The organism is Streptomyces sp. NPDC002004, assembly GCF_053593975.1.
This window is the reverse complement of record NZ_JBSFDP010000002.1, coordinates 1-112,566: the sequence shown is the minus strand read 5'-3', so window position 1 is coordinate 112,566 and position 112,566 is coordinate 1. Positions and strand designations below refer to the sequence as shown.

The window sequence follows — 112,566 nt, the reverse complement described above, 5'->3', positions numbered from 1 at the left end:
ACAGCGCGCTCAGATAGGTCTGCACATTGCCGGTCTGCGCGCGGCGGACGGCCGCGCCGAGCCAGCGGGGGACGGCGCTCGCGCCGCGTACATAGGTGTCGACGACCTCGCGGTCGAGGAAGCGCACCAGGTCGGCCGCCGCCAGCACGGGGCGCACGAACAGGGCCGAGTAGACGGCGTCGAGGTGGAAGCCGACGGCCGCGTGCCGGTACAGCGGGCCGAGCAGCAGACGGCCGGGGTCGGCCGGGTCCGGGGACGGCGTGGCGGTGTGTTCGGCCATGACCTCGGCCTCGACCAGGCCGGCGTACTCCTCGGGGTGGGCGGCGACGGCGCCCATGGGGACGCGGGCGGCCAGCGCCGAGGTGTGGCGCCAGGTGGCATAGGTGACGATCCCGCCGACCAGGGCCAGGCCGGTGCCGAGGACGGAGGTGGCGAGGGTCGGGGTCAGCGAGTTGCCGTCGAACCACTGGGGCAGCACACCGATGCCGAGCCCGAGGCCGATCGTGGGGATGGCGAGCACCCAGAGCACCGCGTTCATGGCCACGGGCTGCTTGCCGTGGTCCGGGGCCTCGCCGCCCCGGCCGCGGAAGGCCAGCAGCCACAGCCGGGTCGCGTAGGCCGCGGTGAGCAGGGCGGTCAGCATGCCGCAGACGAGCACGGTCCAGCCCGCGGCGGCCGGGACGGCCGCCTCGTGGCCGGTGGCCGCGTGCTCGGCGGCGCCCAGGACGGCCTCCTTGGAGAAGAAGCCGCTGAAGGGCGGGATCGCGGCGAGCCCGAACAGCGCCACGCTCATCGTCCAGTAGGCGTCGGGGACCCGGTCGCGCAGATTCCGCATGCGGGACATCGCCGCCAGCGAGTTGGTGCCGGCGGCGTGGATGATCACGCCCGCCGCGAGGAACAGCAGCGCCTTGAAGGCGCCGTGGGTGAGGAGGTGGAAGACGGCGGCCCCGCGGTTGCCGACGGCGAGCGCGCCGGTCATGTAGCCGAGCTGGCCGATCGTCGAGTACGCCAGGACGCGCTTGATGTCGTCCTGGGCGAGCGCCGCCAGCGCCGATCCGGCCATGGTGATCCCGGCCATGACGGCGAGCACGACCAGTGCGGCCGCCGATGCCGTGAAGACGGGAAGGAGACGGGCGATGAAGTAGACACCGGCCGCGACCATCGTGGCGGCGTGGATCAGCGCGGAGACGGGCGTGGGGCCCGCCATGGCGTCGGGAAGCCAGGTGTGCAGCGGGAACTGTGCGGACTTGCCCGCCACACCCGCGAGCAGCAGCAGTGCGATCAGGGTCGGGTGGTGGAGCCCGCCCGCCGCCACGGTCCCGAGGACCGTGGTGATGCGGAACGATCCCGCGTCCACGGCGAGCGCGAACAGGCCGAACAGGAAGGGGACGTCGCCGAGCTTGGTGACCAGGAAGGCCTTCAGCGATGCGGCGCGCGCGTCGGGGGTCTCCCAGTAGTGGCCGACGAGGAAGTACGAGCAGATGCCCATGATCTCCCAGCCGACCAGCAGCACCATCAGATCGCCGGAGTAGACGACCAGCAGCATCGCGGAGGTGAACAGGGACACGAGCGCTGCGTACGAGGGGTAGCGCGGATCGTCGCGCAGATACGCCGTCGAGTAGATCTGCACGCACGAGGCGACGACGCCGACCAGAACGGCGACGAGGACGGCGAATCCGTCCAGGTACAGGGCGAGGTCGATGGGGACCGACCCGGTCGGGGTGAGCTGCGTGGACGCCTGGATCGGCGGGCCGCCTCCCTGACGGATCGCGACCACCACGGCCAGCGCGGCCGACGTGAGGACGGGCAGCACCGCGAGGGGGCGTACGAACCCGGGTGCGGTGCGGCCGAGCAGCAGACCGGCGACGGCACCGAGGAAGGGAAGAAGGGGGACGAGTACGGCGAGGGTCGTGGTGGTCACGCGGCGGCCTCTGTCTTCTCTGCCGTGGCGGTGGCGGGTCCCTCGCCGTCGGGACCGGGGCCGGTCTCGGCGGTGTCGCGGAGCCTGTCGATGTCCGAGGTGCCGCGGTTGCGGTAGACGGCGAGGACGATCGCGAGGCCGATGCCGATCTCGGCTGCGGCGACGGTGATGGTGAACAGGGTCAGCGCCTGGCCGGAGTGCAGGGTGTCGCGGGCGGCGGCGCTGAGCCAGGCGTCGAAGGCGACGAGGTTCAGATTGACGGCGTTGAGCATGAGCTCGACCGACATCAGGACCAGGATCGCGTTGCGCCGTGCCAGCACGCCGTACAGGCCGGTGCAGAACAGCAGGACCGAGAGCACGGCGGGATAGACGAGGTGCATCAGCGGTCCCCTTCCTGGTCCGCGCCGGCACCGGCGCCCGCCCGGTCCGCGGGGACGCGGGCGGCCCCGGCTGCTTCCGCATCCCGCATGGCCGCGGCCTTGCGGGACAGGACGATCGCGCCGACGAGCGCGGCGAGCAGCAGCACCGAAAGGGCCTCGAAGGGCAGGACCCAGCTCTTGAACAGGCTCGCGCCGACGGCCTTGGTACTGCCCTGGGCCGGGCCGTCCAGCTCGATCCAGGTGGTGCGGAAGGCGTCGGCGATCACCCACACGAGGGCGCCCCCCGAGGCGATCGCGACGGTGAGCGCCGCCCAGCGGTTGCCGGAGTCGGCGTCCTCGGAGCGGCCGATGGGCGCCTTGGTGAGCATCAGACCGAAGAGGAGGAGCACCACGACGGAGCCGACGTAGATGAGGACCTGCACCCAGGCGATGAACTCCGCCGTGAGCAGGAGGTACTCGACGGCGAGACCGCCGAGGGCGGCGACGAGCCACAGCGCGGCGTGCACCAGCTGCCGGGTCGTGACGGTGACGACGGCCGCGCCGAGCGTGGCGATGCCGACGAGGAGGAAGACGATTTCGACGCCGGTCGGGGAGAGGAACCCGTGGCTGCTCGCGGCGAGGGTCACGTCGTCTCCTCCTTTCCGGGAGCGTCGGGGGTCGTGTCGGGGGCGGTGGACTCGTCGGCTGCCGGTGCATCGGCGGCCGACTCCGCGGCGGCTTCCCGGGCGGCCTGCTCGGCGGCCGCCTGCTCGGTGGCGAGCTTCTCGGCCGCCTTGCGTGCCGCGGCGAGTTCCTTGGGCTCCTCCGCGCCGGGGTCCAGGGCGGGCGGGGCCGGGACCGTCCACATCCACTCGCGGAGCTTGTCGCGCTCATGCGTGAGCTCGCGGATGTCCGTCTCGGCGTACTCGAACTCCGGCGACCAGAACAACGCGTCGAAGGGGCACACCTCGATGCAGATACCGCAGTACATGCAGAGGGAGAAGTCGATGGCGAAGCGGTCGAGGACGTTGCGGCTGCGCTCGCGCCCGCCCGGGGCGGCCGGCGGCACCGTCTCCTTGTGGGAGTCGATGTAGATGCACCAGTCGGGGCACTCGCGTGCGCACAGCATGCAGACCGTGCAGTTCTCCTCGAAGAGGCCGATCACGCCACGGGTGCGCGGCGGGAGTTCCGGCTGCGTCTCCGGGTACTGCGCGGTGACGGACTTCCTGGTCATCGTGCGCAGGGTGACGGCCAGGCCCTTGGCCAGGCCGGATCCTGGGATCGGCGCCATTACTGCATCACCACCTTGACGACGCCGGTGAGGGCGATCTGAGCGAGCGAGAGCGGTACGAGAAGGGTCCAGGACAGCTTCTGGAGCTGGTCCTCGCGCATCCGCGGGTAGGTGACGCGGAGCCAGATGACGACGAACGCGAGAACGGCCGTCTTCAGCAGGGTCCACACCCAGCCGAGGCCATCGGCGCCCCACGGGCCGTGCCAGCCGCCCAGGAACAGGACGGTGGTCAGCGCGCACAGAACGACGATCCCGGCGTACTCGGCGAGCAGGAACAGCGCGAACCGCAGACCCGTGTACTCGGTGTACGCGCCGAAGATGATCTCCGAGTCGGCGACCGGCATGTCGAAGGGCGGGCGCTGGAGTTCGGCGAGTCCGGCCACGAAGAAGACGAGGGCGCCGACGATCTGCCAGGGCACCCACCACCAGTGGAAGGCCTGCAGGATGCCCGGCAGCGAGACCGTGCCGGCGGCCATGGCGACGGAGGCTGCCGCGAGCAGCATCGGCAGCTCGTAGGCGAGCAGCTGGGCGGCGGTACGCAGTCCGCCGAGGAGGGAGAACTTGTTGGCCGAGGCCCAGCCCGCCATGAGCGAGCCGAGGACGCCGACGCCCATGACGGCGAGCACGAAGAAGATGCCCGCGTCCACGAGCTGACCGACCGCACCGCGGCTCGGGCCGATCGGGATGGCGACCAGCACGAGGAGATACGGCAGCAGGGCCACGGCCGGGGCGAGCTGGAAGATGCGGCGGTCGGCACCTGCCGGAACCACGTCCTCCTTCTGCGCGAACTTCACTCCGTCCGCGACGAGCTGGGCCCAGCCGTGGAACCCGCCCGCGTACATGGGGCCCAGGCGGCCCTGCATATGGGCCATCACCTTGTGCTCGGTCTGGCCGACGACGAGCGGCAGGACGAGGAAGGCGACGAAGACGATGACGAGTCGCAGGACGACGTCGAGCGTGTCACTCACTCGGTGCCTCCTGCGGGGGTCTCGGGGTCTTCGGGGGCTGGTGAGTCTTTGGCGGAGTCGGGTGCCTCACCGGTGCGGGGCGCCTTGGCGGAGTCCGGTGCTTCGGCGGACTCCGGTGCTTCGGCGGACTCCGGCGCTTCGGCGGTGTCTCGGTCCTCGGCGGCGGCCCCGGGTTTGCGGGCATGGGCCGCGGCGGCCGGACTCCCGGCGGTGGCGGAGCCACCGGAAGACTCGGCGGTGCCGGACGTCTCGGCCGTGTCCGGGGCGGCCGCGGCGTCCGGAACATCCGGGGCTTCGCCTGCCCCCAGGGCCCCCGCGGCTGTTGGAGCGCCCTGCGGCCCGGTCCCGCTCCCGCCCGCCTCGTCCGTCCTGTTCGTATCCTCCGGCCGGGCTCGGCCCTCGGCCCCGGCGTCCGCTTCCGGTTCGTCGAAGGCGGGGCGCGCGTGGTGCCACGGCGCATCGGAACTGCGCGGAGCACCCGCGCCCTTCTCCGGCCGCGCCACGGGCTTTTCGGCACCGGCTGCGCGCTGCTCGGCACCGGCCGCCGACTGCTCGGCACCGGCCAGGTCGCCACCGACTGCCGCCTGCTCGGTCCCGGCCGCCGGCTGCCCGGCCTCGGCCGCCCGGGCCTCCGCCTCGCCCGCGGGCGTCGTGTCCGCAGACGTCGTGCCGGCGGGCGCCGTGCCCGCAGGCGCCGTGCCCGCAGAAGTCGTGCCCGCGGGGCCTTCGCCCGCAGCCGGTGTCCCGGGCGCCCCCGCGGCGCCCTCGCGCTGGGAGGCCGAACCGCCGGAAACGCTCCGGGCACGCCGGGCCGGCGCCCCGGCCCCCGGCTCCGTACCCTGCCCGCCGGTCTCCGCCTCCGTACGCTGCGACGCGGAACCCTGCGCAACACTGCGGGCCCGGCGCGGAACCGCACCCTCCGCCCGCGCAGCCGCAGCCGGGGCCTCCGCGGCCTGGCTCGCGGACCCTTCCCCGGCGGTCCGGGCGCGCCGCACCGGCCGCTCGCCGGCCGCCGCCCGCCCCGCACCACGCGCCGGACGCGCCGGTGCGGGCGGAAGCTGGCCCTTGAGCGGACCCCATTCGTTGGGGTCGGGAACCCCGGGCGGCAGCATCTGGCGACGCTTGGGCCCACCGTGCTCCGACTCCCCCGGCTCCTTCGCACCCGGCCACGCCTTGGCGACCCGCGCCGCGAGCACGAAGTCCTTGCGCAGCGGATGCCCCTCGAACTCGTCGGGCAGCAGCAGCGGGGCGAGGCCCGGGTGGCCCTCGAAGTCCACGCCGAACATTTCGTGGGTCTCACGCTCGTGCCAGGCGGCGCCCGCGTACACGCCGGTCGCGGTCGGCAGCACGGCGGCGTCGTGGGGCACCGTCGTGCGGACCAGGAGACGGCGTACGGGTGCGAGCGCGACCACGTGCGCGGACACGAGGAAGCCCGTGCCGGGCTCGTCCACGGCGCTCAGCCAGTCGAAATAGGTGCAGCCGAGCTCGGACCTCGCGGTGCGCAGCGCGTCGATCCAGGAGGCGGGCGGTACGTCGACGGTCAGCAGGTCGTACGACTCTTCGGCCGTGGCCTCAGCGCCGAACAGGTCTTCGACGGGAGCGGACAGCCAGCCGGTCATGCGGCACCCCCGTCGGCGGATGCGGACGCGGGCGGCTGCACGAGCCCGCTCTGCAGCGCGGCGGCGGACGGGCGCCCGCCCGTCGCGTACCGCTCCCCCAGGGACTCGCGGGCGATCTTCTCCTGAAGCTTGAGGATGCCCTGGAGCAGCGCCTCGGGCCGGGGCGGGCAGCCGGGGACGTAGACGTCGACGGGGATGATCTGGTCGACGCCCTTGGTCACCGAGTACGAGTCCCAGTACGGGCCTCCGCAGTTGGAGCAGGCGCCGAAGGAGATGACGTACTTCGGCTCCGGCATCTGCTCGTACAGACGCTTCACGGCGGGCGCCATCTTGTCCGTGACCGTGCCGGAGACCACCATCAGGTCGGCCTGACGCGGGCCGGGCGCAAAGGGGATGACACCGAGCCGGATGAAGTCGTGGCGAGCCATCGACGCGGCGATGAACTCGATCGCGCAGCAGGCGAGCCCGAAGTTGAACACCCACAGGCTGTAGCGGCGGCCCCAGTTCAGGACCACCTTCATGGGCTCGGGGGCGAGGCGGGCGAGAGCACCGAGCCGCTTCGGCTCCGGCAGAAACGTCGGCTCCGGGAGCGGCATCGGCTCGGACCCGCTCGACCTGGGCTGGGTCACGTCCATGCGAGGACGCCCTTCTTGTAGGCGTACAGCAGGCCCACGGCCAGGAAGCCGAGGAAGATGAACATCTCCACCAGCGTGGCCGCTCCGTACCCCGGCGCGGCGAACACCGTCGCCCAGGGGAAGAGGAAGATCGAGTCCACGGCGAAGATCACATACAGGAAGGCGTAGACGTAGTACCGGACCTGGGTGTGCGCCCAGCCCTCGCCGACGGGGTCGACGCCGCACTCGTACGTCAACAGTTTCTCCTGCGTGGGCACGACGGGCCGCAGCAGTCGCCCCGCGCCGAAGGCGACGGCGACGAAGAGCACGCCGATGAGGGCGAGCAGTCCGACGACGGAGTACGACTGGAAGTAGCTCGCCGCGAGAACGGTCGGTTCCGGCACGTCCGGTCCTCGCTCCCTACGTGTTCCCGGTGCCGGGACGACACCGTGTTCGACGATCCTTACGCACGGGAGTCTAGGGCCTGCTAAAGAACGGGTAAGCAGCCCGTCACCGTCGGCGCCCTTGCGATGGCCTGGGAGAACCGTGCGGGGTGGGGTTGTCCCCAGGGTCGCCGCGGCGGTGGACCTCATGGCGCAGCGCCGCGTGGCCGGGCACGCTAGCGCATATGACCGCACGCAGCATGGCCCGACCACATGACGGAACACCCGGCTCCGCCGCCTCCGACCTGCTCTCCCCCGACGAGGAGGGGACCGAGTGGGTCGCCGCCTCCCACGGACCGGTCACGGCCGATCAGCTGCCGCCGCCCCGACTGGCGTTCGAACGGCAGACCTGGAAGGAGATCGCGCATCTGCTGGCGAATCTGCCGATGTCGATAGCCGGGTTCCTCTATGTGCTGACGACCGTCTCCATCGGCGCCGGCCTGGCCGTGACCGTGGTCGGCCTGCCCTTGCTGGGCCTCGGCCTGGTGGGGGCACGTCAGCTGGGCAGGGCGGAGCGTGCCAGGGCCAGGGCCCTGCTGGCGGTGCGGATCGACGAGCCGAGTCGGCTGCCGCTGGGCCGCGAGCGCGGGCTCGGCCGGCTGTGGGCGAGCCTGAAGGACCCGGTCGCCTGGCGCACGGTCCTGTACGAGGCGATACGGCTGCCCTGGGGCGTCCTCACCTTCGCGGTCACCCTCGTCTCGCTGATCGTCCTGTGGCCGGTGCTCCCGTACATCGCACGCGGTCTGACGCATGTGGACCGCTCGATGGTGCGCGCGCTGCTGTCCCCGTCCGACGAGCTGGAGCGGCGGATCGCCGAGCTGGAGTCGGACCGCGGCGTCGTCGTCGACACCGCCGCCGCCGATCTGCGCCGTATAGAGCGCGACCTGCACGACGGCGCCCAGGCCCGCCTGGTCAACCTGGCCATGGGGCTCGGCCTGGCCAAGGAGAAGCTGCTGGAGGGCCGGGCGGACGACACGGTCGCCGCCATGGTCGGCGAGGCGCACGGCGAGGTGAAGCTCGCACTTCAGGAGCTGCGCGATCTGGCGCGAGGCATCCACCCGGCGGTCCTGACCGACCGCGGACTGGACGCGGCCCTGTCCTCCGTGGCCACCCGCTGCACGGTCCCGGTCACGGTCGACGTCGACCTGCCCTCCCGGCCCGCCGCAGCCATCGAGGGCATCGCCTACTTCACCGTCTCGGAGCTGCTGCAGAACATCAGCAAGCACAGCGGCGCGCGGTCCGCATCGGTCGAGGCGCGGCGGGCCGGGGACCGTCTCCTGATCCGGGTGTGGGACGACGGACGCGGCGGCGCCCGCCTCGACGGCGGCACGGGCATGGCGGGGCTCGCCGAGCGGCTCGACGCGGTCGACGGGCTGTTCACGGTCGACTCGCCGGCGGGGGGTCCGACGACCGTCACGGCGCAGCTGCCGTGGCGCGACAGGACGGACTGATCCCCGGCCCGCCCCTCGGGGTGGGGAAAACCCCCGCATCGGAACGCCGACACGCTCCATGGTCCCGGCGCCGTCCGGCCAGCACTGTTGAGGTACGACGGCAACGAGAAGACGGGAAGACGCCGATGGCCACGCAGTACCGGCAGAGCAACGGGCACGGATACGGGTTCCGGGGGACGGGGTCCGGAGAGCCGCGGCACCTCATTCCGGCGGGCCTGCGCGCACCGTTCGAGGCGCGCACCTGGCGCGAGTTCGGCTATCAGATGCTGAACCTGCCGGTCGGGATCATGATGTTCGTGTTCTCCGTGACGATGCTGTCGCTGGGCGCCGGTCTGCTGGTCACGTTCATAGGCGTTCCGGTGCTGGCCGCCCTGCTGGTCGGCTGCCGCGGTCTCGGGGTGATGGAGCGGGCCCGGGCCCGGGCGCTGCTCGGGCTGGAGATCGCGGAGCCGGAGCCGGTGCGGACGCGCAAGGGCGGCCCGCTCGCCTGGGCGGGCGCGGTCCTGAAGAGCGGCACGTCCTGGCGGCACCTGCTGTACGCGGTGGTGCACTTCCCGTGGGCCGTCTTCGGCTTCTGCGTGGCGTTGACCTTCGGCACGTACGGATGGGCGCTGCTGACGTATCCGCTGTGGCGGTGGGTCTTCCCGCTGTACGTGGGTGTCGGCGGGCTCCAGCCCTTCGGCGACGACTACCACACCGTCCGCCTCGACAGTCCGTTCGAGGTCACGGTGACGGCGCTGGTCGGGCTGCTGATCACGCTGGCGATGCCGTGGGTGATCCGGGCCCTGTCGAGCGTGGACCGACTGCTGGTGCAGGGCCTGCTCGGTCCCTCGTCGCTCGTCAGCCGGGTCGTCGAGCTGGAGTCGGACCGCGGTGCCGTCATCGACACCGCCGCTGCCGATCTGCGCCGTATAGAGCGCGACCTGCACGACGGCGCACAGGCCCGTCTCGCACATCTGGCCATGGGGCTCGGGCTCGCGAAGGAGAAGCTGGCGGACGACCCCCAGGCGGCGGCGCGCATGGTGGACGAGGCGCACGGCGAGGTGAAGACGGCGCTCCAGGAGCTGCGCGATCTGGCGCGAGGCATCCACCCGGCGGTCCTGACCGACCGCGGACTGGACGCGGCCCTGTCCTCCGTGGCCACCCGCTGCACGGTCCCGGTCACGGTCGACGTCGACCTGCCCTCCCGGCCCGCCGCAGCCATCGAGGGCATCGCCTACTTCACCGTCTCGGAGCTGCTGCAGAACATCAGCAAGCACTCCCGGGCGACCCGGGCCACGGTGGATGTGTGGAAGTCCCGGAGCCGGCTGCTCATCCAGGTCACGGACAACGGCGAGGGCGGCGCCACGGCCTCCGAGGGCTCCGGGCTCGCCGGGCTGGCCGGACGTCTGGGCGCGGTCGACGGCATCCTCGTCGTGGACTCCCCCACCGGCGGGCCGACGCGGATCACGGCGGAACTTCCCTGGCGCGACTGACGGCCCGGCACCGCCCATGGCCCGGCACCGCCCCATCGGTGCACGGCGTTGTCCACACTCCCGACGTTTTCCACAGCCCTGAGCGGCATGGTCCACCAGCTGGAATGCTGGAGCCCGTCATCAAGGGGAGAACGGGCAACGGGGGCCGAGAACCATGGAGAACAAGGTGCGGGTGGTCATCGCCGAGGATTCGGTGCTGCTCCGAGAGGGCCTGACCCGGCTGCTGACCGACCGTGGACACGAGGTGGTCGCGGGCGTCGGGGACGCGGAAGCCCTGATCAAGACGATCACCGGCCTGGCGGGCGACGGGACACTGCCCGACGTCGTGGTGGCGGATGTGCGCATGCCGCCCACGCACACGGACGAAGGGGTGCGGGCCGCGGTGCAGCTGCGCCGGGAGCATCCGGGACTCGGCGTGCTCGTGCTGTCGCAGTACGTGGAGGAGCGGTACGCCACCGAGCTGCTGGCCGGGTCCAGCCGTGGCGTCGGCTATCTGCTGAAGGACCGCGTGGCCGAGGTCCGTGAGTTCGTGGACGCCGTGGTGCGGGTGGCCGAGGGTGGGACGGCACTGGACCCGGAGGTCGTGGCGCAGCTCCTGGGCCGCAGCCGCAAGCAGGACGTGCTGGCCGCGCTGACGCCGCGCGAGCGGCAGGTCCTGAGCCTGATGGCGGAGGGCCGTACGAACTCGGCGATCGCCAGGCAGCTCGTGATCAGCGACGGAGCGGTGGAGAAGCACGTCAGCAACATCTTCCAGAAGCTGGGCCTGTCGCCCAGTGACGGGGATCACCGGCGTGTTCTGGCCGTCCTGACCTATCTGAACTCCTAATGGGCTGACACTGTGTCAGATGGAGGTGTCGCGGCCCCACCGATCCGCCGGATCGAGTGAGCCACGAGGCCTCCCAACCAACGGTGGACGGGGCGCGTCTTACGGATGGAGCCCGGGAGGGCGAACAAGACATGACAAACACCGGTGCCAGGCCGTCTCAGAATTGCGTCCAGCATGCGAGCGGTCGGGGGAAGGCGACCCTTACCGACGTAGGGTGGGGCCTGGGGAAGCCGGTCGGCCGGCGCTCCCCCGACAGCCGCCCCAAGGGAGGTCCAGTTCAGTGACCAGCCAGGTCAGCAGTCCAGCCGAACAGGCCGACGGGACCCACGTCGGTGGGCAGCGCGCGCCGCTGTCCGGGGCGCCGGGCGAGAAGGAGATCCGCAAACTGGACCGGGTGATCATCCGGTTCGCGGGTGACTCCGGTGACGGCATGCAGCTCACGGGGGACCGTTTCACGTCCGAAACGGCGTCCTTCGGCAACGACCTGTCCACCCTGCCCAACTTCCCGGCCGAGATCCGTGCCCCTGCCGGGACGCTGCCGGGGGTTTCGTCGTTCCAGTTGCACTTCGCGGACCACGACATCCTCACACCGGGTGACGCGCCGAACGTCCTGGTCGCGATGAACCCGGCCGCCCTGAAGGCCAACATCGGCGATGTGCCGCGCGGCGCGGAGATCATCGTCAACACGGACGAGTTCACCAAGCGGGCGATGGCCAAGGTCGGCTACGACAGCTCGCCGCTGGAGGACGGCTCGCTGGACGGTTACAGCGTGCACCCGGTCCCGCTGACCACGCTGACCGTCGAGGCGCTGAAGGACTTCGACCTGTCGCGCAAGGACGCGGGCCGGTCGAAGAACATGTTCGCGCTGGGGCTGCTGTCGTGGATGTACCACCGGCCGACCGAGGGCACGGAGAAGTTCCTGCGGCAGAAGTTCTCCAGGAGGCCGGAGATCGCGGAGGCGAACATCGCCGCGTTCCGGGCGGGCTGGAACTTCGGCGAGACGACCGAGGACTTCGCGGTCTCCTACGAGGTCGACCCGGCGGTCCGGGCGTTCCCCCCGGGCATGTACCGGAACATCTCGGGGAACCTGGCCCTGTCCTACGGCCTGGTCGCGGCGAGCCAGCAGGCCGATCTGCCGCTCTACCTGGGCTCCTACCCGATCACGCCGGCCTCGGACATCCTGCACGAGCTGTCCAAGCACAAGAACTTCGGTGTGCGGACCTTCCAGGCGGAGGACGAGATCGCCGGTATCGGCGCGGCGCTGGGTGCGGCCTTCGGCGGCTCCCTCGCGGTGACGACCACCTCCGGCCCGGGTGTGGCGCTGAAGTCGGAGACGATCGGCCTGGCGGTCTCGCTCGAGCTGCCGCTGCTGATCATCGACATCCAGCGCGGCGGCCCCTCGACGGGTCTGCCGACCAAGACGGAGCAGGCCGACCTGCTGCAGGCCATGTACGGCCGCAACGGCGAGGCGCCGGTGCCGATCGTGGCGCCGAAGACCCCGGCGGACTGCTTCGACGCCGCTCTGGAGGCGGCCCGGATCGCCCTGACCTACCGCACCCCGGTCTTCCTGCTCTCCGACGGCTATCTGGCCAACGGTTCCGAGCCGTGGCGCGTCCCCGACCTCGACGAACTGCCCGACCTGCGGGTTCGGTTCGCCCAGGGCCCGAACCACACGCTGGAGGACGGCACCGAGGTCTTCTGGCCGTACAAGCGCGACCCGCAGACGCTGGCCCGGCCGTGGGCCATCCCGGGCACCCCGGGTCTGGAGCACCGCATCGGCGGCATCGAGAAGCAGGACGGCACGGGCAACATCTCCTACGACCCGGCCAACCACGACTTCATGGTGCGCATCCGCCAGGCCAAGGTCGACGGCATCGACGTGCCGGACATCGAGGTGGACGACACCACGGGCGACGCGGAGCTGCTGGTCCTCGGCTGGGGCTCGACCTACGGGCCGATCACCGCAGCCGTACGCCGGCTGCGCGCGGCCGGTCTCAGCGTGGCGCAGGCCCATCTGCGTCACCTGAACCCGCTGCCGGGGAATCTCGGCGACGTCCTGAAGCGTTACAAGAAGGTGGTGATCCCCGAGATGAACCTCGGGCAGCTCGCCACGCTGATCCGCGCCAAGTACCTGATCGACGCACAGTCCTTCACCCAGGTGCGTGGCCTGCCGTTCAAGGCCGAACAGCTGGCCACGGTTCTCAAGGAGGCTCTCGATGGCTGAGACGACCACCAAGGAAGGCACCGGAGCCATCGAGGCGCTGACGCTCGTGCCCAAGGCCGAGGCCAAGCAGTCCATGAAGGACTTCAAGTCGGACCAGGAAGTGCGCTGGTGCCCGGGATGCGGTGACTACGCGATCCTCGCCGCCGTGCAGGGCTTCATGCCGGAGCTGGGGCTGGCGAAGGAGAACATCGTCTTCGTCTCCGGCATCGGCTGCTCGTCCCGCTTCCCGTACTACATGAACACCTACGGGATGCACTCGATCCACGGCCGCGCCCCGGCCATCGCCACCGGTCTCGCGTCCTCGCGCCGCGACCTGTCGGTGTGGGTCGTCACCGGCGACGGCGACGCGCTGTCGATCGGCGGCAACCATCTGATCCACGCGCTGCGGCGGAACGTCAACCTCAAGATCCTGCTGTTCAACAACCGGATCTACGGCCTGACCAAGGGGCAGTACTCGCCCACCTCCGAGGTCGGCAAGATCACCAAGTCGACACCGATGGGATCGCTCGACGCGCCCTTCAACCCGGTGTCGCTGGCGATCGGCGCGGAGGCGTCCTTCGTCGCCCGCACCATCGACTCCGACCGCCAGCACCTGACCGGCGTGCTGCGCGAGGCGGCGGCCCACCCGGGCACCGCGCTCGTGGAGATCTACCAGAACTGCAACATCTTCAACGACGGCGCGTTCGACGCCCTCAAGGACAACCAGCGTGCCGACGAGGCCCTGATCCGCCTGGAGCACGGACAGCCCGTCCGCTTCGGCAAGGACCTGTCCAGCGGTGTCGTACGGGACGCGGCCACCGGCGACCTCAAGGTCGTGACGGTCACGCCGGAGAACGAGGCCCAGGTTCTGGTGCACGACGCGCATTCCGCCTCGCCCACCACGGCGTTCGCGCTGTCCCGTCTCGCCGACCCGGACACGCTGCACCACACCCCGATCGGGGTCTTCCGCTCGGTCGACCGCCCGGTCTACGACACGCAGATGAGCGATCAGCTGGACGCCGCCATAGAGCAGAACGGCAAGGGTGACCTCTCGGCGCTACTCACCGGGAACGACACCTGGACGGTCGTCGGCTGACGCCACGACACCGCCCACCGGGGCCCGGACCGCATCGGTCCGGGCCCCGCGCTTTTCACCCCCAGGGCGGGCGCCACACCCCCGCGCCCCAAGGCTCAGTGCCCCCGAGCCCCGAGTCCCGGCGCCCCGCGCAGCGCTAGGCGCGTGTCGCGTCGTACGTCTCGCGCGCCTTGAGCACGGCGTCCATCCGCCGCTCGGTCCAGCCGGCCAGCGATCGGACCTGCTCGGCGGCCTCCCGGCCGAGGTCGGTGAGCGAGTAGTCGACGCGCGGCGGGATGACGGGCTTGGCGTCACGGTGCACCAGACCGTCGCGCTCCAGCGTCTGCAGGGTCTGGGTCAGCATCTTCTCGCTGACCCTGCCGATGGCGCGGCGCAGCTCGCTGAAGCGGTACGCGCGTTCCAGCAGCGTGATCAGCACGAGCACGCCCCAGCGGCTCGTCACATGCTCCAGGACGAGGCGGTACGGGCACATCGCCTCCCCGTCGATCTCCTTCTTACTTACGGCCATGCCAGTACCTTACTTCAAAGTGGGTACTTTCCAGCAGTTAGTGCCAGACCTAGGGTGAGTGTCAGACGCACCTCAAGAGGAGATTTCAGACATGAGCATCGTCGTCACCGGCGCCACCGGACACCTCGGCCGTCTCGTCATCGACGGACTGCTGGCCGCCCGGGTCCCGGCCGAGCAGATCACGGCCGTCGTGCGGAGCAAGGAGAAGGCCACCGACCTGGCGGCACGCGGCGTGACCCTGCACATCGCGGACTACAACACCCCCGAGACCCTGCGCGGTGCCTTCGCGGCGGGCGACCGCGTGCTGCTGATCTCGGGCAGCGAGATCGGGCAGCGGGTACCCCAGCACCAGGCGGTCGTCGACGCGGCCCGCGCGGCGGGCGTGGCACTGCTCGCCTACACCGGCGTACTGGGCGGCCCGGACGCCGACTTCCGGCTGGCCTCCGAACACAAGGCGACCGAGCGGGCGATCCTCGACTCCGGCCTCCCGTACGCCTTTCTGCGCAACGGCTGGTACCACGAGAACTACACCGAGAACCTCGCCCCCGCCCTTGCCCACGGTTCCGTGGTCGCCTCCGCAGGCGAGGGACGGGTCGCCTCGGCCGCACGCGCCGACTACGCAGCTGCCGCCGTCGCCGTACTGACCGGGACCGGCCACGAGAACAAGGCCTACGAGCTGAGCGGCGACACCGCCTGGTCGTTCGCCGAGTACGCCGCCGAGGTGGCCCGGCAGTCCGGCCGGGACGTCACCTACGCGAACGTTCCCGGGGAGCAGCACCTCAAGGTCCTCACCGGTGCGGGCGTTCCCGAGCCGGTCGCGGCGATCCTGGTCGATGTGGACACGGCGGTCGAGCGCGGACTGCTCGCCCGGAGCACCGGGGACCTGGCGCGGCTCATCGGACGCCCGACGACGCCGGTCTCCGAGGCCATCAAGGTGGCCCTGACGGACTGAAGCGCCGGCCCGATCCGCGCACACCGGCGGGCGGCGACCGCACGGCCATGACCGACCGGCACGGGCCGCTCGCCCCTGCGCAGCCACACTCGCTCACAGCAGGTGAGCACAGCACTCCACTCCGAATACGTCATCACCGTATGGCGATACGGTGATGACATGGAAGGGGTGGCGGCGCTACCTTTCGCCTGGGCTAGGACAGGTGGCTGCGCAGAGCACGACAGGGGCAGCCGGGTGAGTGAGGAGGGGGCCCGTGCGCTCCGAGGGCGAGCTGCGCTCCAGAGGCGAGCAGCGAATAGGTCTGCTGAACGGCTTCGCGGCCTACGGCATGTGGGGACTCGTCCCCCTCTTCTGGCCCCTTCTGAAGCCGTCGGGCGCCATCGAGATCCTGGCCCACCGTATGGCGTGGTCGCTGGTCGTCGTCGCCGTCGCGCTGATCGTGATGCGGCGCTGGGCCTGGGCGGGGCAGCTGCTGCGGCAACCGAGGAAGCTGGGGCTGATCACGGTCGCCGCCGCGGTCATCACCGTGAACTGGGGCATCTACATCTGGGCCGTGAACGCGGGCCACGTGGTGGAGGCCTCGCTCGGCTACTTCATCAATCCGCTGGTCACCATCGCGATGGGCGTCCTGCTGCTGAAGGAGCGGCTGCGGCCGGCGCAGTGGGCGGCCGTCGGGGTCGGCGTGGCGGCGGTCGTGGTGCTGACCATCGGCTACGGCAGGCCGCCGTGGATCTCCCTCTGCCTCGCCTTCTCCTTCGCGACGTACGGACTGGTCAAGAAGAAGGTCAATCTGGGCGGCCTGGAATCGCTGGCCGCCGAAACGGCCGTGCAGTTCCTGCCCGCGCTCGCGTATCTGCTGTGGCTGGGCGCGCACGGCGGGTCGACGTTCGGCACGGACGGCGGCGGGCACGCGCTGCTGCTCGCGGCGACCGGACTGGTGACGGCCATACCTCTGGTCTGCTTCGGCGCCGCCGCGATCCGGGTGCCCCTGTCGACGCTGGGGCTGCTGCAGTATCTGGCGCCCGTCTTCCAGTTCCTGATCGGCATCTTCTACTTCCACGAGGCCATGCCCGTCGAGCGCTGGGCCGGATTCGCGCTGGTGTGGCTGGCGCTGTCCACCCTGACGTGGGACGCGCTGCGCACGGCCCGCCGGGCGCGCAGGGCGAGGGCGGTTCTGGAGGCGCACGGCGTGCCGGCGCCGAAGGGCACCGCGGGGGTCGTACGGAGCGCTGACGTCGTGGACCCGCAGGCCGCGGCGGTCGATGTGGCGCCGGCGGCGAAGCCGTAGGACACAGGAGCAGGTACGCCCCCGCGGAAACGCAGCGTGTGGCGGGGAATGACCGGGCGACCAGGCCGCGTTACTTCCTTGCATGTGCATGTAAGCACCGTCATCCGCCGCGAGGGAGAGCCCGATGGCCCGCACGTTCCTGTTCCTGCTGGGCAGCAGCCGCACCGAGAGCAACACGGAGATGCTGGCCCGCAAAGCCGCCGAGCAGCTGCCCGGGGACGTGGAACAGCGCTGGCTCCGCCTCGCCGATCACCCCCTGCCCGAGTTCGAGGACCTTCGCCACGACAGCGACCACCGGCGGCCGGTGGACGGTCATGCAGCGCTGCTGCTGGACGCGACCCTGGACGCAACCGACATCGTCGTGGCGTCCCCGCTGTACTGGTACTCGGTGTCCGCACCCACCAAGCGCTACCTGGACCACTGGTCCGGCTGGCTGCGCGTCCCCGAGATCGGCTTCAAGGCCACCCTGGCGGGCCGGCGCCTGTGGGGTGTCACGGCGCTCGCGCACCAGGAGGAAGAGGTCGCCGCTCCCCTGATCGGCACCCTGCACCACACGGCGGCGTACATGGGGATGCGGTTCGGCGGTGTGCTGCTCGGCAACGGCAGCAAGCCGGGCGACGTCCTCGCCGACACGGAGGCCCTGACGCGCGCGAAGACGTTCTTCGCGCAGGAGCCGCCGGTGGCCCGCTTCCCCTACGAGGAGGTCTGATCCCTACGCCGTGATGTCCTTCGCCGTGAAGCGCGCCCACGCCGCCGACCCGAAGACGGCGGCGTACAGGCCCTGCAGCTCGAGGTTCTTGAGCAGGCCGTCCCAGTAGACCGGGTCGCGCATGAGATCGGCGAAGGACAGCCAGTAGTGCGGGAAGAGATAGGGCTGCACCGCGTGCAACTGCGGTATCTGATCCACGATCTGCACCGTGATGAGCAGGCCGACGGTCGTCGCCATCGCCGCGATGCCGCTGTTCGTCAGGGTGGAGATGAACAGACCGAGCGCCGCGATCCCGATCAGTGACGCCGCGACGACCAGGGCGATCAGCAGGGCCCGCAGCAGCCCGTCGCCGAAACCGATGCGGGTGCCGGAGATCGTGGTGACCTCGCCGAGCGGGAAGAGCAGCGACCCGACGGCGAGCCCGGACGCCGCGACGACGAGCGTGGCGATCAGGCAGAAAGTCATCGTGGTCGCGTACTTGGCGACCAGCAATCGGGTGCGCCCGGCGGGCGCCACGAGCAGATAGCGCAGGGTGCCCGCGCTCGCTTCTCCGGCGACGGAGTCGCCCGCGACCACGCCGACCGCCATGGGCAGGAAGAACGGCAGTGTCGCGGCGAGACCGGTGAACGCCAGGAACAGGCCGTTGTTGGTGATCTGCGTGATGAACGCCGGCCCGCCGCCGCCTCCTCCCGCACCCCCGCCGCCGTCGCCGGTCTCCAGCTTCACCGCGATCCCCACCAGGACGGGCACCGCGGCCAGCACTCCGAGCAGCGCCAGCGTCCGCCAGCGGCGGAGTGTGGTCGTCAGCTCGCTGCGGAACAGGCCGAGCGTCCACATCCGTCGTACGACGGGCGCCCCCCGAACGGTGTCCGGAGCACCGGCCGGCGCGTCAGCCCGCGACATCGAAGCCCTCCCCCGTCAGTGCCACGAACGCGTCCTCCAGCGAGGCGCGTTCGACGCCGAAGCCGCGTACCCGGACCCCGGCGGTGACCAGTGCCGCGTTCAATTCGGCGAGGTCCGTGTCCGGCGGCTCACCGGTCACCCGTTCCTCCGTCACGGCCAGATCGGTCACGCCCCGCTCCTTGAGCACGCGGGCCGCGTCGCCCGGATCGGGCGTCGTGACCACGAGCCGGCCGCGCGCCCCGGACGCGAGGTCGGCCACCTTGCCCTGGGTGATCAGCCGGCCGCGCGCCATCACCGCGGCGTGCGTGCAGACCTGCTCGATCTCGTCGAGGAGGTGCGAGGAGAGGAAGACGGTCGTGCCGTCGGACGCCAACTCCCTCACCAGTGAGCGGATCTCCCGCATGCCCTGCGGGTCGAGACCGTTGGTCGGCTCGTCCAGGACGAGGAGCCTGCGGGGCTGGAGCAGCGCGGCCGCGAGGCCGAGTCGCTGCTTCATCCCCAGCGAGTACGCCTTCGCCTTCTTGCCCCCGGCCGCAGTCAGACCCACGCGGTCCAGGGCGGTCCCGACCCGGGCTCGCCGGGTGCGCGGATCGGCGGTCGGGTCTGCGGCGTCGTACCGCAGGAGGTTGTCCCTGCCGGACAGGAAGCCGTACAGCGCGGGGCCCTCGATGAGGGCGCCGACCTGCGGCAGCACCGTGCGCGCGGCGCGCGGCATGGGGCGGCCGAGCACCTGGGCGGCACCGGACGTCGGCTCGATCAGCCCCATCAGCATTCTGATGGTGGTCGTCTTGCCGGAACCATTGGGCCCCAGGAAGCCGAACACGCTGCCGGCCGGGACCGTCAGGTCCAGCCGGTCGACGGCGAGCTGCCCGCCGCGGTACCGCTTCGTGAGCGCACGGGTGGTGATCACCGTGCCCTCCGCCGCCGCGGTCGGCTCCTCCATCGACTCCCCCAACCGTTCCCGTACCTCATTCTGCTCGGCGGCCCGGCGTGGGTGCGTCCGCCGCCGGACAGGTCGCCGGGGCGCCGACCCGAGGTCGCCCGTGGCCCGCCGACGCCGTGCGGCCCGTGGCCCGCCGACACCATGACGCCCGAACAGCGCCACCGCAACGGCGTCACGACGCCGCCGACGCCGCGTCACCACGGCTGCGCCGCCGCCCGGATGCCGCGCTGCCCGGTCGTGCGCCCGGATGCGCATGCCCGGCCTCATGGGGCGACGGCGGTCCGCCGGAGCTACTTGGCCGCGTTCGCCGCCTTCACCAGCGCGTCCTTGGTGACGGCGCCGACGTAGACCTTGCCGTCGTCGGTGACGAGGGCGTTGATCAGGCGGGTCGAGAAGACCGTGCCGGATCCGAACTTGCCGTGCACCTGGGCGCCCAGTGCGTCCATGAACTTCTGTGCCTCCGGCGGGGTGTCGCCGGACTTCGCCGACGGCAGGCCCTTGCCGCCCGGGGCCTCGAGCACCGCGATGGAGTTCCAGCCCTTGCCGATGACCTTGGTGTCCCCGTGCTCGCCGTCGCCGGCGCCCTTGCCCGGGACCTTGCCGGATGCCGGGTCGTGGAACTTCCCGAAGTCCCCGTGCTCGTGACCCTTGCCCCGTGCCCCGGGGCCGTCGGCCTCGGTGACCTTCGTGCCCTTGGGAGGCGTGAAGCGGAAGGTCGACGCGGCCGGCTTGCCGAAGTCGACCGTGGTGAAGCCCGCGTCGACCACGGCGGCGCCGCCGCTGGACGGGGTGAGCGTGAACTTGAGCGGGGTCCCGGTCTTCGCGTCCACCGCCACGGTGATCGCGCCGACCGTCGTACCGGACTGCTTCGGCTTGACGAGGAGCTTGTACGCGTCACGGCCGGCGACGTGGGCCGTGCCGTCGACGGTCACCGAGGTGGTGTCGTCGGCCGCCTTCAGGACCTCGTCGGCGAACTCCTTGGGAGTGGCCGGGACATCCTTCGGCAGGCCCTTCGGCGACTCCTTGTGGGCCCGCTCGCCGGAGGCCGGGTCCTTGGCGTGGTAGGCCTCGTTCGACGCGCTGTCGTACGCCCACATGTCCGCGCCGTTGTGGATGATGCTGTACTCGGCCGAGTCGTCCAGGATGGACAGCTTCTGCTTGTCGGGGCCGTCGGCGGCGACACGCAGGGTGTGGGTGCCGGACGCCAGCTCCATCAGCTTGGCCTGCGGGTCGGCGGACGAGCCGTGGTCGCCCCCCTTGCCGCCGGGCGGCGTGAAGCCGCCCGCAAGGCCGCCCAGGTTCGGCAGCCCCAGGTCGGTGCTGACCTTCACGGTGCCGGAGACCTGCTGGACGTCCGACTTGGCGATCTTCTCGATGAGTTCCTGTGCGGTGATCTTCGGCAGCTTGGGGTCGCCGGAGTCGGCGAGCGCCGGGACGAGCCCGATCGTCGCCGCCGCTATGCCCACCACCGCGACCGGGACGACGTACCGCGCCGCCCTGCGGCGGCCGGCGCGCAGGTCCGTGACGTCCGCACCTTCGCGCTCGCCGGGCCCCCCGGTCGAGGTGTTGCCGGATTCGTACGGTGCCATCTGTGCCCTACCTCCGTGGTTCGGCGGCGGCCTTCGTCTCCGTGCGTTCCGCCCCGGGGCTCGATGCCCGGGGCGCCCCATCCCCACGCCGCCATTCTCACCCGAATTGCTCGGGATGGTGCCTCCCATCCGACCAAATCGGCCGTGCAGAAGCGTCAACCCGCGGGATCAACTCCATGTACGACCGCGGTATGACATCCGGGGGCAATGCCTCCCCCCTCCCTTAGGGGTGACGCGGCCCAAGTGCGGGACGCCGGTGCGTCATTGCCACGCGCGAGCGCGGCCCATGACTCCTCGACGGCCTGCTCGATGCCCTGTGACGAGGGCCGTCCCGCCGCGGCCGCTTCGGCCACCGCGCTCGCCCCTAGCCGGTTTCGGGGCCCGGCCGGACGCCGCGGCCCCGCGTTCGGACCCGCCGCGCCCGCCTTCGGACATGCATACGGATCATGTCCAAGACTGGACTCGATCAACAAATGTGATATGCGGCACATTCTGGAAATGCCGCCACCACGGCACCCGCCACCGGGCCGCCGTGCACCACTGGCGGGCCGCGCGACACCGCATCGGACCACCGCGACGCCACCGAGCGGCGCACATCCGTCGCGATCCGGCGTAGATCCGGCATCCGCGCGACGCAATCGGCCCACATCCGATACGAGCCGAAACGCCCCTTTCTCCGTACGCATCAGTGAAGGCACCGGACAGGGCCGAGAAGTGACCGCAGCAAGGGGGTCGCCATGCCCACCACCTGGACCATCACACGGATCGCCGGATACGCGGCCGCGGGCACCGCCGCCCTGGCACTCACCCTCGCCGGATGCGGTAGCAGCGGGAACAGCGGCGGCAGCGCCAAACCGGCCGGGAGCACCGGGACGACCGCCGGCACGGGCGCGACCGCCGGCGGCACCACACTCACCACCTTCAAGGTCGACAAGCTCGGCACCGTCGTCACGGACGGCAAGGGGTTCGTGCTCTACCGGTTCGACAACGACAGCGCCAAGCCGTCGAAGTCCACCTGCACGGGAGACTGCGCCGCGCTCTGGCCGCCCGAGAAGGTGAACGGCAAGATCACCGCGACAGGGATCGACCCGAAGCTGGTGTCGACCGTGAAGCGCCCGGACGGCAGCACACAGATGACGCTGGCGGGCTGGCCGCTCTACCGGTACACCCGGGACGACGAACCGCACGAGGCCTACGGGCAGGGTGTGGACGGCACCTGGTTCGCGGCCACACCGACCGGCGCAAAGGCCATGGGCGCGAGCGGCACGAGCAGCAGCGGGGCCCCGGGGTACTGAGAGACACGGCGCCCTGCGCATCCGCGGCCCGCGCCACGCTCCGTCCACCGCGCATCGGGCGGCGTCGTACGGGCGCCCATGGGCGTCACTGCCGCCGTCCACCGCCCGTCGGGCGGCCTCGTACGGGCCTCAGCCCGCCCGGTGCACCACCGCGTCGCACAGCTCCACCAGGGCCGCCTTGGCGTCGCACTCGGGCAGCGGCGCGAGGGCGGCCCGGGCCTCCTCCGCGTACCGCACGGTGTCGCGCCGCGCCTGCTCCAGGGCGGGGTGGGTGCGCAGCCGGGACAGCGCCTCGGCGTGCCGCGCGTCGTCGCTCAGGTCGGAGTCGAGGAGCTCGCACAGCTCGATGTCCTCGGGGAGTCCCAGCCGGGCGGCGCGCTCGCGCAGCCGCAGCACGGGCAGCGTCGCGATGCCCTCGCGCAGGTCGGTGCCCGGCGTCTTGCCGGACTCGACGGACTCCGACGCGATGTCCAGGACGTCGTCCGCGAGCTGGAAGGCGACGCCGAGCCGCTCGCCGTACTGGGTGAGGACGTCAACGACGGTCTCGTCGGCGCCCGACATCATGGCTCCGAAGCGGCACGCCACGGCGATCAGGGAGCCCGTCTTGCCGGCGAGTACGTCCAGGTAGTGGTCGACGGGGTCACGGCCGTCGCGCGGACCCGCGGTCTCCAGGATCTGGCCGGTGACCAGACGTTCGAACGCCTCGGCCTGGATGCGCACGGCCTCGGGGCCGAGGTCGGCGAGGATGTGCGAGGCCCGGGCGAACAGGAAGTCGCCGGTCAGCACCGCGACCGAGTTGCCCCACCGGCTGTTGGCGCTGTCGACACCGCGCCGCACCTCGGCCTCGTCCATCACGTCGTCGTGGTACAGCGTCGCGAGATGGGTCAACTCGACCACGACGGCCGAGGGCACGACGCCCGGCGCATAGGGGTCGCCGAACTGTGCCGCGAGCATGACCAGCAGCGGCCGGAACCGCTTCCCGCCCGCACGCACGAGATGCTGCGCGGCCTCCGTGATGAACGGGACCTCGCTCTTGGTGGCCTCGAGCAGGCCCTCCTCGACAGCCGCCAATCCGGCCTGGACCTCGGCTTCGACGGCCTGGTCCCGCACGCTCAGCCCGAACGGCCCGACGACGGTCACGAGGGGTTCTCCTGTCTGCTGACGATCACAACTCGATCGCACGGTGGTCACAAGGTCGATCACACGGTTTGTCGATGTGTCGCTGCCATCACTCAAGTCAGCGTATCCGGTCGCCTTTCGATCACCGTGAGCCCCCGCCCGTCTCCGGCCACCACCCCGCCCGACACGCCTTCGAACTCCATCGGCCGACGTCACGAATGCGTCCCCTCGATTCCACGGCCAGGCCGCGCGGCCTGCGACGACCACGAGTATGTTCATGACCGGATCATCACCTTTCCGGCCATATTTTCTTCCGCGTCCTCATACGCCCTCCTGGCCCAACGCGGCCACGAAGGGCGGAGGGCCGGAGCACGGAGTCCCCGGAGGCGGAGGCTGTGTCCCGCAACGCCACGAAGACCGTGCCGCGTGCGATCGGCGGGCCCGGCGCGCCGGCCCGGAGCGGCACGAGGTCACGCGCATGAAGATCCGCACCACCTTTCCCTACGGGACGACCCACGAGGACGCCCTCATTCCGATGCCGGACGGCACGCAGTTGTACGCACGCGTGTGGCGCCCGCTGACCGACGACCCCGTGCCCGCCCTCCTCGAATACGTGCCCTACCGCCTCACCGACTGGACCGCGCCCCGCGACCGGCAGCGGCACCCCTGGTACGCGGGCCACGGCTATGCGTCCGTGCGCGTCGACATCCGTGGGCACGGAAACTCCGGGGGCCGCCCGACGCCGCCCTACTCCGGCACGGAGCTGGCCGACGGGGTCGAGGTGATCGACTGGCTCGCGGCCCGGCCCTGGTGCAGCGGTCGCGTGGGGATGTTCGGGATCTCATGGGGTGGTCTCACCTCCCTGCGGATCGCGGCCCTCGCGCCGGAGCCGCTCAAGGCGGTCGTCGCCGTCTGCTGTGCCGACGACCGTTATGACAACGACGTGCACTACATGGGTGGTTCCGTCCTGGCGGTGGACATGCACGCCTGGGCGGCGACCATGCTCGCCCTCACCTCCCGGCCCCCGGATCCACAGGTCGTGGGTGAGGCCTGGCGCGAGATGTGGCTCGAGCGGCTGGAGGCCGTGGAGCCGTTCGTGCACGACTGGCTCGACCACCAGACGCGCGACGACTACTGGCGGCAGGGCGCGGTCCGCGAGGACTGGACCGCGGTCGAGGCGGCCGTGCTGGCGGTGGGCGGCTGGCACGACCCGTTCCGGGACACGGTCCTCCGCCTCGTCGAACACCTGCCCGGTCCGGTGCGGGGGCTGATCGGGCCCTGGTCGCACCAGTACCCGGACCACGGGCTTCCGGGCCCGGCGATCGGCTTCCTCCAGCACACGCTGCACTGGTGGGACCGGTGGCTGCAGCCGGGGTCCGGGAACGGAGGGACGGCCGGGCCGGCGCTGCGTGCATACCTCGGCGACACCCACCCGCCCGCGACGGCGTACCGGGAGCTCCCGGGCCGCTGGGTGGACGAGCCCTCCTGGCCCTCCCCGAACGTCACACCCGTCATGTATGCCCTCCAGGGCAACCCGGTGCTCGTCCGGTCCCCGCAGCACACGGGGCTGGACGCGGGCCGCTTCCTTCCGCTCGGCGACGACGCGGACCTTCCGCCCGACCAGCGAGACGAGGACGCCCGGTCGGCGTGCTTCGAGTTCGAGGTCACCGAGGACATCTGGGTGCTGGGACGCCCGCGGGTACGGCTGAGGCTGACCTGTCCCGTGCCGCGCGGCCAGGTCGTGGCCCGCCTCTGCGACGTGGCGCCCGACGGCTCCTCCACCCTGATCACGCGCGGTGCGCTCAATCTCGCCCTGCGGCACGGGCCCGAGGAGGCAGTGGTCTGGCCGCCGGGAGCCACCGAGGACGTCGTCTTCGAACTGAACGCCATCGGGCACGCGTTCCCGGCCGGTCATCGCATCCGCCTCGCGGTGTCCTCGGCCTACTGGCCGTGGATCTGGCCGCAGCCCGGCTCCGAGGCCGGCTTCACGCTGGATCCCGGGGGCAGCTCCCTGGTCCTCCCGGTCCGTTCCCGGACGACGGACCCGGCCGTCTCCTTCGAGGAGCCGGAACAGGCCGCCCCGCTCGGTGTCTTCTCCCCCGCGGCACTCGACGAGCAGCGCCCCGAACGCCTGGTCGTACGGGACGTCGCCCAGGGCGAATGGCGCCTCGAGGTCGTCCCTCGCTACGGCGGCACCCGGATGTACCCCGACGGCCTCGAATGCACCGAGGACGCCACGGACACGTACACGATCAACGACGCCGACCCCCTCTCGGCCCGCACCCACTCCCACTGGACCCTCCGCCATCACCGGCCCGACCTAGCCTGGGACGCCCGCGTGGAGTCGGACTCCGCCATCACGTGCGACGCCGCGCACTTCGTGGTGACGAACGAGATCGTGTGCCGGGACGGGGACGAGGTGGTCTTCCACAGGACGTGGGAGAGACGCATCCCGAGAACGTCCGGTTAGGGGATGCCGGTTCCCGACCGGGGCGGGACTTCCCGGCCCCGGTCGGCGGCGCCGGGCGGCTCAGGGCCCGGGCCTCATCCGAACAGCCTCTCCAGCACCACGGCGATCCCGTCGTCCTCGTTCGACGACGTCACTTCGTCGGCGACCGCCTTGAGTTCCGCATGGGCGTTCCCCATGGCGACCCCCCAGGCGGCCCACTCGAACATCGGAACGTCGTTCGGCATGTCCCCGAACGCGATCGCCCGCCCCGGATCGGCCCCCAGCCGTTCCGCGGCCAGCGCGAGCCCCGTCGCCTTGGTCACCCCGAACGGCTGCAGCTCCACGATGTCGGGACCGGCCATGGTCACCGTGACCAGGTCTCCCACGATCCTGCGGGCCGTGGCCGCCAGCTCCTCGTCGGACAGCTCCGCATGCCGCACCAGCACCTTGTTGACCGGCTCGGCCCACAGGGCGCCGCGCCGGTCCACCCGGGTGGCCGGCAGGGCCGGATGCGGCATCCGGTACCCGGGCTCGGCTAGCGTCAGCCCATCGGCCCGGGTCTGGTTCACCGCCAGGAACACCGCCCCGACCTCCGCCTCCAGCTTGTCGACGGCGACCTCCGCGAGCTCCCGGTCGAGTTCGACCGAGCACACCAGGAGACCGGCCCCGGCGTCGTACACCTGCGCGCCCTGACCGCAGACGGCGATCCCCCGATAGCCCAGGTCGGCCAGCAGCGGCCGGACCTGGGGCACGGGACGTCCGGTGGCGACGATGTGCCGGGCGCCCGCCGCGGCGGCACGGGCCAGTGCGGCCCGTGAGCGGTCGGAGACCGTGTCCCCGGCACGCAACAGCGTGCCGTCGAGGTCGGTCGCGATCAGCTCGTACGGCGGTGGGGTGCCCATGATCCAAGGATACGGAGACCCGCCAACTGACAGTAATCAGCGATCGATTGAGCCCGGCGGGCACGGCCCCGGCGCAGGGTGCGGCCCGGCTCCGCGCGGTGCGCGCCGCGCGGAGCCGGCCGGACCGGGGTCACCCATGGGCCGCCGCGAGGTGCTGGGCGAGCCGCGGCGAGGCGAATTCGGTGCCGCACACGAAGCGCATGACCGGACCGTACGAGGCCGCCGCCGGCAGCCCGGTGAAGTACAGCCCGGACACCGACGAGACGTACCCCGTACCGAGCCTGGGCGTGCCGCGGCTCACCGCGAGCCGCGCGCGCAGACCGGATCCGAGGAAGTCCATCGCGGAGAGGTTGACGCGGTAGCCCGTCGCGGCCACCACATGGTCCGCGGAGAGCTCCTCGATACGCCCGCCGAGGGTCTCCACGGCCATCGTGGGGCGGCCGTCCTCGGGCACGCCGGAACGCACGATCCGGCGGACCTCACGCACCGCGACCTTGTCCTGGAAGCGGTCGCGCAGCCACCAGGCACCGAGCGGCCCGAGGATGCGGCGCACCAGGTAGTGGCGGGCCTGCGGCGGCAGGTACCGGTAGGGGTGCGGGTAGTAGCTGATGGCGTAGAGGGACCAGGCGCGCCCGAAGGGCGACTCGGGGCGCAGCCGCGGCTGCTGCCAGGGCGGTGCTCCGAAGGCGACGGCCCCCTTCCCCCGGGCCACCACACGCACGCGCGCGCCCGCCTCGGCGGCGAGCGCGGCGGTCTCCAGCGCCGACTGCCCGGCTCCGACGACGATCAGCTGCTTGCCGGAGAACCGCGTCAGGTCGTGGAGCTGCGAGCTGTGCGACAGCGGCCCCGTGGGGCTGGGTCCGTCGGGCGCGGCTCCCCTCAGTTCCGACGGCAGGTGCGCGAGGCCCGAGAGGCCCGTGGCGACGACGACGGCCCGGGCGGTGAACTGCTCCCCGGAGTCGAGCTTCAGCTCGAAGCCGTCGCTGCCGCGCCGGTCGACGGACACGACCCGGACACGTTCGAGTTCGGGCACGAGTTTCTGCTGGAACCACTCCCCGTAGTCGACGAAGGTCTCGACGGGGACGATGTCCTCGTCGGTGACGAGCCGCTTGATGCCGGCCGCGTCGCAGTAGTCGACGAGGTTGTGACCGCGCTGCGGCGCATCGATGTTGGATGCCGCCGGGGTCGACTTCAGGAGCATCCCCGCGGGCATGTGCGAACGCCAGCTCACCATGGGCTCGCCGAACACCCGCACCGGGATGCCGCGCGCCCGCAGATGGGCGGCGGTGGACAGGCCGAACGGCCCTGCCCCGATGATTGCTACCGGACGAATCACGAAGTCCCTCCCCAGGACGTCACTTTGTGCTGTGCCTACTTCGCGTTGTGCTGTGTGCTTCCGGCGCGGCGCTGCGGACGGGTGCACGGTGGCGTCCCACGGTGCGGCTCCGTCCCCCCGGCAACGGCCCCTACTTGGGGGTGCCGCCACCCCTCCGGTGGGTGCGCCACAGTTGGTACAGATGCTTCGCGCCGGGTCGTACGAACCGGGCGAGCATCGTGAAGAAGGGCCTCATGTCGTCCGAGGCGAGCCAAGCGAGTTCCGTGCCGCTCGCGCGCTCGGGCGCGTGCGGGGTCGTGTAGCCGCTGCGGCGGTAGGCCATGAGGGCGGCCAGGTCGATGTTCTCGACGATGTAGCGGTGGCCGGCGCGCTGTTCGCCCTCCGGGACGGTGCGGCCGGTCAGATCGAGGTGCATGGCGCGGACGACGTCGATCCCGGACTCGTTCTCGAAGAGGCGGAACTGTGCGCCCATGCGGGGGTTGAAGTCGAGCAGTTTGTACTGGCCGTCGCGCCGGTCGAAGCGCAGGTCCAGGTCGATGATGCCGGTGAAGCCGATCTGCTTGATGAAACGCGCGGCGAGATCGGCGAGTTCCGGGTTGTCGACGACGTACGCATTGGCCGTCATGCCCGCGTGCGGGGGCCAGGAGCGCACCTTCACCCCCGTGAACATGGCGAGGGGTGTCGAGTCGGCGTCGAAGTAGGCGTGCACGATCCAGTCCTCGGCCTCCTCCCGGGGCAGGTACTCCTGGAGGATGACTCCGGGCTGCTCCCCCCAGTCGCGGGCGAGCGTGAGCAGCCCTTCCGGCGTGGCGATGCGCGTGGTGCCGTTCACGGCGGGCCGCTCGCGGCGGACGAAGGCCTCACGGTTCTTGGCGACGACCGGGAAGCGCGCCGTTTTCGCGAACTCCTCGATGTCGGCACGGGAGTCCGGGAAGGCTGCCGCCGGGCTCGGGATGCCGTGCTCCACGCAGAGTTCGTGGAGGCCCTGCTTGCTGGCGAGGCGGCGCGGCAGGCCCGCTTCCACGCGCGGGAAGAGGAACCGTCCGTCCTCTCCGAGCTGGTCCTGGTGCTCGGCGATGAGCACCGCGGCCTCCTCGTCCGTGGGGACGAGCACCGTGGGCCTTCCGATGGCCCGCCCGATGCGCAGCAGCCCCTCGACCAGCCGCTCCGGCTCCTCCGTCCCGGTGGTCGGCCACACGAACGGACGGCGCAGATAACGGGAGGCCGCGGCAGGCGTGTAGCGGTCCTCCGTAATGGCGTACATGGGGATGCCGAGGCGCCCCAGACTGCGTATCGCACCCACCCCGCCGTGGTGCAGTGGATAGTCGCCGAACTTCACTATCAGGCCCGGCACATCTCGGTCGGCGGTGAATGGCACGCTGCTGGCGCTTCTGGCCACGGGTCCCCCCACGTGTCCCCCTTTGGACCCGGATCCACCCCGTCCGCGCCCCGATGGGACGCTAAGCCGGAATTGAACACTCCGGCAAGGCGGCCTATTCGGACATTGCTAACTCTTTAGGCACTGCCCAACCCTTCGCATCACCCGTACCGTGGTGCTCAACCACACGGAAAGCGAGGCAGCACCCGATGCCCGAGCAGCTCCCGCAGCACGAGCAGACCCCGCTCGACCTTCCCGAGGGCGACCCCTTCGGCCCGCACAACCTTCCGTACGGCGTGTTCTCGCTCACGGGTTCGGAGGGTGACCGGCGGGTCGGGGTACGGCTCGGTTCGTACGTCCTGGACGCGGGCGCCGCGGCCACTGCGCTGGGCTCGCCGTACGCGTCGCTGCTCGCGCAGCCGTCGCTGACCCCGCTGCTCGCAGCGGGCCGGACGGCCTGGAGCGACGTACGCCGGGCGCTCACGGCTTGGGTGACGGTCCCGGCGCACCGGGACGCTGTGGCGCCGCTGCTGTACCCGCTCTCCGACGTGACGCTCCATCTGCCCTTCGAGGTCGCGGACTACGTCGACTTCTACGCCTCGGAGAACCACGCCCGGAACGTGGGCCAGATCTTCCGCCCCGACGCGGAGGACTCGCTGACGCCCAACTGGAAGCACCTGCCGATCGGCTACCACGGCCGGTCGGGCACGGTCGTGCCGTCCGGCACGGAGGTCGTACGCCCCTCGGGCCAGCGGAAGTCCCCGGCCGACCCTGCACCGGTGTTCGGCCCGTCGGTCCGCCTCGACATCGAGGCCGAGGTCGGCTTCGTCGTGGGCGTCCCCTCGGAGCAGGGCTCCCCGGTCGCGCTGAGCGACTTCCGTGAGCACGTGTTCGGCCTCTGCCTGCTCAACGACTGGTCGGCGCGCGACATCCAGGCCTGGGAGTACGTGCCGCTGGGCCCCTTCCTCGGCAAGTCCTTCGCGACGTCGGTGTCCGCGTGGATCACGCCGCTGGAAGCACTGGACGCCGCCCGCGTCGCACCCCCCGCGCGCACCCACGAGCTGCTGCCCTACCTCGACGACGCAGCGGAGTCGGCGAAGGACGAGCCGGGCGGCTACGACCTGCGCATCTCCGTCGCGATCAACGGACACGTGGTCTCGGAGCCGCCCTTCTCGACGATGTACTGGACCGCCGCGCAGCAGCTGGCGCACATGACCGTGAACGGCGCGTCCCTGCGCACGGGCGACCTGTACGGATCGGGCACGGTGAGCGGACCGACCGAGCGTGAGCGGGGCTCGCTGCTGGAACTGACCTGGAACGGCCGCGATCCGCTCGAACTGCCCGACGGCAAGCGGACGTTCCTCGAGGACGGCGACGAGGTGACGCTGACCGCCTGGGCACCCGGCCCGGACGGGACGCGGGTGGAGCTGGGCGAGGTACGGGGGCGGATCGCGCCGGCACGGTGAGTCCGGCGTCGCCGGGGCGGCACCGACCGGCACCGCCCCGGCGACGTTGATCGACACAGCGTCGGTGGCGCCGATCGGCATTGATCGACACGGATCGGTGCCGATCCGTTCTGATCCGACCACCCCCACGCCGCTTGTATCGAGCAGTTGACACAAGGCGCCGCGAGGATGCATCTTGTACTCGGCGCTTGATACAAGCGACGGCGTCAGCCGTGAACGGGGGATCACTCATGCTCAACTCCATGCATTCCATGCCCGATTCATCGGATCCACCGGATTCACCGGTGTACGGCCCACTGTCCCGCCTGGACCGCTACGCCCGCTGGGCCGGGCTCCTCGCGGGCGTCGTGGCCGGCCGGTTCTTCCTGTCGCGGGACGACGGGCTGGGCGTGGGCATCCTGTACGCCGTGCTGGCCTTCGGTCTGAGCGCGGTCGCCGGAGTCGTGGCGGGCGACGCTCTGGCGGCCCCCTCGCGGGGCGCGGTGCGCACCGCCGGGCTCGCACCGCGCCGGGTCCGCGACTACCTTCCGCGCCGCATGACCCCGCTGCTGCTGGGTGAGGCCGTCGCACTGGCCGCGCTCCTCACCGTCGCCGCCACGGTCGCCTCACCCGACGACCTGGGCCGCAGCGGACGTTCGATAGCGGCCACCTGCGCGGGAATGTCCGAGTCCGCCGGAGCCTGGCCAGGGTCCTTCTACGGCATACCGGTCCTGGTCTCGCTCGCCGTGGGGAGCGCGGCCTGCGCCTGGGCCCTGCGGCGGATCGCGCTCCGCCCCGGCCCGGAAGAATCCCGTCACGACCGGGCACACGCGATCACCGGCGCCTGGGGCGTCCTCGTCTCGGCACCGCTCGCCGGTGCGTCCGCCACCGCCGCCGGGGCGCTGCTCAGTCTGCGCTGCGACGGCACGACCGGCTCGGTCGCCGCCTGGGTGGTGCTCGTGCCCGTGGCCGGGACCGCTGTGCTCACCCTGGCGTGGAGCCTGTTCACCGTGATCTCCCCCCGGGCGATCCGCCGGTGACCGGCGCGGTCGTGCGCGTCGACACGGCGAGCCCCGTCCCGCCGTACGAGCAGATCCGCGCCCAGCTCTCGGCTCTGATCACCACCGGCCGTCTGCCCGAGGGGGAACGGCTGCCGACGGTGCGCCAGCTCGCGGCCGACCTGGGCCTCGCCGCCGGAACCGTGGCCCGGGCGTACCGCGAGCTGGAGGCGACCGGGCTGATCCGCACCCGCAGGGGGGCGGGGACGCGCGTGGCACCGCTGCCCCAGGGCGCCGCACCTCCGGACCCCGGGCGACTGCGGGAACTGGCCCAGGAGTTCGCCGCGGCGGCGCGGGCGCTGGGCGCGGACGACACCGCGGTGGAGACGGCCGTGCGGGAGGCGCTCGACGCGGCGAGGGCCGGGCGCGGGTAGGAGCCTGCCCACCCTCGGGCCCTCTGAGGGGCACGCCCCGCACCGTGGGCGGCTCCCGGTGAGACACCACGCCCCCCGCGAACCGTGCACATCCCGATGTGCGGGGCGGTGGCAGATCTTGTGCGGGCCGAAGCGAAACCGCAGGTCGTAGAGGTGTGCGGGTCGGCGCGAGTGGCGCAACACTGTGGCAACACCACAAGCCGGGCGGCGTCGGTATGGTCCGTGGCATGCCAGCCGAACGCATCCGAGAGCACGCCGGTGCCCGGGCGACCACCGTCGCCGCGCACAGGCGACGGCTGCGCGCGGACCGGGCACGGCAGCTCGCCGATCTGCTGCGCCATCTGGTGCTGACAGGTGGCTTCCCCGAGGGCACGCTGCCGCACGAGGAGGCCATCGCACGCGACTACCGGGCCTCCCGCAACACCGTGCGGCAGGCGCTGGACCTGCTGCGCGCCGAAGGACTGATCGAACGGCAGCCCGGGGTCGGGACCATCGTGGTCGCCGAGAAGTACCCGCACGGGCTCGACCGGCTGATGGGACTCGCGGAGACCCTGCGCGAACACGGCCGGGTCACCAACGAGGTGCGCACGGTCGGCCCGGTCGCCGCTCCCGCGCCCGTCGCGGCGCGACTGCGGGTGCCCACCGGCGCCGACGTCCTGTACATCGAGCGGCTGCGGCGGCTCAACGGGCTGCCGCTCTCGCTCGACCTCACCTACATCCCCGCCGACATCGGCGCCGCGCTGCTGGGCGCCGATCTGGAGAACACCGATGTCTTCCGGCTGCTGGAGGACATCACGGGACAGCCGCTCGGCCATGCCGAGATGACCCTGGAGGCCGTCAACGCCGACGTGCACTCCGCGGCCGTCCTGCAGGCGCCCCGTGGCGCCGCCGTGCTGATGCTGGAGCGGCTGACGCACCTCGCCGACGGCCGGCCCGTGGATCTGGAGTTCATCCGCTTCCGCGGCGACCGCATCACCATGAGCGGCCTGCTGCGCCGTTCCCTCTGACGCTGCCCGGCAACACCGCCACCCCACACCCCATCCCGCCTCGCGCGACCTCCGGAGACAGCCATGCCCTTGGCGCCCCAGCGGGCCGACGTGCCCGTGACCATCGACGAGTCGAAGTGCATCGACGGCTGCACACTCTGCGTCGACATGTGTCCGCTGGACTCCCTCGCCATCGACGAGGACAGCGGCAAGGCCTATATGCACGTCGACGAGTGCTGGTACTGCGGTCCGTGCGCGGCCCGCTGTCCCACCGGAGCCGTCACGGTCAACATGCCCTATCTGCTCCGGTGAGAGGCCCGAACCATCATGAAATCCAGAACCCCCGGAACACTCTGGCCGTCGCTGGCGGCCGTCGCGCTCCTCGTCCCCCTCGCCGGATGCGGCGGCAGTGCCGAGGCCGGTGACGACTCGGCCCTGACAGTCACCGTCGGCTACCAGTCGAAGACCATCAACACCGTCACGGCAGGCACCCTGCTCCGTGCCCGAGGCACCTTCGAACGCGAGCTGAAGGCGCTCGGCAAGCGGGACGGGGTCACCTACCGGGTGCGGTGGCAGGACTACGCGACAGGGGCTCCGATCACCGCGCAGATGACGGCGGGGAAGGTCGACATTGGTTCGATGGGCGACTTCCCGCTGCTGATCAACGCGGCCAGGGGCACCCAGCTGCGCCGCCCGACCCGGTTGGTGTCGGTCACCGGGTACAACCTGCGCGGCGGGCTCAACACCGTGGTCACCGCTCCGGATTCGAAGATCCGCTCACTGTCCGGGCTGCGCGGCAAGAAGGTCTCGACAAGTGTCGGCTCCGCGGCCGACGGCACCCTCGTGAGGGCCCTCCAGCGCGCCGGGATCGACCCCGACACCGGCATCCACAAGCTCAATCAGCAGCCGGCGGTGGGGGCTTCCGCGCTCTCCTCGGGCAGCGTCGACGCGCTCTCCCAGTTCGTGGCCTGGCCGGGGCTCCTCGCCTACCAGGGGAAGGCGAAGGCGCTGTACGACGGCGCCGAACTGAATCTGCCGACGTTCCACGGGGTCACCGCCCGCCAGGACTTCGCCGCGAAGCACCCGGCCGTGCTGGAGGCGTTCCTCAGGGCCCAGGCGGACACCACCGGGTATCTCCACGATCATCCCGTGGCCGCCGCCGAGACCGTCGCCAAGGCCACCGGCCTGCCGGCCGAGGTCGTCTACCTCTACAACGGCGCCCACGGCATCGCCACCTTCGACCCGGCCCTCGAACCCCGGCTGGTCGACGCCCTGAAGAAGGACGTCGCCGTGCTGAAGTCGGAGAAGCTCGTGGGCGGCGTCGACGTGGACGCGTTCGTCGACGACAGCTACGCGAAGCGTGCACTCGGTTCCGCGTACGGGCGGCGGACGCCGAAGACGGCCGGCCCCGCGCGCGGCGAGGTGTGGGAGCGGGGTGCCACCCGGACCCGTGACTTCGCCGCGCCCGAGGCCCTGCTGCGGTACGTGGCCACGCACCGCGACCGGATACGCGCGGCCTACGTCCCCGACGCGACCACCGGTACACCGTGGTTCGCCGACAAGGCCGTATGGGTCGTGGACGGCAGCACGCTGAAGCCGTTCGTGACACAGGAGACGGCGCGGGCGTACATCGCGGGCCATCCCGGGGCCCGCACCGTTGCCTACCGCACGGCGCTGAGGCGGGTGTCATGAGCCGCTACGCGCTGCGCGGTCTCTCGCTGGCCGTCGCGCTCGGCTTGTGGCAGCTGGTGACCGCTCTGCACGTGACCCTGTGGCTGCGGTTCGGACAGTTCCCGACCGTCGTCGACATCGCCCGTGCGTTCGGGGAGCGGCTGGGCGGCGGGACGTACTGGCAGGACCTCACCGACAGCCTCACCCGGATCGTCACCGGGTTCGTGCTGGCGGCCGTGCTGGGCGTGGTGACCGGCACGGCGGTGGCCCGCTCACGGCTGGTGGAGGACCTGCTCGGCCCCGTACTCGAGGTGATACGGCCCGTCCCGGCGATCGCGCTGGTGCCGGTGGCGATCCTGCTGTTCCCCAGCAATGAACAGGGCATCGTCTTCATCACCTGCACCGCAGCGTTCTTCCCCGTCATGGTCTCCACGCGGCACGCGGTGCGCGCGCTGAGCCCCGTGTGGGAGGAGGCCGTGCACACCATGGGCGGCGGCCGGCGGCGCGTGCTCGGGTCGGTGGTGCTGCCGGGCGCGCTGCCCGGCATCTTCGGCGGCCTGTCGGTGGGGATCGGCGTCGCCTGGATCTGTGTGATCTCCGCCGAGATGATCTCCGGCGAGTACGGCGTGGGCTACCGCACCTGGCAGGACTACACGGTCGTCGACTACCCGGGTGTCTTCGTCGGGATGGTCACCATCGGCGTCCTGGGCTGGCTCACCTCGACCGCGGTCGAGCTGCTGGGGCGACGTCTGACCCGCTGGCTGCCGCGCACGGACCACGTGCCCGGGACACGGGTGCGTCCCGTGGGTCCGCCGCCGGAGTCCACCGTCCCCGCCGCGCCTCGGAAGGATCCGGTGCCCCATGACCACCTCGTCTGAGACCCGTCGGGGTGCCGGGCTCGCCCTGCGCGGCGCCTCGCTGGGCCGCCCCGGGGCCACCGCTCTCGACGACGTGCGCCTGGCCGTCGCGGCCGGCGAGATCCTCACCGTGGTGGGGCCGTCCGGATGCGGCAAGTCGACCCTGCTGCGCACCCTCGCCGGCCTGCTCCCGCCGCTCGCCGGGCAGGCCGACCAGGACGGGCGGCCCATCCTGGGACCGTCCGCCGACCGGGCCCTGGTCTTCCAGGAGGACGCGCTGCTGCCGTGGCGCACCCTCCGCGCCAACGTCGAACTCCCCCTGGCGATACGCGGCACACCGCGCACCGAGCGCCGCGCCCGCGCCGACTCCTGGCTCGCCCGCGTCGGCCTCGCCGGGTACGAGCGGCAGCTGCCGCACCGCGTCTCCGGCGGCCAGCGGCAGCGGGTGCAGCTCGCGCGCGCCCTCGCCGGGCAGCCGCGCGCCGTCCTCATGGACGAGCCGTTCGGCGCGCTCGACGCGCAGACCCGGGCCGGTATGCAGGACCTCCTGGTCGATGTGCTGCGCGACACCGGCGCGACCGTCGTGTTCGTCACGCACGACGTGGACGAGGCGCTGTTCCTCGGCGACCGGGTTGCGCTCCTCGGCACCGGACACGTCCTGGCCGTACGCGACGTGCCACGCCCCCGCGAGCGCACCGCGCACGGCGACCCGGCGACGGTCGCGCTGCGCCGCGAGATCCTCGCATCCCTCAGCGGCTAGCCGGATCCGCGGCTCGGCGCCACCTCCACGGCCGCGGTCATGCCCGCGGCCCCCGCACCATCCCGAAAGGCGGCTTCCCATGGAGCAGGAGCGCCCCCCTAAGAGCCCCCAGGAGATCCCCGCGCTCGGCTCGGCCGAGGAACTCTCCTGCGACGTCCTCGTCATCGGCGGCGGCACCGCCGGGACCATGGCGGCACTCACCGCCGCCGAACACGGCGCGCAGGTCCTGCTGCTGGAGAAGGCCCACGTGCGCCACTCCGGAGCGCTCGCCATGGGCATGGACGGCGTCAACAACGCCGTCATCCCCGGCCGCGCCGAACCCGACGACTACGTCGCCGAGATCACCCGCGCCAACGACGGCATCGTCGACCAGTCCACGGTCCGCCAGACGGCGACACGCGGCTACGCGATGGTGAGACGGCTGGAGTCGTACGGCGTGAAGTTCGAGAAGGACGAGCACGGCGAGTACGCGGTGCGCCAGGTGCACCGGTCGGGTTCCTACGTACTGCCCATGCCGGAGGGCAAGGACGTCAAGAAGGTCCTCTACCGGCAGCTGCGACGGCGCGAGATGCGCGAACGCATCCGCATCGAGAACCGCGTCATGCCCGTGCGCGTGCTGACCGCCGGTGGCCGGGCCGTCGGCGCCGCCGGCTTCCACACCCGCACCGGGGCCTTCGTCACGGTCCGCGCGGGCGCCGTGATCCTCGCGACCGGTGCCTGCGGACGGCTCGGCCTCCCCGCGTCCGGCTACCTCTACGGAACCTACGAGAACCCGACGAACGCCGGCGACGGCTACGCCATGGCCTACCACGCGGGGGCCGAACTCACCGGTATCGAATGCTTCCAGATCAACCCGTTGATCAAGGACTACAACGGCCCCGCCTGCGCCTATGTCGCCAACCCGTTCGGCGGCTACCAGGTGAACCGGCACGGGGAACGATTCGTCGACTCGGACTACTGGTCGGGCCAGATGATGGCGGAGTTCGCCGCGGAGGTGGCGTCGGACCGCGGCCCGGTCTATCTGAAGCTCAGCCATCTCCCCGAGGAGTCCGTGACGGCCCTGGAATCCATCCTGCACACCACGGAACGCCCCACCCGCGGCACCTTCCACGCGGGCCGCGGCCACGACTACCGCACCCACGACATCGAGATGCACATCTCCGAGATCGGCCTCTGCGGCGGCCACTCGGCCTCCGGCGTCCGCGTCGACGACCACGCACGCACCACGGTGCCTCGTCTCTACGCCGCCGGGGACCTGGCGTGCGTACCGCACAACTACATGATCGGAGCGTTCGTCTACGGCGATCTCGCGGGTGCGGACGCGGCCCGGTACCGGGCCTACGAGGGCGCGTTGCCGCAGGACCAGCTGCGCGAGGCGCACGAGCTGATCTACCGTCCGCTGCACAACCCCGACGGTCCGCCGCAGCCCCAGGTCGAGTACAAGCTGCGGCGTTTCGTGAACGACTACGTCGCGCCCCCCAAGTCGGGCGCCCGGCTGTCGCTGGCCCTGGAGGCCTTCGAGCGGATGCGCGCCGACATCGCCGAGATGGGTGCGCGCACCCCGCACGAGCTGATGCGCTGCGCCGAGGTCACCTTCATCCGGGACTGCGCCGAGATGGCGGCGCGCGCCTCCCTCGCGCGGACCGAGTCGCGCTGGGGCCTGTACCACGAGCGCACCGACCACCCTCGCCGCGACGACACCGCGTGGTTCCACCATCTCGACCTGCGCAAGTCCTCCTCGGGGGCGATGGAGTTCACCGCCCGCCCCGTGGCTCCCTATCTCGTCCCCGTCGACGGCTACGCGCCGGCCGGCGGACCGTCCCGCGACCTGGGTGAGGTCCGGCCGGAACAGATCGCCACCGCCGGAGCCCGCGAGGCGGCCCCCGTGGGCTCGGGCCGCCCGCACGACACCGCCCGGAGCGAGGCCCGCCAAGTCTCCAGCGCCTCGCCCCGCCTGCTCGAGGTCGTCGCGCTCGCCGAGCGGGAGCCCGAACTCGCCGAGCTTCGCCCTTATTTGGACGACCCCGACCCGCAGGTGCGGCGGGCCGCCGTTGCCGCACTCACCGAGACCGTCCCCGCGGGGACGGGTCCCGCGCTGGCGGGCGCCCTGCGCGACCCGGACGGCGACGTCCGGGCGGCGGCGGCCGCGTCACTGCGGGAACTAGTCGAGACGCTCCCGCCGGAGCCGTCCCTGCGTCAGGGCCTCGTCGCCTCCGTCGCCGGGAACGACCCACGCGTACGCGCCGCCGCTCTCGACGCCCTGCGGGCCCTGCACCTGGGAGACACGGCGCTCTACGCCCGCACGCTCACGGACGACGATGTCACCGTCCGCATCGCCGCGGTACGCGCCCTGGTGTCCGTCCACGCGACGCAGGCCCTGGCCCGCGTCGTCGACGACACTTCCCGCGAGGTCCGCGTGGCCACGGCCAAGGCTCTCGCGACGCTCGGCTCCCGACCGGCAGCGGCGGCGAACGCCCCTGGGCCGGAGCCGGAGCCGGATCCCGTCCTGCTCACCCTCGACCGTCTCGCCCATGACGCCGACCCGCTGGTGCGCGGAGCCGCGTTCGAGGCGTTCGCCGCGACCGGCTGCCCGGAGCGGCTCGCCGAGGCCGCCGTGCTGGCGCTGGGGGACCCCGCGTGGCAGGTGCGGGCGGGCTCCGCCACCGCGCTCGGCGCCGCGGCCCCCTCAGCCGCCGTCCCCGCCCTCGCCAAGACGCTGGGCGACCCCAACGCGGACGTCCGCAAGGCCGCCGTACTCGCCCTCGCCCGGCACGCCGCTGCCGCACCGGACGCCGGGGCCGCCCTGGCCACGGCGGTCACGGACACGGACGCGGACGTACGGGCATACGCCTCACGGGCCCTGTGACACACCGCCACGGGTCCCGGGCGCCCCATGGCGCTCCGGACCGCCCGGGCCTACCAGCCCAGGTCCTCCGGCTCGTCCGGCTCCTCCTCCGGCGCGTCCCAGTCGGGACGGTCGTCGCCCGGCTCCGCGCTCGACATGGCGGAGCCGGTGGCGGCCGGTCCGTCGAGGGAGGTGAGAACACCCAGCACGCCCTCCCCGTACGTCGCCAGCTTCTTCTCGCCGACGCCGCTGATGCCGCCCAGCTCGCCCACCGAGGCCGGGCGGATGGTGGCGATCTCCCTGAGGGTGGCGTCATGGAAGATCACATACGCCGGCACGCCCTGCTCGCGCGCCTGTTCGGCACGCCAGGACCGCAGGGCCTCGAAGACCGGCACCAGTTCCTCGGGCAGATCGGCCGCGGCCGTCCTGGCCTTGCGCTCGCCCTTGGGTCCCGCGGACCGCTGTGCGGTGGGCTTCTTGGGTTCCTTGCGCAGTGGTACCTCACGCTCACGTCGCAGCACGGTGCCGCTGGTGTCGGTGAGCACCAGCGTGCCGTACTCGCCCTCGACCGCCAGCAGCCCCAGCGCCAGCAACTGCCTGATCACGCCCCGCCACTCGGCCTCCGACAGGTCCTCGCCGATGCCGAAGACGGAGAGCTGGTCATGGTCGAACTGGATGACCTTCGCGGTCCTGCGGCCGAGCAGAATGTCCACGATCTGCCCGGCGCCGAACTTCTGCCCGCGCTCCCGCTGCAGCCGCACCACGGTCGAGAGGGCCTTCTGCGCCGCGACCGTGCCGTCCCAGGTCTCCGGCGGGGTGAGGCACGTGTCGCAGTTGCCGCACGCGGGAGCGTCCGGCTCCTGGCCGAAGTACGTCAGCAGCCGGGCGCGGCGGCACTCGGCGGTCTCGCAGAGGGCGAGCATGGCGTCCAGGTGCGACGCGGCCCGCCGCCGGAACGCCTCGTCGCCCTCGCCGGACTGGATGAGCTTGCGCTGCTGCACCACATCCTGGAGGCCGTACGCCATCCAGGCCGTGGACGGCAGGCCGTCACGTCCCGCGCGGCCCGTCTCCTGGTAGTAGCCCTCGACGGACTTCGGCAGGTCGAGGTGCGCGACGAAGCGCACGTCGGGCTTGTCGATGCCCATGCCGAACGCGATGGTCGCGACGACGACCAGCCCGTCCTCGCGCAGGAACCGGGCCTGGTGCTCGGCGCGCGTCCCCGCGTCCAGGCCCGCGTGGTACGGCACCGCCTCGACGCCGCTGCGGGTCAGGAACTCGGCGGTCTTCTCGACGCCGTTGCGCGACAGGCAGTAGACGATGCCGGCGTCGCCCGCGTGCTCCGCGCGGAGGAAGGACAGCAGCTGCTTCTTGGGGTCGGCCTTGGGCACGATCCGGTACTGGATGTTGGGCCGGTCGAAGCTCGCCACGAAGTGCCGCGCGGACGGCATCCCGAGCCGCTGGGTGATCTCCTGGTGCGTGGCGCGGGTGGCGGTCGCCGTGAGCGCGATCCGCGGCACGTCCGGCCAGCGCTCGCCGAGCAGCGACAGGGCCAGGTAGTCGGGCCGGAAGTCGTGGCCCCACTGGGCGACGCAGTGGGCCTCGTCGATCGCGAAGACGGAGATCCTGCCGCGCGAGAGCAGATCGAGGGTGGCCTCCACGCGCAGCCGCTCCGGGGCCAGGTAGAGCAGGTCGAGCTCGCCGGCCAGGAATTCGGCCTCGACGAGTCGGCGCTCGTCGAAGTCCTGTGTGGAGTTGATGAACCCGGCGCGCACGCCCAGCGCGCGCAGCGCGTCCACCTGGTCCTGCATCAGCGCGATCAGCGGGGAGACGACGATTCCGGTGCCGGGGCGCACGAGTGCCGGGATCTGGTAGCAGAGCGACTTGCCGCCGCCGGTCGGCATGAGCACGACCGCGTCGCCGCCCGCGACGACGTGCTCGATGATCGCTTCCTGTTCGCCGCGGAAGGCGTCGTACCCGAACACACGGTGCAGGGTCCGCAGCGCCTCGCTGCCGCCCGCCTCCGCGGTGCCGGACGCCTCGCCCGCGCCCGGTGCACCGGTCGCTTCGGCCGTCCCGGCCCCGGTCACTCCGGTCCCGCTCATCCCGTCCGCCTCGGCCATCACGCCGATCCCGCCCGTCCCGTGCATCGTCCGTCCCCCGTGTGCCGTACTTCGGCCACCACAGCCACGATAGGGGGCCGGGCCGACAGCCGAAGAGTTATCCACAGGCTGCTGCCCGAGCGGATGACCCCCGCGCCGCGGCAGGGCTCGCACGCCGCCGCCCGGCTCCCGGGGAACCGGGGGCCGGGCGGCGGCGGAAGGCGCAGGCGCGTCAGCGGACGAACACCCCCGCCTGGCCCGCCAGATCCAGGAAGTACTGCGGCGCCAGACCCAGCACCAGCGTGACGGCCACGCCGACGGCGATCGCCGTCATCGTCAGCGGGGACGGCACAGCGACCGTCGGTCCCTCCGGCTTCGGCTCGCTGAAGAACATGAGCACGATCACACGGATGTAGAAGAACGCCGCGATCGCGGACGAGATCACACCGATGACCACCAGCGCGCCCGCTCCGCTCTCGGCCGCCGCCTTGAACACCGCGAACTTACCGACGAAGCCGGAGGTCAGCGGGATGCCGGCGAAGGCCAGCAGGAACACCGCGAAGACCGCGGCGACCAGCGGCGAGCGCCGCCCGAGACCCGCCCACTTCGACAGGTGCGTCGCCTCGCCGCCCGCGTCCCGCACCAGGGTGACCACGGCGAAGGCGCCGATCGTCACGAAGGAGTACGCCGCCAGGTAGAAGAGCACCGAGGAGACACCGTCCGGGCTCGTGGCGATGACACCCGCGAGGATGAATCCCGCGTGGGCGATCGACGAGTAGGCGAGCAGCCGCTTGATGTCGGTCTGGGTGATCGCCACGATCGCGCCGCCCAGCATGGTGACGATCGCGACGGCCCACATGACCGGCCGCCAGTCCCAGCGCAGCCCCGGCAGGACGACGTACAGCAGCCGCAGCAGCGCCCCGAAGGCCGCCACCTTGGTGGCCGCCGCCATGAAGCCGGTGACGGGGGTCGGCGCGCCCTGGTAGACGTCCGGGGTCCACATGTGGAACGGCACCGCGCCCACCTTGAACAGCAGACCCATGACGATCAGCGCGGCGCCGATCAGCAGCAGCACGTCGTTGCCCATGGTGTCGGCGAGCGCCGGGTCCACGGTCTGGACGGTGCCGTCGACAACCTGGGCGATCGTGGCGTACGAGACGGAGCCCGCGTAGCCGTACATCAGGGCGATGCCGAAGAGGGTGAACGCGGAGGCGAAGGCCCCCAGGAGGAAGTACTTGACCGCGGCCTCCTGCGACATCAGCCGCTTGCGGCGGGCCAGGGCGCACAGCAGGTACAGCGGCAGCGAGAAGACCTCGAGGGCGATGAACAGCGTCAGCAGGTCGTTCGCCGAGGGGAAGACGAGCATGCCGCCGATCGCGAAGAGGGCGAGCGGGAACACCTCGGTGGTGGTGAACCCCGCCTTCACCGCGGCCTTTTCGCTGTCGCTGCCGGGCACGGACGCGGCCTGGGCCGCGAACGAGTCGACCCGGTTGCCGTGCGCCGCGGGGTCGAGACGCCGCTCGGCGAAGGTGAAGATCGCGACGAGTCCGGCGAGCAGGATCGTGCCCTGGAGGAACAGCGAGGGACCGTCCACGGCGATCGCGCCCATCGCGGCGATGCGTGCCTTGGTGGTGCCGTAGCCGTCGGCGGCGAGCCCGACCACCGCGGCGAACGCGGCGGCGAGAGCGACGACGGAGACGAACACCTGCACGTAGTAGCGGGACTTGCGCGGCACGAAGGCCTCGACGAGCACCCCGACGAGGGCCGCGCCGATGACGATCAGGGTGGGCGACAGCTGCCCGTACTCGATCTTCGGTGCGTCGATCTTCTGGATCTGGTCCGTCAACGGCGCTGCCGCCGCCGTTGTCCACAGGCTGTGGACGGCTGATGCGCTCACTTGGCCGCCTCCACCTCGGGCTGGGGGTCCTTCTGATGTACATCGGACAGGGTGTGCTGCACCGCCGGGTTCACGATCTCCGTGAGCGGCTTCGGGAAGACGCCCAGGAAGATCAGCAGCGCGATCAGCGGGGCGACCACCAACAGCTCCCGCGCCCGCAGATCGGGCATCGCAGAGACCTCGGGCCTCACCGGGCCCGTCATCGTCCGCTGGTAGAGGACGAGCGTGTAGAGCGCGGCGAGGACGATGCCGAAGGTGGCGATGATGCCGAGCACCGGATAGCGCGAGAACGTGCCGACCAGCACCAGGAACTCACTCACGAACGGGGCGAGTCCCGGCAGCGACAGGGTCGCCAGGCCACCGATCAGGAAGGTTCCGGCGAGCACCGGGGCGACCTTCTGGACGCCGCCGTAGTCGGCGATGAGCCGCGAGCCCCGCCGGGAGATCAGGAAGCCGGCCACCAGCATCAGGGCGGCGGTCGAGATGCCGTGGTTGACCATGTAGAGCGTCGCACCGGACTGGCCCTGCGAGGTCATCGCGAAGATGCCCAGGATGATGAACCCGAAGTGCGAGATCGACGCGTAGGCGACCAGCCGCTTGATGTCGCGCTGGCCGACCGCGAGCAGCGCCCCGTAGACGATGCTGATCAGCGCCAGCACCATGATCGCGGGTGTGGCCCACTTGGAGGCCTCCGGGAAGAGCTGGAGACAGAACCGCAGCATCGCGAAGGTGCCGACCTTGTCGACGACCGCCGTGATCAGTACGGCGACCGGGGCGGTGGCCTCACCCATGGCATTGGGCAGCCATGTGTGCAGCGGCCACAGCGGGGCCTTCACCGCGAAGGCGAAGAAGAACCCGAGGAACAGCAGCCGTTCGGTGCTGGTCGACATGTCCAGCGTGCCGTTGGCCCGCGCCTGCACGATCTCCTGGAGGGAGAAGTTGCCCGCCACGACGTAGAGCCCGATCACCGCGGCCAGCATGATCAGGCCGCCGACCAGGTTGTACAGGAGGAACTTCACCGCGGCGTAGGAACGCTGCGTGGCCGCCGCCTGGTCGCCGCCCGCGTGGGCGCGGTCCCCGAAGCCGCCGATGAGGAAGTACATCGGGATGAGCATGGCTTCGAAGAAGATGTAGAAGAGGAAGACGTCGGTGGCCTCGAAGGAGAGGATCACCATCGCCTCCACCCCGAGGATGAGGGCGAAAAAGCCCTGGGTGGGCCGCCAGCGCCTGGAACCCGTCTCCTGCGGGTCGGCGTCGTGCCACCCCGCGAGGATGATGAAGGGGATCAGCAGCGCGGTCAGCGCGAGAAGCGCCACCGCGATGCCGTCCACGCCCAGCTCGTACCGCACCCCGAAGTCCGCGATCCAGGCATGCGATTCGGTGAGCTGGTACTGGGCGCCGCCGGGGTCGAACCGGACCAGGACGACCGCGGCGAGGGCCAGCGTGGCGAGCGAGAAGAGCAGCGCCAGCCACTTGGCGGCCGTGCGCCGGGCGGCCGGTACGGCGGCCGTGGCGATCGCCCCGACCGCCGGGAGCGCCGCCGTCGCTGTCAGCAGTGGAAAGGACATCGGTATCAGACCGCCCTCATCAGCAGGGTCGCGGCGACGATGACCGCCGCACCGCCGAACATCGAGACCGCGTACGTGCGCGCATAGCCGTTCTGCAGCTTGCGCAGCCGACCGGAGAGGCCGCCGAACGAGGCCGCCGTGCCGTTGACGACGCCGTCGACCAGGGTGTGGTCGACGTACACCAGGGACCGGGTGAGGTGTTCGCCGCCGCGCACCAGCACCACGTGGTTGAAGTCGTCCTGGAGGAGGTCGCGGCGGGCGGCCCGGGTGAGCAGGGAGCCGCGCGGGGGCGTGACCGGGACCGGACGCCTGCCGTACTGGGCGTAGGCCAGGGCGACGCCGATGACCAGGCACACCGTGGTCGCCAGGGTGACCGTCAGGGCGCTCACCGGGGAGTGGCCCTCCGAGTGACCGGTGACCGGCTCCAGCCACTTCACGAAGGAGCTGTTCCAGGAGAACAGCGCACCGGCGAAGACCGAGCCGAAGGCCAGCACGATCATGGGGGCCGTCATGACCTTGGGCGACTCGTGCGGGTGCGGTTTGTGGCCGTGCTCGTCCGGCTGCCAGCGCTTCTCGCCGAAGAAGGTCATCAGCATCACGCGCGTCATGTAGAAGGCCGTGATGGCCGCGCCCAGCAGGGCGGCGCCGCCGAGGATCCAGCCCTCGGTGCCGCCCTTGGCGAACGCCGCCTCGATGATCTTGTCCTTGGAGAAGAAGCCCGAGAGTCCGGGGAAGCCGATGATGGCCAGATAGCCGAGCCCGAAGGTGATGAAGGTGATCGGCATGTACGAGCGCAGAGCCCCGTACTTCCGCATGTCGACCTCGTCGTTCATGCCGTGCATGACCGAACCGGCACCGAGGAACAGCCCGGCCTTGAAGAAGCCGTGGGTCACCAGGTGCATGATCGCGAAGACGTAGCCGATGGGGCCGAGCCCGGCCGCGAGCACCATGTAGCCGATCTGCGACATCGTCGAACCGGCCAGGGCCTTCTTGATGTCGTCCTTCGCGCAACCGACGATCGCACCGAAGAGGAGCGTGACGGCGCCGACGACGGTGACGGCGAGCTGGGCGTCGGGAGCGGCGTTGAAGATCGCGCCGGACCGGGTGATCAGATACACGCCGGCGGTCACCATGGTGGCCGCGTGGATCAGGGCCGAGACCGGGGTCGGGCCCTCCATCGCGTCCCCGAGCCAGGACTGCAGCGGCACCTGGGCGGACTTGCCGCATGCGGCGAGCAGCAGCATCAGGGCGATCCCGGTGAGCGTGGCCTCGCCGGTCCTGTCCACGGAGGCGAACACCGGCCCGAAGGCGAAGCTGCCGAACGTGGTGAACATGATCATGATCGCGATGGACAGGCCCATGTCGCCGACGCGGTTGACCAGGAAGGCCTTCTTCGCCGCTGTGGCGGCGCTGGGCTTGTGCTGCCAGAAGCCGATCAGCAGGTACGAGGCGAGGCCCACGCCCTCCCAGCCGACGTACAGCAGCAGGTAGTTGTCGGCGAGGACGAGCAGCAGCATCGCCGCCAGGAACAGGTTGAGATAGCCGAAGAAGCGGCGGCGCCGCTCATCGTGCTCCATGTACCCGATGGAGTAGACGTGGATCAGCGAGCCGACACCCGTGATCAGCAGGACGAACGTCATCGACAGCTGGTCCAGCTGGAAGCTCACGTCCGCCTGGAAGCTCTCGACGGGGATCCAGCTGTACAGGAACTGGTGCAGGGTCCGGTCGTCGGCGCTCCTGCCGAGCATGTTCACGAAGAGGACGACGCCGATCCCGAAGGAGGCAGCCGCGAGCAGCGTGCCGATCCAGTGGCCGACGCGGTCGAGCCGACGCCCGCCGCACAGCAGGACGACCGCTCCGAGCAGAGGCGCCGCGATCAGCAGCGCAATCAGATTCTCCACGATTCAGCGACCCCTCACAGCTTCATCAGGCTGGCGTCGTCGACCGAGGCCGAGTGGCGGGAACGGAACAGCGACACGATGATCGCGAGCCCGACGACGACCTCCGCGGCGGCGACGACCATCGTGAAGAAGGCGATGATCTGGCCGTCGAGATTGCCGTGCATCCGGGAGAAGACGACGAACGCGAGGTTGCAGGCGTTCAGCATCAGCTCGATGCACATGAACACGACGATCGCGTTCCGCCTGATGAGCACCCCGGTGGCGCCGATCGTGAACAACAGGGCCGCGAGATACAGATAGTTGACCGGATTCACTGGGACGCCTCCTCGGGCCGCGTCCGCTCCAGGCGGTCCTCCGCACGCTGTTCCAGCGCCTTCAGATCGCCCAGCGCCTCCTTCGACACGTCGCGGATCTGGCCCCGCGACCGCAGCGTCTTGTTGACCGTCAGCTCCGACGGGGTGCCGTCCGGGAGCAGACCGGCGATGTCCACCGCGTTGTGCCGGGCGTAGACGCCCGGTGCCGGGAGCGGCGGCAGGTGCTTGCCCTCGCGCACCCGCTGTTCGGCCAGCTCTCGCTGGGTCATGGCGCGCTCGGTGCGCTCCCGGTGCGTGAGCACCATCGCGCCGACGGCGGCCGTGATGAGCAGGGCGCCGGTGATTTCGAAGGCGAACACGTACTTCGTGAAGATGAGGGCGGCCAGGCCCTCCACATTGCCCGCGGCGTTCGCTGTGCCGAGGCCGTCGAAGTTCTTCAGGGAGGCGTTCGCGATGCCGGCGAGCAGCAGCACGCCGAAGCCGAGGCCGCACAGGGCGGCCAGCCAGCGCTGGCCCTTGATGGTCTCCTTCAGCGAGTCCGCGGCGGTGACACCGACCAGCATGACCACGAAGAGGAACAGCATCATGATCGCGCCGGTGTAGACGACGATCTGCACGACGCCCAGGAAGTACGCGCCGTTGGCCAGGTAGAAGACCGCCAGGACGATCATGGTCCCGGCGAGGCAGAGCGCGCTGTGCACGGCCTTCCTCATCAGGACCGTGCACAGGGCGCCGATCACGGCGACCGTCCCGAGGACCCAGAACTGGAACGCCTCGCCGGTCGAGGTGGTGTAGGCGGCGAGCTGGCTCATGCCTCCGCCCCTTCCTCTTGCCGGTGTCCGGCCTCGGAGGACCCCTCGGGCTGCTCGCCCTTGGAGACGGCGACCTGCCGGACCGTGCCGGGCGCGGCCTCGGTCACGAGGCCGCGGTAGTAGTCCTGCTCGTCCATGCCCGGGTAGATCGCGTGCGGGCTGTCGACCATGCCCTCGTCGAGGCCGGCGAGCAGCTGCTCCTTGGTGAAGATCAGGTCGGCGCGGCTGCTGTCGGCCAGCTCGAACTCGTTCGTCATCGTCAACGCGCGCGTGGGGCACGCCTCGATGCACAGACCGCAGAAGATGCACCGCAGATAGTTGATCTGGTACACGCGGCCGTACCGCTCGCCCGGCGAGTACCGCTCCTCGTCGGTGTTGTCCGCGCCCTCCACGTAGATCGCGTCCGCCGGGCAGGCCCAGGCGCACAGCTCGCAGCCGACGCACTTCTCCAGGCCGTCCGGATGGCGGTTGAGCTGGTGCCGGCCGTGGAACCGCGGAGCGGTGGTCTTCTGCTGCTCCGGGTACTGCTCGGTCAGCCGCTTCTTGAACATGGCCTTGAAGGTCACGCCGAAGCCGGCGACGGGATTCTGGAACCCCTGTTTGGGTTCGCTGGGCTGCTCAGCCATCGGACGCCTCCTTTCCGTGAACATCACCGTCACTGACAGTGTCGGACCCGCCACTGACAATCAGCTCCCGCTCCCGGCGCGAGCGGCGCCGCGGGACGGGCGGCAGCTCCTGGCCGGGCAGCGGCGGCACCGGGAATCCGCCCGACATCGGGTCGAAGGCGGCGGGCTCCTCGTCCGGTGCCCGGTCGGCGGCCCGCTTGTCGCGGAAGACGTCGACGACGAACGACAGCAACAGCAGGGCGAGGACGCCTCCGGCGACGTACAGCACGATCGAGCTGAAGCCGTAGTGCTCGTTGCGCAGCGCCCTGACGGTGGCGACGAGCATCAGCCAGACCACGGAGACCGGGATGAGGACCTTCCAGCCGAGCTTCATCAGCTGGTCGTAGCGGACGCGGGGCAGGGTGCCGCGCAGCCAGATGAAGAAGAACAGCAGCAGCTGCACCTTGATGACGAACCAGAGCAGCGGCCACCAGCCGTGGTTCGCGCCCTCCCAGAAGGAGCTGATCGGCCAGGGCGCCCGCCAGCCCCCGAGGAACAGCGTCGTGGTCACGGCCGAGACCGTCACCATGTTCACGTACTCGGCGAGCATGAACATCGCGAACTTGATGGACGAGTACTCGGTGTTGAAGCCGCCGACGAGGTCGCCCTCGGACTCCGGCATGTCGAAGGGGGCGCGGTTGGTCTCGCCGACCATCGTCACGATGTAGATCAGGAAGGACACCGGAAGCAGCAGGATGAACCAGCGGTCCTTCTGCGCCTCGACGATCGCCGAGGTCGACATCGAGCCCGAGTAGAGGAACACCGACGCGAACGCGGCGCCCATCGCGATCTCGTAGGAGATCATCTGCGCGCAGGAGCGCAAGCCCCCGAGGAGGGGGTACGTCGAGCCGGACGACCAGCCGGCGAGCACGATGCCGTAGATGCCCACGGAGGCGACCGCGAGGATGTACAGCATCGCGATCGGCAGGTCGGTGAGCTGCATCGTGGTGCGGTGGCCGAAGATCGAGATCTCGTTGTCGGCCGGCCCGAAGGGGATCACCGCGATCGCCATGAACGCGGGGATCGCCGCGACGATCGGAGCAAGGACGTAGACCACCTTGTCCGCGCGCTTGACGATCACATCCTCCTTGAGCATCAGCTTGATGCCGTCCGCGAGGGACTGGAGCATGCCCCAGGGGCCGTGCCGGTTGGGCCCGATGCGCAGCTGCATCCAGGCGACGACCTTGCGCTCCCAGACGATCGAGAACAGCACGGTCAGCATCAGGAAGGCGAAGCAGAAGACCGCCTTGATGACGACCAGCCACCAGGGGTCCCGGCCGAACAGCGACAGGTCTTCCACGGCGAGCGGTGTCGCGAGCGGCGTCAGCGCCAGGGGCGTCACGACGTCACCTCCGTGACCTCCTGGGACACCGGCGCGGTGGCCGGGCCGATACGGACGAGTTCGCCGGGGCGCGCCCCCGTGTCGACGGCGACGCCTCCCCCGACGGAGTTCAGCGGGAGCCAGACGACCCGGTCGGGCATCTCCGTGATCTGCAGGGGCAGTGCGACCGCACCGGCCGGGCCCGTGACGGTGAGGACGTCGCCGTCCTTGACGCCCGCCTCGACGGCGGTCGCTTCGGAGAGCCGGGCGACGGCGGCGTGCCGGGTGCCGGCGAGCGCCTCGTCGCCCTCCTGGAGACGGCCGTTGTCGAGCAGCAGCCGGTGGCCGGCGAGGACGGCCTCGCCCGAGGCGGGGCGCGGCAGGGGCATCGCGCTCTCCTGAGGCCCCTCGGCGCGGGGTCCCTCCCAGGCCCCGAGCCGGTCCAGTTCGGCGCGCAGGGTCCGCAGATCGGGCAGCCCCAGGTGGACGTCCATCGCGTCGGCGACCATCTGGAGGACGCGCGCGTCGGTGGGCGCCAGGCGGCGGGTCATCTGGTCGGGCTTGAGCGCGGCCTCGAAGAACCGCGTACGACCCTCCCAGTTGAGGAAGGCGCCCGCCTTCTCGGCGACGGCGGCGACCGGGAGCACCACGTCGGCCCGCTCGGTGACCTCGCTGGGGCGCTGCTCCAGCGACACGACGAAGCCGGCCTCGTCGAGTGCCGCACGCGCGCGTGCCGGGTCGGGGAGGTCGGCGACCTCGACGCCCGCCACCAGCAGGGCCCGCAGCTCGCCGGCCAGGGCGGCCTCGACGATCTGTCCGGTGTCACGGCCGTAGCGGTGCGGCAGTTCGCCCACGCCCCAGGCGGTGGCGACCTCCTCCCGCGCGCGGGGGTCGGTCGCGGGGCGCCCGCCGGGCAGCAGCGACGGCAGGGCGCCCGCCTCGACGGCGCCCCGTTCGCCGGCCCGGCGCGGGATCCACACCAGCCGGGCGCCGGTCGCGGTCGCGGCCCGCACCGCGGCGGTGAGCCCGCCCGCCACGGAGGCCAGCCGCTCGCCGACGACGATGACGGCGCCGTCGGAGCGCAGTGCCTCGGCGGCCTTCGCGCCCAGGTCGTCCAGGCCGGTCCCGGAGGCGAGTGCGTCCAGCCACTCGGTCTCGGTGCCGGGCGCCGCGGGCAGCAGCGTGCCGCCCGCCTTCTCCAGGCCGCGGGTGGCGTACGTGGCGAGGGCGAAGGTCTTCTGACCGTGCCCCCGCCAGGCCTTGCGCAGCCGCAGGAAGACGCCGGGTGCCTCCTCCTCGGCCTCGATCCCGGCGAGCAGCACGGCCGGGGCCTTCTCCAGGGCGGAGTACGTCACCCCGGTGCCGTCGATGTCCCGGCCGCGGCCGGCGATCCGGGAGGCGAGGAAGTCCGCCTCCTCGCCGCTGTGCACCCGCGCGCGGAAGTCGATGTCGTTGGTGTCCAGGGCCACGCGCGCGAACTTGCTGTACGCGTAGGCGTCCTCGACGGTGAGGCGGCCGCCGGTCAGCACACCGGCCAGGCCGCGCGCGGCGGCGAGCCCGCGGGCCGCGGCGTCCAGGGCCTCGGGCCAGCTCGCCGCCTCCAGCTCACCCGTCTCCGCGTTGCGCACCAGCGGCGTGGTGATCCGGTCCTTCAGTTGTGCGTAGCGGAAGCCGAACCGCCCCTTGTCGCAGATCCACTCCTCGTTGACCTCGGGCTCGTTGGCCGCGAGCCGTCGCATGACCTTGCCGCGCCGGTGGTCGGTGCGCGTGGCGCAGCCGCCCGCGCAGTGCTCGCACACGCTCGGGGACGACACCAGGTCGAAGGGGCGGGAGCGGAACCGGTAGGCCGCCGACGTGAGCGCTCCCACCGGGCAGATCTGGATGGTGTTCCCGGAGAAGTACGACGCGAAGGGGTCGCCCTCGCCGGTGCCGACCTGTTGCAGGGCGCCTCGTTCGATCAGCTCGATCATCGGGTCGCCGGCGATCTGGTTGCTGAACCGGGTGCAGCGGGCGCACAGCACGCAGCGCTCGCGGTCGAGCAGCACCTGCGTGGAGATCGGGACCGGCTTCTCGTAGGTGCGCTTCCTGCCCTCGAACCGGGTGTCCGGTTCGCCGACCGACATCGCCTGGTTCTGCAGCGGGCACTCGCCGCCCTTGTCGCAGACCGGGCAGTCCAGCGGATGGTTGATGAGCAGCAGCTCCATCACACCGCGCTGCGCCTTCTCGGCGACCGGCGAGGTGATCTGGGACTTCACGACCATGCCGTCCGTGCACGTGATGGTGCAGGACGCCATCGGCTTGCGCTGGCCCTCGACCTCGACGATGCACTGGCGGCAGGCGCCGGCCGGGTCGAGGAGCGGGTGGTCGCAGAAGCGGGGGATCTCGATGCCGAGGAGTTCGGCGGCCCGGATGACCAGGGTGCCCTTGGGCACGCTGATCTCGATGCCGTCGATCGTCAGCGTGACGAGGTCCTCGGGCGGGACCGCGGCCGCGCCGCCCCCGGAGGGAGCGCCCGTCGTCACAGTCATGCGTTCACCTCCGTGTGCTGGTCCGCCCAGGCGGTCGACTTGGCCGGGTCGAAGGGGCACCCCCGGCCGGTGATGTGCTCCTCGTACTCGTCGCGGAAGTACTTGAGCGAGGAGAAGATCGGCGATGCGGCGCCGTCGCCGAGCGCGCAGAACGACTTGCCGTTGATGTTGTCGGCGATGTCGGCGAGCTTGTCGAGGTCGCTCATGGCGCCCTTGCCGGCCTCGATGTCGCGGAGCAACTGCACGAGCCAGTACGTCCCTTCGCGGCAGGGCGTGCACTTGCCGCAGGACTCATGGGCGTAGAACTCGGTCCACCGCGTCACGGCCCGCACCACGCAGGTCGTCTCGTCGAAGCACTGCAGGGCCTTGGTGCCGAGCATGGAGCCGGCGGCGCCCACGGCCTCGTAGTCCAGCGGGACGTCGAGGTGCTCGTCGGTGAACATCGGGGTCGAGGAGCCGCCCGGCGTCCAGAACTTGAGCCGGTGTCCGGGGCGCATGCCGCCGCTCATGTCGAGCAGCTGCCGCAGGGTGATGCCGAGCGGCGCCTCGTACTGGCCGGGGCTGGCGACATGGCCGCTGAGCGAGTAGAGCGTGAAGCCCGGGGACTTCTCGCTGCCCATCGACCTGAACCATTCCTTGCCCTTGTGCAGGATCGCGGGAACCGAAGCGATCGACTCGACGTTGTTCACCACAGTGGGACATGCGTAGAGACCGGCCACGGCAGGGAAGGGAGGTCGCAGTCGCGGCTGGCCACGGCGGCCTTCCAGCGAGTCGAGCAGCGCGGTCTCCTCGCCGCAGATGTACGCGCCCGCGCCCGCGTGCACGGTGAGGGTCAGGTCGAGTCCGCTGCCGAGGATGTTCTCGCCGAGGTAGCCCGCCGCGTAGGCCTCGCGTACTGCCTCGTGCAACCGCCGCAGCACGGGGACGACTTCGCCGCGCAGATAGATGAACGCATGCGACGACCGGATCGCGTAGCAGGCGATCACGATGCCCTCGATGAGGCTGTGCGGGTTGGCGAAGAGGAGCGGGATGTCCTTGCAGGTCCCGGGCTCCGATTCGTCGGCGTTGACGACCAGATAGTGGGGCTTGCCGTCGCCCTGGGGGATGAACTGCCACTTCATGCCCGTGGGGAAGCCCGCGCCGCCACGGCCGCGCAGACCGGAGTCCTTCACATACGCGATGACGTCGTCCGGCGACATGGCGAGGGCCTTGCGCAGCCCTTCGTACCCCTCGTGCCGCCGGTAGGTGTCGAGCGTCCAGGACTCGTCCTCGTCCCAGAAGGCCGACAGGACCGGGACCAGCAGCTTCTCGGGGCTGGTGTCCCCGCCTGCGATTCCGCCCGGGCGGGCGGTACCCCCGTCCTCTGTTGTCACGGTCATCACTCCCCCTCCTTGCTGACCGGACCGGCCGGGTGATCCGGGTCGGAGTCCGACGTGCTCTGCGGTGCGTCGTGCGAGCTGGGATGCCCGGCCGGCGGCTCGTCCTGGGGAGCCCGCGGACCGCCGGCCCGCGGGTGCACCACATGCGGACGGTGCTCCTCGCCCCTGGCGAGGCGCAGGCCGACCAGCGATGCCGGGCCGGCGCCGGAGGTGGCCTCGACCGCGCCGGGGCGCTCGTCGGGGAAGCCGGCGAGGATGCGGGCCGTCTCCTTGTAGGTGCACAGGGGGGCACCGCGGGTCGGTTCGACCTCGGCTCCGGCGCGCAGGTCGTCGACCAGACGCTTGGCGGACTCGGGGGTCTGGTTGTCGAAGAACTCCCAGTTGACCATCACGACGGGTGCGTAGTCGCAGGCCGCGTTGCACTCGATGTGCTCGAGGGTGACCTTGCCGTCCTCGGTGGTCCCGCCGTTGCCGACGCCCAGGTGCTCCCGGAGGGCGGCGAAGATGGCGTCGCCGCCCATGACCGCGCAGAGCGTGTTGGTGCAGACACCGACCTGGTAGTCACCACCCGGCCGCCGCCGGTACATGGTGTAGAAGGTGGCGACCGCGGTGACCTCGGCCGTGGTCAGACCGAGCATCTGCGCGCAGAACTGCATGCCGGTCCGGGAGACGTGGCCCTCCTCGGACTGCACCAGGTGCAGCAGCGGCAGCAGCGCCGACCTGGAGTCCGGGTAGCGGGCGATGACGTCCTTGGCGTCCGACTCCAGCCGCGCACGGACGTCGGCCGGGTACTCGGGCGCGGGGAGCTGGGGCATGCCCAGGCTCACGCCCTGATCGGAAGGTGTGGCGGTCACCGGTCGACGCCTCCCATCACGGGGTCGATGGACGCGACGGCGACGATGACGTCGGCGACCATGCCGCCCTCGCACATCGCCGCCATGGCCTGCAGATTGGTGAAGGACGGGTCCCGGAAGTGGACCCGGTAGGGACGGGTGCCTCCGTCGGAGACGGCGTGCACCCCCAGTTCGCCCTTGGGCGACTCGACGGCGGTGTAGGCCTGTCCGGCCGGGACGCGGAAGCCTTCGGTCACCAGCTTGAAGTGGTGGATCAGGGCCTCCATGGAGGTGCCCATGATCTTCTTGATGTGGTCGAGGGAGTTGCCGAGGCCGTCCGGGCCGAGGGCCAGCTGCGCGGGCCAGGCGATCTTCTTGTCGGCGACCATGACCGGACCGGGCTCGAGCCGGTCCAGGCACTGCTCGACGATCCGCAGCGACTGCCGCATCTCTTCGAGGCGGATCAGGAAGCGGCCGTAGGAGTCGCAGGTGTCGGCGGTCGGGACGTCGAAGTCGTACGTCTCGTAGCCGCAGTACGGCTGTGCCTTGCGCAGGTCGTGCGGGAGGCCGGCGGAGCGCAGGATGGGGCCGGTGACGCCGAGTGCCATGCAGCCGGCGAGGTCGAGGTAGCCGATGTCCTGCATGCGGGCCTTGAAGATGGGGTTCCCGGTGGCGAGCTTGTCGTACTCGGGGAGGTTCTTCTTCATCTTCTTCACGAACTCGCGGATCTGGTCCACCGCGCCCGGGGGCAGGTCCTGGGCGAGTCCGCCGGGCCGGACGAACGCGTGGTTCATGCGCAGGCCGGTGATCAGCTCGTAGATGTCGAGAATGAGTTCACGATCACGGAAGCCGTAGATCATGATCGTGGTGGCACCCAGCTCCATGCCGCCGGTGGCGATGCAGACCAGGTGCGAGGACATCCGGTTCAGCTCCATCAGGAGCACCCGGATGATCGTGGCGCGGTCCGGGACCTCGTCCTCGATGCCGAGCAGTTTCTCGACGGCGAGGCAGTACGCGGTCTCGTTGAAGAACGGCGTCAGATAGTCCATGCGCGTGACGAAGGTGGTGCCCTGCGTCCACGTGCGGTATTCGAGGTTCTTCTCGATGCCGGTGTGCAGATAGCCGATGCCGCACCGGGCCTCGGTCACCGTCTCGCCGTCCAGCTCCAGGATGAGGCGGAGCACGCCGTGGGTGGACGGGTGCTGCGGACCCATGTTGACGACGAGGCGCTCGTCGTCGGCCTTGGACACGGACTGGACGACCTCGTCCCAGTCGCCTCCGGTCACCGTGTAGACGGTGCCTTCGGTGGTCTCGCGGGGAGTCGCAGATGGAGTGGTCACGAGTAGGACCTCCGCTGGTCCGGAGCCGGGATCTGGGCGCCCTTGTACTCGACGGGGATGCCGCCGAGGGGGTAGTCCTTGCGCTGCGGATGGCCCTGCCAGTCGTCCGGCATCATGATCCGCGTCAGCGACGGGTGGCCGTCGAAGACCAGGCCGAAGAAGTCGTAGGTCTCGCGCTCGTGCCAGTCGTTCGTCGGATAGACCGGGACGAGTGACGGGACGTGCGGGTCGGCGTCCGGAGCGCTGACCTCGATGCGGATCAGCCGGTTGTGGGTGATCGAGCGCAGGTGGTACACGGCGTGCAGCTCGCGGCCCTTGTCCCCGGGGTAGTGCACTCCGGAGACGCCGGTGCACAGCTCGAAGCGCAGGGCCGGATCGTCGCGCAGCGTCTGGGCGACCCGCACCAGGTAGTCGCGCGCGATGTGGAAGGTCAGCTCGTCACGGTCGACGACGGTCTTCTCGATCGCGTTCTCCGGGAAGAGACCCTGCTCCTCCAGGGCGCCCTCGAGCTCGTCGGCGACCTCGTCGAACCACCCCCCGTACGGCCGGGTGGCCGGGCCGGGCAGCCGGACGGAGCGGACGAGCCCGCCGTAGCCGGAGGTGTCGCCGCCGTTGTCGGCGCCGAACATGCCGCGCTGGACGCGGATCTCCTCGCCCTGGTCGCCGCGCTGGCCGGGAAGGTTGGTCGCGTTCGGGTCCCGCTCGGGGTTCGCGCCGTTCCCGCCCGCGCCGCTGTTGCCGTTGCTGTTCGCGTCGCTCACCGCAGCAGCCCCTTCATCTCGATCGTGGGGAGCGCCTTGAGTGCCGCTTCCTCGGCCTCACGGGCCGCTTCCTCCGCGTTGACGCCGAGCTTCGAGGACTGGATCTTCTGGTGGAGCTTGAGGATGGCGTCCAACAGCATCTCGGGCCGCGGCGGACATCCGGGCAGATAGATGTCGACGGGGACGATGTGGTCGACGCCCTGGACGATCGCGTAGTTGTTGAACATGCCGCCCGACGACGCACAGACGCCCATCGAGATGACCCACTTCGGGTTCGGCATCTGGTCGTAGACCTGCCGCAGCACCGGCGCCATCTTCTGGCTGACGCGTCCGGCGACGATCATCAGGTCCGCCTGCCGCGGTGAGCCGCGGAAGACCTCCATGCCGAAGCGCGCGAGGTCGTAGCGGCCCGCGCCGGTCGTCATCATCTCGATGGCACAGCAGGCGAGGCCGAAGGTGGCGGGGAAGACCGACGCCTTGCGCACCCAGCCCGCGGCCTGTTCCACGGTGGTCAGCAGAAAACCGCTCGGCAGTTTCTCTTCGAGTCCCATATTGGTGGCCCCTAGACCCCTTCGTCCCTCGCGGGTTTCAGTCCCATTCCAGGCCGCCGCGCCGCCATACGTACGCGTACGCGACGAAGACGGTGAGCACGAAGAGCAGCATCTCCACGAGCCCGAAAATCCCCAGGGCGTCGAACGAGACGGCCCAGGGGTAGAGGAAGACGATCTCGATGTCGAAGACGATGAAGAGCATCGCCGTCAGGTAGTACTTGATCGGGAATCGTCCGCCGCCGGCCGGTGTCGGCGTCGGCTCGATACCGCACTCGTAGGCCTCGAGCTTGGCCCGGTTGTAGCGCTTTGGACCGATTAGCGTGGCCATGACCACGGAGAAGATCGCAAAGCCTGCCCCGAGGGCTCCCAGTACGAGGATGGGCGCATACGCGTTCACCGCTCCTCGCTCCTCTCAGTCGGCACTGACTGTTTCGGCGGCGCCGGGCGAGCGGTCCGCCTCACACACCTCACGAGCACCACGGGCCTCACCAGACCCTCAGGTCTCGCGGGCCCCGCCAACCGCCGGGATTTCGCCCGGAGATCGTGTGCATGTGAAGCAGGTCACAAGCCCAGCTGCCTCGCATCCTATGCCTGTCGGTCTGTGATCTGCGACACGGGGTTCATCATCACCTTTGTGATCTCCACCACCCGGCGAAGGATCATGAAGTCGGATGAGCGGTGATCTTCACACGCGAAGCGCCTGACTGATCACCAGTGGTGACTTTTTGATCCGTTACCCCTGGTAGGAGGGTTGCGGGAGGCGCCGTGCACTATCAAGCCATCGCCATCGCGGGCAAATTGGTGTTGGACCGATCCACCTGATAAAGGGGCGCCGTCACACGACGGAGGGATCAGGGCGTCTCGATGTGGACGCGTGCACACATTCACGAGCGGGACGCAGGCCCACGAGTGACCGTTCCGTGACCTGCACCACATCGACAGAGTCGTCCGAAATACCGGGCTTGGCCAACCGGCTCAACGAGTGGTAGGCGGAGGGCAATTCGGACGTATTGCAGAAAGCCCATGATCACACGCATGATCGGCTGTGTCCGCATTGCCCGTTACGGCGTCAATAAAGAGCGACACACCCGGGATTCGGGAGTGTGAACGGCAACTGTGGCGGACCACACGTTTCTTGAAGGTTTCGGGGAGGCCCTGATAGCCGTTGTACCCATGTCCCACACCGCTCACATACCCAGCCACCGGAAGCCCCGCCGCAGCGCGTCGAAGCTGGCGCTGCGCGCCGGAGTTGCCGGTGGCGTCCTCAGCACCCTGGCAGTGGCCGGTGCGTCCGGTTCGGCGAACGCCGCCGAGCCGGTGACCGAGACCATCGAGATGCCCACCCTGACGGCTGACCTGTCCGTCCAGGTCGCCCAGTCCGCGGCCGCCACGCAGCAGGCCGCCGTGGCCTACGAGCTCCAGGCCGAGCAGGACTCCGCCGCCGCACAGGCCGCCAAGCAGGCCAAGAAGGACCAGGCCGAGGCCGCACGGAAGGCGGAGGCCAAGAAGAAGGCCGAGGCCGAGGCCAAGCGGAAGGCCGAGGAGACGGCGCGCGCCTCGCGGTCCTCCGCGCGCACGACGCTCAGCGCCTCCGCTTCGGGTGGTTCCGCATCCGCCGATGTGTCCGCTCCGGCGAGCGGCAGTGTGGCGACGGTCATCAGCTTCCTCAAGGCCCAGGTCGGCGACGCCTACGTCATGGGCGGCACCGGGCCGAACTCGTGGGACTGCTCCGGCCTCGTCCAGGCCGCCTTCCGGCAGGCCGGCGTGAGCCTTCCCCGCGTCTCCCAGGAGCAGTCGACGGCCGGTACGCCGGTCTCGCTCTCCAACATCCAGGTCGGCGACATCCTCTACTGGGGCAGCGCCGGTTCCGCGTACCACGTGGGCGTCTACATCGGCAACGGTCAGTACCTGGACGCCGCGAACCCCTCCAAGGGCGTCGTCATCCAGGACCTCTCCGGCTACCCGGCGACGGGCGCGGTGCGCGTTCTCTGACGGGACCCGTACCCGCCCTCCGGGCATGAGGCCGCCGTTCCCCCGCGGGAGCGGCGGCTTCGTCGTGCTTCCGGCAACCCCCGTGCCCGCCCGGAGCATTCGGGCACATCGCCACAGAACGCACCTATGGGGCAGTGTGCTCCGAAAGCGCCTCCGGTCGGCCGCTCGGTCCACGCCGGCTCCGGCGGGCGGGCAGCGCCCCGGGGCGCTCCTGCGCCCCGACGGCGCCCCGACGGCGCTCCGAGGCGCCGGAGGCCGCACGGAGGCCGCCCCCCGGAGGGCTCCGGGGCGGAAACGACGGGAAGCGGCCCGGCCCATGGCCGCGACCGCTTCCCCGGAGCGCCTGCCCCGCCGGAGCGCGTGCGCCGTCGGCGCACGCCGTGCTCACGCCTTCGGCGCCACCTTGCTCAGACCGTTGATGATCCGGTCCATCGCGTCCCCGCCCGTCGGGTCGGTCAGGTTCGCGAGCATCTTCAGCGTGAACTTCATCAGGACCGGGTGGGTCAGGCCCCGCTGGGTCGCGATCTTCATGACCTTCGGGTTGCCGATGAGCTTCACGAAGGCGCGGCCGAGCGTGTAGTAGCCGCCGTAGGTGTCCTTGAGGACCTTCGGGTAGCGGTGGAGGGCCAGCTCCCGCTGGGCGTCGGTGGCACGGGCGTGGGCCTGGACGATGACGTCGGCCGCGATCTGGCCGGACTCCATGGCGTACGCGATGCCCTCGCCGTTGAAGGGGTTCACCAGGCCGCCCGCGTCGCCGACGAGCAGCAGACCGCGCGTGTAGTGGGGCTGGCGGTTGAAGGCCATCGGCAGGGCGGCACCGCGGATCGGGCCGGTCATGTTCTCGGGGACGTAGCCCCAGTCCTCCGGCATGGAGGCGCACCAGGCCTTCAGTACCTCGCGCCAGTCCAGCTCCTTGAAGGAGGCGGAGGTGTTCAGCACGCCCAGGCCGACGTTGGACGTGCCGTCGCCCATGCCGAAGATCCAGCCGTAGCCGGGCAGCAGCCGCTCCTGGCCGCCGCGCCGGTCCCACAGCTCCAGCCAGGACTCCAGGTAGTCGTCGTCGTGCCGGGGAGAGGTGAAGTAGGTGCGCACGGCGACGCCCATCGGGCGGTCCTCGCGACGGTGCAGGCCCATGGCGAGCGAGAGGCGCGTGGAGTTGCCGTCGGCGGCGACCACCAGGGGCGCATGGAAGGTGACCGGGGTCTTCTCGTCGCCGAGCTTGGCGTGCACGCCGGTGATACGGCCGGTGCGATCGTCGATGATCGGGCTGCCGACGTTGCACTGCTCGTACAGCCGTGCACCCGCCTTCTGCGCCTGCCGCGCCAGCTGCTCGTCGAAGTCGTCGCGCTTGCGGACGAGTCCGTAGTCCGGAAAGGAGGCGAGATCCGGCCAGTCCAGCTGGAGCCGGCTGCCGCCGCCGATGATCCGCAGACCCTTGTTGCGCAGCCAGCCCGCCTCTTCGGAGATGTCGATGCCCATGGCGACCAGTTGCTTCACGGCACGCGGGGTCAGCCCGTCGCCGCAGACCTTCTCCCTCGGGAAGGCGGTCTTCTCGAGCAGCAGGACGTCGAGTCCCGCCTTCGCCAGGTGGTACGCGGTCGTCGAACCGGCGGGGCCGGCACCGACGACGATCACATCCGCGGAGTGTTCGGAGAGGGGCTCGGTCACTGCGGGTTCTCCCCACGAGTCGTAGCAGCCGTCGAAAGAAATCGAAGACCGGAAATGGCGTGCCGAGGGGCACAGGACACGTGCAGTCTATGCAGCGGTACTGATCAGCCAGCCGAAGGGCCGTTCCATGAACCGAGTACTCCCCGTCGTACGGCTGCGTGTCCCCACCGACGAGGACGCGTTCGCCTGGCACCGGGTCTTCGACGACCCGGAGGTCATGGAGTTCCACGGTGGCGCGTCCGCCGAGGTCTCCGTGTACGAGGAGTTGACGGCCCGGCAGCGCAAGCATGACGCGGAGCTCGGTTTCTGCCTGTGGACGACGACCGACGAGGACGACCGGGTGATCGGCTTCGCCGGCGCCCAGCCGTGGCCGCACGCGTGGGGCCCGGCGGGCGAGATCGAGATCGGCTGGCGGCTCGGACGCGCCCACTGGGGCCGGGGATACGCGACCGCGGCGGCCCGGATCACGCTGGAACGGCTGCACACGGCGGGTGTACGCAGTGTGGTCGCCATGGTCGCGGCCGGTAACGAGCGCTCCATCGCCGTCACCCGCCGCCTCGGCATGGAACTCGCGGACACGCTCACCTCACCGGTCTCCGGGACGGAGGCGTACTGCTTCCGGCTGGACTTGTGACTCCCCGCAGACCCCGCGGGACTCCACGGAAGCGGGCGCCGGAGTTACCCTGCGAGTACCGCTGGGGGTGAGTTTGTGCACATGACACCCAAGACACCCGAAGTGCGCGTACCGCGGCTGGTCGGCCTGATGGCCGTGGACGCGCGCGAGACCGCGGAGGCGCGCGGCGTCCTGCTGGCAGCGCCCGACCGCCCCGACTTCCATCTCACCGTCGTCGACCACGTCGTGCGCCAGTACCCGCCGCCCGGCGTGGAGGTGCCGCGCGGTGCCGTCGTCACCGTGTGGTTCGACTTCGGCGAAGGGGAGGGCGGGGGCGGTTCCGGGGTGCGCGAGCCGCGCATCCCCCGTCCGCCCTCCGGAGGGCTGCGGCGGGAGCTCGACGAGCCGGGCGAGGCGATCACGGCCGGATGGTGAACGGCCGCTCGGCCCACCGTCCGTCCGCGCGGTCGCCCGCCCCTGCCGGTGCGCACGGCCATGCGGTCGCCCGGCCGTGCGACCGCGCGGCCGTTCAGCCCCGCTTGTAGGCCCGGTGCAGTGCCACGACGCCGCCCGTCAGGTTGCGCCACGCCACCTTCGACCAGCCGGCCTCGCGCAGCAGCGCCGCCAGCCCCGGCTGGTCGGGCCAGGCCCGGATCGACTCGGCGAGATAGACGTACGCGTCGGGGTTGGACGACACGGCCCGCGCGACCGGCGGCAGCGCGCGCATCAGGTACTCGGTGTAGACGGTGCGGAACGGCGCCCAGGTCGGTGCCGAGAACTCGCAGATGACGAGCCGGCCGCCGGGCCTGGTGACGCGGAGCATCTCGCGCAGCGCCGCACCGGTGTCCTGGACGTTGCGCAGCCCGAAGGAGATCGTCACGGCGTCGAAGGTGTCGTCCTTGAACGGCAGTTTCGTCGCGTCGCCCGCCGTGAACGGCAGCCACTGGTGCCGCCTCTTGCCGACCTGGAGCATGCCGACGGAGAAGTCGCACGGCACCACATAGGCGCCGGTCTGCGCGAACGGCAGCGAGGACGTGGCCGTACCGGCCGCCAGGTCGAGGATCTTCTGCGCGGGCCGGGCGTCGACCGCCTTGGCGACCTCCTTGCGCCACAGCCGGGCCTGGCCGAGCGACAGCACGTCGTTGGTGAGGTCGTACCGTTCCGCCACGTCGTCGAACATCGAGGCGACTTCGTGCGGCTGCTTGTCCAGGGATGCGCGGGTCACCCGGCCATTCTGGCAGCCCGGTCACCGGGCGGCGGCGCCGGGCCGCCGGTGCGTCGCCGCCCCGGACGACCGGCTGTCACCGGCTCCGGTGCGCCGGCCCTCACCGACCCCGGTACACCAGCCGTCCGCCGAGCACGGTCGCCACGCAGGTCGCCGCGCCCTCCGCAACCAGAGCTGCCCGGTCGGGCACGGCGAAGACGGCGAAACGGGCGGGCGCTCCCGCGGTCAGGGGCGGCAGCAGGACCAGCGGGGCCGGGGAGAAGGACGGCGGGCCCGGCAGCGCGGCGGGGCGACGGCCGACGACGAGCCCGGCGCGCCGCACCGCGTCCAGCGCCGCCCGCTCGCGCAGTTCCCCCGCGATGGCAACGGTGCCGTGGGCGAGAAGGCGCTGCACGCCCCGGCGCGCGCTGGCGCCCTTGCGGGACGGCTCCGCGCGGAAGAGCGCCCGGGCCCGCTCACCACCGATCGGATCGGTGCCGAGGGCGTCGGCCTCGCGCGGGTCGGGGTGGTACATGCCCTCCAGCAGCTCGGGCCCGTACGGGTTGAGCAGCCCGGCCGTGAGGATGCCGGGCCAGCGCCGCACCCGCGCCTGCGGATGGGCGGCGGCCAGCTCCTCGTACGGGCCGACGGCGGCGACGAGTGCGCCGTCGACCAGGACGGCGGCCTCGGGCGCGGCCTCGGCGACGTGCAGCGTGAGCAAATCCGGCTCGCTCGGGTTCGGTTGGCGGATCGGTGGGTGGCTCAGTTGGACGGGACGAGCTTCAGCTCGGGGTGGGCCGTGCCGCCCTCGATCGCCGTCGAGGAGATGTGGGACATGACCCGCTCGTCGACCGGGTCGTTCGCCGGGTCGTCGTGCACGACGAGGTGCTCGTACGTGGTCGCACGCTGGGCCGGGACCCGGTCGGCCTTGCGGATCATGTCGATCATCTCGATGAGGTTCGAGCGGTGCTTGGCACCGGCGGACGACACGACGTTCTCCTCCAGCATGACCGAGCCGAGGTCGTCCGCGCCGTAGTGGAGGGACAGCTGCCCGGCCTCCTTGCCGGTGGTCAGCCAGGAACCCTGGATGTGGGCCACGTTGTCGAGGAAGATGCGGGCGATCGCGATCATCCGCAGGTACTCGAAGACGGTGGCCTGCGTGCGGCCCTTCAGATGGTTGTTCTCGGGCTGGTAGGTGTACGGGATGAAGGCGCGGAAGCCGCCCGTACGGTCCTGTACGTCGCGGATCATGCGCAGGTGCTCGATGCGCTCGGCGTTGGTCTCGCCGGTGCCCATCAGCATGGTGGAGGTGGACTCCACGCCCATCCGGTGCGCCGTCTCCATGATCTCCAGCCAGCGCTCACCGCTCTCCTTCAGCGGCGCGATGGCCTTGCGCGGCCGCTCGGGCAGCAGCTCGGCGCCGGCGCCCGCGAAGGAGTCGAGCCCCGCGGCGTGGATCCGCTGGATGGCCTCCTCCACGGACACCTGGGAGATACGGGCCATGTGCTCGACCTCGCTGGCCCCCAGGGAGTGGATGACCAGCTGCGGGAACTCCTTCTTGATGGCCCCGAAGTGCTTCTCGTAGTACTCGACGCCGAAGTCCGGGTGGTGTCCGCCCTGGAACATGATCTGCGTGCCGCCCAGCTCGACGGTCTCGGCGCAGCGCCGCAGGATGTCGTCCAGGTCCCGCGTCCAGCCCTTGTCGCTCTTGGGCGGCGCGTAGAAGGCGCAGAACTTGCACGCCGTCACACAGACGTTCGTGTAGTTGATGTTGCGCTCGATGATGTACGTCGCGATGTGCTCGACACCCGCGTACCTGCGCCGCCGCACGGCGTCGGCGGCCGCGCCCAGCGCGTGCAGCGGGGCGTCTCGGTACAGCGCGAGCGCCTCTTCCGGAGTGATCCGCCCGCCGGCGGCAGCACGGTCCAGGATGGGCTGGAGATCGGCCTTCTCGGTCACCGGGCGTCCCTTTCTTAAGGGGTCTGGACGGGTTCGTCAGCTGATCCGGACCGATTGGTCACGGTTCTTGACGGACCGATCCAGACTACGTCAGCCCTTGTGCCCGGCCGACGCCAGGCCGGTCGGGTCCTGGAGGCGACGGGCCGGGCCCCGCGAGCCCGGCGTGATCCGCCCGGCACCGGCTACGGCTTCGTGACGCGCGCCATCGTCGCCTGCGGGTTCCCCGCCTTCGGGTCGTCCGAGGCGTAGGTGAGGGCGTCGCCCCGGAGCGCGAGCCGGATGGCGTGCGGGGTCTGGGAGCAGTGGTCCGGGTTGGTGCCCTTGCCCCGTCCGGTGGCGTCGAGCCGGTCGCCGGCTGCCTTCTCCAGCGTCAGGACGTCCTCGCACACGCCGCCCAGGGCGTCGGTCTGGGTCAACGTGGCGAACTCCTGGCCGGTGGACGCGCGGTGGACGGCGAGCTCGAAGGTCCCCATCGGGAGGCTGCCGCCCAGCCCGGTGGCCGGCCCCTTCCAGGTACCGAGGAACGCCGTGGGGACCCCGCCGGCGGGAGCGGCGGTGGCCGTCGGGGTCCGGGTCGGGGTCGGGCTCGGGGTCCGGGAGGCACTGGGGGTCGTCCCGCGGCCCGGGTCGCCGGCGCCGGGCGTGGTCGCCACCGGCGAGTGGCCGCCGCTCGCCGTGTCATGGCTCCCGCCGGTGCCGCCGGGCAGGAGGTCGAAGAGGAAGGCCGAGCCGACGGTCACCGCGGCCAGCGCACCCGCCACCGCCAGCGCGACGGTGCAACTCAGCCTGCGCCCGCGGCCGTCGGGCCCCTGTGCGGAGGCCGCGGTGAGACTGACGGAGAGCTTGCCGGGCCCGCCGTCGGAGACCTCGGTACGGGGATGCGGCACCTCCGCGGGCGCCGGCGGAACGGTCGGCGGCACGGGGGCGGACGGCGCACCGTGCGATCCGGCGGCCGGGCCCGGCTCCGCGCCGCTGTCCCCGTGCGCCGGAGCACCCGGGCCGCGCTCCGGCCCGCCTCGCCCGTGCGACGCGGCCCCCGCCTCCTTCCCCGGCTCACCGTTCCCGTACGGCGCGACGGCCGCGGCGTCCCTCGGTCCACCGTCGTACGACGGATCCGGTGGCCCGAAGGCCCCGACGGCCGGGGTCGTGAACTCGACCGGGCCGGAGGGCGCTTCGGGGCCGGGCGCCGCGTCGAGGTCCAGCAGGGACACCGCGCTGCGGCTCACCTCCTCCACCAGCGGCCCGGGCAGCCAGCCCGCCGACGCGAGGCGGGCAGTGCCCTGCGGGGCGAGACGGCGGGCGAGTTCGGCGGGCGACGGCCGGGACGCCGGCCCCTTGGCCAGGCAGGCGGTCGCCAGTTCCCGCAACTCCTCGCCCATCGGACCGATTTCGGGTTCCTCGTGGACGACCTTGTAGAGCAGCGTCGCCGAGGAGTCACCGGAGAACGGCGGCACGCCCGTCGCCGCGTACACCATGACCGCGCCCAGCGAGAACACGTCGGCGGCACCCGTCACGCCCTTGCCGAGGATCTGCTCCGGCGCCATGTAGCCCGGCGAGCCGACGGAGACACCGGTGGAGGTCAGCGAGGCGGTGCCCTCCGTGGCGCGGGCGATGCCGAAGTCGATGAGGCGGGGCCCGTCGAGGGCGAGCAGCACGTTCGACGGCTTCACGTCGCGGTGGACGAGGCCGAGTCCGTGCACATGGGCCAGCGACTCGGCCAGTCCGGCGGCGAGGACGCGTACGGAGTGCTCGGGCAGGGGTGTCCCGCCGTCCGGCGAGCCGACGGCGTGGGCCAGCGAGGGGCCCGCCACATAGCCCGTGGCCACCCACGGCACGGGCGCGTCGGGGTCCGCGTCGAGCACCGGGGCCGTGAACGCCCCGCCGACCCGGCGCGCGGCCTCGACCTCGCGCCGGAAGCGGGCACGGAACTCCTCGTCGAGCGCGAAGTGCGGGTGCACCACCTTCACCGCGACGGTGCGCCCGCCCGCACTGCGTCCCAGATAGACGCGGCCCATACCGCCCGAGCCGAGCCGGCCGAGCAGCCGGTAGGGCCCGATGGCGGTCGGCTCGCCGGATTCCAGCGGCCGTACGGTGCTCGGCTGCACGGCATCCGCCTCCCCCTGTACCGAGTGTGCACAGCAGCCTAGGCGGTGCCGGCGAACTCCCGCCTGCCCCGCGACGCCTGAAACGCACACGTATCACGAACGGGAGTTCGACCCCCGTGCCGCGATTACCGTGCGGGCGGCGGACGAAGGCACCCGGCGGCGGTCCGAGGCGCCGACGGCGTCTAACTCGACCGTGCCATTCCGGGAAGAATGCGAAGCCGGAAGGCGGTGGGGACGGAGGGTCGGTCAAAGACCGGCGCAGGGCGGGCGATGACGTTCCGTACGGGAATTCGTCGGACTGAATTCCCGTACGGATTCACTCTCGTTCACCTTCGCGTCGACAACTCCGCATCCCACGACGGCGCACCCGGGAACTTCACAGGACTTCCAGCAAGTCCACCTTCACGTCCGCGGGAAATCCGGTCGTGGGACCGACGCGGCGGGCGAACTCCTGGACAGCGGCCAGCTGGGGCCCGCCGAACCGGAAGTCGAGGGTGGTGAAGTACCGCTCGAGGACGGACTCGTCGAAGGCCTCCCAGCGGGCGGCCTGTTCGGCGACCTTGGTGACCTCCTCGAGGGAGAGGTCCCGGGATGCGAGGAACGCCTCGTGGACCTTGCGCACCACGGCGGGCTCGCGCTCCAGGTAGTCGCGGCGGACCGCCCAGACGGCGAAGACGAACGGCAGCCCGGTCCACTCCTTCCACATCCGGCCCAGGTCGTGCACGTCGAGGCCGAGGCGCGGGCCGTAGTGCAGGTTGGCGCGCAGCGCGGCGTCGCCGATGAGGACGGCGGCCTCCGCCTCCTGCATCATCAGCCCGAGGTCGGGCGGGCAGGTGTAGTAGTCGGGGCGTACGCCGTAGCGCTCCTGGAGCAGCAGCTGGGCCAGCCGGACGGACGTCCGGGAGGTGGAGCCCAGCGCCACCCGGGCGCCGTCGAGGCGGTCCAGCGGCACCTGCGACACGATCACGCAGGACATGACGTCGCCGTCGCAGCCGACGGCGATGTCGGGGAGTGCGACCAGCTTGTCGGCGTTCTTCAGGAATTCGACGAGGGTGACCGGCCCGATGTCGAGGTCGCCGCGCACGAGCTGTTCGCTGAGCTTCTCCGGGGTGTCCTTCGTGAGCTCGAGGTCGAGGAGCGTCCCGGTCCGCGCCAGACCCCAGTACAGGGGCAAGCAGTTCAGGAACTGGATGTGGCCGACGCGCGGCCGGGGGCGACGGGAGCCGACGGATGAGTCGGAGGGAGGATTGTCCACATCGCGAGGCTAGACCCCGTGCGAGGATGGACCCGATGCAGGGGTGACCCCTTCCGTCAACCCGGGTGAACGGAGACTCAAACATCCGGGTGACGTGATCTTTCCCTCTATCGCTTTCCCGCGCGCGCGTGCTAGGCTCGCCGCAAGTTGCAGTTTGGTTTCCCTTGCAGTACAGAGCCTGCGGAGCATGTGACCCGCAGGCTCTTGTCGTTTTCAGACTTTTGCAGTTGTTACAACAGCAGGTTCTGGAGCAGGGCAACCCTTTGGCCCAAGGAGGGCTTATGGCTACCGGAACCGTGAAGTGGTTCAACGCCGAAAAGGGCTTTGGCTTCATCGCCCAGGAAGGCGGGGGCCCCGACGTCTTCGTCCACTACTCCGCGATCAACGCGACTGGCTTCCGCTCCCTCGAGGAGAACCAGTCCGTGAGCTTCGACGTCACGCAGGGCCCGAAGGGTCCGCAGGCGGAGAACGTCACCCCGATCTAAGCGGCGGTACCGAGGTCATGAACTCGGGTTCCTGATCCGGAACGGATAGCAGTACCCAAGGAGCCCCGCACCTGACGGTGCGGGGCTCCTGCCTTTGTGCCGGACACCCGTACGTCCGGGACATTTCCCCTGCGTTGGCGCCGGGCCACTCCGCCTCCGGCCGCGGTCACCGCGCCTGCCCCGGGTCGGCCACCGGACACCCTTGCGGTCAGCCGTGCTGGACGATCATCACGCAGGTCGTGCCGGCCTCCAACGCCCGGCAGACGTGCGGAACGTCCCCCGGGTACGAGATGTAGTCCCCCGGCCCGAGCTCCACGGGCGCGTCCCGCGGCCCGGTCTCGACCCGCCCCGAGGCGACGACCAGATGCTCGACCGTCCCGGGCAGATGCGGCTCCGACTCCCGCACCGTCCCGGGCTCCACGTTCAGGAAGTACACGTCGCGGCGCGCACCGGGCGGGCTCGCGGACAGCAGCGTGGCCGTGTACTCGGCGCGCTCCGACGGCACGGCGGGACCCTCGCCGGCCCGGATCACCTGGACGGCCGGGCGTGGCGGCTCGACCAGCACGCTGAAGGTGACCCCGAGGGCGACGCTCAGCGCCCACATGGTCTCCAGGCTCGGATTTCCGGCGCCCGACTCCAGCTGGGACAGCGTGGACTTGGCGATCCCGGCGCGTTTGGCCAGCTCGGAGAGGGAGAGCCCGGCGCGGGTGCGCTCGCGGCGCAGTGCCGCCGCGATCCGGTCGAGGGGCAGGCCCGGGGACCCTTCAGCCATGATCCGCACACTCCGTTCGCTCTGCCGGTACGCCCGTTCGCCTTGACGAACGGGCGACTCTCTGTTCATTGTAGAAAACATGCGTTCGCTACTCCGAACACGGAAGGCTCCACCAGGACCCGGCGGCGACGGCGCGCCGCGGACGACGGGCGACGGGGCTGCCGCCCGGGCCGACCGCCGGCTGCTCCGTGACGTGGCCCTGGTCTGTCTGGCCGACGGTGTCGTCGGAGTGTCGTTCGGCGCGATCGCGGTGGCCGGCGGGCTGCCGGCCTGGCTGCCGGTGCTCATGTCACTGGTGGTGTTCGCGGGCGCCGCCCAGTTCAGCACCGTCGCGATCCTGCTGGCCGGGGGCGGCCCGCTGACGGCGGCCGCGACCGGACTGCTGCTCAACACCCGTACCGCGGCGTTCAGTCTCGCCGTGTCCGACGTCCTCGGCCCCGGTCGTGCGGCGCGGTTCCTCGGAGCGCATCTGGTCACCGACGAGACGGCGGCGTTCGCCTTCGCCCAGCCGGATCCGGCGCGCCGGCGGCGCGCGTTCTGGCTCTCCGGACTCGCCCTGTTCGCCGTATGGAACGTCTGCGTCCTGGGCGGCGCCCTGGCGGGAAGCGCGCTCGGCGACACGGACGCGCTCGGTCTCGACGCCGCCTACCCCGCCGTCCTGCTCGCCCTCGTCCTGCCCGCGCTGCGCGACGACCGGGACACACGACGGGCCGCGCTCGCCGGATCCGCGGTGGCCCTCGCCGCCGCGCCCCTGCTGCCGCCCGGCATCCCGGTCCTGCTGGCGCTCACCGGTCTCCTTCTCTCCGGCAGCACACCCGGCCTCCCTCGATTCCGGAAGTCACGCTCATGACACCGCTGCTGATCGCCACGCTGACCCTCGCGGCCGGTACCTATGCCTTCCGCCTGGCCGGCCCGGCCCTGCACGGACGGCTCGAACTCCCCGCCCACGTCCAGCGTCTGCTGGCCCGCGGCGCCACGGTCCTCCTCGTGGCCCTGCTCGCCACCGGCGCCCTGACCCAGGCGGGCGGCTTCGCCGGCTGGGCCCGGCCGGCCGGCGTGGCGGTCGGCGGGCTGCTGGCATGGCGGAGGGCACCCTTCGTCGCGGTGGTGCTGGGGGCCGCGGTGACCACGGCGGCGCTGCGGGCGGCAGGGGTCTCCTAGGGGGTTCACCACGGGCCTGCACCCCGGGCGCGCACGAGGAACCGGGCACCGCAGACCGGGCACCGCGGGCGCGCGCCACTGGCCCGCACCGCGCGTGCGCACCGCGCGTGCGCACCGCGCGTGCGCACCGCGCGTGCGCACCACAGCCCCGCTCCCCCACCCGCCACGCGCCCGCGCCCTACGGGGCGTACAGCGCCTCGATCTCGGACGCGAAGTCCCGCTCCACCGCCGCCCTCCTGAGCTTCAGCGAGGGCGTGAGGTGGCCCGACTCCTCGGTGAAGGGAACCGGGAGAACGGCGAAGCGGCGGATGGACTCGGCGCGCGAGACAAGCCTGTTGGTCTCGTCGACGGCGCGCTGGAGGGCGGCACGGAGGTCGGGGTCGGCCACCAGCTCCTCCGGTGCGGCGTCCTTGCCCCGCATACGGCACCAGTGGGTGAGCCCGTCCGGGTCGAGCGTGAGGAGCGCGGTGACGTACGGCCGGCTGTCCCCCAGGACCAGGCACTGGCCGACCAGGGGGTGCGCGCGCAGCCAGTCCTCCAGCGGCGCCGGAGCGACGTTCTTCCCGGCCGTCGTCACGAGGAGGTCCTTCTTGCGGCCCGTGATGCTGAGGTAGCCCTCGTCGTCGAGGGAGCCGATGTCGCCCGTGGCGAACCAGCCGTCCTGGTCGAAGCCGGTGCCGGTGTCCGAAACGGAGCTGTGCAGCGGCACGGCCTCGCGTGCCCGGCCGTCCCAGTACCCCGCGAAGACGTTCCCGCCGTCGAGCAGCACCTCCCCGTCCTCGGCGATCCGCACCCGTGTGCCCGGCAACGGCAGACCCACCGTGCCCATACGTGACTTCAGCGGCGGGGACACGGTCGTGGCGGACGTCGTCTCCGTCAGTCCGTAGCCCTCGTAGACGGTGATCCCGGCCCCCGCGTAGAACGCGGCGAGCCGCCGTCCCAGCGGGGAGCCGCCGCAGATCGCGTACCGGACGTGGCCGCCCAGGGCGGCGCGGATGCGCCGGTAGACCAGCGGGTCGTACAGGGCGCGGGCGGCGCGCAGGGCCGTGCCGGGGCCCGGGCCCGTGCCGTGCTCCGCGGCCTCGACGGCCTCGGCGTAGCGGCGGGCGACCCGGGCCGCGCTGTCGTAGACCGCCGCACGGCCCGCCCGCTCGGCGGCCGCACGCCCGGAGTTGAAGACCTTCTCCAGCACATGGGGGATGACGGGCAGGAAGGTGGGCCGGAACCCCGCGAGATCGGCCAGCAGGTCCTGGGTGCTGAGCGAGGGGGCGTGCCCGAGCCGTATCCGCGCGCGCAGACAGGCGATGGCGATCATGCGGCCGAAGACGTGGGAGAGGGGGAGGAGGAGCAGCGTTGACGCCGGTTCGTCGGTGATCGACCGGAAGACCGGGTGCAGCAGCTCGATCGCGTTGTCCACCGCGGAGAAGAAGTTGCCGTGGGTGAGGACGCAGCCCTTGGGACTGCCGGTCGTGCCGGAGGTGTAGATGAGCGTGGCGATGGTGGAGGGGGTGAGCGCGCCGCGGCGCGCCTCCATGTCCGCGTCCGGCACGGCCTGCGGGCCCCTGCCCGCCTCGGCCAGCCGGGCCATGTCCCCCCGCTCGAAGCACCAGAGGTGGTCGAGGTCGGGCAGGCGGTCGCGTTCCGGACCGAGGGCCGACGCCTGCGCGACCGTCTCCACGGCGAGGGCGACGGCGCCCGAGTCCTGGAGGATCACCCGGGTCTGGAAGGCGGACGACGTGGGGTAGACGGGGACGGTCACCAGGCCCGCCGCCCAGGCGGCGAAGTCGAGGAGCGTCCACTCGTACGTCGTGCGTGCCATGACGGCCAGCCGGTCCCCCGGAGCGAGCCCCTGGGCCACGAGCCCCTTCGCGACCGCGAGCACCTCGTCGGCGAACTCCGCCGCGCTCACGTCCCGCCAGCGGCCGTCCGCCCCCTTGCGGGCGAGCACGGCGTCGCCGGGGGCCTCGCGCGCGTTGTCGAACGGTATGTCCGCGAGCGACCCCTCCGTCACGGCCGCCGCCAGTGTCGGCACGGAGGCCTCGCGCACGACCCCGCCCTCCCTGCGGACATCGGGGGCGACGAGGGACGGGCGGGCGGCGGGTGCGCCACGGTGCGGGGGTCGCAGGGACGGCATGGGGCGGCTCCAGGCGTAGGCTCCTCCGTCCTCGGAGGACGGTCACATTCAAGACGGACAGCTCACATATCAGCCACGCCGCCCGACGCCCATGGGTTCCCCCAGGCCAGCGGCACCTCACACCAAGTTCCCACCGGGCCGTCACACGAGCTGCGCCCGGGACTCCGAACGCGCCCGGCGCTCCGCACGAAAAGGGAACGCCCCGCACCGGTCGTCCGGTGCGGGGCGTTCGCGTGAGCCGGGGGACGTCAGGCGGCGACGGCGACCGCCTGCGGCTCGTCGGAGGGCGAAGCCGACACGGCGTCGTACCGGTCGCGGTCGAGGATGTTCTCGCGGGCCGAGACGAGCACCGGCACGAGGGCCTGCCCGGCGACGTTCGTGGCGGTGCGCATCATGTCGAGGATCGGGTCGATGGCCAGCAGGAGGCCGACGCCCTCCATGGGCAGGCCCAGGGTGGAGAGGGTCAGGGTCAGCATGACCGTCGCACCGGTGAGGCCCGCCGTGGCGGCCGAGCCGACGACCGAGACGAAGGCGATGAGCAGGTAGTCGCCGGCACCGAGCCGGATGTCGAAGATCTGGGCGACGAAGATCGCGGCGATCGCCGGATAGATCGCGGCGCAGCCGTCCATCTTGGTGGTCGCGCCGAACGGGACGGCGAAGGAGGCGTACTCCTTAGGCACGCCCAGGCGCTCCGTCACCTTCTGGGTGAGCGGCATCGTGCCCACCGACGAGCGGGAGACGAAGGCGAGCTGGATCGCCGGCCAGGCACCCTTGAAGAACTGCAGCGGGTTCGCCTTCGCGACGGTCGCGACGAGCGTCGGGTAGACGACGAAGAGGACGATCGCGCAGCCCACGTAGATGTCGGCGGTGAAGGTGGCGTACTTGCCGATCAGGTCCCAGCCGTACGTGGCGATGGCCCGGCCGATCAGTCCGACGGTGCCCAGCGGGGCCAGGCGGATGACCCACCACAGGGCCTTCTGGAGCAGTTCGAGCACCGACTCGCTGAGCGCGAGGACCGGCTGCGCCTTCTCGCCGATCTGAAGGACCGCGATGCCGGCGACGGCGGCCATGAACACGATCTGCAGGACGTTGAGTTCGGTGAACGGCGTGATGACGTCCGTCGGCACGATGCCGGTCAGGAAGTCGATCCAGGAACCGGTGTGATCGGGCTTCGCGCCGTCCTTCGGGGTCAGGCCGGTGCCCGCGCCCGGGTTGGTCAGCAGACCGATGACCAGGCCGATGCTGACCGCGATCAGTGACGTGATCATGAACCACAGGAGGGTGCGCGATGCCAGTCGGGCCGCGTTGTTGACCTTCCGGAGGTTGGTGATCGAGACGAGGATCGCGAAGAACACGAGCGGTGCGACGGCCAGCTTCAGCAGGCCGACGAAGGTGTCACCGATCTTCTCCAGGGTGGTGACCAGCCAGGACACGTCCTGGCTCCGGGCTATCCAGCCGAGGAGCACGCCGAGTACGAGACCGGCGATGATCTGCGCCCAGAACGGGACACCGGACTTCGGGGACGGGGAAGGGGCCGAGAGGTCCGAGGACTCTGCCGGCTCCGGGGACGCCGAGGGCGTGGGGGATGAGGACACGGGGGCACTCCGGGGCACACGGGGGTACGGGCGGGGCGGGGTGCGGCGTCCACGCCGGAGTGCCGGAGAGCCCGAGGCGTCCGGAGGTTTCGGGGGTTCGCCGCTGCGATGTCGCTTGGGTCGCTGTCGCTTGGAAGTCGCTTCAGAGGCGGCGACACGCCGCGGACGAACTGCGGCAGAGGTCGATGTGCAGGCGCGCCACGAGCGGAACGCTCACGGCGGTCACGGGCTTCCGGCCCATGACGAAGGGACGCGCGGCTGCGGACTTCATGCCGAGCACGTTAACACTTGAACTTTGAGGAGTTCAAAGTATTTCTTTGAGATCCGTTGGGGCGGCCCCGCAGCGGGTCGCGGGCCGGCCGTGGGCGGGCCGGACGGGCTCAGCCCTTGGTGCGCGCCGCGTCGTCCATCAGGTCCTCCTGGCCGCGGTTCAGCTCCAGGTTGGCCTTGGCGCGGTCCACGCGCTCGACGATCTCGGCCGACGCCCGGTCCCGTTCCTTGCGCAGCACCACGAAGCTGATGGGCGCCGAGATGACCAGGGCGAGCACGACCACCCAGAGGTAGTTGGAGCCGCCGAGGCCGCGCGGGGCGATGCCGGAGTAGACGAGGCCCCAGACGACCAGGAGGCAGCCCGCGAAGATGCCGAGGCGCATCAGCGTGTAGCGGAGCATGTCAATCCACTCTTCCGTTCCGAAAATGGGCGCAGGCTCCAGTGAAGCACGGGGGGCAAAGGTGCTCCGCCAGGGGGTCGGGTGTCCCGGGAAACACCGGAGCCCCGCCTGCGGGCGGGGCTCCGGTGGGGCGGAGGGCGCTCGGCACTCTCGCCCCGGAAGGGCGGAGGAACGGCCGGGAGGCCGTCAGACGCGCATCGGCTGGGGCTCGTCGCGCAGCGCCGGGTCGGGCCCCTCGTACTCGCGGATGACCTCGTAGCGGGTGTTGCGCTCCACGGGCCGGAACCCGGCCTCGCGGATCAGGTCCAGCAGGTCGTCCCGGGTCAGCTTGTTCGGCGTCCCGTAGTTGTCCGCGTCGTGCGTGATCTTGTACTCGACGACCGAGCCGTCCATGTCGTCGGCTCCGTGCTGGAGCGCGAGCTGCGCCGTCTGCACGCCGTGCATGACCCAGAAGACCTTGACGTGCGGGACGTTGTCGAAGAGCAGCCGCGACACCGCGAAGGTCTTCAGGGCCTCGGCGCCCGTCGCCATCGAGGTCCGGGCCTGGAGGCGGTTGCGTACCTTGCCGTCCTTCATGTCGACGAAGTCGTGCTGGTAGCGCAACGGGATGAAGACCTGGAAGCCGCCGGTCTCGTCCTGGAGTTCACGCAGCCGCAGGACGTGGTCGACCCGGTGACGCGGTTCCTCGATGTGGCCGTAGAGCATGGTGGAGGGCGTCTTGAGCCCCTTCTCGTGCGCCAGCCGGTGGATCCGGGACCAGTCCTCCCAGTGGGTCTCGTGGTCGACGATGTGCTGCCGGACCTCCCAGTCGAAGATCTCGGCGCCGCCGCCGGTCAGCGACTCCAGGCCCGCGTCGATGAGTTCGTCGAGGATCTCCGACGCCGACAGGCCGGAGATCTTCTCGAAGTGATGGATCTCGGTCGCCGTGAACGCCTTCAGGGAGACCTGCGGAAGGGCTTCCTTGAGCGCGCGCAGCGAGCGCGGGTAGTAACGCCAGGGCAGCGTCGGGTGCAGGCCGTTGACGATGTGCAGCTCGGTGAGGTTCTCGCCCTCCATCGCCTTGGCGAGGCGCACCGCCTCCTCGATCCGCATCGTGTACGCGTCCTTCTCGCCCGGCTTCCGCTGGAACGAGCAGTACGCGCAGGACGCGGTGCACACATTGGTCATGTTGAGGTGCCGGTTGACGTTGAAGTGGACGACGTCGCCGTTCTTCCGCGTCCGCACCTCGTGCGCGAGGCCGCCGAGCCAGGCCAGGTCGTCCGACTCGTACAGCGCGATGCCGTCCTCGCGGGTCAGCCGTTCACCGGCCCTGACCTTGTCCTCCAGCTCGCGCTTGAGCCCCACGTCCATGCCCACTACCTCTTCCTGACGACTGGTGACAGCCTCGGCAACCGTACTCCCCCGCCCCGACACCTTCGGAGCGCCCCCACCGGGGCCCCGCCTCAGACCTCTTCCGGCAGCTCCCCGACGCGGTTCTCCCACTTCGTGGAGAGCACGATCGTCGTACGGGTGCGGGACACGCCCTTGGTGCCGGAGAGCCGCCGGATGGTCTTCTCCAGCCCGTCCACGTCGGGCGCCCGGACCTTGAGCATGTAGGAGTCGTCGCCGGCGATGAACCAGCAGTCCTCGATCTCGCCCAGGTCCTTGAGCCGGCGCGCGACGTCCTCGTGGTCGGCGGCATCGGAGAGCGAGATGCCGATGAGGGCGGTGACGCCGAGACCGAGCGAGGCGGAGTCGACGGTCGCGCGGTAGCCGGTGATGACGCCGGCCGCCTCGAGGCGGTTGATGCGGTCGGTCACGCTGGGGCCGGAGAGCCCGACGAGCCGCCCGAGTTCGGCGTAGGAGGCCCTGCCGTTCTCCCGCAGGGCCTGGATGAGCTGCCTATCCACGGCGTCCATAGGTCCGATGCCTTTCATTATTCAGCAGTACGCCGATTCTACGTGTAGAATCTAAGGCACACAGGGCCGACACCCTGTGAATCTTTCAGACGATCAAAGACGATCCTTCATATCTTCAGGAGATGAGCTTCCCCGTGTACTCGATCGAGATGGCCTACGCCCGGATGCGCGAGCTTCAGGACCTGGCCAACCGCTCGCGTGCCCACCAGTCCGCCGCGCCGCGCCGCAGCACTTCCCTGTTCGGCAGGAAGCGCGCCGCCAAGAAGGCTTAAGCCCCCCGAGAGCCACCTCCGAGCTCTCCCTCCCAACGGCGGTACAGCCGGTGCGGCACCCCTGCCGCGTCCAGCACCCGCCCGGCGACGAAGTCCACCAGATCCTGGATGTGCGTCGCCCCCGCGTAGAACGCCGGCGAGGCGGGCAGCACGATCGCGCCCGCCTCGTCCAGTGTCACCAGATGCTTCAGCGTCTGCCCGTTCAGCGGGGTCTCGCGCACTGCGACGACCAGCTTCCGCCCCTCCTTGAGCGTCACGCTCGCGGCACGCTGCAACAGGTCCTTCGACAGCCCGAGCGCGACTCCCGCCACGCATGCCGTCGACGCCGGCACGATCAGCATCCCCCGCACGGCATAGGAGCCGGACGACGGCCCGGCCGCCAGATCGCCCGCCGCCCAGTACCGCACGTCCGATGTGTCGACCGCGTCGTACGCGTCCGGCTTGCCGTCCGCGCCGCGCGCCAGCCAGTCCCGCAGGTCCTGCTGCCAGTGCGCGTCCCGGAACGAGAGCCCCGTCTCGTCCAGCAGGGTCAGCCGGGCGGCCCGCGACACCACCAGATCCACGCTCTCGCCCGCGGCCAGCAGCGCACGCAGCACCGATGCCGCGTACGGCGTTCCGGACGCGCCGGACACCCCGACGACCCAGGGGCGACGTTGCCCACTCACTGGCTGCTGCTCCTCCACAGGGCCGAGCCTATCCACCGGGTCACACCGTGAGCCCGCGCACCAGCAGGTCCAGCAGCGCGCACACGAACAGCGCGATGCCGATGAACCCGTTGACGCTGAAGAAGGCGCGGTTGAGGCGGGACAGGTCGTGCGGGCGCACGATGCTGTGCTCGTAGACGAAGGCGCCCGCCACGATCAGCAGGCCGAGCCAGAAGAAGGGGCCGGCTCCGGTGGCGACCGCGTACCAGGCGAAGAGGGCCGTGGTGATCAGATGGCACACACGCGCGCCCCGGATCGCCGCCGGGATGCCGAAGCGGGCCGGGACGGACATGACCCCGATCTCACGGTCGGTCTCCACGTCCTGGCAGGCGTAGATCAGGTCGAAGCCGCCGATCCAGATGCCGACGGCGAGCCCCAGCACCACCGCGTCCCAGGACCAGGTGCCGCTGATCGCCAGCCAGCCGCCGACCGGCCCCATGGCCTGGGCGAGGCCGAGGATGGCCTGCGGGAAGTTCGTGAACCGCTTGCCGTACGGATAGACCACCATCGGGATCACCGCGACCGGCGCGAGCGCCAGGCAGAGCGGGTTCAGCAGCGCGGCGGCGCCCAGGAAGACGACCACCGCGACGAGTGCCCCCGTCCAGGCGGACCTGACGCTGACCGCACCCGTGACGAGTTCCCGGCCGGCCGTGCGCGGGTTCCGCGCGTCGATCTCGCGGTCGATGATGCGGTTGCACGCCATCGCGAACGTCCGCAGTCCGACCATCGCGATCGTGACGAGCAGCAGCCGCCCCCAGTGGATGTTCCGGTCCCACTCGTACATCGCGGTCAGCGAGGCGATGTACGCGAACGGCAGCGCGAACACCGAGTGTTCGATCATCACCAGGCGCAGGAAGGCCCTGACCCTGCTGCCGGGCTGTACCGGTTCCGGTTCGCCGATGACTCCTTCGGCCGCGCTCACAGGCCGTACTCCTTCCAGCGGCGGTCGACCTTCGCGGCCGTCTCGGGGTCCGGCAGCACCATGTCGGGCCAGCCCCCGTCGCGCGTATAGCCCTCCTCGGGCCACTTCTTCGTCGCGTCGATGCCCGCCTTGCCGCCCCAGAACTGCTGGTACGAGGCGTGGTCGAGGTGGTCGACCGGGCCCTCGACGACGGTGAGGTCGCGCGCGTAGTCGGTGTTGCCCAGGGCCCGCCACGCCACCTCGTGCAGATCGTGCACGTCGCAGTCGGAGTCCACGACCACGATCAGCTTGGTCAGCGACATCATGTGGGCGCCCCAGACGGCGTGCATGACCTTCTGGGCGTGCTTCGGGTACTTCTTGTCGATCGCGACGATCGCACAGTTGTGGAATCCGCCCGCCTCGGGCAGGTGGTAGTCCACGATGTCCGGCACGATGATCTTGAGGAGCGGGAGGAAGAACCGCTCCGTCGCCCGGCCCAGCGGGCCGTCCTCCGTCGGCGGCCGTCCGACGACGATCGACTGGAGCAGCGGACGCCTGCGCATCGTCACGCAGTCGATGGTCAGCGCGGGGAACGGCTCCTGCGGCGTGTAGAAACCGGTGTGGTCGCCGAACGGGCCCTCGGGCAGCATCTCGCCCGGCTCCAGCCACCCTTCGAGCACGACCTCGGCGTTCGCCGGGACCTGGAGCGGCACCGTCTTGCAGTCGACCATCTCGATCCGCCGGCCCGAGACGAACCCGGCGAAGAGGTACTCGTCGATGTCGCCGGGCAGCGGGGCGGTGGAGGCGTACGTCACGGCCGGCGGGCAGCCGAAGGCGATCGCGACCGGCAGCTTCTCGCCCCGCCGGGCGGCCACTTGGTAGTGGTTGCGGCTGTCCTTGTGGATCTGCCAGTGCATGCCGATGGTGCGCTTGTCGTGGCGCTGGAGCCGGTAGAGCCCGAGGTTGCGGATGCCGCTCTCCGGGTCCCTGGTGTGCGTGAGCCCCAGGTTGAAGAAGGACCCGCCGTCCTGCGGCCAGGTGAACAGGGCGGGCAGCAGGTCGAGGTCGACCTCGTCGCCGCGCAGGACGACCTCCTGCACCGGGGCGTCCTTGACCTTCTTCGGCGGCACATGCGCCATCGCGCCGAGCTTCCCGAAGGCCTCGCGCACCCCGACGAACCCGTGCGGCAGCTCGGGCTTGAGCAGTCCGCCGATCTTCTCGCTGATCTCGTCGTACGACTTCAGGCCCAGGGCCTTCAGCAGCCGCCGGTCGGTTCCGAAGACGTTCATCGCGAGCGGCATGGCCGACCCGCGCACGTTCTCGAAGAGGAGCGCGGGCCCGCCGGCCTTCTGTACCCGGTCGACGATCTCCCCGACCTCCAGATACGGGTCGACCTCGGCCTTGATGCGCTTGAGATCGCCCTCGCGCTCCAGCGCCCGGAGCAGGGAGCGAAGATCGTCGTAAGCCATGCCGTCCAGTATCGCCGAGGCCCGCTCCGCGGTGTCGCGCGCCCCGCCCCCTCCGGGGTCACGGCCCGCCGCTCGGCGGCAGCCGGGCGCCGGTCCCCGCGGGATGGCATGGACACCACCCGCTACTCTGGCCCGGTCACCGGGGCCCGCGCGCGGCCCGGCGACACGTCAAGGGGGCCGACGCGAGCGCCCCGCCGTCGCTTGCTGGGGGATCGCACCGCCATGCTCAGGTATCTGCCCTTCCTGCTGGTCCTGGCACTGTGGATCTACGCATTCATCGACTGCCTCAACACCCCGGAGGAACAGGTCCGGCACCTGCCCAAGGTGGTCTGGGTCATCATCATCCTGCTCTTCGGCGAGGTGCTGATAGGCCCCGTCGCGTGGCTCGCGGCGGGCAAGGGCCGCCGCGCCCCCACGGGCGGCTCCACCCCCTCGGAGTGGCACCGCAACCACCGCGCGACCGGGAGTTGGGTCGCGCCGGACGACAACCCGGAGTTCCTCAAGTCGCTCCGCGAGGAGAACAAGAAGGACGAGGCCCTGCTGAAGGACTGGGAGGCGGACCTGCGCCGCCGCGAGGAGGAACTCCGCCGCCGCGAGCGCGGTTCGGACGACAGCTCCTGAGGCGCGCGGGGCGCCCGCGGCCGGCCCGCCCGGCCGTCACCCCCGCGGATCCGCCCTCAGCACCAGCGCCAGCAACCCGGGAAACCGGTCCTCGAACTCCTCCCGCCGCAGCCGGTTGACGCGCTTGGCTCCCTCGTCCCGCTGCTCGACGAGCCCGGCCCCCCGCAGCACGGCGAAGTGGTGGCTGAGCGCCGCCTTGCCCACGGGCACGTCGAAACTCCCGCACGTACGGGACCAGTCGGCCGACCCGGCGAGCTCGCGCACGAGGTGAAGACGGACGGGGTCGGCCAGCGCGGCGAGCGCGGTCTGCACGGAGACCTCGTCGGGGTGCGCGTGCTGCGGGGCGGCCCTGTGCCCGGTGCGTTCCGTCATGCCTCGCATCCCCTCTCGGCCTCGCGCTCTCCGTAAAACCTGGCGAGTGTTCGGTGAAAACCATACACTCCGAGTGTTCGCTTTCCGTTGAACACTCGACGAGGGGTGCCCGTGATGCATGCGATCCAGTTCCAGGAGTACGGCGGTCCCGAGGTGTTGCGGCCCGTGGAGACCCGGACCCCGGAGCCCGGCCCGGGCCGGGTGAGCATCGACGTGGCCTACGTCGGCGTGAACTTCGCCGACCTCAAGGCGCGCGCCGAGGGCTACCGCGTGCCGTCGCTCCCCTTCGTGCCCGGCCTCGAGGTGTCCGGACGGGTACGGGCGCTCGGTGCGGGCGTGACCGGACTCGCCGTCGGCCAGGAGGTCGCCGCGCTCACCGAGGGCGGCGCGTACGCGGAGGTGGCCGTCGCCGACGCGGCGACCGTCTTCGCCGTCCCGGACGGAGTCGACCTGCGCACCGCCGCGACGCTGCCGACCGTGCTGCCCACGGCGCACGCACTGCTGCACGAGGTGGGACGGCTCGGCGAGGGCGAGACCGTCCTCGTGCAGGGGGCGGCGGGCGGAGTCGGCACCGTACTCGGCCAGTTGGCGAAGGCGGGCGGCGCCGGACGGGTGTACGGCGTCGTGTCGGGCGCCACGAAGGCCGAGTACGCGCTGAAGCACGGGTACGACGAGGTCTTCGTCGGCGACGGCTTCGCGGACGACGTGCGGCGGGCCACCGGGGGCCGCGGTGTGGACCTCGCCCTGGACCCGGTGGGCGGCGACACCTTCCGGCGCACCCTGGACTCGCTGGCCGTCTTCGGGCGGCTCGTCTCGTTCGGCAACGCGAGCTCGGCGGAGCCGTGGCGGGTGGGCCAGCCGGAGCTGTACCCGTCCGGCGTATCGGTGGCCGGGTTCTCCATCCTCACGCTCGCCGGGCAGTCCCCGGAGACACTGCGCGAGATCGCCGCCCGGGCGTTCCGCACGGTGGCCGACGGTGCGGTGACCCTTCCCGTCACGGCGGAGTTCCCGCTGGCCGATGCCGCCGATGCGCACCGCCTCATGGGCACCCGCACGAGCACCGGCAAGCTGCTGCTGCGGGTCGCCGCGGGCTGACGGCGGCCGCAGGCGCCGTTGCCCCGGCGCGGCGACGGCGGAAGAGTGAAGGCATGAGCACCCGGCACGGCGCCGCCGCCCGCCCCCGTATCCCCACCGTCGACCTGGAACCGTGGCTCGCCGGGGATCCGGCCGCCCGGGCCCGCATCGCCGCCACCGTGGACGCGGCCCTGCGGACCGCCGGATTCCTCCTCGTCACGGGGCACGGGGTGGACCCGGCGCTGCGGGCCCGGATCCGGCGGGCCGCCCGCACCTTCTTCCTGCTCCCCGCGTCCGCCAAGGAGCCGTACGCCGTGCAGGTCGGCGGGCGCGGCTGGCTCGGCCCCGGCGCGGAGGCCAACGGCTATGCGGAGGGCACCGCGACCCCGCCCGACCTCAAGGAGTCCCTCTCCTTCGCGGCGGACGAGCCTCCCCCCGCCACCGCGGAGCGGGACGGCGCCTCCGGTGCTGCGGCGGCCGGCGCGGAGTGGTTCCTGCCGAACACCTGGCCCGCGGAGGTGCCCGAGCTGAAGGCCCCGGTCGTCGAGTACCTGACGCGGATGCGGGCCCTGTCCGACCTGCTCCTGGAACTCCTCGGCACCGCACTGGGCGGGCCGGAGGACTTCTTCACCCGGCACACCGGCCACCCCACCTGGGGCTTCAACATCAACTGGTACCCGGGTACGGAGGTCGTGGGCGCCCCGGAGCCCGGCCAGTTCCGCATCGGCCCGCACACCGACTTCGGCACCGTGACCGTGCTGGACCGGCAGGCCGGCAGCGGCGGGCTGCAGGTGTTCACGGACGAGGGCGGCTGGGAGGACGCCCCGTACGACCCGGACGCCCTCACCGTCAACATCGGCGATCTGATGGCGCGCTGGACCGGCGACCGCTGGCGCTCGGGCCGGCACCGGGTGCTGCCGCCGCCGGTGGACGCGCCCGCCGAGGAGCTGATGTCGCTGGTGTACTTCTACGAGTGCGATCCGCACACCAGGGTGGAGTCGGTGCCCACACCCCCGGGCCGGGTCGTGTATCCGCCGGTGGACTCGCACACGTATCTGCGCGAGAAGCTGGACGCCATCACGGTGAAGTGAGCGCATGCGGCGACCGGCCGCGGCCCGCCCGCATCACGGGGTGCGCCTCACCCCGATGACGCATACAGCTCCCGCAGCTGCTCCCACCGGTCGAACGTCCACGTGGACCAGTCCTTGGGCCGCCCGTCGAGTGCGTCGGCCAGGAACTCGAAGTGGTTGTGCCAGCCCGCGAGGCAGTCGAGACGCAGCTCGTCGTCGCCGTCGAACTCGTTGGTGAAGCGGAGCGTGGTCGCGTTCCCGCCTGCCGGCTCCAGATGGAAGCGGACCCGGCCGTGGTACGGCTTCAGGGTGTACTCGGCGACCCGTTCGACGTCCCAGGCGGTGATCTGACCGGAAGCGACCGTCACCTCGCCCGTCGTGCTGGTGTTCAGCCAGCGCAGGGTGATGGCGCCGCCGAGGCGGGGCTCGAAGGTGTCGGCGGCGGCCAGCCAGCCGTGCAGCCCCCGGGCCGTGGCCACGGCCCGCCAGACCTCCTCCACCGGGTGGGCAGGACGCACCGTGAACTGCAGCGTCTGCGTGTTCCCAGCGGTCCGGCTGGTGCCCTGCGCGACGGCTTCGCTCATGACACCAGCGTCACGCGGACGGCGGCCGGACGCACCCCCTGGTGCGTCCGGCCGCCGTCGTTCGTGTCGCCCGCCCTCCGCGGGTCAGACGCCCGCGTACGAGTGCTTGCCGGTGACGAAGATGTTGACGCCGTAGTAGTTGAAGAGCCAGCAGGCGAAGGCGATCAGCGCCAGGTAGGCGGCCTTGCGGCCCTTCCAGCCGGCGGTCGCGCGGGCGTGCAGGTAGCAGGCGTAGGCGACCCAGGTGATGAAGGACCAGGTCTCCTTGGGGTCCCAGCCCCAGTAGCGGCCCCAGGCGTCGCCCGCCCAGATGGCGCCCGCGATGATCGTGAAGGTCCACAGGGGGAAGACCGCGGCGTTCACCCGGTAGGCGAACTTGTCGAGGGTCGCCGCTGCGGGCAGCCGCTCCAGGACCGAGGTGGCGAACGAGCCGGGCTTGCCGCCGCTCGCGAGCTTGTTCTCGTAGGAGTCCCGGAAGAGGTAGAGGAGGGTGCCGACCGCGCCGACGTAGAAGACCGCGCCGCACAGGATGGCGGTGGAGACGTGGATCCACAGCCAGTACGAGTGCAGGGCGGGGACCAGCTGGTCGCTCGCGGTGTAGAGGACGGTGACCGCGAGGCCGAGGTCGAGCAGGACCGTGGTGACCAGGGGCAGGCCGATCCAGCGGATGTTCTTCCTCAGGGCGAGGAGCACCAGGTACACGCCGACGGCGACCGTCGAGAACGTGATGTTGAACTCGTACATGTTGCCCCACGGCGCCCGCTGCACCGACAGGGCGCGGGTGAGCACGCCGCCGGCCTCGACGAGGAAGGCGAGCACGGTGAGGGACACGGCGATACGGCCGTAGAGGTCGCCCTGTTCGTCGCCGCCGGAGGCACCGGGGCCGTCCGGGACGTCCCGCGCGCCGGAGGCGGAGCGCGTGACGACCTTGGGCCGCTCCAGGACGGCGGTGCCGCCCTTGGTCTGCACGGTGACCGCGGGCGCCTTGGCGGCGGCCCCGTCGCCCTCGGCGGTCAGCGCGGCGGCCGTACGGGCGACCTTGCTGCGGCTGCCGAAGAGCCACTCTGCGATGTGCGCGAAGAAGGCCAGCGTGTAGACGGCCATCGAGGAGTAGATCAGCACATTGCTGGTGTGCGCGAGATGCTCGTTGGTTCCGGCGGCGAGATTCACTTCTCAGCCCCTTCGGCAGATGCGGCTTGGGCGTCGGTGGCGGGATCGGGCTCCGCGGGGTCGGGGCCCGCGGCTTCCGGGTCCGAGGGGTCCGGGTCCGAGAGGTCGGGTGCCGTGGGCGCCCGGTCGTGCAGGTGCGCCGCGAGCTCGCCCAGCTCCTCCGGCAGCTTCGCCGACTCGCTGCGGCCGAGGCCCGCCATCTCCACGACCGTGACCCCGTCGGCTCCGGCGGTGGCACGCACCCAGATGCGGCGGCGCTGGATGAACAGCGAGGCGGCGAGGCCGCCGATCGCGGCGATGGCGCCGCCGAGCGCCCAGCCCTGGCCCGGCTGCTGGGAGATCTGGAAGCTGGCCCACTGCTTGACGCCCTTGTCGAAGGTGATGGAGCCGGCGCCGTTCGGCAGCTTCATCGTCTCGCCGGGCAGCAGCCGCGTCTTCAGCAGCTGGCCGTCGGCGCCCTTGAACTGCTTCATCCGGGAGGTGTCCAGCTGGTACACGTTCTGCGGGAGGCCGGCGTTCACGCCCAGGCTGCCGTGGTACGCGGACAGCGCGAGCACGGGGAAGTCCAGCGCCGGGAACTGCGAGAACATCTGGCCCTTGCCGAAGCCCGCGAAGGTCGGCACGAAGAACGCGTTGAAGCCGAGCTGCTCCTTCTTGCCGTCCTTGTCCCGGTAGCCGTCCATCACCTTGATGGCGCCGGTGGACGTGACGTTCGAGTCGATCGGCAGCACCGGCACGGCCTGGTGCATGACGACCTTGCCGCGGCCGTCCCGGACGGTGACGACGGGCGCGTAGCCGTGGCCGATGAGGTAGACCTTCGAGCCCTCGATCTCCAGCGGCTTGTTGACCTCGATCGCGCCCTTGACGTCCTTGCCGTCGACGCCCTTGCTGTAGGTGATGTCGGCGCGGTAGGTGCGCGGGGTGCCCTTGTTCGGGCCGTTGCGCTCGTACGTCCCCTCGAACTTGTCGAGGTGGAAGCTGAACGGCTCCAGGTTGTCGGAGTCGAAGAGGCTGCCCGACTTGAAGTCGTCGTACATCGGCAGCGCGTTGGAGAAGCCGCCGCCCTCGACCATCAGCTTGCCGCCCTCGGACTTGTACAGCTGCCCCCAGGCGAAGGAGACGAGCAGCACGATCAGCGCGATGTGGAAGACGAGGTTGCCCGCCTCGCGCAGATAGCCCTTCTCGGCGGCGACCGCGTCGTCTGTCGCATCGGCGCGGAAGCGGCGCTGCTTCAGCAGCGCGAGCGCCGCCTCGCGGACCTCGTCGGGCGAGGCCTCGGTGCGCCAGGTGGCGTACGCGGGCAGCCGGGTCAGCCGCTTCGGGGCGCGCGGCGGGCGGCCGCGGAGCTGGCCGACGAACTGCCAGGTGCGCGGCACGATGCAGCCGATGAGCGAGATGAACAGCAGGATGTAGATCGCCGAGAACCACACCGAGCTGTACACGTGGAAGAGGCCGAGCTTGTCGTAGACCGGCGCGAGGGTGCCGTGCGCCTTCCGGAAGTCGGCGACCTTGAGCTCGTCGATGCCGGTCTGCGGGATCAGCGAGCCGGGGATGGCGCCGAGCGACAGCAGCAGGAGCAGCAGCAGCGCGACCCGCATGGAGGTGAGCTGCCGCCAGAACCAGCGGATCCAGCCCAGCACGCCGAGCGAGGGCAGGTTCGGCGCGGAGAGTTCCTCCTGCGGCGCGGTGGACAGCTGGGAACCCGCGGCTCCCAGGTCGTCCTCGGTCCGTTCGGTCCGAGCGTCGGCGTCCTGCACGTCGGTGCCCTGCGTCGGAGGTGTCGTACTCATGGATCAGATCCCCACCGAGAAGCCGTCGGACCACGCCTGCATGTCCTGCACGATGCTGTTCCAGACCCCGGTCAGCAGCAGCAGACCGATCACGATCATCATCCCGCCGCCGATGCGCATCACCCACGCATAGTGCCGCTTGACCCAGCCGAAGGCGCCGAGCGCCTTGCGGAAGGCGACGGCGGCGAGCACGAACGGCAGGCCGAGACCGATGCAGTACGCGACGGCGAGCAGGGAGCCGCGTGCGGCGCTCGCCTGCTCCCACGCGAGCGCGTTCACGGAGGTCAGCGTCGGCCCGAGGCAGGGGGTCCAGCCGACGCCGAACAGGGCGCCGAGCACCGGCGCGCCCGCCAGGCCCGCCACCGGGCGGGTGTGGAAGCGGAATTCGCGCTGGGTCAGCCAGGGCAGCAGCCCCATGAAGAACAGGCCCATGAGGACCATCAGCACGCCCAGCACCTTGGACAGCGTGTCCCGGTACTCCTGGAGCGTGGAGCCGAAGTAGCCGAAGAGGGCGCCGCCGGAGACGAAGACGGCGGTGAAGCCGAGCACGAAGAGGGCGGCGCCCGCGACCATGCGCCCGCGCCGGGCCTCCGCGAGGTCGGTGCCGCTCACCCCGGTGACGTAGGAGAGGTAACCGGGCACGAGCGGCAGGACGCACGGCGAGAAGAAGGAGACGAGACCGCCGAGCACGGCGATCGGCAGGGCCACCAGAAGGGCCCCGCTGTAGACCGTCTCGTTCTGAGGAGGGACGGCGGCCGCGGTGTGCGCGGCCGCCAGGGTGGACGCGGTGAGGAGTGCGGGCACGCCGATCACTTCTCCGCGATCAGCGGGTCGGTCATCTTCCGCAGGCTTTCCTCACTCAGCGGCCGCAGCGAACGGGCGGCGACCCTGCCCTCCCGGTCGAGGACGAGCGTGGAGGGAATGGTCTGCGGGTTGAGCGTGCCGCGGGGGAAGCGCAGCATCAGCTTGCCGTTGGGGTCGTACAGGCTCGGGTACGGGACGCCGTAGTTGGCCTCGAACTCCTTCGCCGGGCCCGTGCTGTCGTCGCGGACGTTGATGCCGACGAACTGGACGCCCTTGGCCGCGGTCTCCTTGGCCACCTTGGCGAAGCCCGGCGCCTCGGCGCGGCACGGCGGGCACCAGGAGCCCCAGACGTTGAGGACGACGACCTTGCCCCGGTACTGGGCGACGTCGAGCTTCTTGCCCTCCAGGGTCTCGCCCGCGATCTTCGGGGCCGGCCCCCGGTCGGCCTTCTTGACCGTGGCGATGCCCCCGGTGCTGGTCACGAACCCGGTCTTCCCGGATCCGCCCTGGACACCGCCGGAGCCGCACGCCGTCAGGGTCAGCGCGCCGAGCGCGGCCCCTGCGGTCAGCAGGGCGGCTCGGCTGCGGTCGCGACGGTGTGCGCGGGAGTGGGGGGCACGGCAGGCGGCACTCATGTGAAAAGTTTCGCATGCCCGATTCGGGGATCTTCCGCACCCCCCTCTGGGGTGGAAAACCCCATTTCAGGCGGCGTTCCCCGCGCCCTTGCCGGTCGTGCCCTGCGTACCGCCGCCGCTGGGCGCCGAGGCGCCCTTCGTGTCCGCCAGGAAGCTCTTCCAGCCGCCCACGGGCTGCTGTCCGACGTCCAGGCCCTGGAGCTTGGCGAGCACCTTGGGGTCCTGCACGTCGAGCCAGTCGACGAACTGCCGGAAGGAGACGAGGCGTATGTCCTTGTGGGCGTCCCGCTGCGCGGCGATGTGCTTCAGCGCCTCCTCGACGGCGTCCATGTAGATGCCGCCGTTCCACTGCTCGAAGTGGTTGCCGATGAAGAAGGGCGCGCGGTTCGACTCGTATGCCCGCTTGAAGCCGGATATGTACGCCTGGGCCGCCTGGGTGCGCCAGCCCGGGTAGTTGGCGGGGGGCGCCTTCGTCGAGTTCACGGACTGGTTAGCCAGCATGTTGTAGTCCATCGACAGGACCTCGAAGCTGTGGCCGGGGAACGGGACCTGCTGGAGCGGAAGGTCCCAGATGCCCATCTTCTTCTCCGGCCAGCGCTGCCGGCCGCCGGGCGAGGACGCGTCGTAACGCCAGCCGAGCTGGCGCGCGGTGGGCAGCAGGTTGTTCTGGCCGAGCAGACACGGGGTGCGGCCGCCGACGAGTTCCTTGTCGTAGTCGAACGGCAGCGAGGGAAGCTCGTGCCAGCCGGTGTTCGTCCGCCACTCCTTGACGAAGGACTTGGCCTGGTCGATCTCGCTGCGCCACTGCGCGGGCGTCCAGTTGCCGACCGTGCCGGAACCGGAACAGAAATGCCCGTTGAAATGCGTGCCTATCTCGTGCCCCTCGAGCCACGCCCGGCGCACGTTCTGCAACGTCGCCTTGACGTGCTCATCGGTGAGATAGCCGATGTCGGAGGCGCCGACCGGGTTGTTCGGCGGACGGTAGAGCCGCTTCTTCGATTCGGGCAGCAGATACAGCCCGGAGAGGAAGAACGTCATATGGACGCCGTGGTCCTCGGCCGCCTTCAGAAAACGCGGGAAGAGACCGTTGCCGACCTCGCCCGCACCGTCCCAGGAGAACACCACGAACTGCGGCGGGGTCTCGCCCGGCTCCAGCGGCACGGGCTTGGCGGGCTGGTTGGGCTGCTTGCCGGTGAAGGCAGTCGAACCGTCGCCGATCGGGCGGGCCTTGGGCTTGGGTGCACCGGAGGCGCCGCCGTCCTTTCCTCCGCCCTCATGCCCCGAGCCCGACGTTCCGCCGGCCCCGCACGCCGACAGCCCCAGCGCCGTCGCGGCGCCGACCCCCAGCCCGATGATTCCCCTGCGATTGACCTCGCGCATTCCGTTCCCCTGTATTCCTCGCCCTGTGTCCACGTGCGAGATGGACAACTATTGAGAGGGCACAGGGAACAGAAAGGTTCCGGCAGGTCGAACATGTGTGAGGAATTTTGCAGAGAGCTGGGAGTCGGCAGAAGGAGTCTTTGGTTCAGGCCCCGAAGGCCTTGTCCTTCCCCTTCACCGGCTTGGCCCCGGCGAGCAGATGAGCCGGGACGAGATCACGGGCCGGCTCGGAGTATCCGACCGAAACGATCTTGTCGCCCTGGTACGTGAACGTGGTCAGCGAGGCGAGCGTGCACTGCCGCCTGCGCGGGTCGTGCCACAGCCGTCGCCGCTCCACGTAGCTGCGCACGATCCAGATCGGCAGCTGATGGCTGACGCACACCGCCTCGCGCCCCCGGGCCGCGTCCTTCGCCGCGTCCAGGGCGCCCATCATGCGGACCACCAGGTCGACGTAGGGCTCGCCCCAGGACGGCTTGAACGGGTTGACCAGGTGCTTCCAGTTCCCCGGCTTGCGCAGGGCACCGTCGCCCACGCCGAACGTCTTGCCCTGGAAGACGTTGTCCGCCTCGATGAGCCGCTCGTCGGTGGCCAGGTCCAGCCCGTGCTCCTTGGCGATCGGCGTCGCCGTCTCCTGGGCGCGCTCCAGGGGGGAGGCCACGACATGCGTGATGTCGCGCGGGGCGAGGTGCTCGGCGACCCGGTCGGCCATCTGCCGGCCGAGCTCGGACAGGTGGTAGCCGGGCAGCCGTCCGTAGAGCACCCCGTCGGGGTTGGCGACCTCTCCGTGCCGCATCAGGTGGACGACGGTGATGTCCTTGGCGCTCATGCCGCACCCTCCGGAGCCTTGGCCTCGGCGGCCGCGCGGGCGGCGTTCGGCAGTGCGGCGGCGATCCGCTCGACGGCCTGCTCGTCGTGGGCGGTCGACACGAACCAGGACTCGAACGCCGACGGCGGCAGATACACGCCGTCCGCGAGCATCGAGTGGAAGAAGGCATTGAAGCGGAAGGCTTCCTGCCGCTTGGCGTCCTCGTACGTGCGCACGTCCCCGTCGGTGAAGAAGACGGAGAACATGTTGGACGCGTTCTGCAGCCGGTGGGCGACGCCCTCCTTGGCGAGCGCGGCCGTGACCAGCCCCTGGATCTCCTTCGAGACCGCGTCCACCTTGGCGTACGCCGCGTCGTCGAGGAGCCGCAGCTGCGCCAGGCCCGCCGCGGTCGCGACCGGGTTCCCGGACAGGGTGCCCGCCTGGTAGACGGGGCCGGCGGGCGCGAGGTGCGCCATGACGTCGGCCCGGCCGCCGAACGCCGCCGCCGGGAAGCCGCCGCCCATGACCTTGCCGAAGGTCATCAGGTCGGGGACCACGCCGTCGACGCCGAACCAGCCGGCCTTCGAGGTACGGAAGCCGGTCATGACCTCGTCGGAGATGTACAGGGCGCCGTTCTTCGCGCAGGCGGCCTTCAGGCCCTCGTTGAACCCGGGCTGCGGGGGCACCACGCCCATGTTGCCGGGCGAGGCCTCGGTGATCACGCAGGCGATCTCGCCCGGGTGGGCGTGGAAGGCCTCGTGCACGGCGGCGAGGTCGTTGTACGGCAGCACGATCGTGTCCCCGGCCTGGGCGCCGGTGACGCCGGGCGTGTCGGGCAGCGCGAAGGTGGCGACGCCGGAGCCGGCCGCGGCCAGCAGGGCGTCGACATGGCCGTGGTAGCAACCGGCGAACTTGATCACCTTGGCGCGGCCGGTGAAGCCGCGGGCCAGCCGGATCGCCGACATGGTCGCCTCGGTACCGCTCGACACGAGGCGCACCTGCTCCACCGGCGCGACCCGGGCCACGATCTCCTCGGCGAGCGCGACCTCGCCCTCACCCGGCGTACCGAAGGACGTACCGCGGGCGACGGCCTCCTGCACGGCGGCGAGGACCTCGGGGTGCGCGTGCCCGAGGATCATCGGCCCCCAGGAGCAGACGAGGTCGACGTATTCACGGCCGTCGGCGTCCGTCAGATACGGACCGGTGCCGGACACCATGAACCGGGGCGTACCGCCCACGGCGCGGAACGCGCGCACGGGAGAGTTCACGCCTCCGGGCGTCACGCGCGCCGCGCGGTCGAAGAGGCTCTGTGAGGCTGGGGCTTCGTATGGATACGGCACTTTGGTCCTGATCTGCGAGAACGGGGTGGGCAGGCATGTGACGAGGAGCGGAGCCGCCGCACGGGCGGCGGGCGGCCGGTCTCCTCACATTCGACCGGGCGTCAGCCCCCTCGCGTCTGCGAAACTGGGGCTTCGAACGGATAGCTCACACAAGCCATGGTGTCAGAGGCCCGCATCGTCCCGCGGACTGGTCTTTGGCCGTACGTTTCGTCGTGCGGCCGTGGGGGAGGTCACTGTCACGATGATCGGGTTGCGCGGCGGGGGCTGCGCGCCCTAGAAAAGCAGTCGGGTGGAGATATGCATCGCGGTGGCGGACTGGGCGAGGGGACCGACGACCTGGGCCCCCGACGTGCCCGGCGGGGAAGGCACCGGCGCGACGCGGAAGCAGCAGCGGAGACGGGAGCCCCGCATCCGGGGATCGAGGCGGACGGGACGCACGCGCAGGGCGCGGCGGACCGGACGCGGATGGGAAGCGGGAGTGGCCGGGTGGGGGTGACCTACAAGTACTTCGGCGCACCGGACGGCGCGACGGCCGCCCGGGTGCCCATCTCGATGCGGCCCGAGGAGCTGGGCGGGGACGAGCTCGGCATGGGCGGCATGTTCACGAAGATCAAGCCGGAGACCATGGCCGCGATGGTGCTCACGGGCATCGAGGGCATACCCCTGCACAAGGTCCCGCCGCTGGAGCTGGTCGTCCTCCACCCGGACTACGCCGTCGTGAAGCTGCCCATGACCGTGGTCGACCCGCTGCGCGACGTCGGCGAGGAGGCCGTCGGCGCCGCCGCCTTCATATGGTCCACGGTCCCGGACCGCGGCGGTCCGCGGGACGCGTTCAACGTGTACCAGTTGCTCCATGAATGGCAGGACTTCAGCCATCGGTTGCACGAGGCGGGACATCAGCCGTACTGCCTGGTGTGGCCCTGAGCGGGGTTTCAACAGGATTCAGGCGGGGCTTTCGGGCCCCGCCCCGTCATGTGCCGACAGCAGCCGGCTGGGACAGCCGGGCGGTCGCGGCACATGGCGGGCACGTTCGCTTCGGCGGGGGCACCGCTGTGCCCTGTCAGCCATTCGACTTCGAGGAGCCGGCCGATGCCGCAGCAGGAAGTGTCCGAGAGCACAGTGATCGAGGTCCCGCCGGCCGTGGTGTACGGCGCGGTCAGCAACGTGGCCGACATGGGCCGCTGGAGCCCCGAGTGCACCGGAGCCGACGTCGGGGACGGCGGTCATGCGGAGGTCCGGCCCGGGATGCGGTTCACCGGGCACAACGTCTCCGCCCGGCAGCGCCCCTGGTCGACCCGCTGCACCGTCGTGGCGGCGGATCCGGGCGAGCGCTTCGCGTTCGAGGTCCGCGCGGTCGGCCTGCGTGTCGCCCGCTGGGCCTATGACTTCGCGCCGGCCGGCTCCGGCGGGGCGACCAGGGTCACCGAGACCTGGATCGACCAACGAGGACTGCTGATGCGCTTCCTCGGGTCGGTGGTGACCGGCGTCCACGACCGGGCCACCCACAACAGGCAGGCCATGAAGGTCACCCTCCAGCGGCTGAAGGAGGCGCTGGAGGAGGAGCACCAGGCGGCCTGAGACCGCGCGGCCCGGACGGGCGGGCCGCGGCTCGTCAGCGGGCGGGCCCGCGCCCCTCGGCGATCACGTCCCGCGCCGTCTCCCCCGCTACCGCGACGGCCTCGCGGCGGGGCTTCAGGATGCCTGCAGCGCATGCGGCGATCGCGCAGCACGCCACGGGCAGCAGGAGCGTCAGGTTGAGCGGGACGAGGCGGGTGAGCGGGCCGATGACGGCGGGCCCGGCGAGCATGCCGAGGTAGCCGAGGCCGGCGACACGGGAGACATTGGTGCCGGCGGCGCCCGGGTCGGCGTGGCCCGCGGCGCTGAAGAGCTGCGGGATACAGCCGGCGAGCCCCGCACCGAAGACGGTCCAGCCGATCAGCGCCGGGACCACCGAGGGGGAGAGCGCCGCCGTGGCCAGCCCGAGCGCGGCGGCCGACGCGCCGAGACGGAGCACGGCCGCCGGGCCGATCCGCTCCGCCACCCGGTCGGTGAGCAGCCGGCCCACGGTCATGGCGGTGGCGAAGGCCCCGTAGGCGAGGGCGGCGGTGGCGGCGGACGCGTGCAGTGTGTCGCGCAGATGCAGCACGCTCCAGTCGTTGGCGACGCCCTCGCACAGCATGATCATCAGCGCGAGCGCGGCCAGCGCCCAGATGCGTCGCGGCGTCCGGCGCCGGACCCGGGCGCCGGGGGGTGCCTGCGGGTCGCCGTGCCCGTCGGACTCCAGCAGGGCGGGGGCCGCCAGTGCGGCGACGACGAGGCCGGCGAGGGCGACCGCGCCGAGGGTGGCCGACGGGCCCCATCCCCCGGCGAGGGCACGGGCTCCGGTCAGCGCGGCGAGCACACCGCCGACGGAGAAGGCCGCGTGGAAGGCGGACATCACGGGCCGCCGGAAGCCGCGCTCCACCTGCACGGCGTGCGCGTTCATCGCGACGTCGAGACAGCCGTTGCCGAGGCCGAGCACGAGCAGTGCCGCGCCGAGCGTCCAGGCGTCGGTGGCCAGTCCCGGCAGGACCACCGCGCCGCTGCACAGGGCCGCACTCAGCGGCACCACCACGCGGGCCCCGAAGCGGTCGGTGAGCGGTCCGGCGAGCTGCATCCCGGCGAACGCCCCCGCGCCGAGCAGCAGGAGGAGCCGCCCGAGCACGGCATGGCCGATGCCCGCGCGGTGCTCGATTCCGGGGATGTGGACGATCCACATGCCCATGACGAAGCCGTTCAGGGTGAAGTACACGAAGGTGGCCAGCCGTCCGGCCCGCAGGGATCTCTCCATGCATCGAACGTAACGAACATACTCGATGTTCGAAAGATTGATTTTCGAGCATGCCAGCTGTTTACTTCTCGCATGGGGAGCACAGACCGACTCAGGCGCATCACCGAGGCCGTACGGGAAGCGGGGCGTGTCGGCGTCGCGGAACTGGCCGAGCTGACCGGCGCATCGGAGATGACCATCCGCCGCGACCTCGAGGCACTGGCCGACCAGGGCGTTCTGGAGCGCTACCGCGGAGGGGCGAGGACTCTGCTGCTGCGCGGCGAGGAACCGCCCTTCGCCCTGCGCGCCCAGGACGGACTCGACGCCAAGCGGCGTATCGCCGCCGAGGTCGCCTCACTGATCGCGGACGGCGAGTCCGTCGTCCTCGACAGCGGCACCACCTGCCTGGAGGTCGCCCGCGCGCTCCGGTTCCGCCGGGTGACCGTGATGCCGCTGTCCCTGCACGCGGTGAACGCCCTCACCGGGGCGCCGGAGGTCACCCTGCTCGTGCCCGGCGGACGGCCCCGTCCCGGTGAACTGGCGCTGACCGGCCCCCTGACCGAGGCGTCGCTGGCCGCCCTGCGCTTCGACACGGCGGTCATCGGCTGCTGCGGGCTGGGTGCGGCCGACGGCCTGACCGCCTACGACCTGGACGACGCCGCGGTCAAGCGTGCCGCGATCGCCTCCGCACGCCGTGTCATCGCCGTCGCGGACGCCGGGAAGTTCCACCGCACCGCGCTCGCCCACGTCGCGCCCGCCGCGGCCCTGCACGCCGTGGTGACCGACACCGGTGCCCCGCAGGACGAAACCGAGGCGATCGCCGCCGCGGGCGTGACCGTACGGAAGGTGTGATCCCGTGGCCGGCACCGTGCTCTTCGATCTGTTCGGCGTGATCGCCCGTCACCAGTCCGCCGACGGCAGGACGAGGCTCGTCGGAACCGCGGGCGTTCCCGCCCCGGACTTCTGGGAGGCGTACTGGGCGCTGCGCCCGCCCTACGACCGGGGCGAGGTGGACGGACCCGGCTACTGGCGGCAGGTGGCCGACGCACTCGGGACCCGGTTCGACGAGCGCCGGACCGCGGCACTCGTCGAGGCCGACATCGCGAGCTGGAGCGCGGTCGACCCCGTCATGGTGGCCCTGGTCGAAGGACTCGCGGCCGCCGGACGGCCGGTCGCGCTGCTCTCCAACATCCCCGAGGAGCTGGCGGCCCACTACGAGGCCCACCACCCCTGGCTGAAGCGGTTCCGGGTGTGCGCCTTCTCCTGCCGCACCGGCCACGCCAAGCCCGAACCGGACGCCTACCACGGGTGCGTACGGGCCCTGCGCACCGAACCGGACCGCATCCTCTTCGTCGACGACCGCGAGGAGAACGTACGGGGCGCCGAGGCGACCGGCCTGCACGGCCACCTCTTCACCACCCCCGCACGGCTGGAACACGCCCTCGCCCGGTGGGCCTGAGCCGGCAGCGGAGAGCCCGGATCGAGCGGAGGCCGGATCTCGCTGAGACCGGATCACGCCGAGACCGGATCACGCGCGGAGACCGGCTCATGCAAAGGCGGGATCACGCGGAGACCGGATCACGCCAAGACCGGATCACACCGCGGCCCGCATCACACCGTGATGCCCACCGTGAAACCGATGACCGCGCCGCCCCCGGCCCGGGCAGCCGCGTACGCGTTCCCGGAGTGCGCCGCGGCGACGTCGCGGACGATGGAGAGGCCGAGGCCCGAGCCGGGCAGGCTGCGCGCGTCGGCGGCGCGGTAGAAGCGGTCGAAGACGCGGACGAGGTCGCCCTCGGCGATCCCGGGCCCCCGGTCGCGCACCTCGACGCGGCGCCGGGAGACGACGATCTCGATGGGCTCGGTGCCGCCGGGGTCGAACTTGGCGGCGTTGTCGACGAGATTCGACACGGCGCGCTGGAGCGCGGCGGGGCGGCCCCGCACGGCGGTGTCCGCCGGTCCCTCCACCACGACCGTGACGACCCGCCCCGTGCGGCGCCGCGCGGCCACCGCCACGTCCTCGGCGATCTCGCCGAGCAGGACCTCCTCCACCGGCTGGTCGTCCTGCTGTCCGGCGGCGAGGTCGACGAGTTCGTTGACCAGGTCGGTGAGTTCCCGGGACTCCTGCGCGAGGTCGTCGACGAGCGCGTCGCGCTCGGCGGGCGGCAGTTCCTCGATGCGGCGCAGCAGCGAGATGTTGGTACGCAGCGAGGTGAGCGGTGTGCGCAGCTCGTGCCCCGCGTCCTGGACCAGCCGGCGCTGGTCCTCCTCGGACCGGGCGAGCCGGCCGAGCATCCGGTCGAAGGAGCGACCGAGCCGCCCCACCTCGTCACGTCCTGCGACCGGCACCTGTACGTCGAGGTCGCCGGTGGTCTCCACGTCCTCGGCGACCCCGGTCAGCCGGACCAGGCGTCCGGTGATGCGCCGCGCGAGCCACCATCCGGCGAGGCCGGCCGCGACGACGACGGCGGTCGCGGACAGCAGGGTGCGCTGCTGGAGGTCCCGCAGCAGGTCCTCGCTGTCGCTGAACTGCTGGGCGACCTGGACCGCTCCGCGCCCGTCGCCCAGCGAAACGGTGACGACGCGGAAGCGGTCGCCCGCGGTCGCGATCTCCCGCTCGTCGACCAGGACGCCGGAGGTGCGATCGTCGGACGCGGTGCGCTCGGGGGCGCCGACGGGGAGCCGTGGCTTGCCCGGGTCGACGACCTTCCCGCCGGGTCCGAGTATCTGCACGTCGGTGCGGGTGGGCCGGGTGAGCTCGTCGCGCGGCCCGTCGTGGTCCCCGTCCGACGAGGCGAAGTCGGCGGGCGCCAGCGGCGCCTTGCGCACCTCGGTGCGCAGGTCGTGCACGATCTCGTCGAACAGCGCCTGCTGGTCGACGCGGACGAGCCGTGCCGCGGCGCCGTAGCTGAGGAATCCGACCAGCAGGGTGACCACCGCCGCGACCGCCGCGAAGGACAGCGCGAGCGTGGTCCGCAGCGAGGAGGATCCGAACAGGGAGGAACCGGCACGCCGCAGCATCACGCGCGCCCCGGCCGTCCTGGGGTTCCCGGACATGCCGGGGTCAGCTCTCCCGCAGGACGTATCCGACGCCCCGCACCGTGTGGATCAGCGGCGGCTTTCCCGGTTCGTCGACCTTGCGCCGCAGATATCCGACGTAGACCGCGAGGTTCTTCGAGCCGGGCCCGAAGTCGTAGCCCCAGATCCGGTCGTAGATGGTCGCGTGGTCGAGGACGATGCCCTCGTTGCGGGCGAGGAGCTCCAGGAGGTCGAACTCGGTCCGGGTCAGCTCCAGCTCCCGCTCGCCGCGCCAGGCGCGGCGGGCCTGCCCGTCGATCCGCAGGTCGGCGGCGGTCACCTGGCCGTCGGGGATGTCGTGGGAGACCTCGGGGCCGGCCCCGGCGCCGTTTCCGGTGCGCCGCAGCAGGGCGCGCAGCCGCGCGAACACCTCCTCGATGTCGAACGGCTTCACCACGTAGTCGTCGGCGCCCGCGTCGAGACCGGCGATCCGGTCCGCGGTCTCCACCCGTGCGGTGAGCATCAGGATGGGTGTGCGGTCGCCCTCGGCGCGCAGCACGCGGCACACCTGGAGGCCGTCGATGCCCGGCATCATGACGTCGAGGACGAGCACGTCGGGCCGGCTCCTGTGCGCCTGGGCGATCGCCTCGATGCCGTCGGCGACGGCCGTCACCTCGTAGCCCTCCAGGCTGAGCGCGCGCTCCAGGGCGTGCCGGATGGCCCGGTCGTCCTCGGCGAGGAGCACGGTGTTCACGGTCTTGGGCACGCTCACGGTGCTGGGCACGCTCACGATCTCGGAAGGGCTCCGTTCGCTGGTCGGGGGCACCCCCCAGTCTGCCAAGTCCGGGCCGCCGGCCGCTCCGGCCGGGAACCCGGCACCCCCCTTCTTACCTGCCTCTCACCCGTGACGGAGCGTCGGCTTACCTCTCGGAGTGAGTGTGTGCCCAGGTAGTGCCGTATGTCGTGGGCGATGCGTTATGCACTCGCGCGCACACATGCGACATTCGTCACATTTACCTGAAAGACGATGCAACAGGGCAAGGAGGGCATGCATGAGGTCGGGGGAAACCACCGGATGAAGATCGTGTTCCTGCTGCACAACGCGTACGCGATCGGCGGCACCGTACGGACGACGCTGAATCTCGCGACGGCGCTCGCGGATCACCACGACGTGGAGATCGTGTCGATGATGCGCCACCGCGAGGACCCCCGGTTCACCGTCGACCCCCGGATCTCCCTGGTCCCCCTGGTGGACACCCGGATCGGCGGCGACGACGCACGGCTTCCCGCGTACTCCCAGCCCGCCGTCGACTTCCCGGACACCGAGAAGCGGTACCGCCAGTACAGCCGTCTGGTCGACCTCCGGGTCCGCGAGTACCTGACCGCGTCGGACGCGGACGTGCTCATCGGCACCCGCCCCGGGATCAACGTCTACCTGTCCCTCTTCGGACCGCGCCGGGCCCTGCGCATCGCCCAGGAGCACCTGCGGCACGACGCCCACAGCAAGAAGCTGCGTGCGGTGCTCGCGAGCCACTACCGCGACCTCGACGCGCTGATCACGATGACCGAGGCGGATGCGGCCGTGTACCGCAGGAAGATGCGGCTGCCCGGCGTCCCCGTCATGTCGGTCCCGAACATCGTGCCCGCCCCGGACTGCGCCCCGTCCGACCAGACGGCCAAGGTGATCGCGGCGGCCGGCCGGCTCGCCCGCGGCAAGCGCTTCGACCTGTTGCTGGAGGCCTTCTCCGCGGTGGCGGCGAAGGAGCCCGAGTGGCAGCTGCGGATCTACGGCGGCGGCGGCGAGCAGGAGCGGCTCCAGTCGCTGATCGAGGGCCTCGGCCTGACCGACCGCGCCGCCCTGATGGGCCCGCACTCCCCGATCGAACCGGAGTTCGCCAAGTCGTCCCTCGTCGTCAGCGCCTCGGACGCCGAGTCCTTCGGCATGACCCTGGTCGAGGCGATGCGCGTAGGCGTCCCGGTCATCTCCACGAACTGCCCGCTCGGCCCCGCCGAGATCATCCGCGACGGCGTCGACGGACGCCTCGTGCCGGTCGGCGACGCCCGGGCGCTCGCCGAGGCGATGGTCGACCTGATCGAGAACGAGTCGTACCGCAGGGAGATGGGCCGCACCGCGATGGAGAGCGCCCGCCGCTACGACCCGGCCCCGATCGTCGACCGCTACGACCTGCTCTTCGACGAGCTCCGCGCCACCCGCCACCGCCGCGGCTGGCAGCGCACCCGCGCCCGTGCGACGTCGTCGCTGCGCCGTCGTACGCGTTCCGTGCGCCGGCGGCTGCGGGCTCTGACGACCGCGCCGCGCAGCCAGGTGGAGCAGCCCCGACGTGCATGACCTGCCGGTACGGCGTACGAGAGGTGGGTGAGACGTATGAGAAGTGGTGCCCCCGACCTGCGCCCCGACCGGAGCGCGGGCATACGGACGGAGCCCGTCCGTCCATGGCCCGGTGAGACCCCCGGAAGGCGGGCCGGCGTACGACGGCGGCGGCCCGCCTCCCGGGCCGGGCCGGGGGACGGGCCCCGCGCCCGAATACCCTGGCTCGGCCTGGTCGCCGCCGTGTACGCCCTCCTCCAGCTGCTGGTGGTCGTGCCGCGCATCGGGCACACGCTCGGCTGGGACGAGAGCGTGTACGTCTCCCAGGTGGACCCGCGCACTCCGGCGGCCTTCTTCAGCGCGCCGCGCTCCCGCGGCATCAGCTTCCTGGTCGCACCCGTCCTCGCCGCCACACCGTCCGTGCTCGCCCTGCGTCTCGCGCTCACCGCGGCATCGGCCGCCGCGCTGTACGCGTCCTTCCGGGTGTGGCGGACGATCGTCGGACCTGGCACCACGGCGCTCGCGGCCCTGCTGTTCGCCGGGGTGTGGACGACCGGGATATCCGGCGCGCAGGCCATGCCCAATCTGTGGGTGGCGTTCGGCGCGGTGGCGGCCGTCGGCTGGTTCCTGCGCTTCCCCTGCGTCCCCGGCCCGGACGGCGGCGCTCCCGGCGCCCCGCGCACGAACCGCGCAACCGGCGTCACACGCCCGGGTGATTCCCCGCGCGACCCGCGCGCACAGGACTCCCCCGGTGGCGCCCCCGCGGGCGCCTCACCCCTCCCGCCTCCTGCCGGCGGCTCCGCGCGCGGCAACCGCGCGGGCTGGTGGCTGGCCGGCTGCCTCGCCGCCACCGCCCTGGTCCGCACCCCCGACGCGGGGTGGCTGGCCCTGCCGCTCCTGGTCTGCGCGGTGCTCATGCGCTCCTGGCGCCGCACCCTGCCGTATCTGCTCGGCGGACTCGCGCTCGGCGCCGCCCAGTGGACGGCCGAGGCCTACGTCCGCTGGGGTTCCGTCCCCGCGCGGCTGCACGTGTCCAGCGCCACCGAGGGCGGCATGGGCCTCCACCTCAACGTCGGCAACGCCTGGCGCGCCCTGAACGGCCCCCAGCTGTGCCGACCCTGCACGGTCCCGCTCACCCACCCCGAGCTGACCCTCTGGTGGCTCGCGCTCCCCGTGCTCGCCGCGACGGCCCTGGCCCTCTCCCTCCGGGACCGGGCACCCCGCGCGACGGTGCTCCCCGTGGCCTGCGCGGCCTCGCTCGCGGTCCCCTACCTCCTGCTGCTGGACTACGCGGCGCCGCGCTTCCTGCTCCCGTCGTACGCGCTGCTCGCCCTGCCCGTCGCGGGGCTCGCGACACGGCTGGTACGGGCGGCCGCGGACGGGCGGACCCGCCGCACGGCGGTGGCCGCGGTGGCCGTGCTCGTGCTCGCGCAGCTGGCGAGCCAGCAGGTGGTCCTGGACCGCATGGCCCGCTCGACGGCGGCGGTGAACGCCGAGTACCGGGCGGCCGCCCATGGTCTGCACGCCCTCGGCCTGCGTCCGCCGTGCCTGGTCACCGGCACGCACGCCCTTCCGGTCGCGTACGCCGCGGGCTGCGCCTCGGCCCAGACCTCCGGGAACAACCGGTCCGTCACCCGGACGGAACTCCTGCGTCTGGCCGCCCGCCGTCCCACGGCGGCCCTGACCGGAGCCCACGCCGAGCCGCCTTCCTATGCGCGCGACTGGACGCCGCACCCGCTGCCGGGCACCCACTGGACCGCGTGGGTCGCGCACTGACCCGAGCCGCCAGGCCGCGCGGCGGCCCCGGGGCGCCTGTGTGCACGCCCGGCCGCCGGCGCCGAGGGCACCTACTGCGCCCGGAGGGCCGCCAGGCGCTGCTCGAACGGGACCACGCGGTCCTCGCGCCCCTGCTGCGGAACCCGTCCCGCGGAGCCCCGCACCAGTCCCACCAGCTCTCCGGCGGCGCGTTCGACGCGCTCGGCGAGGCCGTCCGCTCCCCAGTCCTCCGACGCCGCGTACACCCCGGTGGGCACCACGACCGCCCGGAGGAAGGAGAAGAGCGGACGCAGCGCGTGGTCGAGCACCAGCGAGTGCCGGGCCGTACCGCCGGTCGCCGCGACGAGCACGGGCTTCCCGGCCAGCACGTCCTCGCCCTCGGCGGTCAGCACGTCGAAGAACGACTTGAACAGTCCGCTGTACGACGCCGAGAACACCGGAGTGACGACGATGAGTCCGTCGGCCCCGGTCACCGCGTCGATCGCGGCACGGAGGGCGGGCCCGGGAAACCCGGTGACGAGGTTGTTGGCGATCTCGACGGCGAGGTCGCGCAGTTCGACGACCTCGGTCCCGGCCTCGCCCCCGGTTCCCGCCTCCCCTGCCCGGCGTACCGTCGCCTCGGCGAGCCGGTCGGCCAGCAGCCGGGTGGACGACGGAACGCTCAGTCCCGCCGATACGACGACGACCTTCATGCTGCCGCCACCTCCTTGCCGTTGTCGTTCCCGCCGCGGTCCCCGGCGGCGCCGTCCTTGCGTGCCACGAGCGCGGCGTGGGTCGGCGCGTCCGGCACGTTCGCCGGGCGCCCCTTCGCGAACTCCTCGCGCAGCACGGGCACGACCTCCTCGCCGAGGATGTCGATCTGCTCCAGCACGGTCTTCAGGGGCAGCCCCGCGTGGTCCATCAGGAACAACTGCCGCTGGTAGTCGCCCACATAGTCGCGGAACGACAGAGTGCGCTCGATCACCTGCTGCGGCGACCCGACGGTCAGCGGCGTCTGCGCGGTGAAGTCCTCCAGGGACGGCCCGTGCCCGTACACGGGCGCGTTGTCGAAGTAGGGCCGGAACTCCCGTACCGCGTCCTGGGAGTTCCTGCGCATGAACACCTGCCCGCCGAGCCCGACGATCGCCTGCTCGGGCGTGCCGTGTCCGTAGTGCGCATACCGCTCCCGGTAGAGCGCCACCATCTGCTGGGTGTGCTCCTTGGGCCAGAAGATGTTGTTGTGGAAGAACCCGTCGCCGTAGTACGCGGCCTGCTCGGCGATCTCCGGCGAGCGGATGGAGCCGTGCCACACGAAGGGCGCCACCCCGTCCAGCGGCCGCGGGGTCGAGGTGAAGGACTGGAGCGGCGTCCGGAAGCGGCCCTCCCAGGTCACCACGTCCTCGCGCCACAGACGGTGCAGCAGTGCGTAGTTCTCGATGGCGAGGTCGATGCCGTCGCGGATGTCCTTGCCGAACCACGGGTACACCGGACCGGTGTTGCCACGGCCCATCATCAGGTCGACCCGCCCACCGGCCAGATGCTGGAGCATCGCGAAGTCCTCGGCGATCTTCACCGGGTCGTTGGTGGTGATCAGGGTGGTGGAGGTGGAGAGGATCAGGTTCTCCGTGCGTGCGGCGACGTAGCCGAGCATCGTGGTGGGCGACGACGGCACGAACGGCGGGTTGTGGTGCTCACCGGTCGCGAACACGTCCAGGCCGACCTCCTCGGCCTTCTCCGCGATGGCGACCATCGCCTTGATCCGCTCGTGCTCGCTCGGCGTACGCCCCGTCGTCGGGTCGGTGGTCACGTCGCCCACGGTGAAGATCCCGAACTGCATGGCGCTCCCTCTCCAGAGATGGTTGATATTTCAACTACACCGCGGAGAACCGCACCGGGCAGGGAGCTATTCCCCCACCCCTCACGCCCGCACCGCACCGGACACCGGCCCGGGTCCGGCACCCACCGCCGCGCCGCCGCCTCGACACCCCGACCCCGGCCGGCACCGCCACCACCTCGCCTCCCGCCGCCCTGCCGCCATCTCCACACCCGCCGCCCCGCCGGCACCCCCGCCGCCGGTTCGACGCCCCAGCCGCCCCCTCGACGCCCCAGCCGCCCCCTCGGCGCCCCACCACCCGCTCAGGGCACCAGCACCACTCGTCCACGCAGACCACCCTCGGCAAGCCGGGCGTGTGCCTTGACGGCCTCGTCGAGGCCGAACGTCTCGGCCACCCGGAGCGTCAGCTCCCCCGAGTCCACCAGCGCCGCCAGCGCGGCCAGCCTTTCGCCGTCGGCCCGGACCTCCACGGCGTCGCTCCGCACCCCTCGCTCGGAGGCCGGCTGCCGCCCGGGCTGCACTCCCACGTACACGCCCCCGTCGCGCACCGCACCGAGTGCCTCGGCCCCCAGCACGGCCGTGTCGAGGACGGCGTCCACGCTCCGCGGCTCGACCCCCGCCGCACCCCGCGCGCCCGCCTGCCGCGACACGAAGCGTGCGGCACCCAGCCCCCGCACGAACTCCTCGTCACCCTCCCCGGCCAGCGCGACCACCTCGACCCCGCGCCGTGCGGCCAGCTGCACCGCGTAGGCACCGACGCCGCCCGCGGCTCCCGTCACGAGCAGACTCCGCCCGGGCTTCAGTTCCAGCAGCTCCAGGGCCTGGACGGCGGTGAGGCCGTTCAGCGGCAGGGTCGCCGCATGCACGTCGTCGACCGACGCCGGGGCAGCAGCCAGCGCCGACGCGTCCAGCACCACGTACTCCGCGTGCGTCCCGGTCGTCTTCGCGGGCCCGTACGCGAGGCCGATCACCCTGTCCCCGGCCGACCAGCCGGTGGCCGCACCGGTCGCGTCGACCACCCCGGCCACGTCCCAGCCGAGCCCGAGCCGCTTCCCCGCGCCGCCGAACACCCCCGCACGGACGGCCGCGTCGACCGGGTTGAGCCCGGCCGCGGTCACCCGTATCCGCACCTGCCCGGCCCCCGGCTCGGGCAGCCCCGTCTCGACGACCTCGACCATCTCCGGCCCGCCGAACCCCGGCACCACGGCCGCACGCATGACACCGCGGGCGCCACTGACACCGCTCACACCGCTGACACTCACGACAACTCCCTTTGGATCGCACCGCACTTGGCGTTGACAGGACAACCGTAAAGAGAGCTACTCTCCATTGGTAAGTACGTACCTGGAAGTGCGTACGTCACCCGGAGGTGCGCCATGACGACGACGACCGCGGCCCAGCGCCGCGAGCAGGCACGGATCGAGTACGACGCGTTCATCAGGAACTGCCCGACCAACCAGCTGCTCGCCCGGATCAGCGACAAATGGGTCAGCCTGATCGTCAGCGCGCTCGCCGACGGCCCCATGCGCTACAGCGACCTCGGCCGGAAGATCGCCGGCGTGAGCCAGAAGATGCTCACGCAGTCCCTGCGCTCCCTGGAGCGCGACGGCCTCGTCAGCCGCACGGTGACCCCGTCCGTACCCGTCCGGGTCGACTACGCGCTCACACCGCTCGGCCACAGTCTCAGCTGTCTGCTCACGGCGGTGAAGGACTGGGCCGAGACCCACATCGAGGCGGTCAACGAGGCGCGGGAGCGCTACGACACGACGCCGCAGGACTGAGCACGACCCCCGCGACGGCAGCACGCCGCCCGGCCCGCGCCGACCGGCACACCATCCGGCCCGCACCCGCCGGTGCACCGCCACGGCCACGCCCACCTCGGCCCCGCCGGGGTGCCGGTCGCGGTGCGCACCCCGCGGCCGGGACCCGGGTCAGAACACGTACAAGTCGCCCGTCTCCAGGGCCAGCACATCGTGCTCGTTGTTCTGCGGGTTCCGGTCCTTCGCCCCGCCGTTCCACGCGGTCTCGATCCGCAGGGAGGCCTCGGGCGGGGTGCCCGCGAGCCGGGCCCGCATCGAGAAGGACGGACCCGTGCCCCCCGCGTCGACCGCGCCCGTCTTGCACAGCACGGTCCTGGCCCCGGTCCGTACGCACCCGGCGGGCATCGTCTGGCGCGCGGCGAGCGGCACGGACCAGCGCAGCCGCACGGCGGCCTCGTCGAGGTCCGAAGGGCCGTAGTTCTGCGGTGTGATCGTGACGGACATGACGCCCTTGTCCATCGAGACGATGCCGTGGAAGGCGAGGTCGGCCTCCGCGACCGACACCCCCTGCGCCCTGCCGCGGACCGGGGCGCCCTCCGCCCCGCCGTGGCCGGACGCCCCCTGCGCCCCGCCATGGCCGGACGCCACCGCCTTCTCCGCCGCCACCGCCGCCTCCGGCGGAACCGCCGCTCCCACGGCGAGCACCAGCCCCACAGCGACCCCGAGCGCCCCCGCAGCACGCACGACCACCCGCATGGATTTCCTCCGTGTCCATGGGGCCACGGCCCGGCCCCGGGCATCACCGCATCCGGACGGCGCCCGGACATCGGATGTATCCCACGCCTCACCCCCTGCAAGGCGCCGTCCAACAGGTGACAGCGGCCGCCTATCCTGGCCGTCCGACCACCAGGCCGAGGAGCAGCCGCCATGACCGCCGCGAACGCCGCGCCCAGCACCGCCGCCCGTACCGCCGTCGTCACCGGAGCCAGCAGTGGCATCGGCGCCGCCACCGCGCGCGGACTGGCCGAGGCCGGCTTCCACGTCGTCCTCACCGCGCGCCGCAAGGACCGTATAGAGGCACTGGCCGCCGAGCTGACGGCCGCCGGGCACACAGCCACCGCGTACCCGCTGGACGTCACGGACCGCGCGGCCGTCGACGCCTTCGCCACCTCCCTCGACCACTGCGACGTCCTGGTCAACAACGCCGGCGGCGCACTCGGCGCCGACCCCGTCGCCACCGGCGACCCGGCCGACTGGCGGCTGATGTACGAGACGAACGTCCTCGGCACCCTGCACGTCACACAGGCCCTGCTCCCGGCGCTCACCGCCGGCGGCGACGGCACGATCGTGGTGGTCTCCTCGACGGCGGGCCACGGCACGTACGAGGGCGGCGGCGGATACGTCGCGGCGAAGCACGCCGAGCACGTCCTCGCCGAGACACTGCGTCTGGAGATCGTCGGCACCCCGGTCCGGGTCATCGAGGTGGCCCCGGGCCTGGTCAAGACCGACGAGTTCGCGGTGACCCGCTTCCGCGGCGACGCCGAGAAGGCCGCGAAGGTCTACCAGGGCGTGGCGGCCCCGCTCACCGCCGAGGACGTCGCCGACACGATCACCTGGGCCGTCAGCCGCCCCAGCCACGTCAACATCGACCTGCTGGTGGTCCGCCCCCGCGCCCAGGCCTCCAACACCAAGCTCCACCGAGAGCCGTGACGGCGTCCGGCCGGGACGGATCCCCGGCCCGGGAACGGCAGCGGCTGGCCGAGGAGACCAGGAACGAGCGGTACGTGTGGTGGTACCTCGCGTACTTCCTCTTCGGCATCCATGTCGTCGCCTTCGTCATGATCTACGCGATCCGCCACGGGAAATAGCCCACGGCGGACCGGCGTACCCGTTCGGGCGCGGCCCGTCGGGGGAGTCCGCGTAACGCGGGTGGCCGCGCTCGGCTGTCACCCTCCGCATCCAGGGCCTATGCAGGAACTCAGGGAAGCATCCATCCGCCTCCCGCCCCTGCGTGGAACTGGAGAACTGCGCGATGACCCCGAGCAGCGAATCGACGATGTGCCCGTTCGACTTCAGCGAGGCGCTGGAGTTCGACCCCTCGCTCCAGGCGCTCATGGGCCACGAGTCCATCACCCGGATCCGGCTGCCGTACGGCGAGGGGGAGGCCTGGCTGGTCACCGGGTTCGACGAGGTGCGGCGGGTGACCACCGACCAGCGGTTCAGCCGGGCCGGAATCATGGGGACCGACTATCCCCGGATGACGCCGGAGCCGATCGTCTCGCCGGAGTCGATCAACGTGATGGACCCGCCGGACAGCAACCGGGTGCGGCGGCTCGCCTCCCAGGCGTTCACCAAGCGGCACGTGGAGCGGATGCGCCGGTCCATCGCCCGGCTGGCCGACGACCTGCTCGACGGGATGGCCGCTGCCGGGTCCCCCGCGGACCTGGTGCAGCACCTCTCCAACCCGCTCCCCCAGCACACCATCTGCGAACTCCTCGGCGTCCCCCGTGACGAGTGGCCGCGGATCGAGGAGTACTGCCACCAGCTGCTCTCCACCGGCCCGGACGGTCGGCAGAAGGCCGCGCAGGCCAAGGACGACCTGCGGGCGTACTTCCTCGGGCTCATCGACGAGCGGCGGCGCTCCCCCGGCAAGGACCTCATCAGCTCGCTGGCCGCGGCCAGGGACGGCGAGGACGCGCTCGACGACCAGGAACTCGCGATCATGGCGCTGACCCTGATGCTCAGCGGGCAGGACACGGCCACCTGCCAGATCAGCGACATCTCCTACCTGCTGCTGACCCGCCCCGAACTGGTCAAGCACATCAAGATCCGGCCGGAGAGCCTCACGGGCGTCCTGGACGAGCTGCTGCGCGTCATCCCCTTCCGCAAGGGCGTCGGCATTCCCCGGGTGGCCCTGGAGGACGTGGAGCTGGGCGGTGTGCAGATCCGGGCGGGCGAGTTCGTGCACGTCTCGTATCTGACGGCGAACCGCGATCCGGAGCGCTACCCGGACCCGCACACCATCGACCCGGAGCGGCCCTCCATGCCGCACATGACCTTCGGCTGGGGCGGACACCGGTGCATCGCCATGCCGTTGGCCATGGCGGAGCTGGAGGTGGCGATCGGCCGGCTGCTGGAGCGGTTCCCGGACCTGAGGCTCGCCGTTCCGGCGGAGGAGGTGCGCTGGGACACGGAGACCATCCGGCGTTTCCCGCTCGAACTGCCCGTGGCCTGGTAGGGCCACGGGCACCCGGACGCGGGCGGCGCGGACCGGGGCGTACGGACGCCGTGGGCGCCTCAGCCCTTCACGCAGACGACCTGCTTCAGCCTGGCGACGACCTCCACCAGGTCGCGCTGCTGGTCGATGACCTGCTCGATGGGCTTGTAGGCGCCCGGGATCTCGTCGACGACACCCGAGTCCTTGCGGCACTCGACGCCCCGCGTCTGCTCCTGGAGGTCGCGCGTGGAGAACCGGCGCTTCGCGGCGGTGCGGCTCATCCGGCGGCCCGCGCCGTGCGACGCGGAGTTGAACGACTTGTCGTTCCCGAGGCCGCGCACGATGTACGAACCGGTGCCCATGGAGCCCGGGATGATGCCGAGGTCCCCGCTGCCGGCGCGGATCGCGCCCTTGCGGGTGACCAGCAGGTCCATGCCCTCGTACCGCTCCTCCGCCACGTAGTTGTGGTGGCAGGAGATCTCCTCGTCGAAGGCGACCTTCGCCTTGCGGAACTCCCTGCGGACCGCCTCCTTGAGCAGGCTCATCATGACGGCGCGGTTGCTGCGCGCGTACTCCTGCGCCCAGAACAGGTCGTTGCGGTACGCCGCCATCTGTGGGGTGTCCGCGACGAAGACCGCCAGGTCCCGGTCGACGAGGCCCTGGTTGTGCGGGAGCTGCTGGGCCACGCCGATGTGGAACTCGGCCAGTTCCTTGCCGATGTTGCGGGAGCCGGAGTGCAGCATCAGCCAGACGGCGCCGTCCTCGTCGAGGCAGACCTCGATGAAGTGGTTGCCCGAGCCGAGCGTCCCCATCTGCTTGGCGGCGCGCTCCTGACGGAACTTGACCGCGTCGGTGATCCCGTCGAAGCGGTCCCAGAGGTCGTCCCAGGCGGCCGCGGGGAAGCCGTACAGCCGGCCGGGGTCGACCGGGTCGGCGTGCATGCCCCGTCCGACCGGGATCGCCTGCTCGATCTTCGAGCGGAGGCGGGAGAGGTCGCCCGGAAGGTCGTTGGCGGTCAGGGACGTCCGGACGGCCGACATGCCGCAGCCGATGTCGACGCCGACCGCGGCCGGGCAGACCGCGCCGCGCATGGCGATGACCGAGCCGACCGTGGCGCCCTTGCCGTAGTGGACGTCCGGCATGACGGCCAGGCCCTTGATCCACGGCAGCGTGCTCACGTTGCGGAGCTGCTGGAGGGCCCCGTCCTCGACCGTGGCCGGGTCCGTCCACATCCGGATCGGAACCTTCGCACCGGACATCTCTACATAGGACATATCGCTTCTTTCCCCCGAACCACATGCAAAGTCTTGGAAGTCTGTGACGCGCACATATCGCACATACCTGCGCCAAGGTCGAGGAATGGGACAACGGACCGGCGTCCACGGCACTGCGTGCGATAGACATTGTGTCCACCGGCCGCCCGAGGGCGGCAAGCGAATATCACGGCGCGAAGCGATCGACGACAACCGGCGATCGACAGCGGTCCGACGGCGAGAGGAGTCATCACGATGCAGCGGAAGGTGTACCTACCGGGCGCCGCCGCGCTCCTCGCGGCGCTGCTCGCGGGCTGTACCGGCACTTCGGACGCCGGGGACGAGGCGCCCGACTCGAAGGCCGGGGAGGCCGGTGTGAGCGCTCCGGCCGCCGCCCCGGGCAAGTACCGCACGCTTCCGGAGCCTTGCGGCGAGGTGGACCACGGCTCCCTCGACAAGATGCTCCCGGGCATCAAGGAGATCACCGACCCCGATCAGCGCGAGAAGACCTACGAAGGCACGGCGGAGGTCACCTACGACACCGACCGCCGCGTCGGCTGCAACTGGAAGGTGGAGTCGGCGGACGCCACCCGCCATCTCAGCATCGACTTCGAGCGGGTCGTGTCGTACGACCCGGCGGTCAGCGACGCCGCACGCGCGTCGGAGGTCTTCGCGTCCAAGGGCACCGCGGCGGGCCTGTCCGAGCCGACGCCGGGCCGGAGCGGGAGCACCACACCGTCCGGGTCCGCCTCGGGCTCGCCGACGGCATCCCCGGCCAAGGACGGCGCCAAGGACGGCGCGAAGGACACCAAGGGCCCGTCGGCGAAGAACGCCGCGAAGATCTCGGCGGACCAGGGCTCGGCCAAGTCGGGCCCTGCATTGGCGAATTCCTCTGATACGCCCGATACATCCGATTCTCCCAACCCCTCCGGATCGGCCGGTTCGTCCGGTTCATCCGATGGAGCCGACTCCTCCGACCCCTCCGACGACGGCGTCCCGCCGGACAGCCTCGCGCCGCGCACCCTCAACGGGCTCGGGGACGCCGCGTTCCTCGACGACCGGCTCGCCACGTCCGCCTCGGCGGCCCGCCACCGCACCGTGACTGTGGTGTTCCGCACGTCGAACGTGATTGTGACCATCGAGTACGACGAGCAGCCCGCGCACACCACGGACGTGCCGGACAGCAAGGAAATGCAGGACAGGGCCAGGGAACTGGCGGGAACGCTGGCGGACGAGATCGGCGACTGACGGCGGCTCGCACCGTCTCGCGACGGGCGGCCGGGAACGCGGAACCAGAGCCGCGCGCGCCTGCTTCGGCGTACGGTGGCCCCTCGGACCCGGCCACCCGTCAGAGTGAAGGAACCATGCACCGACCAGCACAGCGACTCACCCGCATCCTTGCCTGCGCAGCCGCCGTACCGGTGATCCTCGCCGCCTCCGGCTGCTCCTCCGACTCGGGCTCGTCCGACGCCGCCAAGACGGGCTCCGACCCGAAGGCCTCCGCCTCCTCGTCCGCGACGGGCGGTGACGCCGGGTCCCAGGTGAAGCCGGCCACGTACAAGACCCTGCCGGATCCGTGCTCGGTGCTGTCCAAGAAGACGCTGCGCGGCCTCGTGCCGGAGTCGAAGTCGGGGAAGCAGGGCCAGTCCGACGACACCTCGCTGCGTGGCACCTGCTCCTGGAGCAGCCTCGACAACAACGGCGTGAAGGGATCGCAGTTCCGCTGGCTGAACGTCTCGATGCTGCGCTTCGAGTCGGACCAGGCCCGCGGCAGCGGCGACAAGCTCGCGAGCCAGTACTACGCCAAGCAGGTCTCGGAAGCGCAGGCGACCGACGGCGCCAAGAACGCGAAGACGGAGCCGGTGACGGGCACCGGCGACGAGGCCACGGCGGTCCACTACGACCTGAAGAAGAAGGAAGGCTCCTTCAAGCAGCAGACGATCGTCGCCCGCGCCCAGAACGTCGTCGTGACGATCGACTACAACGGTGCCGGCCTGGCGGGCGACAAGACCCCGGACGGCGCCGAGCTGCTGAAGGACGCCGAGGCGGCGGCGAAGGAGGCCGTCGCGGCGATCGTGAAGGCGAACGGCTCCGGCGCCTCCCCGAGCAGCAGCAAGAGCAGCAGCGCGAAGAGCGACACGAAGAGCAGCTCGAAGAGCGGCAGCAAGAGCGGCAACTGACCGCTTTGGTCGCCCATTCCGGATGTGCAGGAGCCCGGCCCCGCTCGGCGGCCGGGCTCCTGCCGTACCGGCCGACGATCAACCGCACGCATGTGCCAGGCTGTCCCGCGCACAACGGCAGCTCCCAGGGAGGGGAAGACGTGTGGCCGGGCCACTGAAGCTGACACGAATGCACCGGATACTCATAGGAGTGGTGGTCACCGGTGCGCTCATCATCGCGGGCATCGGCTTCGCGGGTTCGTACGCGGCGGTGCGCGCACTCGCGTGGAAGAAGGGCTTCGGGAACTTCGCCTACGTCTTCCCGAT

At 71.4% G+C, this 112,566-nt stretch carries 106 protein-coding genes (1 of these 106 only partly in view); 42 read left to right on the top strand and 64 right to left on the bottom strand.

Features of this window, described 5'->3' with window-relative positions; all coding sequences use genetic code 11:
- The 8 genes in view from ACWCP6_RS03490 to ACWCP6_RS03455 are tightly spaced (each overlapping or abutting the next) and all read right to left on the bottom strand, a layout consistent with a single transcriptional unit that may run on beyond the window.
- Positions 1-1,921, bottom strand: partial view of an NADH-quinone oxidoreductase subunit 5 family protein gene (locus tag ACWCP6_RS03490; protein WP_450930656.1) — the 5' portion only. It extends 59 nt beyond the left edge of the window; 1,921 of the gene's 1,980 nt are visible here — the first part of the coding sequence; the start codon lies at positions 1,919-1,921; the stop codon falls past the left edge of the window.
- On the bottom strand, positions 1,918-2,301 hold the full coding sequence (gene nuoK / locus ACWCP6_RS03485) for an NADH-quinone oxidoreductase subunit NuoK (RefSeq protein ID WP_450930655.1): 384 nt from the start codon (positions 2,299-2,301) through the stop codon (positions 1,918-1,920). Before nuoK (ACWCP6_RS03485) ends, ACWCP6_RS03490 begins: the two co-directional genes overlap by 4 nt.
- Complete coding sequence (locus tag ACWCP6_RS03480; protein ID WP_450930654.1) at positions 2,301-2,927, bottom strand: NADH-quinone oxidoreductase subunit J family protein; 627 nt, start codon at positions 2,925-2,927, stop codon at positions 2,301-2,303. The genes nuoK (ACWCP6_RS03485) and ACWCP6_RS03480 overlap by 1 nt, the downstream gene beginning before the upstream one ends.
- A complete protein-coding gene (locus ACWCP6_RS03475) occupies positions 2,924-3,571 on the bottom strand; it encodes a NuoI/complex I 23 kDa subunit family protein (protein ID WP_450930653.1) in 648 nt (215 codons plus the stop codon). Before ACWCP6_RS03475 ends, ACWCP6_RS03480 begins: the two co-directional genes overlap by 4 nt.
- A complete protein-coding gene (locus ACWCP6_RS03470; protein ID WP_450930652.1) occupies positions 3,571-4,539 on the bottom strand; it encodes a complex I subunit 1/NuoH family protein in 969 nt (322 codons plus the stop codon). Before ACWCP6_RS03470 ends, ACWCP6_RS03475 begins: the two co-directional genes overlap by 1 nt.
- Positions 4,536-6,158 (bottom strand): NADH-quinone oxidoreductase subunit C, encoded by a 1,623-nt coding sequence (locus ACWCP6_RS03465; protein WP_450930651.1) that lies wholly within the window; start codon positions 6,156-6,158, stop codon positions 4,536-4,538. Before ACWCP6_RS03465 ends, ACWCP6_RS03470 begins: the two co-directional genes overlap by 4 nt.
- A complete protein-coding gene (locus tag ACWCP6_RS03460; protein ID WP_450930650.1) occupies positions 6,155-6,793 on the bottom strand; it encodes an NADH-quinone oxidoreductase subunit B in 639 nt (212 codons plus the stop codon). The genes ACWCP6_RS03465 and ACWCP6_RS03460 overlap by 4 nt, the downstream gene beginning before the upstream one ends.
- Positions 6,784-7,176, bottom strand: coding sequence for an NADH-quinone oxidoreductase subunit A (locus ACWCP6_RS03455; protein WP_450930649.1), 393 nt, complete (start codon positions 7,174-7,176; stop codon positions 6,784-6,786). Before ACWCP6_RS03455 ends, ACWCP6_RS03460 begins: the two co-directional genes overlap by 10 nt.
- 224 nt (positions 7,177-7,400) lie before the next feature.
- Between ACWCP6_RS03455 and ACWCP6_RS03450 the strand changes: the two genes are divergently transcribed.
- The 5 genes from ACWCP6_RS03450 to ACWCP6_RS03430 all read left to right on the top strand — a co-directional run bounded on the left by ACWCP6_RS03450 (position 7,401) and on the right by ACWCP6_RS03430 (position 14,266).
- Complete coding sequence (locus tag ACWCP6_RS03450; protein ID WP_450930648.1) at positions 7,401-8,666, top strand: sensor histidine kinase; 1,266 nt, start codon at positions 7,401-7,403, stop codon at positions 8,664-8,666.
- A 125-nt stretch (positions 8,667-8,791) separates the two neighbouring features.
- Positions 8,792-10,141 (top strand): sensor histidine kinase, encoded by a 1,350-nt coding sequence (locus ACWCP6_RS03445; RefSeq protein ID WP_450930647.1) that lies wholly within the window; start codon positions 8,792-8,794, stop codon positions 10,139-10,141.
- A gap of 154 nt (positions 10,142-10,295) precedes the next feature.
- Positions 10,296-10,967, top strand: a complete 672-nt coding sequence (locus ACWCP6_RS03440) for a LuxR C-terminal-related transcriptional regulator (protein WP_450930646.1) — start codon at positions 10,296-10,298, stop codon at positions 10,965-10,967.
- A 280-nt stretch (positions 10,968-11,247) separates the two neighbouring features.
- Complete coding sequence (locus ACWCP6_RS03435; protein ID WP_450930645.1) at positions 11,248-13,191, top strand: 2-oxoacid:acceptor oxidoreductase subunit alpha; 1,944 nt, start codon at positions 11,248-11,250, stop codon at positions 13,189-13,191.
- Complete coding sequence (locus tag ACWCP6_RS03430; RefSeq protein WP_450930644.1) at positions 13,184-14,266, top strand: 2-oxoacid:ferredoxin oxidoreductase subunit beta; 1,083 nt, start codon at positions 13,184-13,186, stop codon at positions 14,264-14,266. The genes ACWCP6_RS03435 and ACWCP6_RS03430 overlap by 8 nt, the downstream gene beginning before the upstream one ends.
- Positions 14,267-14,402: 136 nt before the next feature.
- Here the strand turns inward: ACWCP6_RS03430 and ACWCP6_RS03425 are convergent, their stop codons facing one another.
- A complete protein-coding gene (locus ACWCP6_RS03425; RefSeq protein WP_450930643.1) occupies positions 14,403-14,774 on the bottom strand; it encodes a winged helix-turn-helix transcriptional regulator in 372 nt (123 codons plus the stop codon).
- Between the two features lie 91 nt (positions 14,775-14,865).
- Between ACWCP6_RS03425 and ACWCP6_RS03420 the strand changes: the two genes are divergently transcribed.
- The 3 genes from ACWCP6_RS03420 (at position 14,866) to ACWCP6_RS03410 (ending at position 17,723) form a co-directional block, all read left to right on the top strand.
- Positions 14,866-15,726 (top strand): SDR family oxidoreductase, encoded by an 861-nt coding sequence (locus ACWCP6_RS03420; RefSeq protein WP_450930642.1) that lies wholly within the window; start codon positions 14,866-14,868, stop codon positions 15,724-15,726.
- Between the two features lie 328 nt (positions 15,727-16,054).
- Positions 16,055-17,014, top strand: coding sequence for an EamA family transporter RarD (gene rarD / locus ACWCP6_RS03415; protein WP_450931092.1), 960 nt, complete (start codon positions 16,055-16,057; stop codon positions 17,012-17,014).
- Between the two features lie 124 nt (positions 17,015-17,138).
- Positions 17,139-17,723: a flavodoxin family protein gene (locus ACWCP6_RS03410; RefSeq protein WP_450930641.1), complete on the top strand. Its 585-nt coding sequence runs from the start codon at positions 17,139-17,141 to the stop codon at positions 17,721-17,723.
- Positions 17,724-17,726: 3 nt separating this feature from the next.
- Here ACWCP6_RS03410 and ACWCP6_RS03405 read toward each other — a convergent pair whose 3' ends face one another.
- The 3 genes from ACWCP6_RS03405 to ACWCP6_RS03395 all read right to left on the bottom strand — a co-directional run bounded on the left by ACWCP6_RS03405 (position 17,727) and on the right by ACWCP6_RS03395 (position 21,158).
- On the bottom strand, positions 17,727-18,626 hold the full coding sequence (locus tag ACWCP6_RS03405) for an ABC transporter permease (protein ID WP_450930640.1): 900 nt from the start codon (positions 18,624-18,626) through the stop codon (positions 17,727-17,729).
- Positions 18,613-19,569 (bottom strand): ABC transporter ATP-binding protein, encoded by a 957-nt coding sequence (locus tag ACWCP6_RS03400; RefSeq protein WP_450930639.1) that lies wholly within the window; start codon positions 19,567-19,569, stop codon positions 18,613-18,615. The genes ACWCP6_RS03405 and ACWCP6_RS03400 overlap by 14 nt, the downstream gene beginning before the upstream one ends.
- A 290-nt stretch (positions 19,570-19,859) precedes the next feature.
- Positions 19,860-21,158, bottom strand: coding sequence for a LolA family protein (locus ACWCP6_RS03395; RefSeq protein WP_450930638.1), 1,299 nt, complete (start codon positions 21,156-21,158; stop codon positions 19,860-19,862).
- A 737-nt stretch (positions 21,159-21,895) separates the two neighbouring features.
- Between ACWCP6_RS03395 and ACWCP6_RS03390 the strand changes: the two genes are divergently transcribed.
- Entirely contained in the window at positions 21,896-22,453 is a 558-nt protein-coding gene (locus tag ACWCP6_RS03390) for a hypothetical protein (RefSeq protein ID WP_450930637.1), read from the top strand.
- Positions 22,454-22,582: 129 nt separating this feature from the next.
- Here ACWCP6_RS03390 and ACWCP6_RS03385 read toward each other — a convergent pair whose 3' ends face one another.
- The gene (locus ACWCP6_RS03385) at positions 22,583-23,593 is read right to left on the bottom strand and encodes a polyprenyl synthetase family protein (protein WP_450930636.1); all 1,011 of its coding nucleotides are present in this window, start codon (positions 23,591-23,593) and stop codon (positions 22,583-22,585) included.
- A gap of 457 nt (positions 23,594-24,050) precedes the next feature.
- On the opposite strand from ACWCP6_RS03385, the gene ACWCP6_RS03380 reads away from it, so the two are divergent.
- Positions 24,051-26,042, top strand: coding sequence for a CocE/NonD family hydrolase (locus ACWCP6_RS03380; protein ID WP_450930635.1), 1,992 nt, complete (start codon positions 24,051-24,053; stop codon positions 26,040-26,042).
- Positions 26,043-26,116: 74 nt separating this feature from the next.
- On the opposite strand, the gene ACWCP6_RS03375 is transcribed toward ACWCP6_RS03380, so the two are convergent.
- From ACWCP6_RS03375 to ACWCP6_RS03365, 3 genes are all read right to left on the bottom strand, one after another.
- Positions 26,117-26,923, bottom strand: a complete 807-nt coding sequence (locus ACWCP6_RS03375) for an HAD family hydrolase (protein WP_450930634.1) — start codon at positions 26,921-26,923, stop codon at positions 26,117-26,119.
- A gap of 130 nt (positions 26,924-27,053) precedes the next feature.
- A complete protein-coding gene (locus ACWCP6_RS03370; RefSeq protein ID WP_450930633.1) occupies positions 27,054-28,259 on the bottom strand; it encodes an FAD-dependent oxidoreductase in 1,206 nt (401 codons plus the stop codon).
- Positions 28,260-28,389: 130 nt separating this feature from the next.
- Positions 28,390-29,637 (bottom strand): carboxylate--amine ligase, encoded by a 1,248-nt coding sequence (locus ACWCP6_RS03365; RefSeq protein WP_450930632.1) that lies wholly within the window; start codon positions 29,635-29,637, stop codon positions 28,390-28,392.
- A gap of 209 nt (positions 29,638-29,846) precedes the next feature.
- On the opposite strand from ACWCP6_RS03365, the gene fahA reads away from it, so the two are divergent.
- The 9 genes from fahA (at position 29,847) to ACWCP6_RS03320 (ending at position 39,654) form a co-directional block, all read left to right on the top strand.
- On the top strand, positions 29,847-31,103 hold the full coding sequence (gene fahA / locus ACWCP6_RS03360) for a fumarylacetoacetase (RefSeq protein ID WP_450930631.1): 1,257 nt from the start codon (positions 29,847-29,849) through the stop codon (positions 31,101-31,103).
- Positions 31,104-31,354: 251 nt separating this feature from the next.
- On the top strand, positions 31,355-32,122 hold the full coding sequence (locus ACWCP6_RS03355) for a hypothetical protein (RefSeq protein ID WP_450930630.1): 768 nt from the start codon (positions 31,355-31,357) through the stop codon (positions 32,120-32,122).
- Complete coding sequence (locus ACWCP6_RS03350; RefSeq protein ID WP_450930629.1) at positions 32,119-32,514, top strand: GntR family transcriptional regulator; 396 nt, start codon at positions 32,119-32,121, stop codon at positions 32,512-32,514. The genes ACWCP6_RS03355 and ACWCP6_RS03350 overlap by 4 nt, the downstream gene beginning before the upstream one ends.
- A gap of 227 nt (positions 32,515-32,741) precedes the next feature.
- Positions 32,742-33,521 carry a GntR family transcriptional regulator gene (locus ACWCP6_RS03345; protein ID WP_450930628.1) on the top strand — a complete coding sequence of 260 codons (780 nt, stop codon included), beginning with the start codon at positions 32,742-32,744 and terminating at the stop codon, positions 33,519-33,521.
- 63 nt (positions 33,522-33,584) lie between these two features.
- Positions 33,585-33,812: a 4Fe-4S dicluster domain-containing protein gene (locus ACWCP6_RS03340; protein WP_189931787.1), complete on the top strand. Its 228-nt coding sequence runs from the start codon at positions 33,585-33,587 to the stop codon at positions 33,810-33,812.
- Positions 33,813-33,827: 15 nt separating this feature from the next.
- Entirely contained in the window at positions 33,828-35,192 is a 1,365-nt protein-coding gene (locus tag ACWCP6_RS03335; RefSeq protein ID WP_450930627.1) for an ABC transporter substrate-binding protein, read from the top strand.
- Positions 35,189-36,049 carry an ABC transporter permease gene (locus ACWCP6_RS03330; RefSeq protein ID WP_450930626.1) on the top strand — a complete coding sequence of 287 codons (861 nt, stop codon included), beginning with the start codon at positions 35,189-35,191 and terminating at the stop codon, positions 36,047-36,049. The genes ACWCP6_RS03335 and ACWCP6_RS03330 overlap by 4 nt, the downstream gene beginning before the upstream one ends.
- On the top strand, positions 36,033-36,788 hold the full coding sequence (locus ACWCP6_RS03325; protein ID WP_450930625.1) for an ABC transporter ATP-binding protein: 756 nt from the start codon (positions 36,033-36,035) through the stop codon (positions 36,786-36,788). The genes ACWCP6_RS03330 and ACWCP6_RS03325 overlap by 17 nt, the downstream gene beginning before the upstream one ends.
- Before the next feature lie 79 nt (positions 36,789-36,867).
- Positions 36,868-39,654, top strand: a complete 2,787-nt coding sequence (locus tag ACWCP6_RS03320; RefSeq protein WP_450930624.1) for a fumarate reductase/succinate dehydrogenase flavoprotein subunit — start codon at positions 36,868-36,870, stop codon at positions 39,652-39,654.
- A gap of 50 nt (positions 39,655-39,704) precedes the next feature.
- Here ACWCP6_RS03320 and recQ read toward each other — a convergent pair whose 3' ends face one another.
- The 15 genes from recQ to ACWCP6_RS03245 form a co-directional block, all read right to left on the bottom strand.
- Complete coding sequence (gene recQ, locus ACWCP6_RS03315; protein WP_450931091.1) at positions 39,705-41,735, bottom strand: DNA helicase RecQ; 2,031 nt, start codon at positions 41,733-41,735, stop codon at positions 39,705-39,707.
- A gap of 229 nt (positions 41,736-41,964) precedes the next feature.
- Entirely contained in the window at positions 41,965-43,629 is a 1,665-nt protein-coding gene (nuoN, locus tag ACWCP6_RS03310) for an NADH-quinone oxidoreductase subunit NuoN (RefSeq protein WP_450930623.1), read from the bottom strand.
- Complete coding sequence (locus ACWCP6_RS03305) at positions 43,626-45,197, bottom strand: NADH-quinone oxidoreductase subunit M (RefSeq protein ID WP_450930622.1); 1,572 nt, start codon at positions 45,195-45,197, stop codon at positions 43,626-43,628. The genes nuoN and ACWCP6_RS03305 overlap by 4 nt, the downstream gene beginning before the upstream one ends.
- Positions 45,198-45,202: 5 nt before the next feature.
- Positions 45,203-47,098 carry an NADH-quinone oxidoreductase subunit L gene (gene nuoL / locus ACWCP6_RS03300; RefSeq protein WP_450930621.1) on the bottom strand — a complete coding sequence of 632 codons (1,896 nt, stop codon included), beginning with the start codon at positions 47,096-47,098 and terminating at the stop codon, positions 45,203-45,205.
- 14 nt (positions 47,099-47,112) lie between these two features.
- Positions 47,113-47,412, bottom strand: coding sequence for an NADH-quinone oxidoreductase subunit NuoK (gene nuoK, locus ACWCP6_RS03295; protein ID WP_009190046.1), 300 nt, complete (start codon positions 47,410-47,412; stop codon positions 47,113-47,115).
- Entirely contained in the window at positions 47,409-48,224 is an 816-nt protein-coding gene (locus ACWCP6_RS03290; RefSeq protein ID WP_450930620.1) for an NADH-quinone oxidoreductase subunit J, read from the bottom strand. Before ACWCP6_RS03290 ends, nuoK (ACWCP6_RS03295) begins: the two co-directional genes overlap by 4 nt.
- Positions 48,221-48,850 carry an NADH-quinone oxidoreductase subunit NuoI gene (nuoI, locus tag ACWCP6_RS03285; RefSeq protein ID WP_450930619.1) on the bottom strand — a complete coding sequence of 210 codons (630 nt, stop codon included), beginning with the start codon at positions 48,848-48,850 and terminating at the stop codon, positions 48,221-48,223. The genes ACWCP6_RS03290 and nuoI overlap by 4 nt, the downstream gene beginning before the upstream one ends.
- Positions 48,843-50,231: an NADH-quinone oxidoreductase subunit NuoH gene (nuoH, locus tag ACWCP6_RS03280; RefSeq protein ID WP_450930618.1), complete on the bottom strand. Its 1,389-nt coding sequence runs from the start codon at positions 50,229-50,231 to the stop codon at positions 48,843-48,845. The genes nuoI and nuoH overlap by 8 nt, the downstream gene beginning before the upstream one ends.
- Positions 50,228-52,738 carry an NADH-quinone oxidoreductase subunit G gene (locus tag ACWCP6_RS03275; RefSeq protein ID WP_450930617.1) on the bottom strand — a complete coding sequence of 837 codons (2,511 nt, stop codon included), beginning with the start codon at positions 52,736-52,738 and terminating at the stop codon, positions 50,228-50,230. Before ACWCP6_RS03275 ends, nuoH begins: the two co-directional genes overlap by 4 nt.
- Positions 52,735-54,120: an NADH-quinone oxidoreductase subunit NuoF gene (gene nuoF, locus ACWCP6_RS03270; protein WP_450930616.1), complete on the bottom strand. Its 1,386-nt coding sequence runs from the start codon at positions 54,118-54,120 to the stop codon at positions 52,735-52,737. Before nuoF ends, ACWCP6_RS03275 begins: the two co-directional genes overlap by 4 nt.
- Positions 54,117-54,932, bottom strand: a complete 816-nt coding sequence (gene nuoE, locus ACWCP6_RS03265) for an NADH-quinone oxidoreductase subunit NuoE (RefSeq protein ID WP_450931090.1) — start codon at positions 54,930-54,932, stop codon at positions 54,117-54,119. The genes nuoF and nuoE overlap by 4 nt, the downstream gene beginning before the upstream one ends.
- A 35-nt stretch (positions 54,933-54,967) precedes the next feature.
- Positions 54,968-56,290, bottom strand: a complete 1,323-nt coding sequence (locus ACWCP6_RS03260; RefSeq protein ID WP_450930615.1) for an NADH-quinone oxidoreductase subunit D — start codon at positions 56,288-56,290, stop codon at positions 54,968-54,970.
- Entirely contained in the window at positions 56,287-57,051 is a 765-nt protein-coding gene (locus tag ACWCP6_RS03255) for an NADH-quinone oxidoreductase subunit C (RefSeq protein WP_450930614.1), read from the bottom strand. Before ACWCP6_RS03255 ends, ACWCP6_RS03260 begins: the two co-directional genes overlap by 4 nt.
- Positions 57,048-57,602 (bottom strand): NuoB/complex I 20 kDa subunit family protein, encoded by a 555-nt coding sequence (locus ACWCP6_RS03250; protein WP_030610600.1) that lies wholly within the window; start codon positions 57,600-57,602, stop codon positions 57,048-57,050. The genes ACWCP6_RS03255 and ACWCP6_RS03250 overlap by 4 nt, the downstream gene beginning before the upstream one ends.
- A 37-nt stretch (positions 57,603-57,639) precedes the next feature.
- On the bottom strand, positions 57,640-57,999 hold the full coding sequence (locus tag ACWCP6_RS03245; RefSeq protein ID WP_003967084.1) for an NADH-quinone oxidoreductase subunit A: 360 nt from the start codon (positions 57,997-57,999) through the stop codon (positions 57,640-57,642).
- 776 nt (positions 58,000-58,775) lie between these two features.
- Here ACWCP6_RS03245 and ACWCP6_RS03240 point away from each other — a divergent pair.
- Positions 58,776-59,594, top strand: a complete 819-nt coding sequence (locus ACWCP6_RS03240; protein ID WP_450930613.1) for a C40 family peptidase — start codon at positions 58,776-58,778, stop codon at positions 59,592-59,594.
- 384 nt (positions 59,595-59,978) lie between these two features.
- Here ACWCP6_RS03240 and ACWCP6_RS03235 read toward each other — a convergent pair whose 3' ends face one another.
- Entirely contained in the window at positions 59,979-61,262 is a 1,284-nt protein-coding gene (locus tag ACWCP6_RS03235; RefSeq protein WP_450930612.1) for a geranylgeranyl reductase family protein, read from the bottom strand.
- A 127-nt stretch (positions 61,263-61,389) separates the two neighbouring features.
- Here ACWCP6_RS03235 and ACWCP6_RS03230 point away from each other — a divergent pair, with 127 nt between their 5' ends.
- On the top strand, positions 61,390-61,896 hold the full coding sequence (locus tag ACWCP6_RS03230; RefSeq protein ID WP_450930611.1) for a GNAT family N-acetyltransferase: 507 nt from the start codon (positions 61,390-61,392) through the stop codon (positions 61,894-61,896).
- 81 nt (positions 61,897-61,977) lie between these two features.
- Complete coding sequence (locus ACWCP6_RS03225; RefSeq protein ID WP_450930610.1) at positions 61,978-62,310, top strand: PASTA domain-containing protein; 333 nt, start codon at positions 61,978-61,980, stop codon at positions 62,308-62,310.
- Positions 62,311-62,404: 94 nt separating this feature from the next.
- Here ACWCP6_RS03225 and ACWCP6_RS03220 read toward each other — a convergent pair whose 3' ends face one another.
- The 5 genes from ACWCP6_RS03220 to ACWCP6_RS03200 form a co-directional block, all read right to left on the bottom strand.
- Positions 62,405-63,100: a demethylmenaquinone methyltransferase gene (locus tag ACWCP6_RS03220; protein ID WP_450930609.1), complete on the bottom strand. Its 696-nt coding sequence runs from the start codon at positions 63,098-63,100 to the stop codon at positions 62,405-62,407.
- 100 nt (positions 63,101-63,200) lie between these two features.
- Positions 63,201-63,800, bottom strand: a complete 600-nt coding sequence (locus ACWCP6_RS03215; RefSeq protein WP_450930608.1) for an imidazolonepropionase-like domain-containing protein — start codon at positions 63,798-63,800, stop codon at positions 63,201-63,203.
- Between the two features lie 41 nt (positions 63,801-63,841).
- The gene (gene mqnC, locus ACWCP6_RS03210; RefSeq protein ID WP_450930607.1) at positions 63,842-65,038 is read right to left on the bottom strand and encodes a cyclic dehypoxanthinyl futalosine synthase; all 1,197 of its coding nucleotides are present in this window, start codon (positions 65,036-65,038) and stop codon (positions 63,842-63,844) included.
- 182 nt (positions 65,039-65,220) lie between these two features.
- Positions 65,221-67,143: a serine/threonine-protein kinase gene (locus tag ACWCP6_RS03205; protein ID WP_450930606.1), complete on the bottom strand. Its 1,923-nt coding sequence runs from the start codon at positions 67,141-67,143 to the stop codon at positions 65,221-65,223.
- Between the two features lie 376 nt (positions 67,144-67,519).
- Entirely contained in the window at positions 67,520-68,398 is an 879-nt protein-coding gene (locus ACWCP6_RS03200; RefSeq protein ID WP_450930605.1) for a menaquinone biosynthetic enzyme MqnA/MqnD family protein, read from the bottom strand.
- 281 nt (positions 68,399-68,679) lie between these two features.
- On the opposite strand from ACWCP6_RS03200, the gene ACWCP6_RS03195 reads away from it, so the two are divergent.
- The gene (locus ACWCP6_RS03195) at positions 68,680-68,883 is read left to right on the top strand and encodes a cold-shock protein (protein ID WP_255955214.1); all 204 of its coding nucleotides are present in this window, start codon (positions 68,680-68,682) and stop codon (positions 68,881-68,883) included.
- A 208-nt stretch (positions 68,884-69,091) separates the two neighbouring features.
- On the opposite strand, the gene ACWCP6_RS03190 is transcribed toward ACWCP6_RS03195, so the two are convergent.
- The gene (locus tag ACWCP6_RS03190) at positions 69,092-69,655 is read right to left on the bottom strand and encodes a helix-turn-helix domain-containing protein (protein ID WP_450930604.1); all 564 of its coding nucleotides are present in this window, start codon (positions 69,653-69,655) and stop codon (positions 69,092-69,094) included.
- A gap of 79 nt (positions 69,656-69,734) precedes the next feature.
- On the opposite strand from ACWCP6_RS03190, the gene ACWCP6_RS03185 reads away from it, so the two are divergent.
- On the top strand, positions 69,735-70,505 hold the full coding sequence (locus ACWCP6_RS03185; RefSeq protein WP_450930603.1) for an AzlC family ABC transporter permease: 771 nt from the start codon (positions 69,735-69,737) through the stop codon (positions 70,503-70,505).
- Positions 70,502-70,816 (top strand): AzlD domain-containing protein, encoded by a 315-nt coding sequence (locus ACWCP6_RS03180; protein ID WP_450930602.1) that lies wholly within the window; start codon positions 70,502-70,504, stop codon positions 70,814-70,816. Before ACWCP6_RS03185 ends, ACWCP6_RS03180 begins: the two co-directional genes overlap by 4 nt.
- Before the next feature lie 178 nt (positions 70,817-70,994).
- On the opposite strand, the gene ACWCP6_RS03175 is transcribed toward ACWCP6_RS03180, so the two are convergent.
- The 6 genes from ACWCP6_RS03175 to ACWCP6_RS03150 form a co-directional block, all read right to left on the bottom strand.
- Positions 70,995-72,950: an AMP-dependent synthetase/ligase gene (locus ACWCP6_RS03175; RefSeq protein WP_450930601.1), complete on the bottom strand. Its 1,956-nt coding sequence runs from the start codon at positions 72,948-72,950 to the stop codon at positions 70,995-70,997.
- Positions 72,951-73,198: 248 nt separating this feature from the next.
- Complete coding sequence (locus tag ACWCP6_RS03170; protein WP_450931089.1) at positions 73,199-74,440, bottom strand: dicarboxylate/amino acid:cation symporter; 1,242 nt, start codon at positions 74,438-74,440, stop codon at positions 73,199-73,201.
- 247 nt (positions 74,441-74,687) lie between these two features.
- Positions 74,688-74,816 carry a putative leader peptide gene (locus tag ACWCP6_RS03165; protein ID WP_450930600.1) on the bottom strand — a complete coding sequence of 43 codons (129 nt, stop codon included), beginning with the start codon at positions 74,814-74,816 and terminating at the stop codon, positions 74,688-74,690.
- Between the two features lie 109 nt (positions 74,817-74,925).
- Entirely contained in the window at positions 74,926-75,216 is a 291-nt protein-coding gene (locus ACWCP6_RS03160; RefSeq protein ID WP_450930599.1) for a DUF4229 domain-containing protein, read from the bottom strand.
- Positions 75,217-75,402: 186 nt separating this feature from the next.
- Entirely contained in the window at positions 75,403-76,566 is a 1,164-nt protein-coding gene (gene mqnE / locus ACWCP6_RS03155; RefSeq protein ID WP_450930598.1) for an aminofutalosine synthase MqnE, read from the bottom strand.
- 92 nt (positions 76,567-76,658) lie between these two features.
- A complete protein-coding gene (locus ACWCP6_RS03150; RefSeq protein ID WP_450930597.1) occupies positions 76,659-77,114 on the bottom strand; it encodes an Lrp/AsnC family transcriptional regulator in 456 nt (151 codons plus the stop codon).
- 122 nt (positions 77,115-77,236) lie between these two features.
- Between ACWCP6_RS03150 and ACWCP6_RS03145 the strand changes: the two genes are divergently transcribed.
- Positions 77,237-77,386, top strand: coding sequence for a hypothetical protein (locus ACWCP6_RS03145; protein WP_450930596.1), 150 nt, complete (start codon positions 77,237-77,239; stop codon positions 77,384-77,386).
- Here the strand turns inward: ACWCP6_RS03145 and ACWCP6_RS03140 are convergent.
- From ACWCP6_RS03140 to ACWCP6_RS03130, 3 genes are read right to left on the bottom strand one after another with little or no spacing between them, the layout of a single operon-like run.
- On the bottom strand, positions 77,383-78,051 hold the full coding sequence (locus ACWCP6_RS03140; RefSeq protein ID WP_450930595.1) for a UbiX family flavin prenyltransferase: 669 nt from the start codon (positions 78,049-78,051) through the stop codon (positions 77,383-77,385). The genes ACWCP6_RS03145 and ACWCP6_RS03140 overlap by 4 nt on opposite strands.
- A gap of 40 nt (positions 78,052-78,091) precedes the next feature.
- On the bottom strand, positions 78,092-79,012 hold the full coding sequence (mqnP, locus tag ACWCP6_RS03135) for a menaquinone biosynthesis prenyltransferase MqnP (RefSeq protein WP_450930594.1): 921 nt from the start codon (positions 79,010-79,012) through the stop codon (positions 78,092-78,094).
- Positions 79,009-80,460, bottom strand: a complete 1,452-nt coding sequence (locus ACWCP6_RS03130; RefSeq protein WP_450930593.1) for a menaquinone biosynthesis decarboxylase — start codon at positions 80,458-80,460, stop codon at positions 79,009-79,011. Before ACWCP6_RS03130 ends, mqnP begins: the two co-directional genes overlap by 4 nt.
- A 222-nt stretch (positions 80,461-80,682) precedes the next feature.
- Here ACWCP6_RS03130 and ACWCP6_RS03125 point away from each other — a divergent pair, with 222 nt between their 5' ends.
- Complete coding sequence (locus ACWCP6_RS03125) at positions 80,683-81,081, top strand: PLD nuclease N-terminal domain-containing protein (protein ID WP_450930592.1); 399 nt, start codon at positions 80,683-80,685, stop codon at positions 81,079-81,081.
- Positions 81,082-81,117: 36 nt separating this feature from the next.
- Here ACWCP6_RS03125 and ACWCP6_RS03120 read toward each other — a convergent pair whose 3' ends face one another.
- Positions 81,118-81,453: an ArsR/SmtB family transcription factor gene (locus ACWCP6_RS03120; protein ID WP_450930591.1), complete on the bottom strand. Its 336-nt coding sequence runs from the start codon at positions 81,451-81,453 to the stop codon at positions 81,118-81,120.
- A gap of 114 nt (positions 81,454-81,567) precedes the next feature.
- Here ACWCP6_RS03120 and ACWCP6_RS03115 point away from each other — a divergent pair, with 114 nt between their 5' ends.
- Together ACWCP6_RS03115 and ACWCP6_RS03110 are read left to right on the top strand one after the other, a co-directional pair.
- A complete protein-coding gene (locus ACWCP6_RS03115) occupies positions 81,568-82,548 on the top strand; it encodes a quinone oxidoreductase family protein (protein WP_450930590.1) in 981 nt (326 codons plus the stop codon).
- Between the two features lie 53 nt (positions 82,549-82,601).
- Entirely contained in the window at positions 82,602-83,618 is a 1,017-nt protein-coding gene (locus tag ACWCP6_RS03110; RefSeq protein ID WP_450930589.1) for an isopenicillin N synthase family dioxygenase, read from the top strand.
- A 47-nt stretch (positions 83,619-83,665) separates the two neighbouring features.
- On the opposite strand, the gene ACWCP6_RS03105 is transcribed toward ACWCP6_RS03110, so the two are convergent.
- The 8 genes from ACWCP6_RS03105 to hemL form a co-directional block, all read right to left on the bottom strand.
- Positions 83,666-84,181, bottom strand: a complete 516-nt coding sequence (locus ACWCP6_RS03105; protein ID WP_450930588.1) for an SRPBCC domain-containing protein — start codon at positions 84,179-84,181, stop codon at positions 83,666-83,668.
- An 84-nt stretch (positions 84,182-84,265) separates the two neighbouring features.
- A complete protein-coding gene (ccsB, locus tag ACWCP6_RS03100) occupies positions 84,266-85,351 on the bottom strand; it encodes a c-type cytochrome biogenesis protein CcsB (RefSeq protein ID WP_450930587.1) in 1,086 nt (361 codons plus the stop codon).
- Positions 85,348-87,141, bottom strand: coding sequence for a cytochrome c biogenesis protein ResB (gene resB / locus ACWCP6_RS03095; RefSeq protein ID WP_450930586.1), 1,794 nt, complete (start codon positions 87,139-87,141; stop codon positions 85,348-85,350). Before resB ends, ccsB begins: the two co-directional genes overlap by 4 nt.
- 3 nt (positions 87,142-87,144) lie before the next feature.
- Complete coding sequence (locus ACWCP6_RS03090; protein ID WP_450931088.1) at positions 87,145-87,918, bottom strand: cytochrome c biogenesis CcdA family protein; 774 nt, start codon at positions 87,916-87,918, stop codon at positions 87,145-87,147.
- A 32-nt stretch (positions 87,919-87,950) separates the two neighbouring features.
- Entirely contained in the window at positions 87,951-88,580 is a 630-nt protein-coding gene (locus ACWCP6_RS03085) for a TlpA family protein disulfide reductase (RefSeq protein ID WP_450930585.1), read from the bottom strand.
- A 66-nt stretch (positions 88,581-88,646) separates the two neighbouring features.
- On the bottom strand, positions 88,647-89,960 hold the full coding sequence (locus ACWCP6_RS03080) for a hypothetical protein (protein ID WP_450930584.1): 1,314 nt from the start codon (positions 89,958-89,960) through the stop codon (positions 88,647-88,649).
- A gap of 145 nt (positions 89,961-90,105) precedes the next feature.
- Complete coding sequence (locus ACWCP6_RS03075) at positions 90,106-90,786, bottom strand: histidine phosphatase family protein (RefSeq protein ID WP_450930583.1); 681 nt, start codon at positions 90,784-90,786, stop codon at positions 90,106-90,108.
- Complete coding sequence (gene hemL, locus ACWCP6_RS03070) at positions 90,783-92,105, bottom strand: glutamate-1-semialdehyde 2,1-aminomutase (RefSeq protein WP_450930582.1); 1,323 nt, start codon at positions 92,103-92,105, stop codon at positions 90,783-90,785. Before hemL ends, ACWCP6_RS03075 begins: the two co-directional genes overlap by 4 nt.
- A gap of 297 nt (positions 92,106-92,402) precedes the next feature.
- Between hemL and ACWCP6_RS03065 the strand changes: the two genes are divergently transcribed.
- A complete protein-coding gene (locus tag ACWCP6_RS03065) occupies positions 92,403-93,029 on the top strand; it encodes a hypothetical protein (protein WP_450930581.1) in 627 nt (208 codons plus the stop codon).
- A 165-nt stretch (positions 93,030-93,194) separates the two neighbouring features.
- Positions 93,195-93,683 (top strand): SRPBCC family protein, encoded by a 489-nt coding sequence (locus ACWCP6_RS03060; RefSeq protein ID WP_450930580.1) that lies wholly within the window; start codon positions 93,195-93,197, stop codon positions 93,681-93,683.
- Between the two features lie 34 nt (positions 93,684-93,717).
- Here the strand turns inward: ACWCP6_RS03060 and ACWCP6_RS03055 are convergent, their stop codons facing one another.
- Positions 93,718-94,935: an MFS transporter gene (locus ACWCP6_RS03055; RefSeq protein ID WP_450930579.1), complete on the bottom strand. Its 1,218-nt coding sequence runs from the start codon at positions 94,933-94,935 to the stop codon at positions 93,718-93,720.
- Between the two features lie 72 nt (positions 94,936-95,007).
- Between ACWCP6_RS03055 and ACWCP6_RS03050 the strand changes: the two genes are divergently transcribed.
- On the top strand, positions 95,008-95,766 hold the full coding sequence (locus ACWCP6_RS03050) for a DeoR/GlpR family DNA-binding transcription regulator (RefSeq protein WP_450930578.1): 759 nt from the start codon (positions 95,008-95,010) through the stop codon (positions 95,764-95,766).
- Between the two features lie 4 nt (positions 95,767-95,770).
- Positions 95,771-96,373: an HAD family hydrolase gene (locus ACWCP6_RS03045; protein ID WP_450930577.1), complete on the top strand. Its 603-nt coding sequence runs from the start codon at positions 95,771-95,773 to the stop codon at positions 96,371-96,373.
- 152 nt (positions 96,374-96,525) lie between these two features.
- Here ACWCP6_RS03045 and ACWCP6_RS03040 read toward each other — a convergent pair whose 3' ends face one another.
- The gene (locus tag ACWCP6_RS03040) at positions 96,526-97,935 is read right to left on the bottom strand and encodes a HAMP domain-containing sensor histidine kinase (protein WP_450931087.1); all 1,410 of its coding nucleotides are present in this window, start codon (positions 97,933-97,935) and stop codon (positions 96,526-96,528) included.
- A gap of 43 nt (positions 97,936-97,978) precedes the next feature.
- Positions 97,979-98,677, bottom strand: a complete 699-nt coding sequence (locus ACWCP6_RS03035; protein WP_450931086.1) for a response regulator transcription factor — start codon at positions 98,675-98,677, stop codon at positions 97,979-97,981.
- 330 nt (positions 98,678-99,007) lie between these two features.
- On the opposite strand from ACWCP6_RS03035, the gene ACWCP6_RS03030 reads away from it, so the two are divergent.
- Positions 99,008-100,282 (top strand): glycosyltransferase family 4 protein, encoded by a 1,275-nt coding sequence (locus tag ACWCP6_RS03030; RefSeq protein ID WP_450931085.1) that lies wholly within the window; start codon positions 99,008-99,010, stop codon positions 100,280-100,282.
- Positions 100,283-100,318: 36 nt separating this feature from the next.
- Positions 100,319-102,037: a hypothetical protein gene (locus ACWCP6_RS03025; protein ID WP_450930576.1), complete on the top strand. Its 1,719-nt coding sequence runs from the start codon at positions 100,319-100,321 to the stop codon at positions 102,035-102,037.
- A gap of 71 nt (positions 102,038-102,108) precedes the next feature.
- On the opposite strand, the gene ACWCP6_RS03020 is transcribed toward ACWCP6_RS03025, so the two are convergent.
- The 3 genes from ACWCP6_RS03020 to ACWCP6_RS03010 form a co-directional block, all read right to left on the bottom strand.
- Positions 102,109-102,729 (bottom strand): FMN reductase, encoded by a 621-nt coding sequence (locus ACWCP6_RS03020; RefSeq protein WP_450930575.1) that lies wholly within the window; start codon positions 102,727-102,729, stop codon positions 102,109-102,111.
- The gene (locus ACWCP6_RS03015; RefSeq protein ID WP_450930574.1) at positions 102,726-103,853 is read right to left on the bottom strand and encodes an LLM class flavin-dependent oxidoreductase; all 1,128 of its coding nucleotides are present in this window, start codon (positions 103,851-103,853) and stop codon (positions 102,726-102,728) included. The genes ACWCP6_RS03020 and ACWCP6_RS03015 overlap by 4 nt, the downstream gene beginning before the upstream one ends.
- A gap of 299 nt (positions 103,854-104,152) precedes the next feature.
- On the bottom strand, positions 104,153-105,067 hold the full coding sequence (locus ACWCP6_RS03010; RefSeq protein ID WP_450931084.1) for an NADP-dependent oxidoreductase: 915 nt from the start codon (positions 105,065-105,067) through the stop codon (positions 104,153-104,155).
- A 159-nt stretch (positions 105,068-105,226) separates the two neighbouring features.
- Here ACWCP6_RS03010 and ACWCP6_RS03005 point away from each other — a divergent pair, with 159 nt between their 5' ends.
- The gene (locus ACWCP6_RS03005) at positions 105,227-105,631 is read left to right on the top strand and encodes a winged helix-turn-helix transcriptional regulator (protein ID WP_450930573.1); all 405 of its coding nucleotides are present in this window, start codon (positions 105,227-105,229) and stop codon (positions 105,629-105,631) included.
- A 150-nt stretch (positions 105,632-105,781) separates the two neighbouring features.
- Here ACWCP6_RS03005 and ACWCP6_RS03000 read toward each other — a convergent pair whose 3' ends face one another.
- A complete protein-coding gene (locus ACWCP6_RS03000; RefSeq protein ID WP_450930572.1) occupies positions 105,782-106,366 on the bottom strand; it encodes a hypothetical protein in 585 nt (194 codons plus the stop codon).
- A gap of 171 nt (positions 106,367-106,537) precedes the next feature.
- Here ACWCP6_RS03000 and ACWCP6_RS02995 point away from each other — a divergent pair, with 171 nt between their 5' ends.
- The 3 genes from ACWCP6_RS02995 to ACWCP6_RS02985 all read left to right on the top strand — a co-directional run bounded on the left by ACWCP6_RS02995 (position 106,538) and on the right by ACWCP6_RS02985 (position 108,848).
- Positions 106,538-107,320 carry an SDR family NAD(P)-dependent oxidoreductase gene (locus ACWCP6_RS02995; RefSeq protein WP_450930571.1) on the top strand — a complete coding sequence of 261 codons (783 nt, stop codon included), beginning with the start codon at positions 106,538-106,540 and terminating at the stop codon, positions 107,318-107,320.
- Complete coding sequence (locus tag ACWCP6_RS02990) at positions 107,317-107,478, top strand: hypothetical protein (RefSeq protein ID WP_450930570.1); 162 nt, start codon at positions 107,317-107,319, stop codon at positions 107,476-107,478. The genes ACWCP6_RS02995 and ACWCP6_RS02990 overlap by 4 nt, the downstream gene beginning before the upstream one ends.
- Positions 107,479-107,642: 164 nt before the next feature.
- A complete protein-coding gene (locus ACWCP6_RS02985; protein WP_450930569.1) occupies positions 107,643-108,848 on the top strand; it encodes a cytochrome P450 in 1,206 nt (401 codons plus the stop codon).
- A gap of 59 nt (positions 108,849-108,907) precedes the next feature.
- Here the strand turns inward: ACWCP6_RS02985 and ACWCP6_RS02980 are convergent, their stop codons facing one another.
- Positions 108,908-110,101: an RtcB family protein gene (locus ACWCP6_RS02980; protein WP_450930568.1), complete on the bottom strand. Its 1,194-nt coding sequence runs from the start codon at positions 110,099-110,101 to the stop codon at positions 108,908-108,910.
- Between the two features lie 234 nt (positions 110,102-110,335).
- Here ACWCP6_RS02980 and ACWCP6_RS02975 point away from each other — a divergent pair, with 234 nt between their 5' ends.
- From ACWCP6_RS02975 to ACWCP6_RS02965, 3 genes are all read left to right on the top strand, one after another.
- A complete protein-coding gene (locus tag ACWCP6_RS02975; RefSeq protein ID WP_450930567.1) occupies positions 110,336-111,328 on the top strand; it encodes a DUF3558 domain-containing protein in 993 nt (330 codons plus the stop codon).
- 116 nt (positions 111,329-111,444) lie between these two features.
- Positions 111,445-112,260, top strand: coding sequence for a DUF3558 family protein (locus ACWCP6_RS02970; protein WP_450930566.1), 816 nt, complete (start codon positions 111,445-111,447; stop codon positions 112,258-112,260).
- Between the two features lie 142 nt (positions 112,261-112,402).
- Positions 112,403-112,566 (top strand): DUF2637 domain-containing protein (locus ACWCP6_RS02965; protein ID WP_450931083.1); only part of this gene is annotated, 164 nt, incomplete at its 3' end.

Coding starts and splice junctions, on each gene's coding strand:
- ACWCP6_RS03375 (WP_450930634.1), bottom strand. CDS start 26,923: ATGGGCACCCCACCGCCGTACGAGCTGATCGCGACCGACCTCGACGGC.
- ACWCP6_RS03190 (WP_450930604.1), bottom strand. CDS start 69,655: ATGGCTGAAGGGTCCCCGGGCCTGCCCCTCGACCGGATCGCGGCGGCA.
- ACWCP6_RS03340 (WP_189931787.1), top strand. CDS start 33,585: ATGCCCTTGGCGCCCCAGCGGGCCGACGTGCCCGTGACCATCGACGAG.
- ACWCP6_RS03080 (WP_450930584.1), bottom strand. CDS start 89,960: ATGCGCGAGGTCAATCGCAGGGGAATCATCGGGCTGGGGGTCGGCGCC.
- ACWCP6_RS03440 (WP_450930646.1), top strand. CDS start 10,296: ATGGAGAACAAGGTGCGGGTGGTCATCGCCGAGGATTCGGTGCTGCTC.
- ACWCP6_RS02995 (WP_450930571.1), top strand. CDS start 106,538: ATGACCGCCGCGAACGCCGCGCCCAGCACCGCCGCCCGTACCGCCGTC.
- ACWCP6_RS03055 (WP_450930579.1), bottom strand. CDS start 94,935: ATGGAGAGATCCCTGCGGGCCGGACGGCTGGCCACCTTCGTGTACTTC.
- ACWCP6_RS03335 (WP_450930627.1), top strand. CDS start 33,828: ATGAAATCCAGAACCCCCGGAACACTCTGGCCGTCGCTGGCGGCCGTC.
- ACWCP6_RS03320 (WP_450930624.1), top strand. CDS start 36,868: ATGGAGCAGGAGCGCCCCCCTAAGAGCCCCCAGGAGATCCCCGCGCTC.
- ACWCP6_RS03010 (WP_450931084.1), bottom strand. CDS start 105,067: ATGCGTGCGGCCGTGGTGCCGGGGTTCGGCGGGCCGGAGATGGTCGAG.
- ACWCP6_RS03125 (WP_450930592.1), top strand. CDS start 80,683: ATGCTCAGGTATCTGCCCTTCCTGCTGGTCCTGGCACTGTGGATCTAC.
- ACWCP6_RS03150 (WP_450930597.1), bottom strand. CDS start 77,114: ATGGACGCCGTGGATAGGCAGCTCATCCAGGCCCTGCGGGAGAACGGC.
- ACWCP6_RS03015 (WP_450930574.1), bottom strand. CDS start 103,853: ATGCAGTTCGGGATCTTCACCGTGGGCGACGTGACCACCGACCCGACG.
- ACWCP6_RS02975 (WP_450930567.1), top strand. CDS start 110,336: ATGCAGCGGAAGGTGTACCTACCGGGCGCCGCCGCGCTCCTCGCGGCG.
- ACWCP6_RS03030 (WP_450931085.1), top strand. CDS start 99,008: ATGAAGATCGTGTTCCTGCTGCACAACGCGTACGCGATCGGCGGCACC.
- ACWCP6_RS03475 (WP_450930653.1), bottom strand. CDS start 3,571: ATGGCGCCGATCCCAGGATCCGGCCTGGCCAAGGGCCTGGCCGTCACC.
- ACWCP6_RS03390 (WP_450930637.1), top strand. CDS start 21,896: ATGCCCACCACCTGGACCATCACACGGATCGCCGGATACGCGGCCGCG.
- ACWCP6_RS02970 (WP_450930566.1), top strand. CDS start 111,445: ATGCACCGACCAGCACAGCGACTCACCCGCATCCTTGCCTGCGCAGCC.
- ACWCP6_RS02980 (WP_450930568.1), bottom strand. CDS start 110,101: ATGTCCTATGTAGAGATGTCCGGTGCGAAGGTTCCGATCCGGATGTGG.
- ACWCP6_RS03405 (WP_450930640.1), bottom strand. CDS start 18,626: ATGTCGCGGGCTGACGCGCCGGCCGGTGCTCCGGACACCGTTCGGGGG.
- ACWCP6_RS03225 (WP_450930610.1), top strand. CDS start 61,978: ATGACACCCAAGACACCCGAAGTGCGCGTACCGCGGCTGGTCGGCCTG.
- mqnE (WP_450930598.1), bottom strand. CDS start 76,566: ATGGACGTGGGGCTCAAGCGCGAGCTGGAGGACAAGGTCAGGGCCGGT.
- ACWCP6_RS03420 (WP_450930642.1), top strand. CDS start 14,866: ATGAGCATCGTCGTCACCGGCGCCACCGGACACCTCGGCCGTCTCGTC.
- ACWCP6_RS03240 (WP_450930613.1), top strand. CDS start 58,776: ATGTCCCACACCGCTCACATACCCAGCCACCGGAAGCCCCGCCGCAGC.
- ACWCP6_RS03425 (WP_450930643.1), bottom strand. CDS start 14,774: ATGGCCGTAAGTAAGAAGGAGATCGACGGGGAGGCGATGTGCCCGTAC.
- ACWCP6_RS03305 (WP_450930622.1), bottom strand. CDS start 45,197: ATGTCCTTTCCACTGCTGACAGCGACGGCGGCGCTCCCGGCGGTCGGG.
- nuoK (WP_450930655.1), bottom strand. CDS start 2,301: ATGCACCTCGTCTATCCCGCCGTGCTCTCGGTCCTGCTGTTCTGCACC.
- ACWCP6_RS03230 (WP_450930611.1), top strand. CDS start 61,390: ATGAACCGAGTACTCCCCGTCGTACGGCTGCGTGTCCCCACCGACGAG.
- ACWCP6_RS03450 (WP_450930648.1), top strand. CDS start 7,401: ATGACCGCACGCAGCATGGCCCGACCACATGACGGAACACCCGGCTCC.
- ACWCP6_RS03040 (WP_450931087.1), bottom strand. CDS start 97,935: ATGCTGCGGCGTGCCGGTTCCTCCCTGTTCGGATCCTCCTCGCTGCGG.
- ACWCP6_RS03355 (WP_450930630.1), top strand. CDS start 31,355: ATGCCCGATTCATCGGATCCACCGGATTCACCGGTGTACGGCCCACTG.
- ACWCP6_RS03120 (WP_450930591.1), bottom strand. CDS start 81,453: ATGACGGAACGCACCGGGCACAGGGCCGCCCCGCAGCACGCGCACCCC.
- ACWCP6_RS03130 (WP_450930593.1), bottom strand. CDS start 80,460: ATGGCTTACGACGATCTTCGCTCCCTGCTCCGGGCGCTGGAGCGCGAG.
- fahA (WP_450930631.1), top strand. CDS start 29,847: ATGCCCGAGCAGCTCCCGCAGCACGAGCAGACCCCGCTCGACCTTCCC.
- ACWCP6_RS03000 (WP_450930572.1), bottom strand. CDS start 106,366: ATGCGGGTGGTCGTGCGTGCTGCGGGGGCGCTCGGGGTCGCTGTGGGG.
- ACWCP6_RS03465 (WP_450930651.1), bottom strand. CDS start 6,158: ATGACCGGCTGGCTGTCCGCTCCCGTCGAAGACCTGTTCGGCGCTGAG.
- ACWCP6_RS03185 (WP_450930603.1), top strand. CDS start 69,735: ATGCGTTCGCTACTCCGAACACGGAAGGCTCCACCAGGACCCGGCGGC.
- ACWCP6_RS03115 (WP_450930590.1), top strand. CDS start 81,568: ATGCATGCGATCCAGTTCCAGGAGTACGGCGGTCCCGAGGTGTTGCGG.
- ACWCP6_RS03380 (WP_450930635.1), top strand. CDS start 24,051: ATGAAGATCCGCACCACCTTTCCCTACGGGACGACCCACGAGGACGCC.
- ACWCP6_RS03330 (WP_450930626.1), top strand. CDS start 35,189: ATGAGCCGCTACGCGCTGCGCGGTCTCTCGCTGGCCGTCGCGCTCGGC.
- ACWCP6_RS03325 (WP_450930625.1), top strand. CDS start 36,033: ATGACCACCTCGTCTGAGACCCGTCGGGGTGCCGGGCTCGCCCTGCGC.
- ACWCP6_RS03145 (WP_450930596.1), top strand. CDS start 77,237: ATGAGCTTCCCCGTGTACTCGATCGAGATGGCCTACGCCCGGATGCGC.
- ACWCP6_RS03395 (WP_450930638.1), bottom strand. CDS start 21,158: ATGGCACCGTACGAATCCGGCAACACCTCGACCGGGGGGCCCGGCGAG.
- ACWCP6_RS03290 (WP_450930620.1), bottom strand. CDS start 48,224: ATGAGCCAGCTCGCCGCCTACACCACCTCGACCGGCGAGGCGTTCCAG.
- ACWCP6_RS03075 (WP_450930583.1), bottom strand. CDS start 90,786: ATGAGCGCCAAGGACATCACCGTCGTCCACCTGATGCGGCACGGAGAG.
- ACWCP6_RS03165 (WP_450930600.1), bottom strand. CDS start 74,816: ATGAAGTCCGCAGCCGCGCGTCCCTTCGTCATGGGCCGGAAGCCCGTG.
- ACWCP6_RS03445 (WP_450930647.1), top strand. CDS start 8,792: ATGGCCACGCAGTACCGGCAGAGCAACGGGCACGGATACGGGTTCCGG.
- ACWCP6_RS03060 (WP_450930580.1), top strand. CDS start 93,195: ATGCCGCAGCAGGAAGTGTCCGAGAGCACAGTGATCGAGGTCCCGCCG.
- ACWCP6_RS03460 (WP_450930650.1), bottom strand. CDS start 6,793: ATGGACGTGACCCAGCCCAGGTCGAGCGGGTCCGAGCCGATGCCGCTC.
- ACWCP6_RS03275 (WP_450930617.1), bottom strand. CDS start 52,738: ATGACTGTGACGACGGGCGCTCCCTCCGGGGGCGGCGCGGCCGCGGTC.
- ACWCP6_RS03025 (WP_450930576.1), top strand. CDS start 100,319: ATGAGAAGTGGTGCCCCCGACCTGCGCCCCGACCGGAGCGCGGGCATA.
- ACWCP6_RS03110 (WP_450930589.1), top strand. CDS start 82,602: ATGAGCACCCGGCACGGCGCCGCCGCCCGCCCCCGTATCCCCACCGTC.
- ACWCP6_RS03410 (WP_450930641.1), top strand. CDS start 17,139: ATGGCCCGCACGTTCCTGTTCCTGCTGGGCAGCAGCCGCACCGAGAGC.
- ACWCP6_RS03050 (WP_450930578.1), top strand. CDS start 95,008: ATGGGGAGCACAGACCGACTCAGGCGCATCACCGAGGCCGTACGGGAA.
- nuoI (WP_450930619.1), bottom strand. CDS start 48,850: ATGGCTGAGCAGCCCAGCGAACCCAAACAGGGGTTCCAGAATCCCGTC.
- ACWCP6_RS03345 (WP_450930628.1), top strand. CDS start 32,742: ATGCCAGCCGAACGCATCCGAGAGCACGCCGGTGCCCGGGCGACCACC.
- ACWCP6_RS03175 (WP_450930601.1), bottom strand. CDS start 72,950: ATGCCGTCCCTGCGACCCCCGCACCGTGGCGCACCCGCCGCCCGCCCG.
- rarD (WP_450931092.1), top strand. CDS start 16,055: ATGTGGGGACTCGTCCCCCTCTTCTGGCCCCTTCTGAAGCCGTCGGGC.
- recQ (WP_450931091.1), bottom strand. CDS start 41,735: ATGAGCGGGACCGGAGTGACCGGGGCCGGGACGGCCGAAGCGACCGGT.
- ACWCP6_RS03160 (WP_450930599.1), bottom strand. CDS start 75,216: ATGCTCCGCTACACGCTGATGCGCCTCGGCATCTTCGCGGGCTGCCTC.
- ACWCP6_RS03195 (WP_255955214.1), top strand. CDS start 68,680: ATGGCTACCGGAACCGTGAAGTGGTTCAACGCCGAAAAGGGCTTTGGC.
- ACWCP6_RS03430 (WP_450930644.1), top strand. CDS start 13,184: ATGGCTGAGACGACCACCAAGGAAGGCACCGGAGCCATCGAGGCGCTG.
- ACWCP6_RS03105 (WP_450930588.1), bottom strand. CDS start 84,181: ATGAGCGAAGCCGTCGCGCAGGGCACCAGCCGGACCGCTGGGAACACG.
- ACWCP6_RS03005 (WP_450930573.1), top strand. CDS start 105,227: ATGACGACGACGACCGCGGCCCAGCGCCGCGAGCAGGCACGGATCGAG.
- ACWCP6_RS03250 (WP_030610600.1), bottom strand. CDS start 57,602: ATGGGACTCGAAGAGAAACTGCCGAGCGGTTTTCTGCTGACCACCGTG.
- ACWCP6_RS03085 (WP_450930585.1), bottom strand. CDS start 88,580: ATGAGTGCCGCCTGCCGTGCCCCCCACTCCCGCGCACACCGTCGCGAC.
- ACWCP6_RS02985 (WP_450930569.1), top strand. CDS start 107,643: ATGACCCCGAGCAGCGAATCGACGATGTGCCCGTTCGACTTCAGCGAG.
- ACWCP6_RS03180 (WP_450930602.1), top strand. CDS start 70,502: ATGACACCGCTGCTGATCGCCACGCTGACCCTCGCGGCCGGTACCTAT.
- ACWCP6_RS03400 (WP_450930639.1), bottom strand. CDS start 19,569: ATGGAGGAGCCGACCGCGGCGGCGGAGGGCACGGTGATCACCACCCGT.
- nuoE (WP_450931090.1), bottom strand. CDS start 54,932: ATGCCCCAGCTCCCCGCGCCCGAGTACCCGGCCGACGTCCGTGCGCGG.
- ACWCP6_RS03020 (WP_450930575.1), bottom strand. CDS start 102,729: ATGAAGGTCGTCGTCGTATCGGCGGGACTGAGCGTTCCGTCGTCCACC.
- resB (WP_450930586.1), bottom strand. CDS start 87,141: ATGAGTACGACACCTCCGACGCAGGGCACCGACGTGCAGGACGCCGAC.
- ACWCP6_RS03065 (WP_450930581.1), top strand. CDS start 92,403: ATGCATCGCGGTGGCGGACTGGGCGAGGGGACCGACGACCTGGGCCCC.